At 51.6% G+C, this 88,464-nt stretch carries 61 protein-coding genes and 8 pseudogenes; 27 read left to right on the top strand and 42 right to left on the bottom strand.

The features are described 5' to 3' along the window. Positions 1–418: 418 nt before the first annotated feature. Positions 419–1,444 (top strand): helix-turn-helix domain-containing protein, encoded by a 1,026-nt coding sequence (locus tag ACR0IV_RS19615; RefSeq protein WP_480660339.1) that lies wholly within the window; start codon positions 419–421, stop codon positions 1,442–1,444. 9 nt (positions 1,445–1,453) lie between these two features. Here ACR0IV_RS19615 and ACR0IV_RS19610 read toward each other — a convergent pair. Beyond that, positions 1,454–1,603: pseudogene (locus ACR0IV_RS19610) on the bottom strand (transposase); the annotation flags it as partial. Positions 1,604–1,833: 230 nt separating this feature from the next. Between ACR0IV_RS19610 and ACR0IV_RS19605 the strand changes: the two are divergent. From ACR0IV_RS19605 to ACR0IV_RS19595, 3 genes are all read left to right on the top strand, one after another. After that, the gene (locus ACR0IV_RS19605; protein ID WP_480660341.1) at positions 1,834–2,142 is read left to right on the top strand and encodes a hypothetical protein; all 309 of its coding nucleotides are present in this window, start codon (positions 1,834–1,836) and stop codon (positions 2,140–2,142) included. A 545-nt stretch (positions 2,143–2,687) separates the two neighbouring features. After that, positions 2,688–3,662 carry a helix-turn-helix domain-containing protein gene (locus ACR0IV_RS19600; RefSeq protein WP_480660343.1) on the top strand — a complete coding sequence of 325 codons (975 nt, stop codon included), beginning with the start codon at positions 2,688–2,690 and terminating at the stop codon, positions 3,660–3,662. A gap of 241 nt (positions 3,663–3,903) precedes the next feature. After that, complete coding sequence (locus tag ACR0IV_RS19595; RefSeq protein WP_480734431.1) at positions 3,904–4,203, top strand: GNAT family N-acetyltransferase; 300 nt, start codon at positions 3,904–3,906, stop codon at positions 4,201–4,203. A 154-nt stretch (positions 4,204–4,357) separates the two neighbouring features. On the opposite strand, the gene ACR0IV_RS19590 is transcribed toward ACR0IV_RS19595, so the two are convergent. Next, a complete protein-coding gene (locus tag ACR0IV_RS19590) occupies positions 4,358–5,410 on the bottom strand; it encodes an AraC family transcriptional regulator (RefSeq protein WP_480660345.1) in 1,053 nt (350 codons plus the stop codon). A 507-nt stretch (positions 5,411–5,917) separates the two neighbouring features. Further along, positions 5,918–6,607 carry a c-type cytochrome gene (locus ACR0IV_RS19585; protein WP_480660347.1) on the bottom strand — a complete coding sequence of 230 codons (690 nt, stop codon included), beginning with the start codon at positions 6,605–6,607 and terminating at the stop codon, positions 5,918–5,920. Between the two features lie 422 nt (positions 6,608–7,029). Between ACR0IV_RS19585 and ACR0IV_RS19580 the strand changes: the two genes are divergently transcribed. Next, a complete protein-coding gene (locus ACR0IV_RS19580) occupies positions 7,030–7,680 on the top strand; it encodes a hypothetical protein (RefSeq protein ID WP_480660349.1) in 651 nt (216 codons plus the stop codon). 467 nt (positions 7,681–8,147) lie between these two features. On the opposite strand, the gene ACR0IV_RS19575 is transcribed toward ACR0IV_RS19580, so the two are convergent. Further along, on the bottom strand, positions 8,148–8,570 hold the full coding sequence (locus ACR0IV_RS19575) for a DUF3768 domain-containing protein (RefSeq protein WP_480660353.1): 423 nt from the start codon (positions 8,568–8,570) through the stop codon (positions 8,148–8,150). A 526-nt stretch (positions 8,571–9,096) separates the two neighbouring features. Here ACR0IV_RS19575 and ACR0IV_RS19570 point away from each other — a divergent pair. The 3 genes and pseudogenes from ACR0IV_RS19570 to ACR0IV_RS19560 all read left to right on the top strand — a co-directional run. After that, positions 9,097–9,210: pseudogene (locus tag ACR0IV_RS19570) on the top strand (integrase core domain-containing protein); the annotation flags it as partial. Between the two features lie 21 nt (positions 9,211–9,231). Then, positions 9,232–9,489: a hypothetical protein gene (locus tag ACR0IV_RS19565; RefSeq protein WP_480660355.1), complete on the top strand. Its 258-nt coding sequence runs from the start codon at positions 9,232–9,234 to the stop codon at positions 9,487–9,489. 1,389 nt (positions 9,490–10,878) lie between these two features. After that, entirely contained in the window at positions 10,879–11,202 is a 324-nt protein-coding gene (locus ACR0IV_RS19560; protein WP_480660357.1) for a hypothetical protein, read from the top strand. Positions 11,203–11,414: 212 nt separating this feature from the next. On the opposite strand, the gene ACR0IV_RS19555 is transcribed toward ACR0IV_RS19560, so the two are convergent. Together ACR0IV_RS19555 and ACR0IV_RS19550 are read right to left on the bottom strand one after the other, a co-directional pair. Beyond that, positions 11,415–12,446, bottom strand: a complete 1,032-nt coding sequence (locus ACR0IV_RS19555; protein WP_480660359.1) for a helix-turn-helix domain-containing protein — start codon at positions 12,444–12,446, stop codon at positions 11,415–11,417. A 755-nt stretch (positions 12,447–13,201) separates the two neighbouring features. Continuing rightward, positions 13,202–13,600 (bottom strand): VanZ family protein, encoded by a 399-nt coding sequence (locus tag ACR0IV_RS19550; RefSeq protein WP_480660361.1) that lies wholly within the window; start codon positions 13,598–13,600, stop codon positions 13,202–13,204. A gap of 482 nt (positions 13,601–14,082) precedes the next feature. Between ACR0IV_RS19550 and ACR0IV_RS19545 the strand changes: the two genes are divergently transcribed. Then, positions 14,083–14,811, top strand: coding sequence for an SGNH/GDSL hydrolase family protein (locus tag ACR0IV_RS19545; protein WP_480660363.1), 729 nt, complete (start codon positions 14,083–14,085; stop codon positions 14,809–14,811). A gap of 529 nt (positions 14,812–15,340) precedes the next feature. Here ACR0IV_RS19545 and ACR0IV_RS19540 read toward each other — a convergent pair. Further along, positions 15,341–15,760 carry an ArsR/SmtB family transcription factor gene (locus tag ACR0IV_RS19540; RefSeq protein ID WP_480660456.1) on the bottom strand — a complete coding sequence of 140 codons (420 nt, stop codon included), beginning with the start codon at positions 15,758–15,760 and terminating at the stop codon, positions 15,341–15,343. Positions 15,761–15,956: 196 nt separating this feature from the next. Between ACR0IV_RS19540 and ACR0IV_RS19535 the strand changes: the two genes are divergently transcribed. Together ACR0IV_RS19535 and ACR0IV_RS19530 are read left to right on the top strand one after the other, a co-directional pair. Further along, entirely contained in the window at positions 15,957–16,196 is a 240-nt protein-coding gene (locus ACR0IV_RS19535; protein ID WP_480660365.1) for a hypothetical protein, read from the top strand. Between the two features lie 461 nt (positions 16,197–16,657). Then, positions 16,658–17,014, top strand: coding sequence for a hypothetical protein (locus tag ACR0IV_RS19530; protein ID WP_480734429.1), 357 nt, complete (start codon positions 16,658–16,660; stop codon positions 17,012–17,014). A 295-nt stretch (positions 17,015–17,309) separates the two neighbouring features. On the opposite strand, the gene ACR0IV_RS19525 is transcribed toward ACR0IV_RS19530, so the two are convergent. From ACR0IV_RS19525 to ACR0IV_RS19510, 4 genes and pseudogenes are all read right to left on the bottom strand, one after another. Next, positions 17,310–18,443 (bottom strand): helix-turn-helix domain-containing protein, encoded by a 1,134-nt coding sequence (locus tag ACR0IV_RS19525; protein ID WP_480660369.1) that lies wholly within the window; start codon positions 18,441–18,443, stop codon positions 17,310–17,312. Positions 18,444–19,078: 635 nt separating this feature from the next. Next, positions 19,079–20,095, bottom strand: a complete 1,017-nt coding sequence (locus ACR0IV_RS19520) for a helix-turn-helix transcriptional regulator (RefSeq protein WP_480660371.1) — start codon at positions 20,093–20,095, stop codon at positions 19,079–19,081. Positions 20,096–20,877: 782 nt separating this feature from the next. Next, positions 20,878–21,078: pseudogene (locus tag ACR0IV_RS19515) on the bottom strand (IS5/IS1182 family transposase); the annotation flags it as partial. Positions 21,079–21,099: 21 nt separating this feature from the next. Continuing rightward, entirely contained in the window at positions 21,100–21,648 is a 549-nt protein-coding gene (locus ACR0IV_RS19510) for a transglutaminase-like cysteine peptidase (protein WP_480660373.1), read from the bottom strand. 881 nt (positions 21,649–22,529) lie between these two features. On the opposite strand from ACR0IV_RS19510, the gene ACR0IV_RS19505 reads away from it, so the two are divergent. Both ACR0IV_RS19505 and ACR0IV_RS19500 read left to right on the top strand, forming a co-directional pair. Then, on the top strand, positions 22,530–23,102 hold the full coding sequence (locus ACR0IV_RS19505; RefSeq protein WP_480660375.1) for a TetR/AcrR family transcriptional regulator: 573 nt from the start codon (positions 22,530–22,532) through the stop codon (positions 23,100–23,102). Positions 23,103–23,451: 349 nt separating this feature from the next. Further along, positions 23,452–23,844, top strand: coding sequence for a DUF3768 domain-containing protein (locus tag ACR0IV_RS19500; protein WP_480660377.1), 393 nt, complete (start codon positions 23,452–23,454; stop codon positions 23,842–23,844). Positions 23,845–25,069: 1,225 nt separating this feature from the next. Here ACR0IV_RS19500 and ACR0IV_RS19495 read toward each other — a convergent pair. From ACR0IV_RS19495 to ACR0IV_RS19480, 4 genes are all read right to left on the bottom strand, one after another. Then, entirely contained in the window at positions 25,070–26,242 is a 1,173-nt protein-coding gene (locus tag ACR0IV_RS19495) for a hypothetical protein (RefSeq protein ID WP_480734428.1), read from the bottom strand. A 413-nt stretch (positions 26,243–26,655) separates the two neighbouring features. Further along, positions 26,656–27,963: an HlyD family type I secretion periplasmic adaptor subunit gene (locus tag ACR0IV_RS19490; protein WP_480660381.1), complete on the bottom strand. Its 1,308-nt coding sequence runs from the start codon at positions 27,961–27,963 to the stop codon at positions 26,656–26,658. Beyond that, the gene (locus ACR0IV_RS19485) at positions 27,950–30,112 is read right to left on the bottom strand and encodes a type I secretion system permease/ATPase (RefSeq protein ID WP_480660383.1); all 2,163 of its coding nucleotides are present in this window, start codon (positions 30,110–30,112) and stop codon (positions 27,950–27,952) included. The genes ACR0IV_RS19490 and ACR0IV_RS19485 overlap by 14 nt, the downstream gene beginning before the upstream one ends. 45 nt (positions 30,113–30,157) lie before the next feature. Beyond that, positions 30,158–31,585: a TolC family protein gene (locus ACR0IV_RS19480; RefSeq protein WP_480660458.1), complete on the bottom strand. Its 1,428-nt coding sequence runs from the start codon at positions 31,583–31,585 to the stop codon at positions 30,158–30,160. 1,070 nt (positions 31,586–32,655) lie between these two features. On the opposite strand from ACR0IV_RS19480, the gene ACR0IV_RS19475 reads away from it, so the two are divergent. Next, positions 32,656–36,063, top strand: a complete 3,408-nt coding sequence (locus ACR0IV_RS19475) for a hypothetical protein (RefSeq protein ID WP_480660385.1) — start codon at positions 32,656–32,658, stop codon at positions 36,061–36,063. Between the two features lie 978 nt (positions 36,064–37,041). Here the strand turns inward: ACR0IV_RS19475 and ACR0IV_RS19470 are convergent. Further along, entirely contained in the window at positions 37,042–37,674 is a 633-nt protein-coding gene (locus tag ACR0IV_RS19470) for a hypothetical protein (RefSeq protein ID WP_480734427.1), read from the bottom strand. A 1,786-nt stretch (positions 37,675–39,460) separates the two neighbouring features. Between ACR0IV_RS19470 and ACR0IV_RS19465 the strand changes: the two genes are divergently transcribed. The 4 genes and pseudogenes from ACR0IV_RS19465 to tnpA all read left to right on the top strand — a co-directional run bounded on the left by ACR0IV_RS19465 (position 39,461) and on the right by tnpA (position 44,877). Further along, complete coding sequence (locus ACR0IV_RS19465) at positions 39,461–40,531, top strand: helix-turn-helix domain-containing protein (protein WP_480660391.1); 1,071 nt, start codon at positions 39,461–39,463, stop codon at positions 40,529–40,531. A 963-nt stretch (positions 40,532–41,494) separates the two neighbouring features. Further along, positions 41,495–41,725 carry a hypothetical protein gene (locus ACR0IV_RS19460; RefSeq protein ID WP_480660393.1) on the top strand — a complete coding sequence of 77 codons (231 nt, stop codon included), beginning with the start codon at positions 41,495–41,497 and terminating at the stop codon, positions 41,723–41,725. 2,259 nt (positions 41,726–43,984) lie between these two features. Continuing rightward, positions 43,985–44,245 (top strand): hypothetical protein, encoded by a 261-nt coding sequence (locus tag ACR0IV_RS19455; RefSeq protein WP_480660397.1) that lies wholly within the window; start codon positions 43,985–43,987, stop codon positions 44,243–44,245. Positions 44,246–44,456: 211 nt separating this feature from the next. Continuing rightward, positions 44,457–44,877: pseudogene (tnpA, locus tag ACR0IV_RS19450) on the top strand (IS200/IS605 family transposase). A gap of 4 nt (positions 44,878–44,881) precedes the next feature. Here tnpA and ACR0IV_RS19445 read toward each other — a convergent pair. The 5 genes from ACR0IV_RS19445 to ACR0IV_RS19425 all read right to left on the bottom strand — a co-directional run bounded on the left by ACR0IV_RS19445 (position 44,882) and on the right by ACR0IV_RS19425 (position 52,001). Then, positions 44,882–47,017: a polysaccharide biosynthesis tyrosine autokinase gene (locus tag ACR0IV_RS19445; RefSeq protein ID WP_480660399.1), complete on the bottom strand. Its 2,136-nt coding sequence runs from the start codon at positions 47,015–47,017 to the stop codon at positions 44,882–44,884. Between the two features lie 174 nt (positions 47,018–47,191). Beyond that, a complete protein-coding gene (locus tag ACR0IV_RS19440) occupies positions 47,192–48,607 on the bottom strand; it encodes a polysaccharide biosynthesis/export family protein (protein WP_480660401.1) in 1,416 nt (471 codons plus the stop codon). Further along, positions 48,597–49,148: a YjbF family lipoprotein gene (locus ACR0IV_RS19435; RefSeq protein ID WP_480660403.1), complete on the bottom strand. Its 552-nt coding sequence runs from the start codon at positions 49,146–49,148 to the stop codon at positions 48,597–48,599. The genes ACR0IV_RS19440 and ACR0IV_RS19435 overlap by 11 nt, the downstream gene beginning before the upstream one ends. An 86-nt stretch (positions 49,149–49,234) precedes the next feature. Next, entirely contained in the window at positions 49,235–51,334 is a 2,100-nt protein-coding gene (locus tag ACR0IV_RS19430) for a YjbH domain-containing protein (protein WP_480660405.1), read from the bottom strand. 1 nt (position 51,335) lies between these two features. Then, complete coding sequence (locus ACR0IV_RS19425) at positions 51,336–52,001, bottom strand: sugar transferase (RefSeq protein WP_480660407.1); 666 nt, start codon at positions 51,999–52,001, stop codon at positions 51,336–51,338. Positions 52,002–52,394: 393 nt separating this feature from the next. Between ACR0IV_RS19425 and ACR0IV_RS19420 the strand changes: the two genes are divergently transcribed. Further along, positions 52,395–53,153 carry a metallophosphoesterase family protein gene (locus tag ACR0IV_RS19420; RefSeq protein ID WP_480660409.1) on the top strand — a complete coding sequence of 253 codons (759 nt, stop codon included), beginning with the start codon at positions 52,395–52,397 and terminating at the stop codon, positions 53,151–53,153. 711 nt (positions 53,154–53,864) lie between these two features. On the opposite strand, the pseudogene ACR0IV_RS19415 reads toward ACR0IV_RS19420, so the two are convergent. The 3 genes and pseudogenes from ACR0IV_RS19415 to ACR0IV_RS19405 all read right to left on the bottom strand — a co-directional run. Further along, positions 53,865–54,555: pseudogene (locus tag ACR0IV_RS19415) on the bottom strand (IS6 family transposase). 156 nt (positions 54,556–54,711) lie between these two features. Continuing rightward, complete coding sequence (locus ACR0IV_RS19410; RefSeq protein WP_480660411.1) at positions 54,712–62,379, bottom strand: hypothetical protein; 7,668 nt, start codon at positions 62,377–62,379, stop codon at positions 54,712–54,714. An 819-nt stretch (positions 62,380–63,198) separates the two neighbouring features. Next, a pseudogene (locus ACR0IV_RS19405) lies at positions 63,199–63,841 on the bottom strand (DDE-type integrase/transposase/recombinase); the annotation flags it as partial. 278 nt (positions 63,842–64,119) lie between these two features. Between ACR0IV_RS19405 and ACR0IV_RS19400 the strand changes: the two are divergent. From ACR0IV_RS19400 to ACR0IV_RS19385, 4 genes are read left to right on the top strand one after another with little or no spacing between them, the layout of a single operon-like run. Beyond that, the gene (locus ACR0IV_RS19400; RefSeq protein WP_480660413.1) at positions 64,120–65,100 is read left to right on the top strand and encodes a TRAP transporter substrate-binding protein; all 981 of its coding nucleotides are present in this window, start codon (positions 64,120–64,122) and stop codon (positions 65,098–65,100) included. Positions 65,101–65,154: 54 nt separating this feature from the next. Beyond that, positions 65,155–65,652 (top strand): TRAP transporter small permease, encoded by a 498-nt coding sequence (locus tag ACR0IV_RS19395; RefSeq protein WP_480660415.1) that lies wholly within the window; start codon positions 65,155–65,157, stop codon positions 65,650–65,652. After that, a complete protein-coding gene (locus tag ACR0IV_RS19390; RefSeq protein ID WP_480660417.1) occupies positions 65,649–66,923 on the top strand; it encodes a TRAP transporter large permease in 1,275 nt (424 codons plus the stop codon). The genes ACR0IV_RS19395 and ACR0IV_RS19390 overlap by 4 nt, the downstream gene beginning before the upstream one ends. 7 nt (positions 66,924–66,930) lie before the next feature. Then, positions 66,931–67,803 (top strand): isocitrate lyase/PEP mutase family protein, encoded by an 873-nt coding sequence (locus ACR0IV_RS19385; RefSeq protein WP_480660419.1) that lies wholly within the window; start codon positions 66,931–66,933, stop codon positions 67,801–67,803. A 1,081-nt stretch (positions 67,804–68,884) separates the two neighbouring features. Here ACR0IV_RS19385 and nusG read toward each other — a convergent pair. Next, on the bottom strand, positions 68,885–69,397 hold the full coding sequence (gene nusG, locus ACR0IV_RS19380; protein WP_480660421.1) for a transcription termination/antitermination protein NusG: 513 nt from the start codon (positions 69,395–69,397) through the stop codon (positions 68,885–68,887). Positions 69,398–70,183: 786 nt separating this feature from the next. Here nusG and ACR0IV_RS19375 point away from each other — a divergent pair. After that, positions 70,184–70,717 carry a putative pterin-binding protein gene (locus tag ACR0IV_RS19375; RefSeq protein ID WP_480660422.1) on the top strand — a complete coding sequence of 178 codons (534 nt, stop codon included), beginning with the start codon at positions 70,184–70,186 and terminating at the stop codon, positions 70,715–70,717. Positions 70,718–70,978: 261 nt separating this feature from the next. Beyond that, the gene (locus ACR0IV_RS19370; protein WP_480660424.1) at positions 70,979–71,377 is read left to right on the top strand and encodes a cupin domain-containing protein; all 399 of its coding nucleotides are present in this window, start codon (positions 70,979–70,981) and stop codon (positions 71,375–71,377) included. A 973-nt stretch (positions 71,378–72,350) separates the two neighbouring features. Here ACR0IV_RS19370 and ACR0IV_RS19365 read toward each other — a convergent pair. Beyond that, positions 72,351–72,650, bottom strand: coding sequence for an acyl-homoserine-lactone synthase (locus ACR0IV_RS19365; protein WP_480734426.1), 300 nt, complete (start codon positions 72,648–72,650; stop codon positions 72,351–72,353). 207 nt (positions 72,651–72,857) lie between these two features. Here ACR0IV_RS19365 and ACR0IV_RS19360 point away from each other — a divergent pair. Next, positions 72,858–73,304: pseudogene (locus ACR0IV_RS19360) on the top strand (integrase core domain-containing protein); the annotation flags it as partial. Between the two features lie 119 nt (positions 73,305–73,423). Here ACR0IV_RS19360 and rfbC read toward each other — a convergent pair. The 14 genes from rfbC to ACR0IV_RS19290 form a co-directional block, all read right to left on the bottom strand. Next, positions 73,424–73,984, bottom strand: coding sequence for a dTDP-4-dehydrorhamnose 3,5-epimerase (rfbC, locus tag ACR0IV_RS19355; protein WP_480660460.1), 561 nt, complete (start codon positions 73,982–73,984; stop codon positions 73,424–73,426). Positions 73,985–74,067: 83 nt separating this feature from the next. Beyond that, positions 74,068–74,781 carry a glycosyltransferase family protein gene (locus tag ACR0IV_RS19350; RefSeq protein ID WP_480660428.1) on the bottom strand — a complete coding sequence of 238 codons (714 nt, stop codon included), beginning with the start codon at positions 74,779–74,781 and terminating at the stop codon, positions 74,068–74,070. 91 nt (positions 74,782–74,872) lie between these two features. Then, positions 74,873–76,048, bottom strand: coding sequence for a glycosyltransferase family 4 protein (locus tag ACR0IV_RS19345; RefSeq protein ID WP_480660430.1), 1,176 nt, complete (start codon positions 76,046–76,048; stop codon positions 74,873–74,875). 9 nt (positions 76,049–76,057) lie between these two features. Next, positions 76,058–77,197 carry a glycosyltransferase family 4 protein gene (locus tag ACR0IV_RS19340; protein WP_480660432.1) on the bottom strand — a complete coding sequence of 380 codons (1,140 nt, stop codon included), beginning with the start codon at positions 77,195–77,197 and terminating at the stop codon, positions 76,058–76,060. Next, on the bottom strand, positions 77,194–77,688 hold the full coding sequence (locus ACR0IV_RS19335; protein ID WP_480660434.1) for a glycosyltransferase: 495 nt from the start codon (positions 77,686–77,688) through the stop codon (positions 77,194–77,196). Before ACR0IV_RS19335 ends, ACR0IV_RS19340 begins: the two co-directional genes overlap by 4 nt. Positions 77,689–77,817: 129 nt before the next feature. Then, the gene (pssD, locus tag ACR0IV_RS19330) at positions 77,818–78,258 is read right to left on the bottom strand and encodes a PssD/Cps14F family polysaccharide biosynthesis glycosyltransferase (protein WP_480660436.1); all 441 of its coding nucleotides are present in this window, start codon (positions 78,256–78,258) and stop codon (positions 77,818–77,820) included. Next, a complete protein-coding gene (locus ACR0IV_RS19325; RefSeq protein ID WP_480660438.1) occupies positions 78,249–78,872 on the bottom strand; it encodes a hypothetical protein in 624 nt (207 codons plus the stop codon). The genes pssD and ACR0IV_RS19325 overlap by 10 nt, the downstream gene beginning before the upstream one ends. Continuing rightward, complete coding sequence (locus ACR0IV_RS19320) at positions 78,869–79,525, bottom strand: hypothetical protein (RefSeq protein ID WP_480660440.1); 657 nt, start codon at positions 79,523–79,525, stop codon at positions 78,869–78,871. Before ACR0IV_RS19320 ends, ACR0IV_RS19325 begins: the two co-directional genes overlap by 4 nt. Positions 79,526–79,828: 303 nt before the next feature. Beyond that, positions 79,829–81,070, bottom strand: coding sequence for an MATE family efflux transporter (locus tag ACR0IV_RS19315; protein WP_480660442.1), 1,242 nt, complete (start codon positions 81,068–81,070; stop codon positions 79,829–79,831). Between the two features lie 31 nt (positions 81,071–81,101). Then, the gene (locus ACR0IV_RS19310; protein ID WP_480660444.1) at positions 81,102–81,257 is read right to left on the bottom strand and encodes a hypothetical protein; all 156 of its coding nucleotides are present in this window, start codon (positions 81,255–81,257) and stop codon (positions 81,102–81,104) included. A 154-nt stretch (positions 81,258–81,411) separates the two neighbouring features. After that, positions 81,412–82,200, bottom strand: coding sequence for an FkbM family methyltransferase (locus ACR0IV_RS19305; protein ID WP_480692825.1), 789 nt, complete (start codon positions 82,198–82,200; stop codon positions 81,412–81,414). 199 nt (positions 82,201–82,399) lie between these two features. Then, the gene (locus ACR0IV_RS19300; RefSeq protein ID WP_480660448.1) at positions 82,400–83,566 is read right to left on the bottom strand and encodes a glycosyltransferase family 4 protein; all 1,167 of its coding nucleotides are present in this window, start codon (positions 83,564–83,566) and stop codon (positions 82,400–82,402) included. Further along, the gene (locus ACR0IV_RS19295; protein ID WP_480734425.1) at positions 83,563–84,708 is read right to left on the bottom strand and encodes a hypothetical protein; all 1,146 of its coding nucleotides are present in this window, start codon (positions 84,706–84,708) and stop codon (positions 83,563–83,565) included. Before ACR0IV_RS19295 ends, ACR0IV_RS19300 begins: the two co-directional genes overlap by 4 nt. A gap of 301 nt (positions 84,709–85,009) precedes the next feature. Next, positions 85,010–85,345, bottom strand: coding sequence for a MarR family EPS-associated transcriptional regulator (locus ACR0IV_RS19290; RefSeq protein WP_480734430.1), 336 nt, complete (start codon positions 85,343–85,345; stop codon positions 85,010–85,012). A gap of 331 nt (positions 85,346–85,676) precedes the next feature. Between ACR0IV_RS19290 and ACR0IV_RS19285 the strand changes: the two are divergent. Beyond that, positions 85,677–85,763, top strand: a pseudogene (locus ACR0IV_RS19285) (transposase); the annotation flags it as partial. Between the two features lie 286 nt (positions 85,764–86,049). On the opposite strand, the gene ACR0IV_RS19280 reads toward ACR0IV_RS19285, so the two are convergent. Both ACR0IV_RS19280 and ACR0IV_RS19275 read right to left on the bottom strand, forming a co-directional pair. Continuing rightward, entirely contained in the window at positions 86,050–87,003 is a 954-nt protein-coding gene (locus ACR0IV_RS19280) for a LuxR family transcriptional regulator (protein ID WP_480660452.1), read from the bottom strand. Positions 87,004–87,211: 208 nt separating this feature from the next. Beyond that, positions 87,212–88,464 (bottom strand): helix-turn-helix domain-containing protein (locus ACR0IV_RS19275; RefSeq protein WP_480734424.1); only part of this gene is annotated, 1,253 nt, incomplete at its 5' end.

The following is an 88,464-nucleotide window of genomic DNA, read 5'->3' as shown; positions in this document are numbered from 1 at the left end:
CGCCCACCGGCCCCGGAAACCATCGTCCAGATGGACCAAAGGCCAGTCATGCACTAACAATCAAATTGGACCACTCAAGTGGGGCTGATCAAGAACGTCCGGAAGTTTCGAACCTCTATTGTGGTTTCAACTGAAAAGGCTACTCCCGAACTGCCTATTTTGTAGCTGATATAGCAATAGCCCCAAGTGTGGGCCGATGGCTAAGTGGTGGCAAGCGGGGCAGGGGCTTATGCTGAGTCTGCTCCGAGCTCTGCAAAGCGCACATCTTGTAGTTTGAACGCAGATGCAGCAACGCTTGCTCAGTCTCGGCAGCGCCGCGTAAGATAGCAATCGATGAGCCAGGCCGTCCTAAACGCCGTCAGCTCAATCGGACCACTTCTTTCGATGACGGACTTTCTACACGGATGCTTTATCTCCAATGACCAACCTACCGCATCTGAGCTTCGATACTTCAAACTTTGAGCCGTCCGACCGTCTTGATGCCGTCGCCGATCTTTGGCGGCACTATCTGTCTTTCAAATTTGACCGCAACCTGGGCAGCGCTTTCCATCTGAGTTCAAGTGTGTGGTGGTTTGGTGATTGCAGCTTTGTGCATTCTCTTGCTGGACCAATGTCATGTCATCGTCCCTCACCGCCTGAAGGCGAAGCAATGGTTTCGATCTCTTACCTGTTACAGGGCATTCAGGATTACGTTCTGAACGGTGAGCTTAGGCGCCAATCCGGCGATGCGGTTCATGTGAGCACTCACGCTGAACAGTCGCACCGGTTCTGCCACACGGATAGCGAGATGCTGATCCTCTATGTCCCAGTCAGCAGGTTTGGTCTTTTTTCGGGGCAGCTGATGCGGAGTCGAACTTTTCCAACGTCCGGTTTTGTTGGCGTTCTTTTGCGATCAGTGTTGTTGAACCTATCTGGAACCTTGGAAAATGGCCAATGGGACGATGGCGAAAAACTGGCCGACAGTGTTTGCGGATTTTTACAACCGTTGTTGCGTGACCCGCCAGACCGCCTAGCAAATACAGCAAAGAGTGCCAAGATCACAGCAATCCAGAGGTACATAGACGAAAACATTGCCGACCAAGGAATGAGTATCGATCAGATTTGTAAGCGCTTCGCAGTATCGCGTGCGACTTTGTATCGGATGTTTTCGGAAACAGATGGTGTTATGACCTATGTTTCAAGGCGCAGGGTGCAGCGTGTTTATGACGAATTGGTGCGGACCAAACCAAAACATGGTATCGTGCGTATCGTGGCCGAAAAGCACGGCTTTTATGATCAATCGCATTTCAATCGGTTATTCCGGAGACAAGTAGGAATAACACCTGGAAGCGTGGCAGGTCTGTTGCATATGCGCCCCGGCAAAATCCAAAGCACCCAAAATGGTCAGATCTTCCAAGATCAAATCCAGCCATTGCTCTTTTCGAGACCTGTCCCAAGTTCTTAGGGTCAGGACTCATAGCCAATATATGACGAGAGCTGCGAGGGCGATTGCTGATAGGAATACCTTTGGACATCTGTCGTAACGGGTCGCCACACGCGTCCAGTCTTTGAGCCTGCCGAACATGATCTCAATGTGGTTCTGGCGCTTGTATCGCCGCTTATCAGGAGTAACGTGATGGCCGAGATTTGGGTGTCGTGAACTGTGATTCCGGCACACTTGTTCAGGTTAAGTTGTGTACGGCAAAGGCGGCTGGTAGGGATGAGTCTTTTCGGGCAAACCAGCAATCCCTTTGCTGAGTCGCAAAATAACGCCGAAGAATCGTTTACCTAAAGTCAGCCCTTCCTCTCAGCCGCTTTCTGTAACATGGGTCGGACATAGCTAGAGGCGAGCCAATGAACACCCGGAATATGTCTGCCACCGCGCGGCTGAGAGAGACGATCGCGACACTTGAAAATGTCGACGGTAAGCGACCAAGGTCTGACCACGAGCTGAGCGTCCTCTATGCGATGCGGCTGGTGTCGATCGCAGTCGGTGAGATTGATGTTGATGTGCGTGACGTGCGCGCGCATGCAATCACCAAAAACATGAGCCAGCCCACGTTTAACAGGGCGTTGCGCAGCCTCGTTGAACATGGGGACGTATGCCCTGCGCCGAGTTTCAAAGCGCGGTACTACCGTGTTTGCCTGGATTTCACCTGGTAAATAAATATTGAAACGGTGCGCTTCGAATTCACCTTCGGTGGTGCAAGGTGTGATCCGTGCTAACACCTGATCCCGTATCCAACGAATGAAAAGGCCTTAAAGCGTTTGGCGCAGCCTATCCGGGCCGGCACCTTGTCCGCATTTTCTATGTCGAGGATAGTGACCCCTAATGCCTTCAAGCTCTGACTGGCAAGGTCAAATGACCTCACGGCCCTCACGTCTTAAATACGAATGACAGCCTGCTCAATCTGACTTATTCTTATCCCGCAGCCAAACTACAATCCAAGCCAGAACTTGCGACGTGAAAACCAAACTTGGCGCGTCCGTTTTGTCAGGCTTACGAAGAACCTTTGAGCAAGTATTTGATATATTTTGCTCGCCCTCGAAACGCCAAATAACGCATTCAAGTCAGCCGGTCGAATTCGGTGTCAGAAACAAGGCCGTATCTCTGGAGTGAGTAAATGAGCTTACCACACTACAGAATCAAACCGACTGCCTATTCATCCAAGGCTGTAATTGAGCGGTGGCGTGAGTCGCGACGGGATATGTACGATATCGCAGCACTCAATGGGGACCTTGGCCAGAGTCTATTCCAGACAGTCGCATTCAGAGCGGACAATGTCGTCTTCTCTAGATCGCGTGGTCGCAATCTCCTGGTGAGCCGAAGCCAGCGCCAGTTGGATGGCAATGTGTCTGGCTTTGTGCGAATAAAGCATACGAAAGGCAGCCATTTCCTGAGCACTAGAGCAGGGGAATATACAAACTCCGGTGGAAGTGCACTCACTGTTGTTGATTATTCACAGCCCAATGACATGGCTATAGTCGACGCAGAGGAGCTTGGCGTGTACATGCCTCACTCGGTTCTTGACTTAAAGCCGGGTCAAATAAACGCTCTGACCAGCGTCAGTTTGAATAGTGCTTCCGGGCGTATTTTGAGCACCGCTATGGAGACGACGTACACTAGGCTTTTTCAGACAAACTTCAAGGACGCTGACCCTATCGCCATTGACTTTGTCGGACTGGTAAGAGGACTCTTGGCGGGCGGAGCGATGTCACATAGCGAAGACTTGGTGCAACAGGCCAGAGCTAAATCCATGCGTGATTTCTTGGAACAGAAACTACGTGATCTGGATCTCGGCGCAGGTGCACTCCTACAAGCGTTCGGTGCGTCTCGGGCAACTATCTTCAGGGATTTTTCACCGTATGGCGGTGTCGCGAGCTACATTGTGGAAAGACGGTTGGCGCGGGCACTCATCGATCTCGCCGAAGCTCCTCCAAAACGCGGAGAAGTGACGCGGACCGCGGAGCGCTGGGGATTTCCCAGCGTCAGTCAGTTCAGCCGTGCGTTCCGCAATCGTTTTGGATTTGCGCCGGGTTCCGCAGTTGGGACCAGATGCAAACCGTACCTGCAAAGTGAGAACTCAACTGACGGTGACAGGGGCCAGCTGGCTTTGGGATTCCAAGGTGATCCAAGTGGTCTCGAACGATGGCTTTCTCAGTTTGGCAACAAGTCAAGTTGATGATCTAAGCCATGTTCCCAACTGGTGGATGTCTCCCTTTAAGCCAACAAAACAACTTTCGGCAAAGGTCCGAATTGAGACCAAAGCCGCTTCTAGACAATTGGCTTTTGGATAGTATTTTTGCGCGGATGACCAGTCTTGTTTTGTCCTACGATCCGCGCAGCGTAGAAGCAGAAACACTCTGCAGTGCCATTCAAGCTGAGTATTGTTGACGTGATCTTTCGGACAATCAGATACTCAGATCATTGCGGCACTCGTATTGTATCAGTGGCTGGGTAGATGGGCGGCAAATTGGATTTGCTCGGGCGGTCTCGGATGTTCAACCTGTGCGCACATCAAAGACTTCATGGTATTCCCTGACTACCGAGGGCGCGGCTTTGGAAAACGCCTGATGACAGGCTTGCTCGCGCACCCACTGCTCTCAGATGTGGGCAGCTGGTTTATCGGCACACAAGATGCGCGCGGCTTTTACGAGAAGTTTGGCTTCAAGGCGTCGTTGAATGCTGTTCACATGTATTTGCACGTGCGCGACGCTGAATAGCAATCCTCCGGTTGGCAAGCTATTCACCACAAAGGTCTACTCGATGTCCGCAAAGCCGCCCTCTGGCGCACTGGGAGACTAGTGATGGCTGACCAAAATTGTCAGACGTCTGCTTCGAGCCCATTTTACCCGATGCTGTGCTCGAAACGAATGTCTATGACGCGCAGGAAGCGGATTTTGCAAAGTTGCTGACAAAGCTTCCGACGCTATGAAAACCAGGTTGCAGAGTTTTTCCTTGTTGGCTTGAGAGCCTGTTCCCGACAGTGTCAAATTCATATGAGAGCAGACCTGCGAACCTACTTGGTGAGCTTCCAGCGAAACGGCGAAATGTCCGGTTGAATTGGCTCATATCATCAAAACCATACTTCTCCGCTACAGACTTAATGAGACCCCAGCGTGGTGGCGATTCCGATAATTCAGCCTGTATCTGCTGAACCCTTCGGCTAGTAATGTATCTGTTGACGCCCTCTTCATCTTTGAACATTCGATAGAGCGAAGCGCGTGATACATGAAATTCTTGACACAAGTGATCAGCGTCCAAGGTGTGATTGCCGAGATTCGCTTCGATGTACCTCTGTATGGCATTGCGTCGTAACCGTTGCACTCCATTGGCTTCGAGATCTGCTACATCACGTAAGATGGGTTGAAGGAATGAACAAATACTATCAGAAAGTAACTTACCTTGTTCTTGTTTGCTGAAACTCAGGGATTCCGAAAGGCTCTTAAGCATAGAGCGCAAGATGGCACCGACCGGTTGATTTATTGAGATAATTCGGTTCCTGAGGGATTGGCCTGGCAAAATACCAAGCCTACTTGGTGGAACATACAAGGCAAGCGCTTCTTCGTCTTCGAAACAGTTCCAATGACTGCGACTGCGACTGCTGGTTATGTGCACGGAGTCTGGCATTTGGTTTTGTAGTTCATTCTCCAAAAAGTACTCCCGTCGCCCCTTCGTCAGATACCTTATGCAAATCAGCGGTTCGTCGTCTCTTACTACACTAGCGACATAGTTCGTTGGAGATGAGACTGAATGCAGGAAAGAAATATCTCCCAACCTCCAGAGTTGAGATCGCAAAAAAAATCTGGGCGCAATGAGCGGATCACTTTTGAAGTACATGTATGGTCGCCACATATCCGCAACCGCATCAATGCGGTCTTCTAGGCTAAAGTCCGAAGTATCGAATTTCAGCGTCGGTAGAGTACTCATGACATCAACCCAAACTCAGTTGATTTGGCTTCCTGCGACATAACGCCAAGCAGGTATGCTTGAGACTGGCGAATTTCTAGCCCCCTGCACTTCATATTCCTACACTCCCTGAAGATGCCCGTCGATCATCAACCAGTTGAACCGGCTGGGTCGCCGCACCCTATGACGGCTTTGGGCTGCAAAATGCCGATTGCTATTTCAGCGTGCCATTGGCTTTTCATGGTGGATCTGGGCTCGAAGCGGTAATCTGATGGTTTTGGTTGGGCAAGATCGCTCAATACACGGTCATAAGGTCAGTTGTGCGGAGAGGCTGTGTGAAAACTCCGGCCTATGAACTCTCTCGTCAAGCTCATTTTCAGTGCCTGTGCAAATGCCCTCCCAGAAGCGCGAGAGAACGCACATAAAGGGTATTTTTGGCAAGTTTCGCGAACCGGTCAGAGTTTTCACACAGCTTCCGGGCTTTGCTGCCATTGCGGCTATACTATCTGTCGCAAAGCCTTGAACAACTTAACCACCATTGGGGAGCGGTGGAAGTTGGCGCAAATACAGAATAACCGCGTCCAGATCATTGTCTGTCATCGCCGCATAGTGATGATACCCCATGGGTGGAAGCATTATCGAGCCATCTGGCCGTATGCCCTTGGTAATCATGGTCTTCAATTCTGTATCGCTATAGCCAGCGAGCCCGTCTTCATGAGTGGTTAGATTGGACGAGACGGAGGTTCCCCACGGCCCGTGAAATTCAAGCCCGCCTGCACCGAGATGAGTTTCAAACATCGGCCCTTCATCACCCATGGGCGTATGGCACTCTACGCAATGTGCAATCGGTCCTGCGAGGTATTCGCCATATTCAACGCTGACCGACTGTACGGGAGCGGAAACGCTTTGAAGCGGTGCTCCATAGGCAGGAGGTAACGGAAAACTATATGTAGATTGAGGCGTTTCGTTTTTGCTGGCAGGGACCGTGCGTAGAAAGGCAACAATGGAGTACAGATCATCATCAGACAGGCCACGGTATAGGCCCATTGGCATTGGCGGTCCGATAATAGATCCATCTGGGCGAATGCCCTCTCGGATCGCTTTTGCGAGTTCATCATCTGTCCAATCGGCGACGCGCCCGCCAGGTGTAATATTCACAGCCCAAGCTTCGAAAGCCGGGTTTTTCTCGACCAAAAACCCACCCAACTCGTTGGACATATCCGGGCCTTGATCCGTTTGTGGCGTATGGCAATTACCGCAGCCCGCTGGACCCCGAACCAGATACTCGCCTCGCTCAACGGACGGCTCGGCATTTGCCAAGAATGCAAATGAGTTTAGTGCGAAAGCTGTCAAGACTAGGCGCATATATCCTCTCCCAAACAAAATCAGCCATTCGTTGAGCGTGCGCGCTGTCTGTGGCCTAGATATCTTTTGTAGTCAATGTGACTATATATTGACAATTCAGCGTCTCAATAGAAAACTCCAAATCTGGTTCTGCTACCAACCCACGTCGTCGCGAAAACGTTAAGGGTTGTCATCATCGCTAGGCGAATACGAAAGACTGTGTCGTGGATTGAAAAAGCTCGCTTGAACGAACCAATCGCGACCGAACACATCGTCGCTCTGGAGCAGTCAAAGAAATGCAACTTTGGAAACGCATCAAGAAAATAGCTTCAGGTGCTTTTGTAAGTCACACCAATGAGGTCATTCTAACCCCGCTTCTGGGTGAGTTTTTTGAAGAGTTTGCCGATATGACCTTTCCTGAAAAACGGGACAAAATCCCGAGGGACATATTTGACATTCTGATCGTTTGGTGGGCAAGATGTGCGACTACTGGTGAAGACCAAAACACCTTTGAAGCGCTGGATAAAATTCGCAAACTGGCCGAGTTGGGGTACAACGATCTGCCAGGTCTCATTAACTTAGCCAACACTACCCTTCCGGATATCGAGTTTCGCCAGAAAGTCATCCTGTATTTTTCCGAGATTGGAGAGAGGTCGAGTCATTACCTGTTTTTGCCGATAGCGGCGCGAATTAGACGACACCAGGCGACACCAACCTCGTTTGCTAAGCTGAGCGAAGTAGAGATCCTATTGCAGGACAGTGCAGGCGGGCAGCTTGCTACATCTGCTTTTGCTGAGTTTCCAGATGCGAAAAGGCAAAGGAGCGTATTTTTGTACGCTCTTCTGACATTGAGTTGGGACAACGTTCAAGTATTTACAAGCAACCAGACAATCTTCCAGTCCGTGAGGGCACAGCTTGTTTTGCTTTTGACCATGCCGGTTACCTAAAGTCAGCCCTTCCTCTCAGCCGCTTTCTGTAACATGGGTCGGACATAGCTAGAGGCGAGCCAATGAACACCCGGAATATGTCTGCCACCGCGCGGCTGAGAGAGACGATCGCGACACTTGAAAATGTCGACGGTAAGCGACCAAGGTCTGACCACGAGCTGAGCGTCCTCTATGCGATGCGGCTGGTGTCCATCGCAGCCGGTGAGATTGATGTTGATGTGTGTGACGTGCGCTCACACGCTATCTGCAGAAACATAAGCCAGCCCACATTTAACCGGGCGTTGCGCAGTCTCGTTGAACATGGGGACGTATGCCCTGCGCCGAGTTTCAAAGCGCGGTACTACCGTGTTTGCCTGGATTTCACCTGGTAAACACAGATCGAAAAGTTTCGCTTGGAGTTTACCCACGGCGGCTCAAGGTGTGAGCCGTGCTAACACCGGATTCCGCGGCAGTTCAACCAGCCGGCGCTAGGGTCGCTGATGTTCCTCAGACACGTGGATCGTCAGAACTCGCTTTGTCTTTCCAAGGTCTGAAGGATCGGCAGCCGGGTTTTCGTAGGTCTCGTCAAATAGTGCAATCCTGAAGCAGATCTTCGTCCCGTCGACGTCGAATACACCCGCCAGGTGAGTTCCATCAGGGTCGGTCCCGGAGGAAAAACCGTTGTAGGTCCTGACAGCCTCAAGGCAGGCGCGCTGAAATTGCCCCGATCGAGTGGCGAGCTCCCTACTCAGTACAAAGCGACCCAACTGCGGTGAGAGCGGCCAGGTCGCTCTAAACAAGTCATTCTGTTCAGCAATCAAGCTCCGCTCCAAGGGATCGTTTTTCTGTCGAGCATGTCGAGGACCCGCCGTTAAGATTGATCTCGATGCCGCTTTCATCGCGATCTGCATTCTGTTGTTCCTTCCACTCTAATCCGTGTCGCTCGAAATTTGAGAATCACAGTACTACCTAGGCCAGAATGGGCTCAAATTCATTGGCTCTGCGTCTCAGATTTGCAGGTCTGATTGCTCTGCACATCGCATCTGTGTCTGGGCTGATGTTGAAGCCGGGCCCTGTGAGCTGCACCGGCGCAGCTACCCAGTTGAGGCGATGACATCACGAGAGGAATGGGTATACCCCAATGCCCGTACTGCGGCGGCAGATGCCAGGAGTGCAGTCAGCACTCTAGTGCATTGGGCAACGGCTAACGTGACAGAACGGGTTTGGTGGTGCGCCTGTCGAGTGTGGGAGGCCTGAATTGTCGTCCTCAAGCGTTGACGCCAGCGCGATGGTTCTGGCTATCCTTGGTTACCCAGCTAGGGATCGGAGCCCGATTTGAGGAGCCGCCTGTGAGTAAATCCGAATTTCCGCCTATCCCTGCGAGGGACGATGACCTAGATGCGCGCAACTATCATTTTGTCGAAATAGACGCCTCAGATCCGCGCGGAGCAGAAACACTACAACACCAAACGACCACACAGTGCTCTGGGCTACCGCCCACCGGCCCCGGAAACCATCGTCCAGATGGACCAAAGGCCAGTCATGCACTAACAATCAAATTGGACCACTCAAGTGGGGCTGATCAATGATATCTCCGAGGTATTCAGGATCCTCGAATACATTGATCTGGACGGTGGCTACTGGAGATATCAGCTTTCAAGGACCAACCACAAATCTATTGAAGGGTTAGTGATCCACTTTTTTCAAGCCGGTCCGGTTTTGTTGGCGATCCGAAGCATCGACTATCCTGACGAGTTACCGAGCGATTTCGGCATCTTCCCATTTTTCATCATTAATAGCGAGATTGAGATAGCCTTGTCGTCGAATTAATAGTTGGCGCATGTGCCGTGTGCAGAGCTCTTTGAGAAGTTGACCACAGGTCGAAACGGGCGTGAGGTCTAAGAGTTGGCAAACGGAAGCGTAGTAGCCGCGAGAGTAGACCCCATTCGGAACTCACGATCTCGAGACAACAGGGAGCCGAAATTCGCTCTGCGAGATTTTGGGCCAAATACCCACATCGCTGGTGTCGCCGCCGGGCCTCTGTAGTATCCCCACCTTAGGAGAAAGGTTGGACGGGACGTCCGACGCTTCGAAGACATACGCTTGTGAGGTCATGAGCGACCACCCGAGGGGGTCAAGGGCGGTCGCTCTTGTGAGTGAGGTGTGTCGGTGAGGTAACGCGAGTCTCACCTCCGGCGATTATGGATGGGCTCGCAAGAAAGTCAATATGACAAATAAAAGGCAAACCTGTTTCTCCTGTTCGCGCGTGGATACGCTCAGTGACTGCTTTGGAGGAACGCAGAACAAGTAAGCAAAAGCTTCGTGAAAAGAATGGCTCGCTTGAGCGAGCCAGTGTGTTCAGGTTGGGTTGGGATAAAGAGGCGTGATCGGTACAGCCTCCGTTTATCACATTATCTACGGATCTATAAAAAGTCAAATAGACTATATGAGAGACTCACCAATCGGTCGAATGCGCCGTGACTGAGATCTAAGATGGCCCTATCCGTAGCAGGGAAAGGCAAAGAGGCGTTTTCGCTTACGCTGCATCCAATAAAATGGGCTCTGCAGCACGTCATAATGCTGACCTGCAGCTTGTTTGAAGTTCATGGCAAACGGATTGTTCGGCATGGTGGGGTGTTTGCTGTCGAACGTTGAGCGAGTTGTTGGTCGCACCATGACGGTTTGGTCAGGATCGTTTGACGTTCACCAGTGGACCACACTTCCGTTGCCCACATGCTAGGTATCCAATATGAGGATCAATCTCCAATCAAACTGGTTGGTCAAACCTCCAATCGTTTGCCAACTGGTATTGGCAGAATTCCTCACCTCAGCGGGATTTGGTGCCTGAGATGTTCATCCTGATAAGGCCACTCGCGTCGTTAGGGAATACCTGGAAACGTTGGATGACGCCGCCTTCGGCGCTGCAAGCCCCCTGAAGTCGAAGTTCACGTCGTACTTGGGTCTACTCAGATCTCTTACGTGAGCTTACCGATGTGCTAGTCGAGAAAGAAGCCAGGGCGGGATTAACGTTTAGTAACACTTGCGCAATGTCTTATTTAGTCGATTTGACTAATATTATCGATCGACGAGCGATCAAAAGAGATTGATACCAAAAAAATTTCCAAATTTGGACATAATCGATTGTCATGGGTCCTCGCAGCGCAGGCTGTTGTTGTGCACATAATGGCCAGTTTGGAGAACAATGAGCGATGTTGATTAATGACGAAAAAGGTTACACTACTGACCGTTGCGCAGATTCGAGACCTGCTTGCAGAACTGGAACGAGACCTTGGTTTAGTCTCACTTTCAAAGAATCAACTAGATTTGCTCTATGTAGTTCGTTTGATTGCCGATCACTCCGGAGATGATGTTGTGGAAGCAGCGGATCTTAGGAATCACCCCATTACGAGGGGTATGAGCCAACCTACGTTCAACCGGACTTTAAAATCCTTAACTGAAAAGGACTATCTGCGGCTCGCCGACAACTGCAAAGCCAAACGCTATACTCTGGGCCTTAAATCCAGAATGCCACCTGTCAGCTAAGAATTCCTTGTGGAGTAGATGGATCGGATGGGCCAGCAAATCTCGCCACGCGATGCAATATGGGTCAAACCGCTCTTCCCATTTAGGGCCTGAACCGGCCCATTCATTAGGCCTGTAGTACAATCGTTTGGGCGCGTTCGTGCAGGTGGCCAACGGGTCATTGCTTCTACGGATTAGACTTCAGACCCAAATCGGCTGCAGGTGTTTATAATTCACTCGATTTTTCGGTTCGACGCATTGGAGAGAACTATTGGGGGGCGCCCGGTATCAGCGCTTAGTACGCTGTTTGTTGGAAGCACGCTCTTGAGCTCTTCGTCGTAGAGCCCGGAAAACATGCCGGGTGCAACGCCTGTATGCCTCCGAAACACTCGATTGAACGTCGTGATATCGTGGAAGCCAAATTCTTCCGCCACCGACCTCACAAGGCCCCATTGCGGTTTGGATCGGGACAACTCTTCCATAACAAACTTCGTTCGACGCTTTGCGATGTATGCCATGACACCTCCTGTTTCATTGAACAGTCTATAGAGAGCGGGACGGGACATCCCAAACTCTTTGCAAAGCCTATCGGCGGAGAGTGAATGGTCTTTGATATTCTCATCTATGTATCGGTAGATGTCGGCGGAACGGGTGCTGGCGGTCATCAGGGATCTAAAGCGCACCGAGTTATGAACGATGCTTTCTAGAAAGGAAATAATGCTCTCGCTGAGGACAAAACTCTCAATATAGTCAGCATCTTCGAGTGATTGGTGAAGGCCGAGTAACATTGAAAGGATGATAGATCCCGCGGGTGTATTGATGGGAAAGGTTCGACTAGGGAAGTCTTCATCGATTGATATTCCGAGCCTCGCGGCGGGTATATACAGAACAAAGAACTCACTGTTGGTCGGGCAACACCTGATCTTTTGATCTGCGTGCCGGCTCATGTGTACCGCTTCGCGGGTTTGCTGCTTGAATTCGTCTTGCACTACATACTTGTGCAGACCGCGCGTTAGGATTGAAATTGATATCAATTTCTCCCCCTCCGGAGGCGTTTTCCGCCCCAAGATCATGGGAGCGGCCGCCGAATGAACAAAAGTACAATCGCCTGTCCACCATACTTTGGACTTTAGGAAAAAGTCGTTCTTAGCCCCTTCAAAAAAGTTTATCGACAGATAATTTCGCCAAAGATCCGAAACAGCATCAAGTCGGTCAAGCGGTGCAAGTTTTGCCGTATCGAATTCGAAAATCGGCAGGGTTCTCATATCTATTCACATTTTCATTTGGCTCCTGCATGGAGCGGGTCGGCGCGGCTTCATCGACCTATTGAACCATAGGGATAAAGCTGACTCTCTCGTCTCGGAGTGCAGTTTGCTACCGGCTCCATAAACTTAAGTGATAAAGCTCAATCATTTGTAGACCGCTTCTTCATCTATGAGAAACCTGCAAAAAGCACACCTGTTACCAAACTTATGCAGTAAGCTTTCTATGCATTCCATCGCAAAGCAACAAATCGGCACTGAATCGCCGATAGGTTGAAAGTACTTGCGACCAAAACCCGACTTACCTGACTAAAGCAGTTTTTCGAATGGGCCTAAAATATCATTTAGATTTAATATGTTAGAGTTGGCTAGCGGTAACTTTTGTATGCATGAGTGCTTTTGCTGGCAATTACGTAAGAACCAGCTGCTTCGTGCGGATAGCTGAGCTGAAACTTGGTACGAAGCCGCCGTGTACCGTTCGCTCCAGTTGGTGAGACGCGCGCAGATGTTCGTTGATTACTTTCCTCATCTGATGGGCTTCACCGCTGTGTATACCTTGTTCGTATGCTGGGTTTGCCATGCCAGGGCCATGACCTCCGCCTGCACTTTGCATTCCACGGACATTCCAGCCGTTCACCGTGTGGGTTTTGCTTGGAAGTCTAGTGCGTTTTGAATTTGCTTCGAACTCGGCCATGACGAACGCACTGCAGCATTTACGTACTACAATGGGCGCCCGTCTGATTTGGCGGGAACCCGGGTTAGTTGTCCCCATATACAGCTTTAAGGAGCCTAACCGCCACCAAACCCAAGCCTATGCCAAAGGCATTAAACAGCAAATCGGTTGCGCTGGTTGTTCGTCCTACCAATGGTTGCAGCAGTTCGACTACGCCGCTCCAGACTAAAGCCAATAACGCAATCCTTAAAACTACGTTTTGCTTAACTACCGCCAACGGTAACACCGTCACCGCGTATGCAACTACATGCAAGATTTTGTCTACGATAGGCGTGGTGTTCTCTACCACATGCGTGGTGTCGACTGCGCTACCCGGTTCGCCCGCTGGCCAAAGACTCGCAATAGAAACAATGACAAGAGTAGCGAAACTGGTAGCAATGCCGAGCAGTGACAGCCAAGAAAGCAAAATCGACCTAGATGTCATTGGTTAACTCCAAATCGCTCGAAAGAACGAGCTTCACAACTTCTTGACGTCAGCACAGAGACGAGGATTGGATTGAAGAACCGGAAAACTACTCTCGATCTTGGATTTTGGATTGTCAATTAAATCACAATGATTATAAATGTTGTCTAGGTCACAGACGTCCGTGTGGCTCGTATGATAGCTTGATCGCGTTCTCGACAGGCCTCCGGACAATGTGACTACATTAGACGACATAACTTTTGTCGCCGTGTTTTTTGATCAAAGTAAGAACGCTTGATCGCGTTACGGCAAAGACAAATGCGTCCTGATAACGCTAAGGCATAAGCTTCAACACCGATCTTCAGGGAAGAGGCTATCACGACAAAGAACAAAAACAAACTGAAGAGATTTCGGTCCAGACGCAGCCGGCGTCGATTCCCAAAAAACCCCGAGCAGGGTGGTACCGGTTGGGACCCAAACCACAGCCAACACAGGAGAACGGTATGAGTTTTTTGACTTCTCTCGGCTGCTGCTCAAAGGCAATTCCTCGCTGGTGGTCAAGGTGGATCGCAATGCTGTCAGTGGTCGTTGCGGTGGGGGCTTGCTCAAACACGCAACCAACCGACGATTGGGAAACCACCGACACGGTGATGCGCCAAGAGCCTCCGGAGGTCCTTGTCTTGGGGGACTCGATGCTCTCCTGGAATGGCATGAAGGGCAATTCTGTTCCCGGCCTCTTGCGAAAGCACCATGGCCTGAGCGTCAAATCTGAGGTTTTGCCCGGAATGTCGATGCCGATGATAGCCAGGACTTATTCAGATACCGGCGCATCAGTTGTTGTGTTCAATGGCGGCGGAAATGACCTGCTGTTCGGGTGCGGTTGTGTACAGTGTGCCTCCCACTTAGATAGGATTATTCATCCGGATCTGACGTCTGGATACATCCCAAAGCTGGTAAATCGCATCAACGAAAATGGGTCCCATGCGTTTTATGTTGGATATCTCCGAACACCAGGTCGGCAATCCCCGATAGAGGCTTGTGCGGCCATTGGTGATGAGCTTGAGGCGCGGGTTGCTAAACTGGCTCAAAGACGCGATGGTTTCACATATGTGCCGGTCAAGGACGCCATCCCGCACGGAAGTCTGCGCTACCACACGATCGACAGGATCCATCCTTCGATAGCGGGCTCTCGGATGATTGCGGCGCAAGTTGCTGCCGCTCTCAAGCGGTGAAGCAATGTTACATTTTCCCCAACCTTGAAGAGGGGACGAATGAGGGGTGCCGTGAGATAGCCACCATCGTACGTTGCGGCCTGAAAGGTGTAGCAATCGACGTCGTGCTTCGACTTAAGGTGTTTGTCGTAACGTCTATGTCCGCGATCCTGTGTCAAAAAGAAGCCCGACCGCAAGGGCCGGGCAGTTGCAAGGGATAAGCCGATGAATCGAGGAAAACACTGCTTACCCACTACCTTGGAGACTTCAAAGACTAGCTGTGGAACACATGATTGTCTTTTCCACCACGTCTCAATTAGTCTGTTCAAATCGTATCATATTGACTTTTTTCTGTGATGAACAGATGGAGTGGCGGATTCAATTCCATTAGCGAGATAGCGTAGATGCGTTTTTGACTTAGACAGCAGTTTGTTGTTCACCAGCACGCTTTCAGAAGCGCAAGAGAACGCACACAAAGAATGCTCTAGTCATGCTTCGCCAACCGGTTAGAGTGCACACACAGCCTCTCCGTTCAGCGGTCATTCGCACCTTATTCTGAACCATTTTCGCTGCAATAGAGCTCATACAATTCGCCAACGATTGCCCGCACCCTGTCGTCAGAAACACTGTAAAAAATGCGCTGTCCTTGCCGTCTTTTAGTAATCAATCCTTCAAGACTAAGCCGACCAACATGTTGCGATACTGCTGCTTGCTTGAGCGATAACTTGTTTTGGATTTCATTTACGGATTTTTCGCCGGTCATCAGGTAGCAAAGAATTTTCAAGCGGCCATCGTGCGCCATCGCTTTCAGGAAACTGGAGGCAATCAAAGCTTTTTTCATTTCTACTTCCAGCGTACCGCTCCCAATCATGAACTTCGATTGTCTGTTTGGCAGTGCCGTTGTTCGCTCACAGTTGAGCCAAAGGCCAAGCTGCTGGAGTACGCGCAGCTTGGCCGATTGGTCCAGCACTGCCAAGTACAACCAACCCAAAATGTCTTCGCAGCGACACGGATTGGTTAACAGGACCAGTTTTGGAGTTTTCTACTTGGATACTGGAATGTCAAGAAAAAGTCATATTGACTAAAAAAGATATCTAGGCCACAGACAGCGCGCTGGTTCATCTGCCAGCTGAATCTCTATTTTGGCCACAACCAGAGACACCTCTATGGTAACACAGATCGAAAAGGTGCGCTTCGAGATCACCTTCGGCGGCGCAAAGTCCGGCCCTTGCAAACATCTGATCCCGTGTCTAACGAAAGAAGAGGCCCTAAAGCGTTTGGAGGCCGCCTATCCGGACCGGAACCTGACTGTTCTGAAGGTTCGGAAACTGGTTCGCATTTGCTATGTCAAAGACAGTGAGCCCGAACGTCCTAAAGCTCTGACTGGTAAGGTTAATAGACCCTAGTCCCCCTCAATGCCTCTCAGATCAGCCGAGTCTGGGAAAAAGGAAAAGAGCCTTTAGAGTTTTTGATCCCACCAAGGGATCGAGAAACCTTTCCGCAGGAAATACTCATGAAAACAGACCTACATAGATGATAAGATCCCGCTCTACAATCCCTGCGAGGTGTGCACAGCACCGATCAACAACGTCCGGGGGTGAATCTATCTCAATCGACCAGAGCTGTGACTCGGAGTTTGAACTCAAACAACGGATTGCCAAGATAAAGTCATAACGACTAATAATGGTGTTTACAGGAAAGGTGTTTTTGAACATCGTTTCGGACAACTGCAATCAACAATGGGTTCTCTAGTTTGATGATATCTAAAACACTGAGTTGTGCTGGGATTGTGATTTTCAGTGCATTTCCGGGACTATGTGACGAACACTGGCAACCCGACAGGTATCTCGTCAAAGAAGAACTTTCAGTGGATTATTTGGACTTGGAGTTAACCGATCAGGTTCAGATAGATACTGTCTTTGCTAACCTGCCCGAACATATGGTGCGCTGGGACATAAATTGGGACGCCAGCTGCAATGTATCGCTTGAAATTAGCGCTCTTGTGCCAAGATTGGTAAACACCACGCGTCAGCAGAAACAACAGACACTCGATGTCAAGAACGCCCAACTCTTCGAGTTTGTTATGCAGCACGCAAGACTTGCCAGATATGCTGCCGAGGAAATCAAGCGAAACGGCTGCCAAAATGCCTCATACATTAACCCTTATTGGGAAGGCAAAGCTCAGCAACTGACCAACGAGCGCATCGAAATCTTTAGTGATTAAGGCAGACCTCCCCTTAAACCGGGCGGATTCCATTCAGTATAGGTCCTCAGCGAATCCAGAATTCCGGATGCTATACCTTCCACGAACGTCCACTCAAAAAAAAATTCATATCTACGGACTATTACTTCTCAACGTGACCCGCTAGTTGCCGATTCACGTTGGCCGGAACTAAGATACGCAACTTGAAAGTAATATTTCGCGCGCCAGATGAGCACCCGTTTTTGTCGCCGCTGAGACTCGTCACTATTATCGCTGGATAAAGAGCTTCGACAGAGCGCCGAAACCGTACGCCGACTCAGGACCCTGCACTGGCAAGTGAATCCGCTTTACGATCAAGCGCTTCAAACTGTTGAGCCAGACTGGGTCCGTTCAACAAACTGTGGGAATCTTCTTTCAACTCCGTAGATTTAGCGCCCTGACAACCGCCAGTATCCGCTAAAAGGAGCCCCGCCACGTTTCCGGGTGTCATGCCAGTGTGTCTTCGAAACGTACGAGTAAACTGGGGCATATCATAGAACCCGTACTTTTCGGCTACGGCGCGCACGACACCTCTATGAGGCGCCGTACGACTTAGTTCGTCGCAGACGCGTTTTGTCCTTCGGTTGGCAATGTAGGACATGATGCCTTCGTCGTCTTGGAACAGTCTATACAGTGTTGCGCGCGACACCCCGAACCGTTCGCACAGATGCTCGGAATTTATCGAACGATCGGCGATGTTGTCTTCGACAAACCGTTGAATTGCAGTCCGCCTGAAATCCTCAACCGCCGTGGCCTCACAATCTGGTTCATCGCGGAGGATCGGTTGAAGAAAACTGCATATCGTATTTGCGATGTCCTCAGCACTATCCTTTGAACTGTGATGCGGCATCTCACGGCAACTGAGAAGCAAGGACCGCAACATCGCACCGATGGGTCTCGATGTAGGAAACGCACGGCTTCTGAGAAGTTGACCTTGCGCCAATCCTAGCCTGCTAGGCGGAATATAGAGATTCAACGCATCTTCTGGCTCCTTAACATCCCACAAGCCCCACCGATCTGTGTGGGTCACATAGACGACACCTGTCGATTGGTGCTCCAGCCTATCGCCCAAAAAATACTCGCGTCTGCCATGTTGCAACAACGTGATCGATATCAGCGGCACGTTATTGCGTACTTGGGTGGCCATAAAGCTCATTGGTGCTGAAGCTCCATGAAGAAAGGAAATATCCCCAATGAAAGAGAAATGTGAGCGCAGGAAGAAATTCCGAGAGGATCGGGGATCATCTTTAAACGTCATGAAACCCCGCCACATTTCCGATACTGCATCAAAGCGGTCCTCCGACGTGAAATCTGCAGTGTCAAATTTTAGTTGCGGGACGGCTACCATTGAATGCTCGTAATTAACTCGCGCGGTGAAGTCTAGACGGATGTAAAGGGTATCGAGGACCATAATGACCGCGTCCCCGTTTCTACTGAGTGACAGGTCAAAAAGAGAAGCAAGCCACCGGGAGAACTGGCGGCTTGCTCTACTACCCCTACGAGGTTTGCGTCAAACTGGTCAATTACGTCCGGGGGAGAACTCTATCGTTCGACCAGAGCTGCGCTTAAACGTTTGACCTCAAAGATCGAGTTGTCAATATAAAGTCATAATGAATAATAAAAAATTTTCCAGGAAAGGCGAATATGGACACCGTTTCCGAGTTTGTACGCAAGGTAAGCGATGCCTTTGTCTTGGGTGAGGCCTTTAACCTCTTGGTGTTTTAGTGAGGTCTCTCCCTGATCCTTGGCTGGTACGCGATCACGTGGTCGATCTAGGTTGTCGCAGTTTCCGGAACGCATGCGGTGTTGAGATAGTCGTTTGGAGCCTTGTGAGCATGGCGTTGGCTCTGCTCTACGGCCTCTTCATAGCATACATATCTGGCGCCTGGTTCTTTGCCTTAAGCGCTAGCTATGCAATTTCGTTGTCCGAGACTTCTGGGCTTGAAACCCCAGGACCTAGGGAAACTTTGCCTGTACGCGAGCCTCCTGGTGTTATGCAGCTGATATCGTGTAGGATCGTTATGCGGGTTTTCGGTATTGGAGCTACTAGACCAAGTGTGGGTTGGGCGCATGTGCTAGCTCGTAGGTCCTTTTCGTTTTCGCCAACATGTTGAGATTGAGAAAGAATGAATTAGGGCCACCGTTTGAGCACTCACCGATCTTTGCCTGATTTCCGTGCGTCAAACACTGATAGTCCGGATCGGCGTTCTTGGCGTATTCAGATCCCAAGATTTCGCTCGGTTTGTAGTTGTATTTTCGCCGAAAACTTCGAACAAAGCTTGACGTGTCGAGAAAGCCCATATGTGTGGCGATAGATGTGACCGCCCCTCGTGTGGGCTGACTACTTGCGAGCGCGCGGCGGGCGCATTCCAGGCGATGGCTAGTCAAGTAGGCCTGCAATCCACCGTCTGCGCGAAATAGGCGGTACAATGTGGCTCGCGACATACCGACGGAGATGCACATCTCGTCAATGTTCAAAGGTAGCGAGAGCGGCCGCGAGAAGATGTACTGCTCCGCACGAACACGTTTGGCCGATTCGGTATGCGGCAGTTGCGATTTGAGCGCCTCTCGATCCGTGGTGGCGCTAACCACCAGCGACGCGAAAAGGTCGATCACTGAGGCGTCGGCTGAACCCGGGTTTTGCGATAATTCGTTGGCCAGATGCAGGAAATTGGCGATCATCAGCCGCCCGACCGATGTTCCATTGTCGAAATGCGTCATGGGACGCAGAGCGTGACGCGTGAATTGAAGGCCTGATTTCCTGAGCGCAAGATAGGTGATTTTGGAGCGATCGTTGTAGCAATATCGTGTCGCGGACAAATCCATTACCGTCAGAGAGCCAGGCGCCACGCGGGTGGTCTCCCCGTCCACTTTTGCGACCGTATTTCCCTCATTCTGGTAGCGAACCACAACACAATCGAAGTCGCGATTGTTGCCCACCAATTCTGCCGGCGACATTGCCAATTGGCAGAACACGGCGTCCTTCAACTGGCGGGACGACACGTTGAGCTCCAATTTGCACGGCGGGACTAAGGGCTTGCCAAGGCGCCAAAAGTCCGACATGAAATCTCTCCATGCATCACGGCGTTCTGTTTTCGGGAGCGTCGATATGTTCAGGTCTGGTACAAGGCCATTCATCTTCTGTCTCGTTTCTGCATGTACTCAGAGAGCGCAATTAAATTGCTTCGTTCGTTCAAATGAGCGTTGTCTACGGTATCCGTCCATCCACATTGACGGGCACTGAGGCACTCGGTGCCAATCAACGTAGTGTACCCGATCTCGTCACTGAGAGGATTAATCTCAAGGATTGCCTGGTTGAGGGCGGCGCTATCTCTGCCTTCCATCACATTGTATCCAGAGCTCAGAGATCCATTCTCCTAATTCGGGTCGTTCAACACCACGCTCGACCAATCTGCTGCCCATTGACGGTACTCGTCAGTGCGGTGTTGGTTGATTGGGTCACAAAACTGTTCTCATCCTTCGCCGATTACTCAATCAACCGGATAGCGGGACACACTTCGTGTCGCGATCGGGACGATCGGTGAAGGCAATCAGGCTGCCATCCAAACCGTCAAACTTCAGTCCACCGTTCGCGAAACCCGCACGGTCGTCTTGCTCTGACATCAGCCATACTTTTGCCGCCTCGGGCCAGACCGCGCCTGCAGCCAACACCTATCCTATCATCACGCCTGAATTGACTGAGGCTTTTGTCATGTCTGGTTCTTTCTCAAAGCGACTGCTTTTGGATCGCTCTGCCAGCCGCAATGCGAGCGGCATAGTATCCAGATTAAGTGAAGCAATCAGGAATTAGAAGCACCTGGCGCATTAAATCTGGTTAACCTAGGTCACGTTGATAAACGGTGGATCCAGAAGCAGATCGAAGTGATGTCTACGAAGCCGAGGAAGCTTTAGGCTTTCTTATCGTAGCGGGTCGCAACACGACGAGAACTCTTCAGTTTGTTGTAGCCTTCCTCGACCCAGTCTTACAGACGATAAAGAGAGCGGCCGGCCCTAACGCACATCTTTCTAGTTTTCCGGATGGGCATTTGGTACTTCCCCACTTCGCTTCAGCTGCCTCCGAAAACTGCAACCCACTGGCGCGGGTTTGTGGGGTCTTGCATGCGAAGGAATAGGTAGCGTGTATCTTTCCACGTTTTTATATGGTTGGTCAGGTTATCGAGAACAAGATCCTCATATGGTGAACGGTAAATCAGCACCGCGTGCGCATTCCGATGATTGTCCAATGCAGTCGCAATTAGTAACCTACGCGGATCAACTCCTGCATGTACCAGTTCTTTTTTCTTCAACAACGCAAAGTCTTCGCAGTCCCCACCCTTCGATGTAGGCAGAGCCCAACGGTCTAGCTCTCCATATTGGGATCGATCAGAAATGCTTCTAACTGTAGAGTTAACCTGCTTATTGAGGGTCTTAACGATTTTCATTTCTTCGTCGTAGTGCAGAACACTTCTCTGCGTGTCTTCGCATGCCCAGCTGTACTGCCGACATAAACCTTTAGCGGCGGTCGGCGGGGGCATGGTAGCCAGGCTAGTCATGAAACCTGCTTCCTTCCCCTGAACTTGTTGTGTCAAAAGCACCGTGATCAGACTGAAGAGCATTAGCCTAACCCCGCCAAAGAGAGGCGTAAGACAACTACTGCCAGAGCTTTGCAACTGGATTGAGAGGTGTGCGACCTGTCGTTGCAAGAAGTTTCTATTCGACATTTTGACAACGTACTCCTGCCGCAAGTACCAGGTAAAAAGAGTCAAAATGACTAATAAAGTAACAAAAAGCCTATGGCAAATAGTTCTCCTTCTCCATTGATGTGAGTTTAGTGTTCATTTGAAGAAAGCGTGATGATACTTTTGCACGTCTTGCACCGAAGAGAATAAAGGTTTAAAAATAAAAAGATGGCATGCTAGCTTCTATGGCTTAGTGCTAAAGCTGTAAATCGAATGGGTTTTGAACAACCTCTGCATAAAGCAAACACAGCGCTTCGTGTGAGTGTGTTATGATGTAGAATAAAAAACCGAAACGACTAAAAAGAGGCGCTCGATATCTAAGATGATCGGACGGTCGAATGATAGCAGCGCTTGAGGTATTGAGTCTATAAGTGAGACTTTTATGCTTGGGACCGTTCTGAGCCAATAAGTGAACGTTGAGACAGCTTTAGCGGTTTGGTGCAGCTAGTCGGCTGCAATGCTCGCGGCACTTCTGGTTACACTGCTTACGATACGACCAAGCTTTTTGGCGCAATCCGAGACATCGATACCGCTGCATTGTGACTGCCACTGAACAGCTTAGGATCAGAAATATCGGGACAAGTAAGAACTGAGATTGGAGTGAACACGAAGTAAGAGCGAGGGGTTGCCATTACGCAATGGCCTACAGTCCTTCGCACAACATAGTAGCGGATCCTAAAAGAGTAGTTTACTCTACTGCGAGTGGCCCCACCCTTAATACTCCACCACATTTGTTGAGTGAGGTACAGGAAGACGGTATGACTCAGGTTCAAGATGAAACTTTGGACGTTAGCGTCCAGGTGGATAAATTGGAAGTCATTCTCGATGTTGCGGAAAACTTGGCGCGACATGGTGGTTACTTCTGCTTTCAGCTTTCAGATATTGCGAACAAAGCTGGTCTGTCAAAAGCAGAAGTCGAAGCGCACTTTGAGAGCGAGAAACACTTGTCAAGTGTGCTGGTCCGAAGATACGCAAACAATTTTTTGAATGCGCTAGGTTCACCAAAGAGAGCGGATGCATTGGACGACTTGATCAATGCTTGGGGTACGGCTGCTCGCAAGGATGGACAGATGTGTTTATGCACGCTTTACGGTGCAGAAATCTCCGCTTTGCCTCCTGTCGTTGCGAACGAGACTAGAAAATTCTTCGTATCGTTGTCCGACTGGATCGCCGAGGCGCTGGATTGCGCTCATAGCGATACACATTCTGAAGCCATCCTTGCAAGTTTGTGCGGCGCGCTAGTGACAGTTAGATCGTTTGATCGACCAGAGTCATTTAACAAGATTGCATGGCTTCTTGTTAAGCCTGTGATAGCGTCCTGCTGCAAGTAAAGTCCACTTCTTCTCATAAGTTGCCTGTAAGGTCTTAGTACCGAGATTTTATCGATTTAACAGAGTTCTTATGCCGAACTTCGGGTTCTTCACATTTGGTACCTCGGTTTTTTATGCTGAAGAAACCTAAATTTGCCTAAGGTCCCAGTCTGCAATGAGATTGTCTGACTGGAGATGGTTTGAGTCTAAAGCTATCCGAGACAATTCAACGCTAACAATTGAGACTCAGCGTCAAAGACATAACGAACAAGATGATCTAAATTCGGCCTTAGATAGCTGTGACACATAGTGTTTGCAGCCTGATTGAACATGAACACAAGAACGAAACCGAGTACTGGGTGGAACCTTAATGACGTCAACAGCCAACGCAGGCGCTATTCGGTCGCAATTCGCGTATTGCTATGCGCGTCCAGAAGTAGTCGCTGAACAAAATGACTTGTTTAGAGCTTCATGGCCTTTGTTTCCTCAACTGGGTCGCATCATACTGTCTGAAGAGGTTTCCGCTCGGTCCGGTGACTTTCAAGTAGCTTGCTTGGAAGCGGTTCGGGATTACGATGGGTTCTGTCCAGAGACTGGAGGCTGCGATACTCATGACGCAGGTACACTTCAGGTCTGTGGTGAAACACTCCTGTTCAAAATTGATTTGTATGATACGACCTACACCAAAATGTCGCAGAATCCGTTAGACCTGACAAAAACAAGGCGATTGTTGACGATTTACCTGCCCAATACTCCAGTTTGAACAAAAGGCGTACTCGGATTTCTGATCAAACCAAGCACTGATAGCAGAGCAACTAGTTCTGTCCAAATGACTCTCACATATTAACGACAAAGGCGAGTGTTGTGCGCAAAACCCAACCGATCGTACCACATCAGAGGGCAGGGAAGGTGACTTCGGATATCACCTGGTCCTGCCATGGCGAAGGTTAGAAGGTAGCTCACTATCGGCTAGGCCGGTGAAGTGGTACTAGTTTAACGATGTTAGAAGATATGATGCAAAAGCGAGAACGATCCCAAAGATCACGACAGGCGGCTTCTTTTCATCTTCTGGTTCTTCGTTCTTAAATTCGCCGGCTTGGTACGTAAGGCGTAATGCTGCCGCCAGCAGAAATAGCGCCAACAGATTTATGAAAACCGAGAACAAAACTGCCTCCCAAAGAACGCGTTGCAGCGCAAATGATTAAAAAGACTTCTGGAAGACCTAACGCCTCCCGAACAAAAAGCCAAGAATAGGCATCAACTTGATCACCATGGTCGATAGCTCAAGCCATTGGGCAAGCACTTTGCAGCGTGAAAACTATTATTTTTCAGATGCTTGTGTAGATTTAGATCGGACGGTATAGAAATCAAACCGCTTCGTCAAAACTGTGAAAGATTGGAAATGACCACCTTGGATAATCTGATCTGAGCAGCGATCACGACGAAATCGCACGCTGGGTTCAATAAAGCTGCCAAGCGCAAAACGTTAGCTCGGATTCAGCTGTGTTCGACATTCGAAGAGCGCACGAAACCGGAGGCCGCGGTCAATGGCGCCCATTATCAGAACCAATATGGAAGCACGGAACATCTTTGTTGGTCGCAAAAAGCAAAGATCAGGCAGAGGCCGTCAAAGCGCTGTATCAGACGACGATAAGACGAGGTTTTTCCGGAGTATTGAAGATGATGATCTCAGCGGGCATTCAATTGGTCTTGGCTCGAAATCGAGGGAATTTTGATTTCAATGTTCTGTGGCCAGCCAACTTCAATGCGGTCACTGTGAGGACACTCAGCATTCCAACAATTGAGTAGCTTAGGAGTGCAATCCAAACACCGTAGCCCGCCAACAGGCAAATGAGGCAGGCGAGCGCCCCAATGAACAAACCCACCAATACTATTCCAATCATCTTCTTACCCTTGTACTGCTTGTTCTTGTCTAGAGAGCCTGGCTGACACCCGACCCGAAAGTCGTTTGGTTCATCTGGAAAGGGCTAGGTCTGAGCTTGCCTACCAGAGCGTGCGTGGTTTCTCACAATCGTGAGCCGCCCGTTTGAATTCGACTTCGCAGCTTCAATCCCGGATGTTACAGCGGCTAACGTGAGTGGCGATCTAAGGGTAGCATCGCAAATTGCTGCTCTTTCAGCTGTCAGATCGTGACCTCTAACCTGGCTTGAGATCAAAATGATGCTCGGATTTGGAGCGTAGTTTCTCATCTTCAAACAAAACGATACGGTGTCTTCGATGTCGCCCAAAAGGTCAGCGTCCACAAAGACGAGTTCTGCAACTTTGAGAAAACACTGAATGGTTTTCCAGTCTTCGTCTGGGGATAAAGATATCGTGACATATCCTGCGCGGTCTGCCCATTCGTCAATTGGCTGTAAGTCTGCGTTTTCCTCGGGTCCAAAAAAACCAATGATTTTGCTCGATTGCCGTTCAGATTCTCGCTCAATCCGATTTGCTACAGAAAAGAGCCGATCGACCAAACCGTCGTGCACCTGTTGCGCGTTTGGTGTTGAGTCTGAAAGGGCTCGTATCTTCTTCTTTGCGCTTTCGGGTATCCTCGGCATCTGAGTTGATGACTTGAGTAAACCTGTATGGTCGTCGTGCTGGTGAGCACTCTGCTTCACACTTGATCCGTGGATGCAAGTATGTTTTTCGAGCTTCGTGACGTTTCTGAGAAGTCGCTGGCAACGTTCGGCACCTGCCTTGATGCCCCGAAAAACGTCGGGTTTTGAGTGGCTACCTTCATGTCCCTTGTCGACTAAAATCCGTCGCTTGTAGCCACCTGGCGTCTCTCCATCGACAACCCGAAGTACTGTAGTTCCACCGAAAATTCGTGGATGAAGATCACCAGCATAGCGCGGGTCATTGGCATGATTTGACCGATCATTGCTTTTGAACCTAAGTGCGAGAAGCAAAGCTGACACAATGCAAGCAGCCAGTGCTGCTAAAACAAGCATTGAGTGAGCCGATAGGGCCGCTAAGTTAGAACTCAAAACGACTAAAATAGTAGCGGCAAGAAATACGGCACAGATGGTTCCGGCAGTGACCCAGCTAAGACCCCAGTGTGCAACTGATTTAATAAATGGAACCAACTTAGTATGGCTGAGCTCTCTGGGCATATACTCAACTCCAGCAAATTTATAAGGAGTACCTTGTATCATGATCTTGTCGTTAGATAGGTCATCATACTGATCTAAACAAGTCAATATGATTATAATAAAGAGACCTATTTCGTGCTGCTATGACACTTGCTCATGGTGTTGCGCCCATATCATTGTGCTGAGACTGCTTGGGTACGCGTCACCCAAAATCCACCTGCAAGCCCATTCTTTTAGAAGGCGAGCTTAGAAAAACTGAGGCTTCCATTTGGTATGTACGGTTATGAGCGGCGTTTGACTTCTACAAAACGCGCCAGCGATTTCTGTGTCCATAAGATCATTCGGGCGCGTGTAATCCAGATATCTTGAAGGTTCATTAGAAACCAAGTCAAAGGCAGTTTTACCTCAATCCTATCCAAGGGGTTTATACCTATGAAACGATTGAGCATTCGAGGTGGTTTTATGGAACTACAATGCTAGTCACGGAACGCACGGTCACGAACTCGAACGACCGGCTTCAGAATGTACTCCAGAACCGTCTTTTTGTCAGAGACAAATTCGACCTCGGCAACCATTCCGGGGACAATAGGCAATGCATCACCGTTTGAATCTTCAAGCTTGGTGGAGGTGACAACCTCGACGGAAAACACCTTTTGATCGGTATCCGGATGCAACACCGGGCTTGCACCAATTCGTGTGATCTCGCCAGCCACAGATCCATATCGGGAGAAGTCGTAGGCGGTGATTTTGACATTGACTATCTGTCCGACGTAATGAAACGCAATGTCAGATGGATTGACGAATGCTTCAACAACCAGCTCATCTTCATCAGGTACTATTTCAACTAGATCTGAACCAGTGGACACTATTCCGCCTTTGTGTGAGAAAAAGACCTGATTAACAACACCGTTAACCGGTGCCTTGATTTCAGTTTGGCGTACCCTTTGCTCCAGAACAGGAAGCGACGATGAAAGACCCGCGAGTTGGCTGGTCGCTTCGGCTAGTTCATTCAGGGCGTCCGACTTGAACTGGCTTTCTAGTGCCAAAATTCTCTGTTCAGTTTCACGTAAGCGTGACTTTTCTCTTAGGATGCGGGAAGACGTTTGCGCCAACTGGCTTTGCCACTCTCTCACTTCAATCTGAACACGGATCAGAGTGGTTTTTGGTTCCAAACCACGTGCCACCAGAGGCTCGATAGTCGCGATCTGTTCGTTAACGAGGTCAAGGGTGCTATTCGTAAGCTGAAGAAGCTCTTCAGCCTCGGCCAGGGCCTCACGTTGTTGTTCGGCCTGTAACTCTAGTACGCCGATCTGGGTATAGAGCTCATTGCGCCGTGCGACCGACAAACTGGTTTCGGAGGCAACAAACTCGGGAGCTTCTTGCTGTAGCTCAAAGGGAAAGGCAAGCTCGGATCCGTAAATCTCACTTTGCAGCCGAACCAGTTTGGCCTGCAGAGCAAAAACCTGCTGTTGTTCTTGATCTAGTTGTCCGGCAAATCGCGTTGGGTCCATTGCTAGCAAAACTTGCCCAGCTATGACGAAGTCTCCTTCGCGTATAAACACATCTTCGATCGCTCCCGCTTCCGGAGCTTGCACGATTTGCAAGTTGTTGCTCGGCACTACACGTCCATCCGCGCGAGTGACATCGTCAATTTCAGTGTAGGCGGACCACAGTGCGACTGTGCCCAGCAGAGCCAAAATAAGAAACAAGAGAATAGATGCGCGTAAGCCGCGATCACTCTGCCTGCGTCTGACCAGGTTTTTGAAAGTATCATCGCCCGGCATTTGAAACCACCACCGGGCCTTCCTGCGTCGGCTTGACGCGCTTGAGAATCCTCTCTTTGGGCCCGTCATATGCAAGTTTTCCGTTTTCAAGCAGGATGACACGATCTACTGCGTCCAGCAGTGCGGAGCGATGGGTCACCAGCACCAAGGTTTGTTCTTGTCCAAGCTCCTTAAGGTTCTCGATTAGTGCTTGTTCGCTTTGAACATCCATCGCGCTGGTTGGTTCGTCGAGGTAGAGAATTGATTTGCGCCCAAGCAACGCCCTTGCCAACGCTATCGACTGGCGCTGACCCCCGGATAGTGCGGCGCCGCGTTCCGTTACCTTCAGATCGTACCCCATTGGCTGTGATGATATGAATTCGTGTACGCCAGCTTGTCGCGCCGCCAAGAGAATTTGCTCATCGCTCGGTCGCTCTTCACCTACAGCAATGTTTTCACGTACGGTGCCAGAAAACAACCAGACATCTTGTAACAACGTGCCAATGTTCCGGCGCAAATCAAAAGGCGCGATTTGTGAAACGTCGGTATCATCGATAAGGACCTGACCCGAGCTGCTCTGATACAATCCGACCATTAAACGTCCGATGGTGCTTTTTCCAGAGCCGACCTTTCCTACTATTGCGACCTTTTCACCGGGTTCAATCAGGAATGATACATTGCTGAGACTCAGACTTTGCTGATCCGGGTAAGAAAAGGCAACGTTTCGAAACTCAATTCTTCCATTAAGTCGAGGTCTTGATAGCCAGTTGCGTTCAGGGCGGTTTTCGATGGGCTGTTGCATCAAGGAGTTTATCGAACGGTACGACGCCTTGGCCTGGCTGAAGCGCGTCATTGTTTGTGCCAATTGAGCAAGTGGAGCGAGTGTACGACCCGTCAGGATCACGCATGCTATAAGGGCTCCCATGCTTACGGTGTTTGAAGTTATTAGGAAGACGCCGTAGAAAACCACCAATACTTGGGCTGCCTGTTGCACGAATGCAGTTGAATTGAGCGCAAACTGGGACGCAGCGCGCGAGCGCCCAGAATACTCAGATTGATGGGCAAGGGCGCGGTCCCACCTGTGTCTCATCACCCTCGCGGCCCCGATAGTTTTTACTGTCTCAAGCCCAGAGAGAGTCTCAACCAAAACGCTCTGCTTGTTCTGGTTCTCCGAGTAGTTTTTTTGTGCCATTCTGCTCAGGATAGGTTGCACCGCGATGCCTACCATGAGGACAATCGGGACCGCCAGCGCTGGCACTAACGCAAGTGGACCTCCAATTAGACTGATGACAAAAATAAATAAAATGACAAACGGTAGGTCGACGATCGTCACCAGGGTTGCCGAGGTTATAAAGTCTCGAAGAGTCTCGAACTCGCGCATGTTGCTGGCCATTGCGCCAACAGTACCTCGACGCGCTCGCATTTGCATGTCAACGAGCCGATCGAAGATGCGACGACCCATAATGAGGTCAGCCTTCTGACCAGCTCTGTCAATAAATCCTGCTCGCAGAGACCGGATAAGAAAGTCAAAAACGAGGGCCAGACCAACACCAAAGGTGAGTGCTAAGAGTGATTCAATTGCTTCATTGGGCAAAACTCTATCATAAACAACCATAATGAAGATCGATGTAGATAGGCCGAGAACATTCGAAACAGCGGCAGCCAGTAGCACCTGCGTATATGCCCATTTGCTTTCGAGAAGTGTTGACCAGAACCAATGCCCTTCAATCATTCCGTTTTCTGAACTGTCAGGATTGGTGTCACGTCTACGAAGCAATATCGCCTGGGACCCATAGGTTTCCTTTAGCTTGTTGGACTCGAGTAAACCGTATTCCGTCTCAGACAAGGCAGGATCCAAAATGGAAAAGCAGTCGCCTGACCTGCCTTTTACCAACACTGCACGGTTTTGCGGCGAAACGAGTATCAGTGGGAAGAGGTCGTCGCCAGTCTTGTCTAGGTCTATTTCGCCAAGACCAACAACAAACCCTACGCGTTCGGCTGTATCCACCAGGCTCTCCACAGAAGACTTATTATTTGAGAGCGACGATAGTCCGCGCAGACTTGCCAGCGAGATCGAGCGACCAAACAATCGTGAAGCTGCCACCAGGCAAAGCTCAAACGGATGTACGCCACTTTCTGCCATTTCAGTTTTTACTTCGTTTACCGCCAAACGTGGCTCCTCCGATTCAGCTTGGATTGTAGAATTGGGGGGTGATCAATCAGTGGTTGCCTCACCCAAGTTGTTTTTTGGGTACGTGCCTTGGTTAAGTCCAAACAAAGCAGCGAGATCGCCTGTCGACTCTAATACTTGGAACTCGGTTTCAATGCGATTTGCCTCCAAGGTGATCACACGTGACTTGGCGATCACGAGGTCACGCTGTGCGTCTAGGATGTCGGTGATATCCCGGCGTCCGATCTGGAACTGCTCTTGAGTAGCGTCGAGATTCTCTTGATTTAGTCTTGAGGCTTCTTTTGCAGTGTCGATCTCGGCAGCGATGTTTGCCCGGTTGGCCAACGCGACTTCGAGCGCTTGCTTTAACTGGCGCTCAGTTGTTTCCAGGTTGCTTTTTGCAGCTGCAACAGAGCTTCTTCTCTCGCGCTCTCGCGCTCTTTGTTGGCCACCCTGATACAACGATTGGTCAATGGAGAATCCGGCGAAGGTTTCAGTATCGGCATTGGACCCGAAGAGGTCCGTTCTGCCACCACTGAGTTCCAAGTATACTCCTGGATATCGTTCTGAACGTGCAATTCTAAAGAGGCTTTCCGCGTTGGCTATTTCCAATCGGGCAATGGCTGTCTGTGCGCCGGTTAAAACCCTGCTTCGTGCGGTTTCTGCTGCCATGACGGGCGGGGAGGGTGGTCGCATTATGATAGTTGGGACGGGTCCTATAAGGGTCTCGTAGTTTGCTTCGGCCCTCGCCAGGGCGGAGCTTGCTTGAGCGAGGCGGGCGATTGAGTCTGATAAACGGCTATTTGCCGACAGAAGATCACTTTCAGCAATCATTCCCCCCGCCGCCCGGGTGCGGTTTTGCTCAACGAACGACCTGTGGGTTGCAACATCTTGTTCGGCAAGTATTAACAGTTCCTTCTGGCGCCATACACCCAGCTCTGCGGCGGCCATTTGCCGTGATAGGCTGGACAAAAGCACGTCCAGTTCAAACTGCAACATACGTTGAGCTATTTGTGCACTGGCTATTCTGTTTTGCGTGGCCGCCCCATCAAATACAAGCTGTCGAACGGTAACTATAGCATCAGCTCCTGTGTCGTTTGTGCTATCGATCAAGTCCTGCCCTGCAGCGATGCCGTACGATAATTGTGGGCGCAAACTTCCCCTTAAGGCGTCCAGGCGCGCTTCAGACCCTGCAATGCGCGCCGATTGACTGGAAAGTGCCGGATATCCCAGAACGGCTTCCTTAACTCTGCGGCCAAAGGCAGTGCTTTGGTAATCCACCCCAAACTCAATTTGTTGAATTGACTCGCGCCCCACACCGCCACTGCCGGCTCCAACTTCATCAATCAGTTGGCCAGCTGTGTCGATGCCTTTTTGATAAGTTGATAAGCAACCCGCAAGTGTGAAAGCGACGCTCAGACATAGAGCGGTTTTTGTCTGCCAATACATAGAAAACACTTGGATTTTCATCATGGTATACACATAAGCAGCTGTCTCTTCAGCTGCGTCAACAAGTCTTACCTGGGGTCCAAAAACTCAGCACGACGTTTCCAGCCACACACTACTCACAATCAGCGTCTCGGAGAGGCCATCATGCTCATTCGGAACAAGATCCGAATGATACTCTATCAGGACACGACAGCATGCTTCGACGGCTCCTCAAGGTTGCTGTGCCAGTGCCTAAACACCCTGCAAAGCGTCAAAAGGCACACCTTGTGCCGCATCAAGAACACTTCGAGACTTACGCCCGCCATTGATGACTTGAAGCTTTATAATAGTCAACATGAGAAAATTAGTTCTCAAGAAGATAGGTTATTTGGCGACGGTAGTCTTACAATATATTGATAATAAATTATATAAAACATTAATTGATCTGGCCTGGCGTATTTGAAGAATACAAAATGGTTAATAATTGCCTCAAAGAGGCCGTATCTATGTCGCTGCGTAGTATTGGTAGATTTCCTCTGAACATGATTGAAACCGCGGCCAAGCTTTCCATGCAGTTCTCTATTTATTTATCGAAATGAGTATTATTATCTAGCGTATCTATTGCCTAATACTTGATCTGCAAACACGTCATCGCTACTCGGTGATGACTGCGATAATATGTATATATTTAATAAATAACATGATATAATAAATAGTTACTTAACTCGATCTGCCGTGACACATGGCCCACGTCCGGCACGAAATTCGAACATTCGCGTTGACAAGAGGATTGACTAAAAATTATCAATATGACCATAATGTCTATGGAGCGACATATGATCACGTTTAACAAGTCTTTCGCCTCTCAGGGCTCTGTTACGCCCTTGCGACCAGGAGTTCGCCTCCTTCGTGTCTTCCGCTGCGGCCACATGGTTTCACACGTAGCTGCCTGTCCCGACAGTCGCTCCCAAGAGGAGTTGTTGAACACTCGGAGTTGCAGGCAAATTGAAATACCGACAGAATACGTGTCGCGCGTCAAATTTCTAAGGGCTTGGGTAAAGGAGCAGAGGCGTCGGGCGGCTGCCGGGGGTGTCTTGAGCCTTTTGGTGCTCCCAATGTTTGCGAGCTCGGCGTTGGCTGAGGGAGGGACGCTGCTAGGCGATCTTGATGGCGTTTTATCTGCGACCGTTCAAGAAGATGGAAGCTTGCTACTGCAATTGGAAGATGGTGGTACGTTCCGAGTCGACGCAGCTGACTATAGCGTGACGGCAGATGGGCAGTTCGTCATTGGCTCAGAAGCGCTTGCTGGGTTGGAAGCCGTTGGGGTCGCTCCAGCCGGACAAATGGGTCTACTTGCGGGACTTGGTGCTGTGGCTGCTGGCGGAGCTGTAGCCGCCGGCTCTGGTGGATCCGATGATGGGAGCGACAGTGGAAGTGATATCGGAAGCGAAACAGTTTCTACGACTGGTTTCGTAATTGATGGTTACATCTCGGGTGCGACTGTCTTTAGAGATTCAAACAACAATGGTTTGCTCGACGATGGTGAGGTGTCCACCACGACAGACTCTGAAGGGGCGTTCACATTTTCTGGAGAAAGCGATGACCCGATTGTCGCTGTTGGTGGTGTAGATGTTTCAACGGGTCTCGCCTTTGAGGGAACACTAAAGGCACCGGCAGGTTCTACGGTGATCTCGCCAGTAACCACGCTGGTTCAGCAGATTGTTGAAGCCGACGAAACGGAAACAACTACGGTTGAAGATGCGATTTCGCAGGTCAATACTGCACTTGGCTTGGATGAAGAGACCGACTTGCTGAACGAAGACCCGATTGCATCGGAGAATAGCGACCTTTTCGCGGCAGGTGCGAAGGTGGTAAACATCGTCAATGTTGGTGTTGCCGCCGGTGCGGAGGAAGACGAAATCATCGCGCAGCTGGCCGAAGAGATAAGTGAAGCCGCGGCGGATTCCGAAAACGCACCGGATAACATTCTGAGTGACGCCGATACGGTTCGGAAAGTTCTTGAAGGCGCTTTCGAAGACGTCGACGACGCACCCGGCGAGGCCGATATCATCGCAGTTGCCAACACGGCAACGAATGCCAACACGGTAGTTGACGCTGCCGTAGAGACAGCCGAAGCGAGTGGTGAGGATGTAGTGGATGCAGCTGCCGATGTTCAGCAGGCTGTCCAAAACGACATCGTCGAATTCATCGCCGAGCAGGTCGAAGATGGAGAAAGCATCTCCGAAATTGGTCAAGATGCAATCGAAGACGCTGCGGAGAACGCCCAGGACATCGAAGATGGCGTGGTGAACTTCGGCACCGATAGCGCGTTCATTGAAAGTAGTACTGATCTCTCCGACTTCGCACAGGTCAACTTCGCGGAGATTCCCTACGACGTGGCGTCAGGCGTTGTACTGACGTTGACAATGGCGCAGGCTGACAACCTCCTGATCGGGGGCTCTGGTACCGTGAAGCTCGTGGGTGCGTTCGATCCTGCTATTGACCTCACTGGCATCACGGCGCCGATTGATGCCACCGAAGTTACCGGCATCGATACAACCCTCACAGCTGATGAAGCCAATGGCCTGCAAATCGACTTGCCGGCGGATGCCGTACTCAACATCGACGTCGATTACGCCGATTTGAGCGCGGAGAATCCTTCACTGAGCCCTGAGATAGATCTCTCCGGTATCACGGTGAATGGCTCAAGTTCGCCCGCCGATCTCTTTGAGGTGCTCGATGCGGGTAGCATCGAGGACACATTCAAGCTGCTGTGGAACCAGGCGGACAACAGTTACTACGATGCGTTTCCAGGCGGAACGCCAGACGTGAACGCGGCAAATATCGAACTGGGCGATGTTTACGCTCAGTACCTCCTAGATGGTGGTGAACCATTGCTGGACATTGTTCAGACCAAAGTGAGTGGCAATCCGGACTTCGCTGTGCGACAGCAATCTTTGCATGACAATCTGCTTGGCAACATCAAGGATTCCGTGGTCACGAGCCGGATAAACTCAGATGCATTGGATGCAGACAATCGTGATTCAGCGGGATTACAGTTCGGCGACCGTCCGATCTATGATGGACGACTAGCCAATGAAGACGATCTGCTTGCAACACAGGTTTGGGATGTTGCGAATGGCATCACGCGTAGCGATTTCGACGTGGGCGATTACGAAATCTATGTCCTGAACGGTGACAGCGTGGTCGACGCAGATGGCGATGCCACTAATGGTACTACGCCATTCACAAACCTAGCTGATGGAGTCAATGCAGCGACTTCAGGAGCATATCTGGTCGTTGGTAGCGGTACTTACGATGAAGGTGAGATCGATATTCCTGCATCGATCACAATATTTGGGCTCGACGGCGCGTTACTGGTCGGAGGATTCAATGTCGATGCTGGAGCGACCTCTGATGTCGTGGTTAGTGTTAGTGGGTTCGACATTGAAGTAGGGAGTGTAACGAGCTTCGGTTTCTATGTAGATGGGTCGGAGGACGTTACGCTCAATCTTGAGAATGTAGATGTAACAGGCTTATCGACATCGGCGACCCGGGGGATTGAAACCGAAACGGGAACTACAGCGAACATAAATGTCTCAGGAGGGTCATTCTCTGACCTCACGACAGGGATCTACATCAATCCCACCGACAACGATGGTGTCAATCTGACGGTCGATGGCGCGGTATTTTCGGGAAACGTAGCAGGCATTGGAACGGATGATATTGGATCGCTGACCGTCGTTAACAGCATCTTTAACGATAATGATGAGGCAATCGGGTTCAGTGGCGATCACGAAAACGGTGCGCTGACGCTTTCGGGAAATCAATATCTAACGGACAGCGATGAAGTCCTGGTTTACTTCGCTCGGCCAGAACCTATCAGCATCCCAGGAGAGTGGGGTGATGCTCTTATCCTAGCATCCTCCGATCCCAGCAACAGCCGAACGGCGCTTGAAACCATCGTTGATACTTCCAATGATGATATCATCGTAGACAACGTACTGGACACGACGATTGATCTGTCCTCAGGCGGGTCAGACTTCCTTTTGTTGGCCGCGGGCGAAGAAAACGAGGGAATAAACCAGATCATTGGGTTTACGGCGGGAAATGTGGACCCAGATGAGACGGACGTTCTTGCCTTTGTCGATGCTACCAGTGCATTTCGGGGATCAGAAGTCGAAACATTGGGAAGCGGTGATACGATCGCTGAAGATACAGGCTTTGTTATCTTCGAAACTGACCTCGAATTGAATCTGACATACGAAGAAATTGTAGAAAATGGTGGTCTCGGATCCAGCGATAGCTCTGACATACTTACCGCTGCGCAAGCGATCGCTCCTGAAGGCAGCGGTTTGATTGGTATGGCACTATCAGTGAATGACGATAGTGACACACTGTTTGTCGAGGTTGATCTTGATGCCAACAGCGTATCAGGGCTTGCCTTTTTGGATGGTGTGGAGACGAGCGATCTGACGGCGGACAACCTCTATGATTTTTCGGCGGTGACAGCTAACACCTGAAGATCACTTTGTCTGACGCTGACTTGGTGGAAAACGTGTGCCTTTTGACACGATTTATCGCCGTTGCCTGTGGCTGAGCGTGACCGGCTAGGCTTCTGCTGTTTTGGGGCCTAGGCGGTAATGCCGGGTTTTGTAGTTTGGTGCGGGTTCAAGGTAGCCCTTATCGATGAGTGATCGAAGCGCTCGATTGAAGGTCGGTTGGCTCATACCGACTACTATTTTGTGGTTACGAATGTCAGCAGTCTCTGCGGTGTCAACGGAAGACTCGTCGCAAAGCAACCGGACGACATAGAGGATGTCGAGTTCGTTACTGGAAATGGACTCGAACCCAAGATCGCGTTCCATGGTTGCGAGAAGATCTCGAAGACGTGCAACGGTCGTAATTTTAGTACTATCTACCATGCTTCTTCACTATCGATCACAAAAACTTTCCGCAGAAATAAAGCGGCCTTAGGTATTTTGTTTCGGCCAACCTTCAGCATATCCCAGCCAATGTCAGTCGCTTCTCGCACCAAATAGTCCTGTTTCAATCTTGTCAACGCATGTAGCCAGCAAAAAAACTGCAACTACTGTTAGAACTCACGCGTAGACTTTTCATTTAGTAACCTTGTTAGCTTGCAACGACGAACAGTGTTCGTTGCAGGTTGTCTAGTGCCGTTACGTATGTATCGGTTAGCTACGTGAGTTCAAAAAGTCAACCTGATTGCTTAACATCAGGACGACCGCATTGTTACTTAACTGACATAGATGCACACATTTAGCGGGATTCGCGAACAGATAGAGGCCGATTTCTGGAGCAATATACGAAGTGAAGAACGCTTAGGTTTATAGAGCAGGCCGTCGTGTGCGTCTGGTCACCATTTCTAGAAGTCACTAGGACTATTGTTGGGGAGGTTGTTAAAATCCGATCTCTTTTAAACCAACCGAATGCTCCGATCGTTGAAAAATACGCCGCAGCCAAGGGCGACATCGATTTTGTCATTCTTTTGACGATGCCAAGACCTCAGATCGTTCCTTCAAACGAAAATAGATCAAGAACGATAGAAGAAAAACAACGGCACCAACCGTGTCGCCTAGTACAAAAAGCAAGTTAAAGAGAGTAAATTCCAGAACAGAAACCGGATCATCCTGAACCAATAGTATTGAACTCGCTGTCAACAGTGAAGATATAGTCAATATGACGAATAAGAAGCGCCAAGCATTCAGATCGCGTGATTGTAAAAAGTCGAAGCCGAGGAGTTCGAGACTGAATTTAACTACTGGAGCTGCTAGGATGTAGATCGCTACAATCACGATATTGTTCCAGTCATGGAGATCATCCAGGAAGTACTGGTGTAGGATGATACTCGTTGGCAATATGTATAAGATTGCCCACCAACCAAACATCCATGCAGCTAATGCTTTGATAATAGAAGGTAAAAATAGTAGTGAAGGTGTCATGAACAGCATATTATTAAGCGCATCCGACATTAAGTATAGCTGAACCGGATACGTCACAAATATCGTAAGCAATATCGCCGCTCCGTTTAAAACGCTAAACTCAATTAGCCGACGGAGATGTGTATTGACGTGCCGCAGCCTGCCAGCCTCGAGTAGCGTTGCCAAAGTCATTCCGTTCCCACATGAAAATAGTCAAAGAGACTTTAAAGTACTAATCCGGGACAGAATTTTGTGCAAGTCGATGATCACGAAAGAATTCATAATGTCACAGTGATTGCTGAAAGTATGGATGTAGGGCTCAAGCGTGTTCGAATGCCCAAACGAGATCGCAGCGCGAACTTTCGACGCGGCTTCTTCTGATTGAATGAAGCTCTTCGATTGGCCGCTGAATGGGACATGGACCGCCTTTCGTCTTAGGTTCATGGCTGGAAGTTGGTATTGGTCGGAATACCTAGGCATGAATCGAGTTGTTGGCGCGTCTGGACGTCTTAGTTGAGAGTGATGGATCTTGAACAAATCGCTTATGAAGCTAGGGGCGATTACGTAGGGTAAACATGCAATCAGTATGACTTGTTTCGCGCGACGGTTGTCGTGTAATATTTTTTTACTCTGCTTCCTTGTGAAGACAACAATGTACTATACCCGGCTAGAGTGAGTAATGATTGATCAACTTGTGCAGAAGATGACGTTGGCTTCGTTGCCCTCGCGTACACAATCCAACCGTCCTGGAGCGCCGTCCTTGAGCGAAGTTTCTATCGCTGCGGTTTGCAGCCCTGGAGTGGTGTGCGATTTCTACCAACCAATGGGGTTTCATGGTTATTGAGAGCAATTGCGGGCACGAACTGATGACCGAAGACAGGTTCTTTACTACTACTCTTGCCAGGGCCAGAGAGCTCTTGGGGACATTGGAAAAAGATCTGGGGCTTAGTTCTTTGAGTGATGATGAGCTAAATGTTCTGCGCGCCGTGCGTCTGATTTGTGATGCTCAACCAGATCAGTCTGCTGACTATTCCTCGGTGGAGTCTCACGCCTTGACTTGTAGAATTGACAGACGGAGCTTAGAACCCTTGCTTCGATCATTGGTTGACAAGCGTTATCTCGAAACAACAGCTCGACAAGGCTGGTCTAGTTATCTTGTTCAACCAATGAGACTTAAAGTCTAGTCAGCCGTTTGCCTCGAATGTGCTCATCGAGGTTGCATTGCAGTCCGATTTAGTCAACGCGCGTCGTGTAGTCGAAAGTTCGTGAATTAGCTCTGCGAGGCACGCGTCCGCGCAGAACCATTGGTTTTTTATACCAGGTGATTGAGAAGTGCTTCAAAGCAATTGGTGTCAAAATGACTAAATGGCATCAGGTTCGGACTTGAAGAGTCTTCGGCACTGCCGTTCCTAAACCCGAGTTTCTGTATTCACGCGGTTACGTATTAACAGCCTGTGTAAAATGATGTTTACCGTTACGTTGCGTGAGCCGGAGCTAAGTCCGCTTACAAAGCTGTAAATCACTTCTGGCTTTGAATTTCTTGAGTTGGACGTGCCTAAGTTGATCCAAGCAATTTGGAAGTTCATCATGTTGAGACGGGCTGCTTTGTAGGCAGATGGACTGACATAGTGTTTTGTCAATGGGCTCGATGGTCGGTCGTCCCAATATTGTAAGATTGATGTTTAATCTGAAGCAGTGAGTTTGCAATTATTGGTCATCGGATGGAAAGCAGTGAATGATAAAATAACAAATTAAAACAAGATAATAGGCGTACTTCATAAGTCCAAACTGGATACTTCAAGGCAAGAAACAGGGGCTTTGTAGCCGCGGCGCACACAACGGGTCACGTTCAAGTCTCGACCTCACTGCGATTAAGTGGATGAATTCTTAATAAATGCTCACATTGACTAATATGCTATGGTTCTGTATCGAGCATCCGCAACTGAGCGCTGTCTTCCTCATCAATTGAGTGGTCGTTGTGATTACACAGAACAATAATGTCGAACTACCGCACTACATTATTGATCCACCGGAACACCTGCGTCGCGACACTATGGAGCAGTGGAGGAATCTGCGTAGCAAGTTTTTTAGTGCTACCGGGCTAAACGGTGACTTTGCCGACAGCAGGCTAAAGGCAACGGTATATCGGGTCGACAATCTGATAGTTGCGGAGGCATGTGGCCATAATTTGCTCTGTGTCCGAAACAGACGCCATCTTCAGACCGACTTATCGGGTTTTGTTGAACTCTTGTCGATACACGAGAAGTCATCGAATCCAGCTGAAGTTGTTAGGTTCAACGGTCCATCCCAGGGATCATTGATGCTCAATGACTACTCCCGCTCATTGACCAGTATCTATAATGGCCAGAGGCAGCTTAAGATTCTTTTTCCTCATTCTGCCATTGGTTATAAGCGGGATTGCATGCCTGCAAAAATCGGTATTGATCGTGACGGTACCATCGGACGTATTCTTCATTCTGTTTTATCGACCTTGTCGATTGAATTGCCAAATGCCAAGAGCGAGGATGCTGAAGCGATTGCGTTAAGCTTGTCCAGTTTGGTTCGTGGACTACTCGCTGGCGGTGCTTCGTCTGACACTGAAAAGCTTATTCAAAATGCCAGAGCCCAATCGATGCGCGACTATCTCGAGCAAAATCTGCGAGATCCGGACATTGGAACAACCGCCTTAGGAAATGCCTTTGGCGCGTCTAGGGCAACTATATATCGTGATTTTGCAAAGTATGGTGGTGTCGCAAACTACATCAAAAACAGGCGCTTAGAGCGCGCATTTGTGGAACTTACAGAAGCTGGTCGAACGTTGGGATCAGTAACCAAGGTGTCTGAACGCTGGGCATTTGCATCTCTCTACCAGTTTAGCCGTGCGTTCCGCAATCATTTCGGTGTCACGCCGAGTTCAGTTGTTGGAGTCAGCACAGAGATCGGATTTGAGGATCGGAGTGTTGACTGTCAGGTTGGACAGGTGGATCGAGTTCCAAGAAGAGACCCAACCAACCTGGAGCTGTGGCTTTCGCATCTTGGCTCAAAGTAGCGCATGTAGGTGGTAAAGACTTTAGGATGGATGGAGTTTTTGATCGTTCTTCAAAACTGTTTTATCGCAAGGAGCCAAGTATGGGTCGAGCGAGTTTTTTGAACTGTCTCCACAGTGTCGTACGTCGCATACGTCACCTTTTGTATAACTATGCGCTGAACTAGAGTGCCACTTAAGGAATTAAGCACTGCCCGCCACCGCTAGAAGCAGGTACCTATTTTCCAGGCAAAGCTTCCAGTTTTCTTCTTCGCGATCATCGAAAGTCGCGGTTCAACAGGTGTGTGCCTCAGGTACATCGCCTTGTTCTAGACGTGGTTTGGACGTACCGGGAGATGCAGGAGCGGTTGACGGGTCCTCGCTGGCATCGTGAAGGTTTAGCATAGTCAGTTGGGAATTCTAGTTAAAGGCGCAGGCTCGTACTTCGGTTTGGTTCTTGTGCACAGGGGGTATTCCTGAACATTAAAGCGATGTAGTTGAGGCCGTAGGTCTAGAAGTCTTACCGTCTTCCTACCCAGTCTGACATGCGACGTTCAACTCAACGCATCAAGTTAAGAGTGTAGTTGTTACAGAGGCTTGAGAGGGATATGAGCTGCGTATTGTAATACAACGTTGATTGATGCCAACGGTGACGGCAGATTAGAGATCGCTGGCAGTAACATCAAAAGCATTTGCTGCGACGCTTGATCCACCGTTTGCGAGGGCGACGAGTAAATCAGGCTGTTGTGAACTGATGAATCGCTTGCGCTCAATTTGATATAGGTATCGACTTAGAAGCTTTTGTTGCTTGAAGGGTAACAGGAAGGCTCCCAAGACATGAAGGGGGAGGCTGTGTGCCGAAAATCGCGACAGAGTGGACCAGAGCCCAATGAGACTCCAGAACCGCGATTTGAGTCAGCCTCCCCCCAACTGGCCGTATGGAGCCACGGCCAGTCCTGGGGTTTGATACGGGTCTTGGTGTCTTCCATGACTGATCAAACCAAGGTGGAATTTGGATTTCCATTGAAGCTAGAAACTGTGCTGGGACTGACTTGGCACACCTTGACTGGCGTTAGTGACGTATTCATCAAACTCGGTGTCAATTCTTGTCCTCGAGCGTTTGTTCTCTGGGTGGATTTTTGTGGGCTCAACACTGGTTTCCTTAGTGCGCATTTAAATACAATAGGTTACTCAGCAGAATTTGCATCAAAAAAATAGTCACACTGACTATTTTATTAAATCTGATTTCATGGAACAGACACTCACGCACTCTGTGGGTCAAATCAGCGTCCGTTATCGCCAATCTTTCACTGCTGCTTAAATGAACCGGTAATGACAGGAGTGTTCTAGCTAAAAAGGGTCGAAGCTGTGAAATCAGCGCATGATATCGACCAGCCGCCGATGTGTTCAAAAAGGGGTTGTCAATCGCTGGGCAGCGATCGATGCGATGAGTTTAAATTGATGTGGTCTGACCTCTAGAGAGACTTGCTGCTTTTAAGCTTAAATTGCCCGTCGATGCAGAGGCCAGGCCGATGGACCTGAAGCATGAAAAACAACTCTACTAAGCAAATGCTGCATGCGCCTCATATGCGGTTGTGAGTATTCGCTACCGCTATTGGCCCCTGAGCGTTTTTCATGTACTTCAGGCTAAAAGAAGCATAATGACTAAAAAATGTTGAGTCTTGAATTAGGGGGTTTGCAGCGGGTGTAAGATAGGTAGGGGCACTAGATGTCATGATAATTTTGTTATTAGTTGCTTTTTTGTGTCAATGATCATGAAAAGATCAACTGCTACACTGGCTCATTGGGTCAGAAATCTAAAAGCAAGAAAAGACATTATGAATGGTATGATCAGTCTAAGCGCGAGAACTAGGTGTGAGACTTAGGTCGCAAGACTTGAAAACTCGATCAACGTGGAAGCTATCTCAATGCGGCTCAAGCCATCGACAGTAGCAAGTTATAGTGTAGGCTCACCTTTCCCACACAGCGAGATCATTCCGCTCTGGGAAGGAGATTTTGGGTTCTTATTTGGCGGTAGCATAGTGTTTGCTATGTATAGAGACCCGCCTTTTACTAGACAATTTAGTGAAAGGGCGGATGCTAATTTCATTCAGGCCGTTCTTGCCCAGCCGCCGGTCGAATGGCCAATAGTCTCACTGGTTTTCAGACCAAATCTCTTTGTATCCAACGTAGTTGTAGCAGACCCAAACTCAATCTGTGAATTTGGTGCGACCGATAACTCTTGCTTTCACTGTATGTTGATAGATAGGCCGACGAACATACTAAGAGAACACTGTATGTTTCCAATAAGTGAATCTACTAAAAGTTATGTTCTGGAATGTCTAAAACACCATCCCAGGGTTTCTCTAGCGACCGCTCTTGTGGCAGCGGAGAAAATACCTTCGATTGATAGGCTTACCAAAGGACGAACCTGGATCCGTGTAGAAGGGCAGGGCAATTTCCTGGAAGCCCGAGGGGATCTATTGCGATCTTTGCGTGATTAATAGCTACGTCCTCATGTATGTGAAAAGAGAGAACATGCTTGCAGCAAGCCATCACATCGAGAAATTGAAGCCACTCGACGCATGTCAGCTGGTCAGCGCGCTTTGATGTACCCCCCCAAACGGCTGACGACAACGCCGCTTAGTCAAGAGATTATGAATCGGTTGGAAACTGCAGATCAATCGCACTGAGGCTTTCAATGTTGGTCGATCTGCAGGGTCAATATCTTAATTCTGCAGCTGGTACTTCAATTCTCAAGTAAAAACCATAATGACAATATTATTCGTTCTTGGCATGGACAGCATGGCGGCGCGCTTGTAGGGTAGTCTAATATCATCGCCGCAGCCGTAGACACCACATGGGTAAGCGAATTGAAAAGCTCCGCTTCGAGATCACCTTCCACGGTGCCAGGATCGGTGTCTGCAAACACGTGATTGCGCGCTCAACAGAAGAAGCGGCCCTGATGCGCCTAAAGGCGGCATACCCTGACCAGCGCCTTACTGTCATAAACGTTCGGAAATTGGTGCGGTTCTATGATGTTTCGGGCAGGGGACAAGGGTCATTTGGAACAAAAAACAACCTGATAGATGGTGGGAAAATCAAATTTCAGTCTGACAAAGTATCCGCAGGGAGACAGCTGCGAATCGTCACCTAAAATCTCGCGGGATGGTGCGTGCTCAGGGTGAGAAGTCCTTTCAGGCAAGGCATGCTGATCGTTCTCTTCATGGTACTCAGTTAACTATCCCAGGACCAAACGATCGCTTAGCAATGCCGCTCAGATACATGACTCCATAGCCATTTATGCTTAGGTCTTAATAGATCCGCTGTGACACAACATGATTGACGTTGCAAAAGCGTCCTTAGAGTGAAAAAAATCAATATGAAAAAAAATTCGTAAAAGTCCGTGTCTTTGTTGTTCTCTGTACGAGCTCGCCGTGGTATCAACTAGCTATGATCAAGTTTTGGAGGCTCCGGATGATTAGAGCAACAATGCTAATACTGGTTCTTTCAACCACAAGCGTTCATGCGCAGGACGCTGGCACAGCTGCCGCGGGTCAGAGTGGCGCAGGCGCCGCCGGAGGTGGCGCGGCCGCAGGTGCGACTACGGCTGGCGTGGCTGGCTTTGTACCGCTTGTTGCCCCCGCGATTGGCATAGCTGCAGCCGTTGTGGCCGTAGCAGTCGCTGGTGGTGGTGGATCAACAAACAGTACCACAAGCACGACTGGCACCAATTGAAGTCTGGTTGCAATCTAACCCATATAGCGCACTACTAGTGTGCCATGGTCTTCTTCGGGTTGATTGAGGTTTACCTTTAGTGTCTGCGTATTGGAGGAAACCTTCCGACTTTCAGTCGCCCCTGTTGCGGCTTTAAGGATGGTGTGATGACCTTACCCTCTAGAAATGAGCCACAGTCGTTTGGAAGGCTGCTTTTCCAGAATGTAAGGTCATGCAATCTGACACCGGCAAACACTCTGCGTTTTTAATCACTGCTACCAATTCGTTTGGTTGACCATGTATCGTTACAAGGTTCTGACTGGTCACGTGCGCCTGTGGGTACGAGACATCATTCCTCAGGTGTTCCGCGAGAACGGAGACAATATCTAGCGCGGTGTGCTGTCGAGCGATCATGTCCACATGTTCGTGTCTGCTCCGCCGAAGATCGCCATCTCCGATCTGGTGTGCAGGAAGAAGGGCTGTTCGTCCCAAAAGGGGTGCGAAGAGAATTCAATTAGCTGCGTAGGCTCTTTCGGAGGTGCCGATTCTGGGGTAGGGGATAATTCTCAAGGACCCAAGGGGCAATCACCGAAGACTTCGTTCTGCATTATTTCAAAAACTACATCGCCGTTCCTACCAACGCCAGTCGGTAGTGGCTCAGTTACTGTAGTATTTGCTTGCGTAGTTACCATATGAATAACCATACTGTTTAGCCTTTCGGGCGTTGATCTGAGACAGAATAAGACCGGTGAGGCGCTGGTTATCTTGGTGAAACAGGCGCATGGTTTCGGTGATGTCTTGTCTGGCCGTGTCGTTCCATTTTACGGTCAACAGCACCGCATCCGCGTTCCGCGCGATCAGACGCGCATCAGACACGAGCAGGGTGGGTGGTGTGTCAATCAGAATAATGTCATAAAGCCTGCGCATCTCTTCCAGAAACTGCCGGAAGCGTTCTGAGGCAAACAGATCCGCGGCATTGGCCGAGGACTTCTCGCCAGCAAGAAGGTCACAGCCCAGCAGCGGGTCCTGGAAGATCGCCTCCTGTGCAGTGGCATCACCCGCCAGGACCGACACGAGCCCCTTCCGAGGCACTCCGTTCAGTTGCGCCGTCATTGTAAGTCGACGAATATCGCCATCAATCAGCAGGAGCTTTTTCCCGATCCCCACAAAGTTCTGTGCCAGCACCAGCGCGTTTGTGGTCTTGCCTTCGCCCGGCAGCGAAGACGTTATCGCCACAACCTTTGGGGGGCTGTCCACATTAGACAACATCAGCGAGGTGCGCAGGTTGCGTACAGCCTCGGCCGTCGCCGAGGAAGGTTTGGCGGCCAGATACTCCAGAACTTTTCGGCGTCCGCTGGCGGGAAAGGTTGGAATCTGACCCAGCACGTTATACCCAGTCTCGCGCTCCAACTCCCGAGCGGATCGGTAGTTTTCGCGCTGCGCCTCGGCCAGCAGCACGATGCCTGCGCCCAGAACCGCACCCACGACGGCAGATAGTGCCAGACCCAACGTCTTACGCGGTGATGTTGGGCTGTGTGGGATCACAGCGCGTGACAGCTGTCGGCTATCCGCTTTCTGAATCCCCTCTTGTACTGCGGTTTCTTTCAACCGAGCCAGGAAATACTCATATAGCAACCGAACCGCTTCGGCTTCGCGTGCCAGCTGTTGTAGCGTGATCAGATCTGCATTCTGTAGCGCGATCTGACCATCCAGATCTTCGGCCGATTTCGTCAGGGTCTGAACCTGCTCCGCGGCCCGCTGCGCCTCAAGTACTGTTCGAGTGACCAGGCGCTCAAAAGCGGCGTCGAACTCAGCCTCAGCGGTCTCAGATCCTCCAATTTGCGCAAAAAGACGCCGCAGCTGCAGATCCTGGCTTGCCTCGACCTGCGCCGCGCGGTCGTCCGCGGCCACCAATCTGTCGTATCGGGCCTGTGCGGCTGTCCGGGTTTTCTCGGCCGACATGCTGAGTTCGCGCAACTCTTTCAGTCGGATCTCTTGCAGTTGCAACGCTTCTGGCGAGGTTAGGGCTGTTGTAGCATTGAATTCGTTGACCTTCGCTTCAGCGGTTTCCAGTTCGACCTGCAACTCGGCGGCGCGGTCCGTCAGCCATGCAATTGCCTGTTCGGTGGCTTCGAGTTTGACTTCGATCTGGTTCTGCACATACAGCTCGACAATCGTATCGGCGATCAATGCTGATTTCTGTGCCGATTCAGTTTCAACCGTTACCTCCAAAACATAGCTTTGAGGCAGGTTACGCACTGAGATCTTCTGGAGTAACGACGAGATTACGCTGTCCCGTATGCGCTGCTCGGCCAACTCCTCCGGCTTCTGGTCGGAGGGGCTTGCATTGCCAAGCAGGGATTTTAGGAATTTCTTTGTCCCATCGAACGTCGAGGTTGGCTTAAGCGCTCCGTTAAATTCGGGGTCCGAGTCCAACTCCAACTTGTCCACAACCCTGCCCATCAGGTCCCGCGACCGTAGCACCGCAAGCTCTGAATTTACTTCGGCCGTATCTCCCGCAAGTCCACTCACCACGCTCTGAAGATCAATAACGCTGGTCTGTTGGGTTTCCAGCATGACAACTGCAGTGGATCGGTACAAAGGAACAGCGACAACAAACGCGTAATATATCCCAACCAAAACCGTTGCGGCGGTCGCCAGTGCAATGATCCACTTACCGCGCCACAACGTGCTCACCAACTTGGTTAGGTCGATCACGTCGTCTTCGGTGACGTCATCCACAGTTCCCGAGGTGGGGTTGATGTATTCGTCGTGTATCGGACTTAGCTTCATGTCGGATATCGACTCCCGTATGATGAATTGCGTAACACTGATGCGCTCACTACATGACCCTGGTCCCAAAAAGGCTTCAGAACTCTCAATCCAGGCACAATCGACACCACCTAAACAGTCCTATTGGCTAGAACACGAAAAGCACAAACCAGGACAAGTGGGCGGTTTCTATATCTAGTTTGCGACCGCATTGATGGGCGTTGTTAGAATAGACGGTGTGATCTGGCTGATGGTTCTACCCCATCGCGTTACTGGGTTTTCGGCGATGAAGATTATGTCGTTGTTGCGCAGTTCGAATTGTGCTGCGAGTGTCAGGTGCGCTGCATTTCGGGTGTCGAGGTGCCAGGCTGTAACCGCACCAAATTCGCGTGGATCTTGCGCAGCGCGAAGTACGTAGACCTCAGAGGCATCGCCGGTTTCCTTGGCCACGCCACCACCAGTGCCATACAGTGCATCAGCGAGGGTGGCGTAGTGATTAAAAGGCAAGGCATAGCGTCCCTGTTTGACGACCTCGCCTGAAAGATAGACGTAGTCGCGTTCGATAGCATCCAGCTCAATAGACTGGAGGAAGTTCTCACGGCGTTCGGCAAGATCTTCGCGGCGCAGATTCACGGCGAGGTTCAGCTCTTGCAGCGCGATCTGGCGGCCTTCCAGCACGGTATTGCGTAGCTGAAGCTGCTGGGCGAAGTAGCGTTCAGCGCGGTCTAGATCATAGTCGGTGTCAACAAAAACAGAGTCATTTGCGATTAGGTTGAGGTTTTGCAGAGCAGTGCTCGAATACAGATCTTCAAGCGGGATCTGATACACCTGACCGTTGCGATAGATCCGGACCGAGCCGTTATCTATGTCTCTGACCGAAACAGACCCTGCCGCAGACAAAGCCTCGCCAAGAGTCAGTTGCGTCAGCGTAATCGGTTGAACCCCGGGATTGCCCACGGCACCCCCCACCGACACACGTCGCGAATTGAATTCGGCGATCTCAAGGCTGAAAGTCGGGTCGATTTGGTTTTCTACCAGGCGTTGGAATATCAGAGCCTCTGCCTCGTCGACGGTTAAGCCGACCAATGGGACGCGCCCAACATCGGGGATGTGAATTGAGCCGTCATCTTGTACCGTATAGCCGTTACGGCTGTTTTGCACAGTAAGAAGGGCAGACAGTTCTCCTGCAGTCCCTTGGGTGGAAGGGATCGATAGCACCAGCACGTCGCCGACACCGATTGTATAGGGGCCAGAAATCACCTGTGGTGGCGGGTCCAGTTTCAGCCTAGCGCGCGATCCGTCCTGAGTTGATGGTGCCTGCGGCAGCGTGCCAGTGCCACGCATGCTGGCGCTGGATCCGGACCCGGCTGAAAGGGCGAACACCGAGGGCAGGGTTTTAGGAGAATAGGGCGAACGGTTGGCAACCAGAACGGTTTCAGGCGTCACCATGATAACACGGACCTTGCCAGCATCTGAAACTCCAGCGGTGACCGAAGAGCTACGATAAATGGCCGAGCATCCGGCGGTTAGACAAGCAAGGGCCAGAACACTTAGAAGAAGTGGGACAGTGCGCACAGTATGTCCTTCGTTGCGTAAAATATTAAACGTCATGGGGAACGGTCCTTATGAACATGTTGCCCAGAAAACCACCAGTCCATTGGGAAGACTGCACGATGCGGCCGATGTTGTTCTGCACCCAGTAGACGTTGGTGAAACGCTCCGTCACACCGTAGCATTGTTCTTGCCTTTTCTCCGTCGCGACGGGGTTTCCGTCCAGAAAAACTATCTCGGAACCCAGCGAGGAAATCCGGCATTTGTAGGCCTGTAGCTCGATCACATCGTTGCCGTTGAGAAAGCTGTGAAACCTTTCGACTTGGCCAGAGCTACCGTTCAAGATCAGATGTGCGCTTTGGCGTACATCCGAACCGCTTAGGCCCCCGCCAAAGCCCAAAGCCGAGGTCAGCATGCCTTCCTCCAGTGTAATGGTTGCGCCATCCGCAGTCAGCCATGTCTGGAAGCCGGCACGCTCGGCCTCGAGCAGCATGACCCCGCTGAGATCGCGGGTGGGGAAGCCTACCTCAAGCTGAGGCGGAATCGGTCGGCGCGCGGCCAGTGCCGCAGCGCGCGGGTGAAACCCTGGCGCGTCTGGCAAGACTGTGCCCCTGAGCAGATTTAAATCCTCCTGTGCTTCGCCGCAGGAGATCAGAAGCAGAGCCACGCATGTCGACCAAAGCGCTTTCATCGCCAGAACCTACCCCAGCTACGGGACAAGTCCTGGGCTCGAGCTTCGCGGGTCACATCGTACAGTCGGTTGCGAACGTGCAACCGCGCACCCCCATCGCGTAGAACCGGGCGGATGGTTTGGCTGATCTTATTGCGTGAAGGGCGTCCGGTCAGCCACGAGACGGGGATTTCCAGCCGGATACCTTTGTCGAACGAGCCTTCGCCAAATTCGTCGGAACTGACATTTGTCAGGGTAAAGAAGGCCCCCAGCTTGAAGCCGTTGTTGAATTCACGATCAAGTGAAAATGTGGCGCCATAATCGCCAGCCAGATAGCGTCCGACATCGATTTGTGCATGATAATCGCCGGGCAGGTCGTAGTAGGCTGATACATGGCCGGTAGCGACGGAATAGTCCTGAAAGCCAAACAGGACGTCAAAATCGCGTTGGGCAACATAGTTGGCTTCGACTCCAAGCGCCAGTCTACTATCGGTGGGGTACCAGAGCAGCTCGCCTGAGAATCCACCGAACATGGTCTCGAGGTAACCCAGCGTGGTACGGGCATAGAAGTTGGTGGCCGGGCGCCACATATACTCAGCAGTCATATGCTCAATCCGCAGATTGGACTCGCGGGCATAGATGTTCCAGTCCGAGCGCACCCTCGGCAGGGTTGAATCTGAGGGCCGGGTGCTGTTGTCCAATGTGCTGAGGACCGGCTGACGTAGCCCAGTCGAAAAAGTCAAACCCGGCGTGACTGTGTAGTCCAGCCCCAGCGCCGCGCCCAGCTCGTATCGCAGCGGGTCGTCGGGATCGAAGAATGAGAAGTTCAGATAGGGCCCGAACCGGTACGAGAAGTGCGGATACGCATCGCGCAAGATGCTCCCTTCGATAATCGGGAGCGTGTCCGAAACCTGCGCCCGGGCAAAGCTGCGCCAGGCATTGTCGGGGTCGTGCTCCAGCTCGTAGAGGTCGTTGCGATCGACCCGCACCGCGCTCAGCGGGACGCCGTTTGACATCAGCGCAATGTCGAAACGCTTGGTCTGGGGGGGCTGTTCATTTGCCAATACGCGGGCTGTGCGGCCAAGAGCCTGTGCTGCCTGGCTATAGCGATCGTTCTCGACCCCGACCCGGACGGTGTCGCCGGTGTCGGACAAATAGACAAGCCGCAGTCCCTCCTGATCGAGTGCGGCCTGAAGCCTGTCCCGTATGTCGCGGGTGCTGCGATCTGCGGTCGCGGCAGCGACCTGAGACCTGGGCTGCAAGGGTGGCGGCGCGGAACCCTGCCCGCCAGGGGTCACCGCCTTGCGCGGATCGATGAAGTAGCTGTAGGTAAGACCCAGTGTCGTGCCATAAAGGTAAGACGTGGTCAGCTGCGATCCGTTTTTGAACTGGTACTGCACACCGACATTGATCGGCGAGCGGACGTCAAAACCGAAAGCCTCACGTTCACGGGTATAGAGATCTGGCGAATATTCGGCTAAGAACGTCAGCCGATCATTGTACTTCCAGCTAGCTCCGCCAAACAGGGCTGCATCGCCCCGGAACCAGTTGTCAAATTCCAGTTCGCCACCTTCGCCGTTCGAGTTCGAGGCGGGCCGTGTGTCGAATCGACTACCGAATATTCCCAACGGATTCGAGAACGCGCCGCGACCGGCCATACGCCCCCATCCGATACCACCGGTCAGCTTGAAGCGGTCTCGAAAGGTCTTAGTGGCTACGAAGTGTTCGGCAGCATAAATGCCGGTGCCCCCGAAATCGCGCAATCCCAGTACAATGGCCGGGCCAAGTTTGCTTTCTTCGCGCAGTCTGAAATGTAAATCGAAACTGCGGTCGTACAAGTCGGCACCCGCGCTGTCTGAGCTCCTGATGGTGGCATAGCGGAAACTTCCATGAACCCAGGGCAGCATCTGGAATGTCATCGTCGCCCGTCCGGTATCCCTGAGTCCTGAGGCTGTGAATACAAGCGTCCCGTCGTCAAACATCTCTGCGGTCGGAATCTCTAGCAGGCCCGGCGTACCATATGTCGATACGGTCTGCGCTTGCCCTATGCTTGCAACAACAGCGCACAGAAAGGAAATCAGGGCTTTGCGCGCAAGGGGTGTGGCTCGAACCCTCACGTCACGTACCGCTGCGTTTTAGCATAACAGTAAGCGTCCGCCACACGATACGTGCTTCCATCGCTAGACCGGCATTCGCGATGTAATACAGGTCCGCCTTTACCTTCTGCCGAGTCGCGTCTGTTCCCTCAATGTAACCCAACTCAACCTGTGCCCAGCCGCTGATCCCGGGACGAACACTGTGCCGTTCTTGGTATCCTGGCACTTCCGTCAAGTATTGGCGGGCATGTTCGATGTAGTCTGGTCGAGGACCGATTAGGCTCATTTCGCCTCGGAATACATTGATAATTTGTGGCAATTCATCAAGGCGCGACTTACGAAGAAAGCGACCAATCGAAGTAATTCTTTCCTCTTCCAACGGGCAATCAGCGCCGCGTTTGATTTTTTCAGCCGAACGCATCGAGCGAAATTTGTAAGCCGTAAATGGTACGCAGTTTCGACCCATCCGCTCCTGCGAGTAAAGCAATCGACCCTTGTTCCAAAATGGGTTCAGAACTAGCAGAGTAGCTCCACACAACACTGCGAGCGGTAGAAGGAACAAGGTACTTACAAGAAGATCAAACGCGCGCTTTGCCAGATTGAATCTGACGCTAGACGTAGTTACTGCAGATCGAGGTAGGGCTTCAATACTTGGGTCGTCCCTGCCACGCAAGTTACGATAAAACATCTTCGCTCAAAAACCTCGGCACGATTTTTGTTGAAAGTAATCATGGGCGAGCTCCATACAGCCCAATAAGTCAAGATGACTATATAATTTAGCTCAAGCTGTCAATGCGTGCCTCGGGTGGATGTTTAAGTATAAGATATATATCAGAGTAAATTGCGCCCTCCAGTAGGCGGAGCGATTTTCAGCTTATGGTATAACTCATACTGAATATTACTGTGCTTTCTGTACGCCAGATGACGTCCACATCCAGTCCAAGGGCGTATTGGTCTATTTGACTGCAATCTCCAAACTGCTGGCTGGTTCAAGGCAAGGCTTGTTCTGAACTCAAAGAAGGGATATCGAGCAATAATTCCGATTGGTGGCGACCCCTCCGCCGCGTTGTCGCGGCTCAAAATGACCCAAACAGGAGATTCCTTCGACTTGCTATCATCGTTCATTCGAAACTTCCGGCGGCATCCTTCATTTGAAACGCCATCGCCCGAAAGCCCGATCTGTGTTATCGGCGATATCCATGGTTGCATGTCGCTTTTAGAGAAACTGCTACCGCGAATACCTAGGGATCATCGGATTGTTTTAGTCGGTGATTATGTAGATCGCGGCGAGAACAGCAAGCAGGTGTTGCGACTGATTAGTAGCCGTCCTGACTTAACTTGTCTCATGGGTAACCACGAAGACATGTTACTGAGATTCCTGCAGAATCCGGTGCAAAACGGCCCCCGATGGTTGCTCTATGGGGGACTACAAACATTAGCTTCTTTTGGTGTGGGTGGTGCCCGCCTCGAGATGAGTGAGGCAGAACTAATCGATTGTCGCGACAGCCTTGCCGAGTTGATGGGCGCACCATTGATCCAGTGGTTGAAAGACTTAAAGACCTCAATTTGTTCTGGAAACGTGTTTGTGGCACATGCCGGTGCTGATCCAAGCACACCCTTGGACCAGCAATCTGACGAAGTACTTATGTGGGGCCATCCCGATTTCGGGACTATAGACCGCCAGGATGGTGTATGGGTCGTCTATGGACACAGCATTGTCGAGCTCCCAACCGCGCGACGGGGGCGTATTTCTATTGACACGGGCGCTTATGCGACTGGTGTGCTAAGTGCGGTTTGTCTGAGCGGTGGGGAACCTGCATTTATCGCCACCCAGCCGTAGTGCCGAGGTATGACTTAACACGTTTGATTCATTGTTTAAGAGACCAAATGCCTTGAGGCCTTTTAAGTAACGACTTGAGAAAGTGATCCGTGTACTGACTCATATGATGCAAATGCAAGCCGATTACCGCAATTAGTAATTCTCAGTTCAATTTTGCCACGCCAAAGCCCTGCAAAACCGGCGCAAGATACTATTAATAATAGCTTTTTGGTGCCATCAAAGTATCCATCTTGCATAAAGCCTGGCCTCTCACTTCGATCGTTTAGCAAGCCTCCAATGCAGCCCTGTGGCATGTGGCAGCTTAAGCCGCTGAGTCAATGCTTCTAGTAAAGAGCAAGGGCAGTCAATTCTAACGGAAGTCCCTTTCTGCTAAGGTATCCACCAAACGCACAGTGGGCTACGTGCGCCAACTAGCTTATTGGAGAAATGTACGTGAAGTAGTCAGCAGTAGGCACGGATCGAGAGGGACCGACCGAACGGGTTGTCGCCGCTCCCTCTCTTCCTGTGAGTGGTAACAGTTTGTACCAACGCCAAAGTATTTGATCACACAAAAAAGTCAATATGACTAAATAGTAAAAATGACACAATACGCATTTCTTAGGTAACGTTGAGGGCTGCAAGTATCCTGACCGGTATGTATTCAAACAAACGGAACGGCAGGCCGTGCTGAATTTATTTGAGTCTTCGTGACAAATACTGATGAGGTGTCGTTCAGGCTTCCATTTCTGAAGTGTACTCGCTCCAGTGTGTGAAAGCATCTGAACACGCGTGGCGGTATGAGACTGCGGAGAGTTGGTATCGACGGGGACGGAGACTAAGCATTGTCTGGTCTTATGCCGACAGAATCCGTTGAGCATTTGGTGGGAAATGAACCACCCTGTTTTCTTGTCTCGTTTCCCTGTTGGCCGGTGCGACACTGCGAATGGGTTTTTCAGGTCCTTACGGGCGTAGTGGTCGGCGTATGGAACGAACTTGTTGACCGGCTTTATGTAGCTGCGCAGCGTGTCTGTGATTACGATGGTCGGTTCATCGAATAGATCCACCAGGCTTTCAACGAAGCGCTTTGCGGCTTTCGCATTTTGACATGTTTGTACGAGGGTGTCGAGGATATCGCCACTTGCGTCGATCGCGCGCTGTAGCCAGCGTTTTCTACCGCGGATAAAAATCAAGGTTCGTCCATTTGCCACTGGTTGTTTGGTCGCGGACGTTCTCGTTTAATGCAGTTTGTGAAACACTGTCCAAACCGATTGACCCATAGCCGGATCGCTTCCCTGCGCACAATCACTTCGCGCGCTGCCAATGGGTCCTCAATTTGTGCCGTACTTAGAGCAACGCGATGGTATGACCAAGCTGCACAGGCAATGGTCTCGCGAGGATTGCGCAGCCCATTCAGGGACGGCATAGTGATCGATCTCTTCTTGATACGCAGTTCATCAACCCAGGAACGAACAATCACATGGCAATACCTAATCTACAGCAGTGTTTGAGGCGTCCGGCGATCAATGTCAAAGTTTGCGGCAAAACCACCGCTCGTAAGAAAGGTCAGATCTCTATGGCGTTAGAAGTCGATCGAAAGCTTAACCTGCCCGCCAATAGACATACTGTTTTCTGACAAAGACCCTCCGAATTCTACACGAAGGGCAGTCCGCTCAGACATAAACATATCCAGCCCACTTACGATATCGAGGCGGGTTCTGTCGAGCGAACTTCCAGAATTGAAACTGAAGTTGCTGATATTTGAATCGACAAAGCCTGCTGTAGCGATTGGTGATGGATCGGTGAGGAAGTGTATGACCCCTAGCGACAGTTTCGGGCGTATCAACATGCCGGATTGAGTTGTATATTCGGATCCGAAATCAGCGCCCAAATGAACATGGACATTTGTGTCTTCGCGCTGGTCATGAGCCAGAGCATACGTTCCGCCCGTTTCTGTATAATCGTCCACGGACTGGTGTTCGACACCTAGGCCCAAGCGGGGTATGACGTACCAGTCATCCCCCTCGATCAATGTCGACAGCTGTATATGCCCGCCGTAAGACCAGATATCTTGCTGGCCTGTTGCAGTACCGCCGATTGTCGGGTTCCGGGTAATGTCATTCTCGGTTTTGCCGGCCGAAACTGCGGTGGCAAGTTCAACCGCACCGATTTGGCGTTTCAGCGTCAGACCAAATTGATACCGTTTGCCATCACTCGCTGCGTCGGCGTCGGGGGTGCTGAGCTGGGTTGTTTCATAGGACAGACCCCCGCCCAAAATCCAGTCGTTTTCAAACCGGGTCTGGGCACCTGCTGCAAATCTCCATGAGGTTTCAGTGAACCCGAGAGTTTCCGAAGTGCTGTCCTGCTCGGTGCGCTGACCGCCTAGCCGGTACCAGGTACATTGCCCCTGGTCCAAGAAGCGTAGATTCCCGTCGCGCTGTGGACAACTCAACAGGTCATCACGGAACCGCTGCGACGCAGTGAGAGAGGCAATTTGTGCATGGCTCAAGACTTCGGCACCGAATGTACTCATCGATGTCGCATATTCTTCGGCAGTTTCTATTGCCAGCAGTGCCGAATAGTCTTCGTCCATGAAGTCCGGGTCAACGTAGAGCGCGTGGATTACTTCAGCGATACGTCGCTGGTTGGCATTGGATGCCGCCAAGATGTCTTCGTTTGCGAAATGGATGTGGTAGTGCAGGTGGCTCGTCCCGTCATCAGCTGTCAGCAGATCGTATTGGCCCGCCACCGAAGGCTTGAGCGTCAAGTTAGATAGGTTCGAAGATCCTGCGACCGTCAGGAATTGGCTTTTCGATACGCCGTAGCCCGCCCCCCAGTCCTCGGCCATTTGGATTTCGACGGTGCCGCTCAGATCGGCGTCGCCTCCGATATGCAAATTGTCGGTGCGCATGATTGGTTCTGAAGCCGCCGGGTTCAGCGTTATAACGAGCTTGCCGGTTTCACTTTGAGTGAAATGACCTTCGACATTCGAATGGCTCACCACGTTGGCATGACCGACAGCAAACTCACCATGATTGGTTATTTTGTCGACCATAAAGACTTCGCCGGCTTGAATGTTCGCACCTTCACTATTAACGGCGTATATCTCCGAGGCTTTGAGCCAATCCCCAACGATTGTCCCATTGTTTGTCACGGTCACCGTTGTGTCCTTGACGTTTATTGCGACGCCGTCTGATCCAAGAGTGGATGTAATTGTCCCGTTATTGATCAGCGTATTTTCGTCGGTGCCGTTTTTGATGAACACGCCGGCACCGTCTTCAGCGTCGTCGAAATACGCGGCTTTACCGCCTGATACTGTCGCACCTTCGGCGATTTCCACGGCGATTTTGCCCATGCCATCGCCAACACTCTGTGCAAAAATCCCATGAGAGCCATGACCGGTCACGTTGATGTCGCCGCCGACCGTGACCGAGACCATCGTATCAGTCGTTGTTGTGCTGCTGGGGCCACCTGCGCTTTGCGCGAAAATCCCATGCGCCGCTTTACCTGTGGTGAGTATGGTGCCATCGCTATAATCGACCGTCACGGCACCGCCTGTTCCAAATCCACCGCCATTGCCGATATAGACTGTCGGATTAGTGGTGTTGGAACGATCAGACATTCCGGCGACGCCACCACCGCCACCGACGGACTGCGCGAAAATGCCCACCGACCCGCCACCGACAGTCGAGACGTTGCCCGACGCGGAAACACTCACATTGCCGCCATCGCCGGTCGTAAACGGATCGCCCGACATACCGATCAGATCGTTACCGAAATAAGACGACGCGCCAAACGTCACGGCTCCAGCGTAGCCACCGCCACCGCCGACTGACTGAGCGAAGATCCCAAATCCGGCATTTGCATCGACATCCGGGGACGACAGGTTTGCACCAGTGCTGATGGAACCGGAATGGGTGACAGAAACACTTCCACCATCCCCAATGCTGAATCCACCGCCCCCGACAGTTGTGTCACCGGTCGCATTGTCCACACCGCCCATAACGGCCCCACCACCGCCGCCGACCGATTGAGCGAAAATTCCCGGTGAATAGAGGTCGCCTGTTGTGATCGTGGTGGAGGTGTTACTAATGCTCACAACTCCTCCATCGCCCGACGCGCCTTCTTGCCCTCCGACTGTGAAGGAAAACTGGATGTCGCTTTGAATGTCGGACAGATCAACGCCAGGATCTACATCTGTCGAACCGCCACCGCCGCCAACCGATTGCGCAAAAATGCCGACTGTACGTTGACCGCTTGTTGAAATGCTACTTTCACCGATAGAAACCAGATCAACCGTTCCGCCGTCACCGGCCGCTCCACCTGATCCACCTATGGTCAATGAGTGGTTGTCTTCGCCGCTCGCGGATCCAGAAGCGCCGCCGCCGCCGCCAACCGATTGCGCAAAAATGCCATAGCTGGCATTGCCCGTCGTCGATGCGGCCCCGTAATGAAACACAGTGACAGTCCCGCCATCGCCTCCAGCACCGCCACTGCCGCCTATCGACAAATTGAAGTCCGACCAGTTTGTGATCTTTTCGTACGGAGAATCGTCTGTCGCGTTACCATAGGCATCGTCGATATCATCGGCAGTTTGGTTGGTTGTAAAACTGTCAAAGCTTGGGGACGCATTGCCGCCCGCGCCGCCGCCGCCGCCGACAGATTGAGCATAGATTGCGTGAGAGCTGTCGCCGTTTGTGACGACCGCACCTTCTTTTAACACCAGAACCGTGTTTCCGTGGCCACCCGTACCACCGGAACCACCAAACTGCGCGTTTAAGGAGAACTCCGTTTCAGAGCTGTCATCAGTATCGGTGTCCTCACTGTCGTCACTATCTTCCTCTCCGTCTTCATCATCACAAGCTGTGCTGTTTTGGTTGACGACCGAGAAATCACACAAGCCAGAAACATCCAGGCCATAGTTCGACGCACCGCCGCCGTCTCCGCCGCCGCCACCAACGGATTGCGCGAAGATCCCGTGAGAGTTTGTGCCGCTTGTTGTGATCGTACCCCCGACACCATGTTCCAGAGTTACTTCACCAGCCACCGCACCCGTTCCAGCGGAGCCCCCGACTGCAAAGTTCATCGATAGATTGACCGAACTCTCGGACCCTTCGCCTTCTTCTTCGCTGCTATCCTCTTCTTCGGAGCCTTCTTCCTCGCCGTCCTCATCATCTTCGCCATCGGAAAAGGCGGTTTGGAACAGGATATTGCCGCCACTCCCCCCATTTCCGCCGTTCCCACCGATGCTTTGCGCGTAAAGACCAGCTGAGCCAGCGCCCTCCGTGGTCACATCGCCCGCGTTTTCTATGACAACTTTTTCTCCTAAAGCTCCGAACCCGCCTTCGCCACCAACAGTTACTGTTATATTGACTGCGCTTTCGGACTGGCTTTCAATATTGGCGAGCACATTATAGGCGTTGCCGCCTGCGCCACCGTTGCCGCCGATGCTTTGCGCCAAGATGCCTTGGCTGGCATCGCCGACCGTCGATATGGACGTGCCTGTTGCGTTGGTCACGGTAACAGTGCTCGCCTCTCCGCCTGTTCCTCCGGCGCCCCCTATCGTCACGTTGACGTCAAGCGTTGTGCCTTCAGTGCCGACATTTGCGGTGCCCGAATAGGCTGTGCCTCCAGCCCCACCGCCGCCGCCGATGCTCTGTGCAAGAATGCCGATCGAACCAAAATCATTGGTGGCGATAGCGCCTGCGTTATCGACCACTACGGTATTGGCGTTGCCTCCTTCTCCACCGTCACCGCCGATTGTGACGGTCACGCTGCCAGCGGGAATTTCCGGATCAAGACTTGCATTGATACCCGTTTGCGCAGCAAAACCACCCGCGCCCCCGTTGCCACCGATGCTCTGTGCGGCAATTCCAGTGGACTGAGTCCCGGTGGTTGTAATCGAAGATTCATTTACCAATGACACCGAGCCAGCCGAACCGCCCACACCACCTGAACCGCCAAGCGTGACATTGACGTCACCTGCAGATATGAGAGTCGCTGACAGAGCTCCTCCACCCTTTCCGCCCGATCCCCCGATACTGGCTGCAGCGAGACCGAAGCCCAGCGTTCCGCCGGTGGTGATTGAATCGCCTTCGGAAATAAGAGTCACAGTTCCGCCTTCGCCGCCTTCGCCACCAGCGCCTCCAAGGCTAACATTAACTGCGCCGATATTGGCGCCACCGCCGCTGGCCGTAAACCCACCCGCACCACCGGATCCGCCCGAGCTGAGCGCAAGGACACCGTCACTCAGATCACCTTCTGTGACAATATTGGACTTCGTGGACACCGTAACATCGCCACCGGCGCCACCAGAGCCACCGTCACCACCCAAGGCAACGCCTACACCGGTTGTGGAGAGGATATCCGCAGAAACAGCCGCGCCACCGATACCCCCGCTGCCACCGATACTCAGCGCCTTGATCGCTGTGGATACCGCTCCTGCTGTCGAAATCGTACTGTCATCGGCTATGACAAACACATCCCCACCGCCCTTGGCGGATCCGCCACTTCCTCCGACCGAAACACTGACAGCTCCGCTCATGGATACGGCACTGCCCGATATAGTGGCATAAGACGCGCCGCCTGTTCCACCAATGCTCTTGGCCAGAATGCCGTTTGAGGTGTCGCCGCTCGTTGAAATCCCGCCGTCAGAGGTGACAAAAACCTCTCCACCGGCGCCGCCTTCGCCACCGTCACCGCCGACACCAACGTCAACCGATGTCACCGCGATCAATGACCCGGCGACCGTTGTTCCCGAATGACCGCCACCGCCGCCAACCGACGAGGCCAATATACCATGAGATGCGTCGCCCGTTGTGGTGATAGATTCCTTGGAGTTGTAGGTTTCGGAGGTTTTGACGCAACCATTAGAGTATGTGCTTTGGAATGCTCGGCAGACATTGACCGTTCCGCCATCGCCGCCGCCGCCTCCATCGCCGCCAACCGCCGTGCTCAAGGACAGGAAACCCGCCGAAGCTGACGCAGCTACAGTTGTGCCCGCTGTACCGCCGGATCCACCGACACTGTTGGCCACAATTCCCATTGCATGGTCGCCGCCCGTTGTAATGGCGCCTCGGTAGATGACCGAACTGTCGCCGCCATCCCCAGCTCCACCGCCCGTGCCTCCGTTGGCAACCGAAACAGATGCGCCAATGCCAACAGAGGTGGACACTGCGTTACCCGCATGACCACCGCCGCCACCAACACTTTGTGCGACAACGCCACTTGAGAAATCACCTTCGGTCGCGACCGTGTATTCAAAATAATTGTAGTCCCAATCCGTGACTTCTACGTCGCCGCCATGACCGCCGATACCGCCGTCGCCACCAATCGCAACTGAAAACTCCAAACCAATCCCCAGGCTGTTGGAGCCTTTGCCACCGCTGCCGCCGACTGACTGGGCAAAAATGCCGTCGGAATGATCGCCCGAGGTTGATACTTCTGCCCCCGCCGAGACGGTCACGTCGCCACCGGTTGCGCCAATGCCGCCGCTGCCGCCAACCGCGTAAACGCCCGAGGTTGACTTTGACGAGGCTGAGCCACCGCCGCCGCCGATGCTTTGCGCAAGTACCGCTTCGGAGTGGTCGCCATCGGTGGACAGGTAGGTATTCGAACCAACGATCACATTGACGGAACCACCCGTGCCACCAAGGGAGCCGGATCCGCCAACCGAATATATCCCGCTGGCCGAGCCGCCATCGCCACCGCCGCCGCCAATTGACTGCGCGATAATACCCCGTGCGCGTTCACCGGTGGACTGAATGTTCGGCTCATCAATCCAGGTGTCCAGGTTGGCATCCACAATAACCTCACCGCCGGCGCCACCAGCTGACCCGGAGCCTGCGAGACTAGAGATGCCCGAACTGCTCGCGCCACTACCGCCGCCGCCGCCGATGCTTTGCGCGAAAATGACGTCGGAATGTGCGCCATCTGTGGTGTACGTTCCATCGTCCAAAGTGACTTGGACCTTACCGCCTGCGCCTGCGGACTCCGAGCTGGCTCCGTAAGCGACAATCCCGGAAGCGCTGCCGCCATTGCCGGAAAAGCCACCAACACTTTGCACCAGAATGGCGTCAGACTCATCTCCCGAGGTGGAAATCGCACCGTTCATCTCTACTGTTACGGCACCACCAATGCCTGAACCAGCGCCATCGCCGCCGCCGCCGCTACCTATAAAGGAGCTGCCCTCGCCGCCATCGCCACCAGCGCCACCATAGCTGCGCGCAAACAACGCGACCGCGTCGTTGCCAGAAGTTTCCAGCGTAATGCTGTTTGCGTCGGACAAGTCTACATCAATAGTTCCGCCTGAGCCACCGGATCCGCCATCACCACCATTCGCATCTCCATCATTATTTTCTGCGTCGCCACCGTCGCCGCCGTCACCTGCGATGGAATTGAGGAGAACACCGACGGCATCCTCGGTCGATATGGTGACGTCAGAATCCGTGCGCGCCGAGAAAACAACATCTCCGCCTTCTCCACCGGTCCCACCAACGCCGCCATCTGCGTCAGCAAGTCCGAAATTAAAAGCATAACCACCATGGCCACCATCGCCGCCAGACGAGTCAATCACAACGCCAGATGATCCAGCTTGACCAGGGTCGATGGTCACTGTGCCGGTGAAATCGACGGTTGATGTGCCACCTTCGCCGCCGGTTCCCCCGGTTCCAGCGCGTGAGAGATACGCTGCAGCTTTGGACGTTCCACCGTCTCCCGCGTCGCCGCCACTGCTGTCTAGATTAACTGTCGGCTGCAAGGTCTCATCGGAAATGTTAAGAACCACATCTTCGAGGCTGGCCGTAATAACTCCGCCGAATCCTCCATCACCACCCCAGCCGCCATGACCGTCGCCGCCCGAGTCGGAGAAGGCTTCGGCCCCATGGCCGCCAGTACCGGCGCTTGCAGTAATCGCTACCGTCGAATCTGAGCTTAGAATCGTAGTACCCGAGACTTCCAGATAGGCGTCTCCAGCGGTCCCTCCGGTACCACCAGTCCCGCCGGTTCGGTTTCCTGTGCCCCTGTTCTCGCCTGGACTGTCACCGTCAGACCCTTCGGTTAACATGAGGACGCCAAATCCGACCGATTGCTCCGTTGCCTCGATTGTGAAATCGTCTGAGTCCACTCCCAAATCGAGATCCAACGACAAGTTGGGGCCACCCAAAAGGGAGTCGATGCTTTCGCCTACGAAGCCGACTGCTGCGATGGCCGAAGAATCGGAGCTCGATACGGCGATGGAATCACTTGTCACATCTTCAATCTTCAAACTGTAAACCGTTGTTCCACCGGTACCGGTTACTGATCGAAGAATGGGACTTGTCAGATCGCCGGTGCAGGTTTCCGTGGTGCCGCTGGTTGTACAATCAGCGTGTGCCCGAACTGGCATCAGTGGTAAGATAATGGCGCAACTGGCCATTAAAATCATTCGAATTCTTTTTTTTGGTTCGAAGGTCTTCTTGTCAGCCATCCCGTTGGCGGCAATCGTCTTTTTTTTACCATGGGCCCTGAGAGTCATTTCGCTAAAGTCTGGTCTCGCGCATTTAAAGTTGGGCGTGATCTCAAAACCAGCGGATGCGATGTTTCGGAGTAAATCTCTTTCTCCCATAAAGTTTTGGACATGAGAGGGCATACAGCGTGAAAGGCTGATGTCAGGCGTCAGCCTCTTTTCTTCAAAGCTCTTTTTGGGAGAAGAACCCACAAAACACCCCCCGTAACTTTCCGTCGGTAGACTATACGGGGAAACACTATGTAGAACAATTTTTAAGTCAAAATGATTTTATAGGAATCGCGACTTTTAATCTTCAGCAGCACCTTGATATGCAGATTGGACTCGTTCGGAAGTCTCCGGCATGAAGCTTCGCCTCGGCGCGTATATGTGATTGCCGGTGGGCGTTGCGTGTTCTGACTCAGTGTTCCTGCCTCCTATTAAGCAGCGCAACGAGGCTTGCACTAGGTGAAGTTGGCAGTTTGCTTGGTGCTTGGTCATTTCGACCAGAACTACACCTGTGGATCGAACGGGGTTCTGATGCGACGTTCTAAGAAGTTCATCTGGCCTGCTTTGTTTTGCGAGCATCTGTTTGAGTTGTTGAAAGGGGCAGATTCGTGGTGTGAATTGGCCTTTACGGGTCTTGTTCGCGACTTCGATACCGTCCAGCATTACAGCCGCTGAAGCGAAGGCTTTGAACCCGAGCGTCGGTCGCGTGCTGCATCTCATGAAACGGAGGTCCTGCCCGACGATAATGTTCAAGTTCTTTCGCCTCACCAGTCCGATCGGGATCGCGGGATTAAGACCTTTCAACATCTTAGTAACATCCATGATACCCGCAGTATTGGCGTCGCTATGGTTGATCACGATCTTTCTCGGCAAGCCTCTTGCCTCCAATATGCTGGCGAAGAACTCTGTGGCTGCAGGCTTGTTTCGACGATGTGAAAGCATGAAATCTAGGGTTTTGCCGCATTTGTTGACGGATTGATGGAGGTAAATCCACGTGCCTGTTACTTGGATGGAAAGCGTCGTCCATTCTCCAAAAACGGTAACATGGCGCTTTTCTGCAACGTTCCGCTTCTGCAATCGCGCAAGAGTATCGTCCGATCCGACGGTTCAGCGTTGTGTGATCGACCAATATGCTGGGCTCGGACATGGTTTCTCAAAGGTCTCGGTAGGAAACACAGTGGCGGACCCAGAAGAAAAGTGCGATGTGATCTAACAAAATGGCGAATTATGCTGAAAATACCCTCAATGTGCGCTCTCTCGAGCATTAGGCCATTTGCACCGGCGCAGAAAAAGACCGAGACGAGAGCGTTCGTGAGCCGGAGTTATCAAACAGCCTTGAGGTGAAACGGACACTCGTGTAACGCTGTTGCACTTTGTGTTGTCGTCGCACCAAAATCGGTGACAGTCCTGAGTGTTGTCAAATTATAAAAACTTTGATTGAATCTCTGCACAAAAAAAACGGCAAACCAATTGGCTCAGCCTTTCTGGGAGGAAACTATGTTAAGAACCCTTTTGGGGGCCGCTGCTGGCTTGGCACTCACTGCATCTGTAGGCGTTGCGCAGGAAAAAATGCGCATATCACTTCAGTTACCGCTCAAGAGCCATCTGGGTCAAAATCTGGTTCTTTTCGAGCAAGAAGTTGAATCGCGTACTGGTGGCGCGATTGACGTTGAGATTTACGACAGCGCCACGCTCTACAAGGACAAAGAAGTTCCTGCTGCAGTTGGTTCAGGCGCAATTGAAGCAGGCGTGGCGTCATTGACACGTTACGTTGGCGATGCGCCCGTCGTTGATGTCTTCTATATGCCTTTCCTACTCAACAGTGAGGACAAGGTTCGTGCAGCGGTCGCTGAAGGATCTGCGGTGCGAGAAACAATTGAAGCGGAGATCGAGAAAACCGGAGGACAAGTCCTTTACTGGCAAGCCTACGGTGGCGCGATCATGTTGTCGAATGGCAGACCAATTCGTACGCCATCAGACATGGAAGGCAAGAAAGTACGCGTATTTGGTAAAACGCTTGGTGATTTTGTAACAGCAGCAGGCGGCGCCCCGACACTCATCTCAGGATCGGAACAGTACCTTGCCTACCAGCGTGGCACTGTCGACGTCGGTATGACAGGCGTATCGGGCGTAAAATCTCGCAAGCTTTGGGAAGTAATGGATACTATCACTGTGACCAACCATGCCGACATAGAGTTCGTTGTTGTCGTCAACAATGATTGGTGGAATGGGCTGTCTGACGAGATCAGAGGACATATCACGGAAGCAGCCGCTATCGCTCAAGCCAGCGTGCGCGACGAGATGTCGTCGATTGAAGCCGAAGCCTACGCGGCTGCAAAAGAAAACGGCATGACCGTTGTGGAACTGACGGATGACGAGCTGGAGCAGTGGAAGGCCGTCTCGCAGCCCGTTTACGATGCTTACCTCGCAGCAGCGGGCGAAGCTGGTCAGAGAGTTCTGACGGCTGCAGGAAACTAAAATAGGACCTGCGGGCTGTTTGATCTTTAGCGGGCGGCCCGAGTTTTTGTCTCTATGCAATTCATAACGACCCTGTCCCGATTTGCGGGCCTGCTGGGTGCCTCTCTGATGGCCGTGACTGGAGCATTGCTGACATTTGAGGTAATTGCCCGGTATTTCTTTACTAAGCCAACCATTTGGGCGGCGGAACTCAGCCAGCTTTGTCTGATTTGGGGATGCCTACTCTCATTGGGTTGGGTTTTGAACATGCGCCGCCACATCACAGTAAACGCCGTGACAGCGCTGTTACCTGTTTCGGCGCAACGCGTCTGTGTCATAGTATCATTGGCGATATTGATGGCGTTTTCGAGCATCGTCACCTACTGGGGATGGGATGTTTTCCACTATAGCTGGGAACGCGGTCGGACGACGGGATCGCTTCTAAACCTCCCAAGTTGGGTGGCTGAGTTATCGATTCCCGTTGGGTTCGGGCTCCTCACAGTCCAAGCCTTGGTTGAACTCCTGTCACTTAGGCACGGTCATGTATCGTCGCTGGGAGCAAGCCACGAATGACCATTGTTCTAATTCTGGCTTGTCTGTTTGGGCTCCTCCTTCTTGGCGTTCCTGTCGCATTTGCATTGGGTGGCTTAGGGCTCGGAATGCTGCTTTTGGGCGGGTTTTCACCGCTAATGGCCCCTCAGGCGCTGCTCTCCACCCTTGATGGGTTCATTCTTCTGGCAGTACCACTCTTCCTTTTGATGTCAAACGTCCTTCTAAAAGGCGGTGTCGGGCGTGATCTCTTTGCTGCCGTTCAGGCATGGGTCGGTCACTGGCCAGGTGGCCTGGCTGTTGCGACAATACTAAGCTGCGGTCTCTTTGCTGCGATTTCCGGTTCATCTGTTGCGACGGCGGCCACTATCGGGACAGTAGCAATCCCCGAGATGGTGAGCCGAGGATATGACAAGCGCTTCGTCTATGGATTGCTCGCGGCCGGTGGTACTCTCGGAATTCTTATTCCTCCATCCATCCCGATGATCGTGTTTGGGTTCGTCGCGGAAGAGTCAGTTATCGCGCTCTTCTTAGCCGGCATAGGTCCTGGCCTCTTGCTTGTAGCCCTTTTCATGGTCTTCGCCATGATTTACGCACGTCTGTCGCCGACTTATAAACCTGTTGAAAAGGCGGACAGGCGACAACGCGCGCAAACCTCGATCCGCGCTTTGCCTTCTCTTGCTCTCGCGTTGCTCATTGTCTTGGGCTTGTATTCGGGTGCCTTCACACCGACTGAAGCCGCAGCGGTCGGATTTACGGCAGCCGTTTTCATCACGGTTTTCTGGCTCCGAACGCTCACTTGGGCGGCCTTTTGGGAGGCCGTGAAGGAAAGCGCAATAACGACGACGGCCATTTTGCTGATTGTCGCCGGTGCTAAGGTGTTTGGCAAAGCCATTGCACTTTACCGGATCCCACAGGACATCTCGGCTTTCATTGCCGCGAATATCGATGGGCCGCTTGTGTTTATCCTGCTTGTGTGTGTCGTGCTGCTTCTAATGGGCCTCGTTTTCGAAGCGCTGTCCATGATCTTGATAATGACACCGGTTTTGCTGCCTGCTGCCATGGGCTTGGGTTTTGACCCCATCTGGTTTGGCATCTTCATGGTGATCATGGTGGAATGCGCACTGATCACACCGCCCGTTGGGTTGAACCTATATGTTATACAAGCCGTCGCTCGCGTGTCCCTTGGAGAAGTCGCACGTGGCGTCTGGCCGTTCCTTGCATTAATGCTGGTTACCGTTGCGATACTGTACCTAGTGCCAGACTTAGCACTCTATATTCCTTTCAAATGGTGATAGCGGTATGACCCAAGCCGAAAAGCTGCGTAATCTTCTCGAAAAAGACCAATGCCACGTCATGCCGTGTTGCTTTGACGCCTTGTCCGCGAAACTGATCGAGCAGGAGGGCTATGACCTTACCTTTATGTCTGGTTTCGCCGCCTCAGCCAGTCGGATTGGCGAGCCAGACTTGGGACTCATGAGCTACGGTGAGGTAGTCGATCAAGCCAGCAATATTACAAACGCTACCAGTATTCCAATGATTGGCGACGGGGACACTGGTTATGGAAATGCCATGAACGTCAAACGCACTGTGAAGGGATTTGCCCGAGCGGGATGCGCCGCAGTCATGATCGAAGACCAACTCGCGCCTAAACGTTGCGGGCATACGCCGGGAAAGGCCGTTGTTGCGAGAGATGAAGCTTTTGACCGTATCCGTGCAGCAGTTGATGCCCGACAAGAGTTACGAGAAAACGGTGGTGACATTCTTATTCTCGCGCGCACTGACGCTCGTCATGAACACGGCCTTACCGAAGCGCTCCGACGAGCGGATACCTTCGCAAGACTTGGGGCAGACATCATGTTCGTTGAAGCGCCGCGCAGTGAAGCAGAAATGCGTGAAATCTGCTCTGCGGTGCCGCTGCCCAATATGGCCAATATTGTTGAAGGTGGTGAAACACCGGATCTTCCAAATGAAGTCCTTCAAGATATTGGATACTCAATTGCTGCGTACCCGCTCTCCCTGATGGCATCCGCAATGCAGGCTATGGTCACGTGTCTTCGATCAATGCGCCAAGACCAACGCCCGGGACGAATGGATTTTGCCGAAATCCGCCAAAGGGTAGGTTTCGAAGAATATTATCAACTATCCGAGAAATACACTTCATCTGCCAGATGATATCCGAACCGCGACGTGTTAACCGGATAGTTTACACGAGCCGTTTCGCTAGCCAGTGAATCAGCTAGTCACGGGTCGATCGCTCGATATAGAAGAACCCAGTCGACCTGGCGATTACGGGCGAGGTTTGCGATAGAACTCTTATCTTTACTGGGCTACGGGTTTTCATACACAAGCGGTGCAAAGCGCTGGAAAACATGCTATCAACCGGCTCAAGATATATAGTCAGAGTGATTTGTCTAGGCAGGATACACGGTAGCCGACATGGGCAAAGTGCCAACTCTAGATTGATCCAGGCTCCACGCCTGAACATGATCGATGGGTTGTTTACACAGCTTGCAGGTAGGCAAGTTCAAGCCGCTCGAAACTGGGCGGCTTGATGCGAAATACTCCACAATTGTGCCACAGCATACTGCTCATACGCACTCTTATTCCCATATAACACAGTATAGCCTCCAACAAGGGCTCCGTTGATATGGATGTGTTTGCAGTCAAAAGATTTCATACTCACCCAACATCGATAGTCGAAATATTATTGGAGCTAAGGAAAATATATAATCATATTGACTTTATAGAAAGCCTAAAGCATAAGGAATTTGGGGATGTGACTATCGAGTGCTCACTCGCAGGGAGGGACCGACTTCGACCCCCTCGGTCGGTCCCTCGGAAGCCATTAGCAATCAGGACGATGTTCACCAATACGGCCTCGGTCAACTACCTTGGCGCAGTGCAAGAAATTCTGCGTTGCGTTTGGTTTTGGTACACACGATTTGTAAGACACAATTTCCATGGCTCAGACCGCAATTCAGCCTCGAACCATGTTGCTGTCTAAGTGTTACTCGAACGCTCGCTTACAGCACCCCGTCCCAAAGATCAGAGTATCAGTTCCAGCCGCGATGGCGCCTCTGACCATATGCTGGATGAGCGTCTTGTCTGCGATGGGTAGAGGTTCCTTTGGCATGGCGTTGTTGGCGTGAAAGAAACGGGTGCCGAAACCGGCAACGGGGAGTAGAGCTTTGCGAACGAGTTTCATGAAGGCATTACGATACGTATTATATGTGATTGCGGTTATTTGTAGGGTTCACAGGGACCGTAACTGATCCGCACCAACAGCCACGCGGGTCTCACCGCCCATGATCTCCATAAGGACCCAAACCCGCCGATCGGGCGCGATTTTTTCCACCTCTGCCACGAAGTTGGCAAAAGGGCCTTTAATCAGGGTTACCTGATCACCGGGATTCAAGAATTTCGGAGGCAGCAATTTGCCCTTTGCGTCGCAGCGCATCATCAACTGTGAAACCAGATCCAGCGGTATTGCCGCCGGTTCACTGCCGAAGCTCACCAAACGCGTTATACCGTAGGTCGAGTTGACGGTGCGCCAGAGACCGCGGGCGACATCGAAAGCCACAAAGATGTAGCCCGGAAACAGCGGCTGCATCGCGGTGATGAACTTGCCGCCCCGCTGGCGCGTCTCTTCTTCCATGGGCAGGAAAGTCTTGAAGCCCTGGCGCTTGAGATTCTTATCCGCGATGTTGGCGCAGTTCGGCTTCAGCTGCGCCAGAAACCAGCTTGTACTGCGATCGTGGAATGTCATCCTGTTTCCTCATCAAAACCTAATCGCTCACATTCGGAATCGATCTATTCTGTTCCATGAGCGTTGATGTCGGGCACAACACACAAAAAGTGGAACCCGATGGTGTTCTCGGTCGGTGTTGATATCGAAGGACTGCCAAACCGGCTCACTAATCAAACGTGATGCTGAAGCGGAACCGCGCGCGATCCTCAACTGGAGTTGATAGGATCGCACCGGTCGCCCGTGCATACTCGCCAGTGCCACCGGTAATCATAAGTTTAGACGTTTGTGGCTCCACGACCTGAACTCCGGAGAACACCAGTAGTCCCACGCCGGTGTGATCTAGCACCATGGTGCAAACAAAATTACCGGCAGTGTCGACACGGACGCACTGCCCGGCGTTGGTCCCTACGATTGTTCCGTCGGCTTCCTCGAGGGGGCTGTTCCAAAGGATTTGATTGCCAATCCCGTCCGATCGTCCAGACTCGAGATATGTATCGTCTACAGCATTGCTGTAGAGAACAAGGTCTTGCGCTACGACCGGTAGGCCAAGAACAACCAATATCGTAAATAAGAGGCTTATTCGCCTTAGCATCAAACCTGGCACCTTCGCTGATACTTTTGTCCTACCTTCGGTTTCGCCTGCTTGCAAAAAATAGTCAAGATGGATTATTCAAGGATGCGTCTTAGAATAAAATTGAACAACAACCAAGTGCTTTTAATACTAGCGGAATGTGTTTATTAGGTTCCTGTAAACTGGGATGCCAGTTTAAGTCAACGTGATCAAGACTGAGGGAGATACCGCAGATGACAAGACGCTTGTTACTGGCCGCATTATTAACGTTTCTGACAACAGAGGCGTGGGCAGAGCCAATGGTGATCACCTTCGGAGGAAACATCGAGACAAGCAATCGCAGTAGTATTGGGCCGGATGATGTGACGCTTTTCCGAGCGATGGGCGTGGAGTTTGATAAGGGCTACGGCTTTGACCGCGACTCTCTTGGTGAAATCGAACAGGCCAGTATCACAGCGACGATCCCGGGATCTGGAAGTGAGAAAGGCACATTTTCCGGGCCGCTTTTGGATAGCTTAGCAACGCACGTGGGAGCTAATGGAAAGGTCTTGGCCCCTTTGGCATTGGACGGATATCAGCTCGACATCTCACCAGAGTTGATAGACACGCACGCGCCGATACTCGCCACTCATCTCGATGGAAAACCACTCAACTTGGGTGAATTCGGCCCTGCGATCGTCATCTTCCCAGATCAATCGGACGCAGACCTCGATGAAGAAATCAATGCGCTTGAGGTCTGGGCTGTGTATTACATTGAGGTTCGTTGAGAAGTACCCGTGCGTGTACGCTCACTAAAACCCTAGGACACTTAGCCACCTTGTCGGAAGGACTGTCCAGCGAAGGCTAAGGACACCTAAAGTCCTTGTTCGATCCACATGTCGCAATCGATCTGATCCAAACCACTGACGTGTTTTAGCGCAGTTAGAAGACTGGTGGCAGAACACTCGGTTGGGTCAATGTAATTTCTCGCCCTTAGAGCTTGGCCCGGCTAACTCTCTACATGCAGAAACTTAATAGGAAATCGGCTTATGCAAAATTGCGAAAAACTGCGTCCCAGCACCACATATTCCGGCAAACAGGGCTTCGATTATTTCGAAGGCATTGCCAACGAGACGGTGGGTAGCAAAGGGATTTGCATGCACTTGATAACGGTTGCGCCCGGTGGGCGGGCGAGAGCGCACAAGCATGAGGCTCACGAAACTGCAATTTATGTACTTTCTGGCTCAGCAAAAATGTACTGGGGTGAGAGACTTGAGCATGTAATGGAAACGACCGCAGGCGATTTGATCTATATACCGGCGGGAACACCGCATCTCCCGTTTAACGACGGTACAGAGCCTGCTGTTGCGGTCATCGCACGCACGGATCCAAACGAACAGGAAAGCGTCAAACTACTACCCGAACTTGAAACTCTGGTTGCTGAGTGAGGCAGAAGGTATTGAACCGGCCAGCACGATGAGAAAGCCTCAGATCGAGCCTTCAACAAACGGATGTGCCCACGTTCGAAGTCCATAGAACTGGACATTCGAACCTAAGGGAGATGTTTGTGCCACGCTCAAGTTTGCCTTAAATTCTGGGCCGGTGCATCCAGCGGGCGTCCACAAGAACATAGTGTAAGTGGCTAGTAGGAGGCCGCCGCGCGATTGGTTCGACTAGTCTGACCTAGCCCGCACTAAAGCAGTTGCTGAGTATCGACCGCCAACCCTCAGCCTTCTCGCCATCGGTTCTTCTAAAGCACTCCTGCTAAAAGCAGTTGCGATGTTTTCAATTGGAAATGATCGCATTGCGGACCTTCTGCCAGTGCTCAAACGCGTTAGAAAGAATCTATAGATCTATCTCTCTCAATCATGACAGATCTCACGTGGCACCCTTTGTCGACCCGACAAAAAACGCCGGGCTGTTCAGTTTCTCCGCGTGTTAACGGTTAACTATTTGGGTTCTCGACCCGGCACTATAGGCCGGGCTGTATAGTGGCCTTCGTGGTACTTTGTTCAAAAACGGTGTTTTCGACCCGGCACAAGTTGACGGGCTGTGTAGTCCGGTTGATGTTCACCGCCATGCCATAGGCGTTTACGACCCAGCCCAAATTGCCGGGCTGTACAGTGCTACGATGGTAAACCTGCATATATCCGAGTTTTCGACCCAGCACAGAGTGCCGGGCTGTACAGTAGAACAAGGGTCCACCAGCTGAATTGAAGAGTAAATTCCGCAAGGATGATTGATGGTTTTCATTGAGTTTGCCGCTGATACCGCTCTGACGTCTCCAGGTTCTGTCTAAACCGCTGCGGGATTGCGTTAATAATTGTACTCGAGAACACTTCCGGTTGATCCATGTACTTAGCGTCGATCTCCGACTGCGGAACCGGCCAGCGAGGATCGCAAACCCAGATCGTGATGCTATCATCGTGGGACCGAATGCCCCGACCAATAGGCTTCATGCGTAGTAGGTAGCAAGCGCGCGCCACCTATGACTTCATCCGTGTCACTGTCGATGGCTATAACATAGACAGCGTCGGACACATCGTATTGGTCGATTTCTTCACCACGGATTGTATTCAGATCCCACTGGTAACCGGAGACAAAAACGCGTTCCCTTAGCCTGAAGAACTGGTAGAGGTAGTCGAGGTTCGAAGTGGGACAGTCGAACGCTATGATCTTGATGAATTCCATTGGAGCTCGCAGCGGCAAGAGTTGTGACAAGACTTAACAAAATAGTCAAAATAGTTATTTCTCTGTCCAGAGCTAACAGCCACAAGGAAAAAAATGTCACCAATGACCTTATTTGTGCTTTGGCCAAAACCCTTGACAGGCTCCTTTTTCACATCACCCGGTCGCAATTTGAGCTGATTGGCAACTCGAAGGACCGCAATTTACAATGCGGAGGGTCGAAGGCGGTGAGCAGCCTCATCCAATGACGCGACTGACACGCTGGAGATGGCGTTTGTAGCATCAGGGTTTGATCAGTCCACCTTCGTCCAGAAGCCCCGATTGCTCAGTGATAATGGCTCATCCTACGTCGCTGCCGACTTGGCCGACTACCTTGATGCCAAAGGCATGGATCATGTTCGCGGTGCACCGCATCACCCGAAGACCCAGGGCAAGATAGAGCGGTTGCGTCAGACGATGAAGCACCGAGTTCTGCTGGAATACTACTACTTGCCTAGCGACTTCGAATTACAGATCGGCGTCTTCGTCGATCACTACAACGATCACCGCTCCCGAGAGAGCTTGGCCAACCTGACACCCGCAGGCGTCTATTACGGTCGGGGTGTGAAGATCCTGAAAATGAGTGAGGAGATCAAGGAACAGACAATCAGAAACCGCAGGTCGCTGCACCAAGCGGCCGCCGCTTAAACTCAAACGAAATCTGAACCAGAGCGTCCGTTACGAAGACAACAACCCTTTCCAAGAACTCCAAAGATGGACACCGAGCCAATAAACCCCGCCCCACCTGTGACCAGTAGCTTCATCTTTTATCCCTCAATGGTAAATGGGCTGTTAAAGTTGGCGAGCAGCGCGGCGGTCGCGTCTTTCTCGCTCAGCACCGGCGTGCCGGAGAGGGGCCATTTGATACCGATATCTGGGTCATCCCAGCGCAGCGCGCCCTCGGTTTCCGGGGCATAATAGTCGGTACATTTGTAGATAATCTCGCTGTCGGGCTCGAGCGTGGCAAAGCCATGGGCAAAGCCCACCGGGATATAAAGCTGCGCACCGTTTTCTGCGCTCATGGTATAGCCCGCCCAGCGGCCATAGGTTGGGCTGCCCCGCCGAATATCGACTGCCACATCAAAAATTGCACCCCGCCCACAGCGCACCAGCTTGGCCTGCGCGTGCGGTGGGGCCTGAAAATGTAAGCCCCGCACCGTGCCCACGGCCGCTGAGAGAGAGTGGTTATCCTGCACGAACATGGCATCCACCCCCAGCGCGGCATAGGCCCGCTGGCTGTAGGTTTCCGCAAAAAAACCACGGTGGTCGCCAAATCTGGATGCCCTGATTTGCACCAATCCCGCAATGTTGGTTTGATTCAAGACGATGTTGGACACCAGTACCTCACCCTTTAGATCCTGAGGCACCCGCGCCTAAAGTGGTGCGCGGGTACTTATCAAATTGTTTGTCATCAAAAGAAAAAAAACCGCATCGTGCTGCGGAGGTGGGAGAGGAAGCTGCGACTTAACAGCTTTCTATTGTCTCGCGCCGCATTGTGGATCATTTGCACATTGCCAAAATATCTGACACGGGCGCCCAGTGCTTCGGCGCGACGGCAAAGGTCGACGTCTTCCATATACATGAAATAGCGGTCATCGAATCCGCCTAGTTTTCTGAAAAGCCCGGCTTTTATGGCCAGAAAGGCACCGGACGCCCAATCCGAGGTTTGAAGCTTTTCAAGCTGACCGGCACTGTAGCGGCTCGGCCCAGACATGCCAACAAACGAAAGCATGAGAAAGAAGAGCCGCGCTCTCGGCCGCACATTATGGTCGAACCTGTCCGTTTTATTGTTCCAGAGCATTGGCGTCGCAAGCTGGGCGCACTCAGCCTCCGCCTGGGATAACAACAGGCGAACCTGCTCGGGTGTGGCGATGATGTCAGGGTTGCAGATGACGAACCAATCATCGGGATCAGGCTGCACGGTTTCGAACGTCTTGTTATGATTGCTCCCGAACCCGGCTTTGCGGAGATTGAGGCTATAGCTGACCTCGTCGGGCACCATGCGATCTCGATCGGGGATGTTTTCGCGGACGAATATTCGGAAATCGTCTGATGCCGCCAATAGGCTGTTTTCCATCAGCATGTGCTGGTGCCCATGCGAAACGATTGAAATGTAGGTCTTCATGTTTCCTCGATATGGAAGGGATCCAGCGGCCGATCCCCCTTCACCAATAGCGCAAGGTCGGCCACCCGTTCGGCAGAACACTCGACAAGGATCACTTGGGCGGCATCCCCAAGTTGACCGCAAGAGCCTGCCACCGCAGTGCGGTCGTTTGCCAGTCGTCAAGATCTTGGTATGCGGCCAGGGCCTTTTCATTCACAGTGGATGGCCTGCTTCCGATCGTGCGCCGCAGGGCATCCGCCAGACTGTCCGGGTCTCCAACAGGGACCGTCTCGCCGAACTTGCCCACAAAGTCGCCTGTCCCATGCGGTTGCGTTGTGATGACGGTTTTTCCCATTGCGGCTGCTTCGTAGACGGCCAGCGGGATTTCGGACGGCACGACAAGGAACGGCATCGCAATCGCCACCGCGTTGTCGATATGCGTTTGCAGGGCCATTGGCTCAAGGGATGACCACACGAAGATCAGCTTGTCGTGCGACCAGCGGCCCTCGACATCGGCCTTGATCTTTTCCATATCCAAATGCGCGTCGGACCTGAACAAACACAGCAATGGCGGCACATCGGGGCTGTCGGCGATCTTCCGATAGGCGTCGAGGAGGACGAAAGCCCCGCGAATGGGCAGTGGGGGGCCCATGAACAGGAAGAAGGGCGCTTTGGCATGGAGTTTAAGGGCCCGCTGTTCTTCACCCCGGGGGGACGCAAGCACCGGATCGCGCCCTGGAGCAATGGTCATCACAGGCTGCGTGATCTGGCGGGCAAGCTTGTCACGAGAGTAGTCCGAGTTGGCGATGACGGCCTGCACGCCGAGATCGTCGAGAGCGCGCCGAACGAGGCGCTTGGGAAACACCGCTTGCGCGATATAGGGGAGCAGACCCGCAAGCGGCATTTTCCCGATGGCGCGACGCAGATGCCTGAGTTCGAAAACGCTTCCGGGCAGGTAGGCGATCCGGACGCCTGCCATTCCAGCCAGCAATTTCCGCATCATCCGGTTGTGCGACCAGCTCACGGGTATGAACATGGCGTCGAAATCGGCATCGCGCACCAAGCCGTGCAGGGTCTCCCGCATGACCGCGATATCTTCGCGTTGGATCGTGATAATTCCATGTTCCGCTTCGTGGCAAATGGGGTGGCTGGTGTCCGCAATCGACAGGACCAAGACCTCATGGCCTTTAGACCGCAGACCCGCCGCAACCTCCAGAACCGTACGCCATGGCATCAAGCGTGTGTTGCGCGCCGTCAATCCGAAACTGGCTATGAGAATCCTTGCCATGCCTCGTGATCACTCTTTGCCGACTAGCTCAAAGATTATCCCTTGTAGCTTTTCTATCATGATACCTGACTGAAAGTTTGCTTCGAACCGTGCACGCGCAGATTGTCCCAACCGCGCCCGTAAATCAGGGGAGCCAATCAATTGGGACATTCGCTCTTCAGCCGCCGCACTATCCAAATCGGCCAGCAGGAACCCTTCTTGCCCATGTCTCACGGATTCTGAGTTGCCCCCAACGTCTGTAACGATTAGAGGCAGGCCCGTGCGCATCGCTTCTAGGATCGCGACCGAGTGGTTCTCCTGTCTTGATGTCATGGCGAAGATGTCCGCTTCGGAGAGAAGATCGGCAATATCGTTGCGGTTTCCAAGGAAATGGGTTCGATCCGAAACGCCAAGGGAGACCGCCAGGGATTTCAGCTCATCTTCCAGCTCGCCGCATCCAACGATTTCCAGCTCTGCCTTTGGATACTTTTGCGCGGCACCTGAAAACGCACGGAGCAGGACGTCGATTCCCTTTGCCTCAGTCAAACGTGAGACCGTGATAATTTTCACGGCATCCTGCTGACCGCGTGCCATACTATGAATTTTGGGTGTGATCAAAGGCGTTCCGGAGGCGATACCGTTGTGCAAGACCCGCAATTTCCCCTCCGGCACCCCATTGCGCTTTAGGACTGCGGCGCTGTGGTTTGATACCGCAATCACAGCATTGGCGTGACGCTGGAAAAACCTCCTCTCCAGACGATCGAATGCGGCGGCCTTGACGCGCTCTACCATGGTGCGGGGAAAATATGAGCCGTGATAGGTCGACACGATGGGCAGGTTGTCCGGCAAGAGCCCGCGCAGGAGATAGCCCAGGATGGTCGCGTTGAACCCGTTAAGAAAAACGATGTCTGACCCGTTTACCTGAATATGCCGTGCCGTCTCACGTGCTGCGCGAAAGAGCTGTGAAGTTCCGTGTGAAACGATGTTGAACGAGGTGCACGCCTTCGGTGTTTTTTTGGGCCCCATGGTCGGCGGGCGCACGATCACCACATGCGAACGCAGGCCCTCCGGCAAAAATTCGTCCGCCAGAAGGTAACTGTCCAGAACACTGTCGACACCGCCGCCGAGATACCCCCAGATGACATGCGAGACGCGAATGACATCGCTCATTTTGGCAACGTTCCATTTTTCTTTAGGTGGTCGAGGATTGCCTGTGCAACCGCTTGACCAAATGGCTGTACTTGGCCGCCCCACTCTTCGGTATTGGTGGACATGGCCTGCGCAATGGCCACGGCAAATTCGGGATAGGTTCGGGCGCTCAACGCCTGGCCACTGGCCGTCAGGTGACGCACCAGTTCAACCTGATCATCAATAGATTCCGCCAAATCCTGCGATCTTGGTACCAGGACCAGCGGCCGACCAAAGGTCAGCGCATCAAGGCTGCTACCATAGCCGCCTTGCGCCACCACAACATCAGCTTTCGCCATCAGATCGAGAATACCCTGATAAGACGTGTAATCGAAGGTCTGGCACCCCTCAGGCGCGCGGGACGATCCATGTTGAACCACGATCTGGTGGCCCTCTTCTCGAGCCAGCGTTTCGAGAAATTCGACCAGTCGCTCGAACGGGTATGGGTTGGTGCCGAAAAGCGCGAGGATCATGGAGTTACGTCCAAATCATGATCGAACAGCGAAGCTCAATTGGCGGGATTGGGCCGGGATCACAGCTGACAGACAGCACTCTGCGCATGGTTTGCCTGCACCTGCCCAAAAAATGTCTTCGGCAAAGGGTCAAAGAATGCTGGCCACGACCGCTTTAGGATAGAAGGACCGCAAGGTCTCATTCTGAACGATGAACAACGAACTGAAAGGATATAGGATCCGGCCTGTCATGGAGGGCGTCGAGATCCGCGCCCCGGTCTCCACGTAAATGCAAACCGCGCCTGCCATCTTCGCCAACAGAAAAAATGGCACGGTCATCCCTGCGCCAGTCGAAATCACCACATCGGGCTTGTGGTGCCGGACATAGCGAAACGCTTGGCCTAGGTTCTGAAGAAACCCGAAAACCGACCGATGTGGATCGCGGATCGGCACGAATGAAATATCACTCCCAATGTTGCGCTGCGCCGCGCTTGTTTCCGTGATGACCGCGCTCAGCGTCGGCAGATACCGTGCGATGGTGACCAGTTCGGTTAAATGACCGCCGCCAGAAGATATACCGATTAAGCGCACAGCTTGAGAACCTCCTTCGCGCTTTCGTTCGGCGACATCCGGTCCGTACGAACCCCGGACACGGAATAGAGCCGCCGCAGGAGCGTATAGATCCGCACCTTGTTGGGATAGGACTTGTCCCAGACGATATCTGGTCTGCGCTTCTCGACGACGTCTTGAGAGCAGATCAGGAACACGCAAAAATTCCGGGCTTGATGTGGTTTGAGTATGGGGTGGAACAGCCAAAGAACAAATCGGGTTTGTTTGGTCGAAAGGACCAGATCGGCCACAATATCGAACAAAAAGCGGTCTATGATGGTGACATCGCAAGGTTTCACGCGATCAATGATCCACCACTTGGGCAAAATGAATACCGCGCAGTCAAACCATGCCAGACAGATATAGAAATGTGACCACGGGGCCCTGTAGTCATGGTATCCAAGCGGCCCGATGGGGGTCTGCTCATAATAGCTGAACCCAAAAAGCCGTGCGATCAGGTTGAAAGCGCGCGCCAGAACAAAACCAAATCGACGCCAGCTCACATGCACTGGTTTGCTCTCGCTCAACTCGGCGGAAAGCGCTTTGATGATGGAAGACTTCCCGCTTCCGTCGGGTCCGCTAAGAACGATTTTCATCGGAGCGCCGCGTTCTTCTCGAGCGCAACGATTGGATCTTGCGAGTCAGGGTATTTCGTACACATGTCTTGCGATGAAAACAGCAATGCAGGAGTTTCATCCTCTCGCATTCTGTCCAGAAACTCAGATTCGGTGAAGCAGTATACGTCGATCGGAATAAAATTCAGATTGGCCCATATCCGGATGTAGGTCGCGTAGCAGTATGCCAAGAGTGACGGAAGTACTCCAGGGCGGTGTTGAAATCTCACATCTAGATCCGACGTTGATTTCATTTTATGTCGGCTGAAGCTGCCGTATATCAGGATGTCAATTATGCCAAAGCGCGGCGCGGTGGTTTGCATTTTGGTTAGAGCGTTGCGCACTTTTTCGCGGGTGAGCCCGACATCGGAGACAACGTAGCGCATCATCACGGGAAGTTGTCCATTAGTCACGAAATTGAGCGCGTGCCCAACAATAAGTGCAAGCAGGATTTGCAGGCCAGCAAGGTTCAAAAGCAGCGCCGCAATCATGGTAAGGCTGATCTTGAACCAGCGCTCGCCGGGCGTCATGTAGCGCATACCCTGAAAGATGAAATACGAGAGCACCGTAATCATCGGAAGGTTACTTGCAGTATTACCGTTCTGGTATTTCCGTTTTGCCATCTCGTCCTTCATTCTGATTTCTGAGCCACTCGCGCCGAAACACGTGCTTCCGTACAGTGAAATATATGGAGAAATCGGTACCCACAGCCGCTGAAAGCGAGTGATTGTCTGGTTCGAAACTGACATCGATACCCAGCTTTGCACGAGCACACTTGCTGTGGGTTTCAGCACAGACCCCTCGATGATCGCCAAAGTTGCGCAGAGTTAACAAGATGAGGTTCCGAAGGGCAATATGCTCAGATTTCAATAGAGTATACGGATTTGCTCAATTAACTTTGTTACCTGGCAAAGATCATTCGCCTCGTGCCGACTTGTCTAAAACGTTTGGTTTTTCATCTTTACCACCAATACACAGACTTTTGCGGCAATATCGGCGAATGCATAGCCGAGAAGAGACAAGCCCACGCCTAGCAATCCGTGAGACGGTGCGAATGCTAACAAAACACACAGGTATGGTGGCAGAAGAACCGTGTGTATGCGGGTGATATAGTTCTCACGACCACTCATGAACAAGGTATCATTCACAGAAGCTGCTGAACCCTGCAAAGCTCGGGTTGTGATGACCACAACATAGGTCCACTGTGCCTCGGGTGGGAAGCTGGTGTCGAAGATCGTGCCGATAAATGGTAGCATTGCCATCAATATGGCCCACAAGGCTGCAGCCAACAAAATGCTAGCAAAAGTAAAGGTGCGCATTTGGCGCCAGATTTTGGGCAACGGCATTCCACGAAATTTGGCGACGAAATTCTTCATGTAGATGCTGAGGATTGAGATTGGCATTAGAACCAGTCCAGCCATGCGCGTGATTATCGCGTAAAGGGCGGCGTCTACGGGACGAAGGAAAAAGCCCACCACTAACCCGTCGGCCAATGATTGTATCGCTTGGAGTATTGATGTGGTGTAAAAGGAACGGGCTTCAACAACGCTACTGCCAATAGAATCGTGCGATCCAAGGTCCTCCGTGACGCCCGGTGGAGGCCTGTTCACATATATGGTCGTCAGGGCCAGCGTAACAACTGATGCGAAAAGGAACGCGAAAGACAAGCCGAGCGCTGACCCGCGGAATACAATTGCTGCCAGAATCAGAGCTATTGGATTGATGATTTCGAACAATACGAGCGCGAGGTTCACCCGACCGGACCCACGAAGGACAAATATTTGGTTCCAACTGATTGCATAAACGGGCGCTGCAACGACAAGAACAGCAAACGCCCAGGCCACCTCGCGGGCATAGAAATTCCACACGATGGCTTGGGCAACCAGGGCTGATGCCAAGCCGGGGAGCGCCAAGAACCGGCTGATCCGCAGAAGGTGAGTGTAGCTTTTACAATCCCTAGATGCTGCTTCCCGCTGTACGAGATGCTCCAATCCAAGTTGCGCAAAGACCATCGTGAGGCCGAACACACCCAGCGCAATTGTATAGACCCCGAAAAGCTCGGAGCCAAAAAGGCGCACGAGAACGATGATCTGAACCGATTTGAGCGCAATGGCCACTCCGCGCACACTGAGCGATGCGATAATTGGATTGCCAACAAGTTGCTTCGGAGAAACGGTCACAATGGTCAGCTTCGCGGAGCGGGAAACGGCTTCATTTGGCTCTGTTTTCTTCCGACACGCCGGTCTGGAAGCCGAATTCGGCAAAATCCCGAGCGTAGATTTCGTCGATCATCGGGACGATTTCGTCATGTTCCAGTAGAGCGCGATAAAGGCCTGTGTTGTTCGTACTCTTGTTCAGATGCTGCAACGTAACGTCTTTCTTTACTGGGAATCGGGCGCGAATGCACTCTTCTAATCTGGAGAGGCCGGTCGTGGAGAAAATGTCGTCGACCAGCCGCCGCCCCTCTTCGTCGAAAACCGCGTCGCTTGATCAGACTACGTCACCCAATTTCCGGCGTAGCTTACTCTTGTGACGTTGCCACAAAATTGGTAGCCACAAAATTGGTGGGACCGTTGGCCCGCGACGCGATTTCTCGAGCGCTCTGGTGGTCAATTTCAACAAGGGACCCATCTGGTGCAATATTCCAAATGCGCCACCTTTGATCTGTAAGTGATTGGAGAAAAGTTGTGACCCCGCAAAATTTGTCAACTTCTTCATAAACAATTGTAATGTGTAAATCATACACAAGATTTCCCAATCCCTTAATTGCATCGATCTCCGCGCCTTCAACATCGAGTTTAATCAAAAACGGTCGATTTGTAGGCAGGTCACTTAATACGTTTCGTAAGTCAGTCGTTCGAACGTCCGTAGACCTTGCGTTTTTGAACTTCTTGATTCCCGAAATAGAGGCTCCGGCGTGATTTCGCCCCGATGTTTCAAAGCTAAGAAGATCATCATGTGAAGATGAGATGGCGCGGTTGATGAGGCGTGGGTGCCTATCGTTTAGTTCAACATTGCGTTTCAGTTGTTCAAATGTTTTTGGTGACGCCTCAATTGAAATGCAATCACCATCATCAAGGTGGCCAAGCGCGAAAAGTGTCCAAAATCCGTAATTTGCTCCGCAGTCTACAAAAATAGGATTCTGATCAAGTTGGCGCCGTAAAAATGCTTCTACTTCCGGCTCGTAGATGAAGTTTTTTGCAAGCAAGAGATTCCAGTACGGGTCAAATAATTCAAACGAAAAATCGAAGTTGTGGATCCGTCGGGTCACAATCTGCTGGCCCACAATTCTTGAAATTACATTGTTCAAGCGTCCATACCCTCGGTAGGGGTGGAGAGCATATGAATGGGCAAGTAGTGTCGCTAACTTCTGTAGCATTTTTGCTTTTTCTTCTCATAGAGTGAAGGGTTGATAGTGGGCTTGAGAGGGTGTTGGTCCGTTTAATTCATGTTGAGTTGCCAGTTTTTCAAGCTGTAAGTCTCGCCTCTCAATCTCGAAAAAGCAGTGATTAATTCTTCAATCTAGGTGTTGGCGTGAACCCAAGCTCTTCGTAAATGGCAAGATACGCATCGGCGACCCTGGAGGGGGAGCACCGTTCTAGAGTCTCGTGAGCGGCTGTTGCAATTTCCTTCTTGGTAGACCCCCAATCCAAAACTTCAGTGATGGCTTCAGCTAATTTGTTTGCATCTGGCAGGACAATCCTGCCTGTGCGCCCGTCGTCAATAACGCTGGTGACGTCTCCAACGGGCGTGCTGACAACCGGGATGCCGCAGGATAACGCTTCTTTGACAACTGTTGGCGAGGCTTCATGATGTGATGTCAATAGCAGCACTTTTGCCCCGGAAATCGCGTCCGCTACTGACAATGGCGAGACCTGACCCAACTTGGTCACGCTGGTCGCATTGTCCATCTGCTCGATCCAGCGCTCCAGTTGGTCGCTCAGCTCGCCGTCTCCTGCGATTGCGAGCCGAGCGTTAGAGTTGCGTCTGGCAACAATATTCCATGCCTCTAGCAGAAGGGGGAGGTTCTTGACCGCGGCCAAACGCCCGACGAACAAGCAAACGGGATGATTGCCCAGACGGTCGGTAAAATAGCTGCTGTCCTTTGGCCGGAACTCCGAGAGGTCGACCATAGACGGTATGATTCTGATCTCGGAAGACAACACTCGGTCTCCATGACGTGTTTGGAACTGGTCATGGACATCCGTACTTACCGCCACTATCCGATCAACACGAGACAACAGCCAGCCCTCTATGGCTTTGAACAGGGGGAAAACTATGCGCGATAACGTTGGGCCGTAGCGTTCTGGGAACACGGTGAAAGTTCGCCCATGCAGGGTGGCGAGGCACTTGATCGAACGACCGAGAAACGGCAGCGCAAAATATAAGCGATGAACGTGCACCACGGCATCCCGCGAGCCGATATAGCGCCACCTTGCCCAGGCACACTTCATCATAAAAAGGAGCGTATTCTCGGTACTTTTAGCCACTGGGATGTAGCGGATATTGCCGCGCGTTTCCGCTTTGCCGCCAGCACCGAAAAATACTAACTGGCTGCCATTCTCCTCAATCGCCGACACCAATTGTCGAACATAGCGGACGCCACCACCTTGCCCTTCTACGAATGGATTGGTCTGGTAGACAAAAACCAGCATTGGGTCTTGCTTGAATGTCATGAAGTCCCAAAGCTCGAGGAATGGCTGGGGCGTGACTTTTGAAGACGTACGATGGTCGGGCCGATGGTCTGCAGTGTCTGTCGGTTCACATGATGCAATACTATCGAAAGTATCAAGAATACTGGCGACAGAACCATGTTGGTGTGAAGTGCGGAAAGAAAGAATAGTAGTATGTAACTATCGAACTGAGTTCGAACTAGCAGCAACACCATCAAAAAGAGGTATAGACTTACGCCAACGAAGCCCGTGTCATAGACTAGATATAGAAGGTCAAGATGCGGGAATTCTACTCCCTGATTGGCAAGCGTCTTGATGCCATTGAGCCCTTCCGCACCCAACAGCAATGAGAGAAGACTGGGTTCTGAGGAAATCCAGTTCATGATCACGAGTTGAGCTTCTAGCCTCCCGCTGGAAAAGGCGTTTAAATCCCAATCACTACCTATTTGGAATCGATGAAAAAACGAAACGTTTTCCAGAAGATTAGGGTTAAGGACGACGATGAATACCGCCGCGGCGGCTAAAGCCAATAGCTTAAATAAAGACCGCATCCGAAAGAGATTTTTCACAACGAGAATGATAACCAATGAGAGGAAAACACCTCGCGATTGGGTCAAAAGAATTGTCCACAAAGGAACAACTGCCAGCCCGCAAAACGCAAAAAGATGGAGCCGCCGTTGAGCAAGCATGGATGTGAGATAGATGAGCAAAGTGGCGGCCATCAGCGCGTAAGTCGTGCCTGAGCCGAAACCCTTAGATCTTCCAGTTAATGAGTCACTTGGAGAAAAGGTCAAATTGAAATAAATATGTAAAAAGAGTTGAAAGGCTAAAACAACTATGGCGGTGCGAGCGAGTGTTTGTTGATTGCGGGTTCGGAGATCGGTGCCCGCGAGTGTGGTCATTAGCACAAACAGCGGAATGCTTGGGTTTGTTATTAATGACGTAGGATCGGAAAAATTGAAAAGCACAATAGATAACAGCGCGATCGCGGACAAGCAGACTACTTCAATTGAAACAGCTTTGATACGGAACAGCAGAAAGAATGAAGCGATGCCCAGAATAAGTTGTAATGGAAGCGTATTGCCGCCGCCAATGAAGTAGCTCAGATTGATAATCCCTGCATTCAGGGCGATGCCGGCAATCAACGCTATCAACCACCGATTTAGCGCGTATGATGTCACTGACCCGGACCCTTTCTCACAAAATTCAGGATGACACAGTTAGGTGGCATCTGAAATTCGGGCTAAACATGCGCCGATTTGGTCGCGCAGCGCTATGGATAAACCTGACCTCGAGATAGAATTAGAACAACCACCAGAGGTCTCACGCACTTTGAGAAAGGTATTGCAAAAACCGATCGGCTTTCGTGCTCCGGATCTTGTGTAGTAGTGCTCTGGCACCCGCGGGGTCTCGCCTGCGTAGTGCGTAGGATGTTGAAAAATAGAATTAATCAATCGATTGCCTGCTCTTTTTTAGGTCATCTCGAAGCTGTTCGATTTCCTCCTTGAGAGCCGCATATTCAGCCAGCTTGCGTTTCAAAAATCTGCCGGTGGTCAGTGATTTTTCTTTGATACCTTTCGGGGTTAGCACGTAAGCGTATCGCCGCTTATCTTCTGCTGCTGTGAAATTTCCGAGTTTCACCAATCCCTTCTCAATCAGGGCATTCAGCACGTAGTGCATGCCACCGACACTTACTCCAACGGTAGCCGCGAGTTCACGCTGTGACATCTCAGGGTTTTCTTGCAGAAGACGAAGCACTCGAAAATGCGTGTCTTCCTGCAGCTTGGTACGCTTGCTGGTAATTTTGAGATTTTCTCAGGCTACCGCACAAGGTCTGCCCGCTGGGCGCCTTGTTGGATGCAACGTTGATGATGAGGATAGGTTCAACATCGTTCAACTTCGAGCGGTAGCAAATGCTGCGCAAGCGAACAAGAGGAAAATTCAGAGATTCAAGTGGTTTTTCTCATTCCTACCACAGAGGTCGATTTATGGATTAGGCGCAGATCTTAGCGGAGCCTTGCCCTGGTGAAAGGCTTCTTGGGCTTGACCTGCCCCCCCGATACTTCCCTCGATCAGATGTAGAGTTTGCTCAACCTTGTAAAGGAGCAAACGAATGCGAAAGAGCCGTTTCACGGAAGCCCAGATTATTGGGATGATAAAAGAACAGGAAGCCGGGATGCCGACGGCAGAGGTGTGCCGTATCTGACGCTGTGCCAAGTCTAGTATGTTTGCTGCAAAATCGACGTTCAGAAGACCTTCATCGACCTGCACCAAAACTCTCACGCGGTTTAGCTCGCGCTCTCTAATAACCATCCATCCCATGTCGCTCACACTCATTGATAATCAAAGGTAGATCGACATTCCTGAACTGCACATGGGTGACATTTTAACTTTGCCGCTTCACCGCTACACTTCATAAGTGAAATTATGTGAAGTCCGCACATCCGCACTTATTAATAGAGCGAAGAGGGCTTCGCCGACCTGGTTCACAGAAATCTGATCCATAGGGCATGATCGCATGAGCCTCCGACCACTTCGGCAATTTCTGCTGGGTTTAGGCCAAAGTCCACTACCAGATCTTCGACCTGAACCGATTGGAAGCTATCGAGGCTTCGTACAAGCCGGCTTTCTTCGAATGCGATCAATTCGTGAGATCTACCAGACCAACGGACGATCCCGCCGCAGAGTGTCTGGTGTTCCATATCGACCAGTTCTGCCACGGGATCGGCAAAAAAATCGCTCCACTTGAGAAATCCAGTACTGACTGCACGCGCAACCGCCTGTTCGATCGTCCGGCTCTTCAGCTTGGTCGTAATCGAAGATATCAGCGCATCCACTGTTCTGGAGGACTTGCCCGTTTGCCGGGCAATGACAGACGGCATCAAACCCGACGCGAGCATCTTCAGAACATCCAGCTCGTCACCTGACAGGGAATCCGAGGGGAAGTTGAAGACGGTTTCAATGACGTCCAGCGCAAGCAGGTGCAATACCTGGGCTTCGTGGCGCAGGGCAGGGAGCATTGTCGCGATCAGTGCCTCCCATTCGGCGCGAGGTGCATTGGATGTGACGGTAAAAACGCCGCGCTCACCAAAAGGATTGATGACTGGAATAGTCAGGCCGTTGCGACCAACGCCAAACCGTCTGGCTGCCTCAAAAAGCGCTGCATAGTCGGATTGGTTTTCGAATGCTGTCCAATCAATCGGAGCGATCATAGTGGCACCGAACCGGATTAGGGGATCGGCCAGGATCAGGTCGTTTTCGACATAGTGTCTGGTCCATTCAGCTGGAAACGTGGTGCAGCCGTGAACGATGTTTTGCGATTTATCGATATGGGCGTAAGAGGCGTTTTCAAATCCAAACCTGTGGCAAATCTCCTGAAGGCGTGCCTCCCCGGTTTGCCTGAAATCTAGCTCAGAGCCGCCAATATCTGCGATTTTCATTGATCGTCTTTCTGTTCCGCGTTGCCGTCGGGGCCGCATAGCAACCTAAAGCTGAACAAACTACTCGGGATTTCCCGTAGCCAATCACACATACGAATACAGTTCTGTTCTGGATGCGGAAACAGAGCGGAAACCTGCCGATGAGACACATGAAATTGAGAAGCTGGCAGCGCATAAGCCGACACGGCTAAATCCGGTTCTTGTGGTCTTACGGAAGCCCGTCTTTCTCCTCTCTTGCTCTTCGCGCCAACAACCCCATGAAGCTGGAAATCAGGTTCAGCTCTCCTTGTTCATCAGCTTTCACCATGCCGCGCAGATATCCGCCCGGATTAACCACTGACGGCAGCCGTGGATCGCTCAGCCTTGCGTCTGTGATCAATCCAGCCAGGATCGCGCCCATGAGAGTCATTCGATTGATAGCCTCATGCCAGGCGGAGATATTGGTGCCGATCTGCGACAATCGCGACCAAATGCCGGTTTCAATCGCGTAGAGTGTGGGGCTGGGGTTCTGATCGCCACCTCCTGCGATATCGATATGCATGCGTAGTTCAGGCGATGCTAATTCGTACAGAATACGGTTATTCACCCTAGGCAGCTTTTGGGTTTTGTGCGCCGCCGCATCCGTCGGATAATTGCTTTCTAAGCAATGCGCAGGGCCATCAGGCCCGGAGCCAGAACAATGTGGTTCCGAGGCGTCAGCCGAGGACATTAACCTCTCGCCATCGGTGTTACAGGACAGAATTTTTTCTTCAATTTGATCTTGTATATGAGACCCGAAACAAGCTTCGGGCCCACCCGAAATTTCACCGGGTTTAGCGACATGCTCTTCGATGTTTTCCCAAAGGTTATGAGCGGCCTGAACATGCGACCTGAGCCGATCCAGGGACATGTATTTCAGCTTGTCAGCACGCGGCCAGGACCGAAACTCATCCATCATATCTTCGGCGCTTTCAGGTGGGCAGGGGAGTAAAAGCAGCATTGTCAGGCTGTGTTTTACATATCGGTAAAGGCGCGACCGATCTCCGCGCAGCGCGTCATGTTTCTTCTTCTCAGCCCTGATCTGCGCTTGAGCGTCGAGCATCTCGGGCAGAATGTTGAGGGCAGGGGTCAGATAGAGCCCAAGCCCTTTGCGCTTGCATCGCGCCCCATTGGCGCTAAGCCTGCGCTCGATTAGGCCAATGGCTTCCAGTTCGCGTTCGTGGTTGTGGATCGTCCGATCTGTCAAACCGCGCCCAGCAATCAGCGTTTCCTGACGGGCATAGCAAAAAGGTTCTTGAGATGGGTCGCGAAACGCGGATGGAGAGATCATGTCGATGATGATTTCAATGGTGCGAATACACTGCGCCGATGCACCTCTGATCTGTGCGTAGCTGGTCTTCCCCCACTGAAGTGGTCCTCCGCTATGTTTAGGAAAACGGAGGAAACACATGGCAAACAAACGACCGAAGCCAGAGGAGATTG

The sequence above is a fragment of the Ruegeria sp. C2 genome (genome assembly GCF_056537765.1).
The sequence above is the reverse complement of the archived record's forward strand: the minus strand, read 5'-3'. Positions and strand labels throughout refer to the sequence as shown.

Bases quoted from the DNA above. Each gene is read 5' to 3' on its own strand.
- ACR0IV_RS19370 (WP_480660424.1), top strand. From the start codon at position 70,979: ATGCAAAATTGCGAAAAACTGCGTCCCAGCACCACATATTCCGGCAAA.
- ACR0IV_RS19375 (WP_480660422.1), top strand. From the start codon at position 70,184: ATGACAAGACGCTTGTTACTGGCCGCATTATTAACGTTTCTGACAACA.
- ACR0IV_RS19400 (WP_480660413.1), top strand. From the start codon at position 64,120: ATGTTAAGAACCCTTTTGGGGGCCGCTGCTGGCTTGGCACTCACTGCA.
- ACR0IV_RS19475 (WP_480660385.1), top strand. From the start codon at position 32,656: ATGTTTGCGAGCTCGGCGTTGGCTGAGGGAGGGACGCTGCTAGGCGAT.
- ACR0IV_RS19325 (WP_480660438.1), bottom strand. From the start codon at position 78,872: ATGAAAATCGTTCTTAGCGGACCCGACGGAAGCGGGAAGTCTTCCATC.
- ACR0IV_RS19580 (WP_480660349.1), top strand. From the start codon at position 7,030: ATGCAACTTTGGAAACGCATCAAGAAAATAGCTTCAGGTGCTTTTGTA.
- ACR0IV_RS19455 (WP_480660397.1), top strand. From the start codon at position 43,985: ATGATTAGAGCAACAATGCTAATACTGGTTCTTTCAACCACAAGCGTT.
- ACR0IV_RS19440 (WP_480660401.1), bottom strand. From the start codon at position 48,607: ATGACGTTTAATATTTTACGCAACGAAGGACATACTGTGCGCACTGTC.
- ACR0IV_RS19425 (WP_480660407.1), bottom strand. From the start codon at position 52,001: ATGTTTTATCGTAACTTGCGTGGCAGGGACGACCCAAGTATTGAAGCC.
- ACR0IV_RS19480 (WP_480660458.1), bottom strand. From the start codon at position 31,585: ATGATGAAAATCCAAGTGTTTTCTATGTATTGGCAGACAAAAACCGCT.
- ACR0IV_RS19525 (WP_480660369.1), bottom strand. From the start codon at position 18,443: ATGGTCCTCGATACCCTTTACATCCGTCTAGACTTCACCGCGCGAGTT.
- ACR0IV_RS19550 (WP_480660361.1), bottom strand. From the start codon at position 13,600: ATGACATCTAGGTCGATTTTGCTTTCTTGGCTGTCACTGCTCGGCATT.
- ACR0IV_RS19500 (WP_480660377.1), top strand. From the start codon at position 23,452: ATGACGTCAACAGCCAACGCAGGCGCTATTCGGTCGCAATTCGCGTAT.
- ACR0IV_RS19320 (WP_480660440.1), bottom strand. From the start codon at position 79,525: ATGAAGGACGAGATGGCAAAACGGAAATACCAGAACGGTAATACTGCA.
- ACR0IV_RS19280 (WP_480660452.1), bottom strand. From the start codon at position 87,003: ATGAAAATCGCAGATATTGGCGGCTCTGAGCTAGATTTCAGGCAAACC.
- ACR0IV_RS19395 (WP_480660415.1), top strand. From the start codon at position 65,155: ATGCAATTCATAACGACCCTGTCCCGATTTGCGGGCCTGCTGGGTGCC.
- ACR0IV_RS19590 (WP_480660345.1), bottom strand. From the start codon at position 5,410: ATGAGTACTCTACCGACGCTGAAATTCGATACTTCGGACTTTAGCCTA.
- ACR0IV_RS19445 (WP_480660399.1), bottom strand. From the start codon at position 47,017: ATGAAGCTAAGTCCGATACACGACGAATACATCAACCCCACCTCGGGA.
- ACR0IV_RS19560 (WP_480660357.1), top strand. From the start codon at position 10,879: ATGACGAAAAAGGTTACACTACTGACCGTTGCGCAGATTCGAGACCTG.
- ACR0IV_RS19520 (WP_480660371.1), bottom strand. From the start codon at position 20,095: ATGTCGGACTTTTGGCGCCTTGGCAAGCCCTTAGTCCCGCCGTGCAAA.
- ACR0IV_RS19505 (WP_480660375.1), top strand. From the start codon at position 22,530: ATGACTCAGGTTCAAGATGAAACTTTGGACGTTAGCGTCCAGGTGGAT.
- nusG (WP_480660421.1), bottom strand. From the start codon at position 69,397: ATGACATTCCACGATCGCAGTACAAGCTGGTTTCTGGCGCAGCTGAAG.
- ACR0IV_RS19600 (WP_480660343.1), top strand. From the start codon at position 2,688: ATGTACGATATCGCAGCACTCAATGGGGACCTTGGCCAGAGTCTATTC.
- ACR0IV_RS19575 (WP_480660353.1), bottom strand. From the start codon at position 8,570: ATGCAGATCGCGATGAAAGCGGCATCGAGATCAATCTTAACGGCGGGT.
- ACR0IV_RS19490 (WP_480660381.1), bottom strand. From the start codon at position 27,963: ATGCCGGGCGATGATACTTTCAAAAACCTGGTCAGACGCAGGCAGAGT.
- ACR0IV_RS19585 (WP_480660347.1), bottom strand. From the start codon at position 6,607: ATGTCCAACGAGTTGGGTGGGTTTTTGGTCGAGAAAAACCCGGCTTTC.
- ACR0IV_RS19340 (WP_480660432.1), bottom strand. From the start codon at position 77,197: ATGAGCGATGTCATTCGCGTCTCGCATGTCATCTGGGGGTATCTCGGC.
- ACR0IV_RS19420 (WP_480660409.1), top strand. From the start codon at position 52,395: ATGACCCAAACAGGAGATTCCTTCGACTTGCTATCATCGTTCATTCGA.
- ACR0IV_RS19555 (WP_480660359.1), bottom strand. From the start codon at position 12,446: ATGAGAACCCTGCCGATTTTCGAATTCGATACGGCAAAACTTGCACCG.
- ACR0IV_RS19605 (WP_480660341.1), top strand. From the start codon at position 1,834: ATGAACACCCGGAATATGTCTGCCACCGCGCGGCTGAGAGAGACGATC.
- ACR0IV_RS19460 (WP_480660393.1), top strand. From the start codon at position 41,495: ATGACTGATCAAACCAAGGTGGAATTTGGATTTCCATTGAAGCTAGAA.
- ACR0IV_RS19335 (WP_480660434.1), bottom strand. From the start codon at position 77,688: ATGATCCTCGCGCTTTTCGGCACCAACCCATACCCGTTCGAGCGACTG.
- ACR0IV_RS19510 (WP_480660373.1), bottom strand. From the start codon at position 21,648: ATGCTCTTCAGTCTGATCACGGTGCTTTTGACACAACAAGTTCAGGGG.
- ACR0IV_RS19390 (WP_480660417.1), top strand. From the start codon at position 65,649: ATGACCATTGTTCTAATTCTGGCTTGTCTGTTTGGGCTCCTCCTTCTT.
- ACR0IV_RS19385 (WP_480660419.1), top strand. From the start codon at position 66,931: ATGACCCAAGCCGAAAAGCTGCGTAATCTTCTCGAAAAAGACCAATGC.
- ACR0IV_RS19345 (WP_480660430.1), bottom strand. From the start codon at position 76,048: ATGGCAAGGATTCTCATAGCCAGTTTCGGATTGACGGCGCGCAACACA.
- ACR0IV_RS19495 (WP_480734428.1), bottom strand. From the start codon at position 26,242: ATGATACAAGGTACTCCTTATAAATTTGCTGGAGTTGAGTATATGCCC.
- ACR0IV_RS19545 (WP_480660363.1), top strand. From the start codon at position 14,083: ATGAGTTTTTTGACTTCTCTCGGCTGCTGCTCAAAGGCAATTCCTCGC.
- ACR0IV_RS19350 (WP_480660428.1), bottom strand. From the start codon at position 74,781: ATGAAGACCTACATTTCAATCGTTTCGCATGGGCACCAGCACATGCTG.
- ACR0IV_RS19300 (WP_480660448.1), bottom strand. From the start codon at position 83,566: ATGACATTCAAGCAAGACCCAATGCTGGTTTTTGTCTACCAGACCAAT.
- ACR0IV_RS19535 (WP_480660365.1), top strand. From the start codon at position 15,957: ATGGTAACACAGATCGAAAAGGTGCGCTTCGAGATCACCTTCGGCGGC.
- ACR0IV_RS19470 (WP_480734427.1), bottom strand. From the start codon at position 37,674: ATGACTTTGGCAACGCTACTCGAGGCTGGCAGGCTGCGGCACGTCAAT.
- ACR0IV_RS19615 (WP_480660339.1), top strand. From the start codon at position 419: ATGACCAACCTACCGCATCTGAGCTTCGATACTTCAAACTTTGAGCCG.